Source organism: Sorangium sp. So ce295 (genome assembly GCF_051527405.1).
GTDB classification, from domain to species: Bacteria; Myxococcota_A; Polyangia; order Polyangiales; family Polyangiaceae; genus Sorangium; species Sorangium cellulosum_B.
In genome coordinates this window covers 3,305,172-3,420,514 of the sequence record NZ_CP150324.1, presented here as the reverse complement: position 1 = coordinate 3,420,514, position 115,343 = coordinate 3,305,172, and the positions used below count along the sequence as shown (strand labels likewise).

Below are 115,343 nucleotides of genomic sequence, written 5' to 3'. Positions count from 1 at the left end.
CGAAGCCCGTCGAGCACTACCGCGCCGTGCTGGCGAGGCGGCTCGACAAGGACAAGGGGCACCTCCACGCCCTGAACGACAAGGAGCTCCTGCCCAAGGCCGAGCCCGACGCCCCGTCGTTTCCGGACGAGGCGATCAGCGACATGGAGGCGCTCATGCGCCGCGAGCGGACCCTGGAGCAGCGCTCGATCGCGCGGGCGCAGCGCGAGCTCGATCAGGCGCGCCTCACCTTGCGGATGCTGGGGATGAACCCGGACGAGAAGCTCCCGCGGGAGATCGAGCGCCCGGAGGAGCCGAAGCCCGACGAGCTGGCGGAGCTCGCCGACCGGATGGATCTCGAGGCCGCGGAGCTCCAGAAGCAGTCCGATGCGCAGCGCAGGAATGCCGAGGACGAGGCGCGGAAGCTCTGCGCGGAGCAGGGGCTCGACTTCGATCAGGTGGTCGCGAAGAGCAAGCGCGAGGGGGGCGGCCCGCCGAAGTTCAGCGCCGACGAGGAGCTCTCCCGCCTGCGCGAGCTCGCCGAGGCGGGGCGCAAGGCGGGCGCGCCGATGGATGACCTCGAGGCGAAGCTCGCGGACCCGGCGTTCGCCGCGAGCCTGCGCAGGACCGAGGAGAGGGTCGTGGGCGCATACCGCGCCTTCGCGCACCTGTACCCGCCGACCGAGCCCGCGGAGGAGCAGAAGAAATCCGATCTGCGCGCGGAGGTCGAGCGGGCGCTCGCCGCCGGCGAGCCGCTCGCGCGGCGCGATCTGACGGGCGCCGACCTCCACGGGCTCAGCCTCGCCGGCGCCGATCTGCGCGAGGCGCTCCTCGAAGGCGCGGATCTGTCGGCGTGCGATCTCGGCGGGGCCGATCTGACGGGCGCGGTGCTCACGCGCGCGAAGCTCGAGGGCGCGCGGCTCGGGAAGGCGACGCTGCGCGGGGCGAACCTCGGCGAGGCGCGCGCGGCGCGCGCGAGCTTCGACGGGGCCGACCTCCGCGGCGCGGTGCTCCACAAGGCGTGGCTCGAGGGGGCGCAGCTCTCGGGGGCCGACCTCGCCGGGGCCGATTTCCTGGAGGCCAGGGTGCCCGGCGCGGATTTCAGCGGCGCTGCGGCGGACGACGTCCTCTTCTTCGAGCTCGACCTCGCGGGCGCGCGCTTCGCCGGCGCCAGCCTGCGCAAGGCGACGTTCTTTCAGTGCGCGGGGGCGGGCGCGGACTTCGGCGAGGCCGAGCTCGAGGACGCGGCCTTCGTCGAGTTCAAGGGCGAGAAGGCCTCGTTCCGGAGGGCGAAGGCCACGGCCCTGCGCATGGTCTCCGCCTCCGCGCTGCCGGGCGCGGACTTCTCCGGGGCCGAGCTCGCGCGGGCGAACCTCCGCGGGGTCGACCTGGAGGGCGCGATCTTCGAGGGCGCCTCGGCGGACGGCGCGGACTTCAGCGAGGCGAACCTCCGCAAGGCGCGCCTCGCGCAGATCTCGGGCAAGGGCGCGCGGTTCAACCGGTCGGACCTCACCGAGGCGGATCTGACGGGCGCGAACCTCATGGACGCCATGCTGCAGAAGGCGAAGGTGCCAGGCGCCCGCTTCGAGAACACGAACCTCTTCCGCGCCAACCTGCTCGACGCGAAGGGCGATCAGCGGACCTCCTTCTCCGAGGCGCACATCAAGCACGTCGTGTTCACGGGGCAGGGCAAGTGACCCGCGACGAGCTGCTCGCGAAGGTGAGCGAGGGCGAGGTCATCGCCGGGGAGGACCTGTCCGGGCTCGACCTGTCCGGGCTCGACCTGTCGGGCGTCGTGTTCGAGAAGACGACGTTCCGCGGCGCCCGGCTGAAGGGCGCGAAGATCAGCGAGTCCATGTTCAACGGGTGCGATCTCTCGAGCGCCGACCTGTCCGGCGCGCGGGCCCGCCACGCCGTGTGGAGCCGGTGCGCGCTGCTCCACGCGCGCCTCGACGAGAGCGACCTCGTCTCGGCGAGCTTCGCCGAGTGCGACGCCTCGCGGGCCAGCTTCGACCGCGTGAACCTCACGATCGGGAGCATGGTCAAGGGGCGCGCCGACGAGGCGAGCTTCCGCGAGGCCAACCTGGACCGGTTCTCGCTCGTGGAGACCGAGGCCGCGCGCCTCACGCTCGACGGGGCGAAGCTCAGGCAGGCCTGCCTCATCAAGGCGGATCTGTCGACCGCGAGCCTGCGCGGCGCGACGCTCCACCTCACGGTGCTGATCGGCGCCCGCCTCCGCGGGCAGGACCTGTCGGGCATGGACCTGACCCTTTCGCAGCTCACCGACGCCGATCTCGCGGGGTGCGACCTGCGCGGGGCCCGGCTCGTCCAGGCGAATTTCAAGGGCGCGGACCTCACCGCGGCGAAGCTCGACGGCGCGGACGCCGAGCGCGGCCTGTTCCTCGGCGCGCGGCTCGCCGGCGTGTCGGCCGCGGGCCTCAAGGCGCGGCAGGCGATCTTCTCCGAGGCCGACCTCGAGGCCGCGGACCTCACCGGCGCCGACCTCTACCAGGCCATCTTCCACCGGGCGTCGTGCCCGATGGCGAGCTTCCGCGACGCGGACCTGACGTACGCCGATTTCTCGCACGCGAGCGTCGAGAAGGCGGATCTTTCCCGCGCGAAGCTCTTCCGCGCCCGCTTCCACCAGACGCGCGACGCGGGCGCGACCTTCACGAGCCGGTCCGCCGCGCTCGGCGACGACCCGGAGCTGCTCGAAGCCGAGCGCTGGACGCCCTGAGGGGATGCCCCTCCCGACAGCAGGAGAGACACGATGCGAGACAATCTGGCCAGACAGCGGGTGGAGACCTTCGCGATCCAGGAGGTCGGCGCGGTGATCGGAGCGACGGACGGGTCGTTCCAGGTGCGGGTCGGGTCGGGCGACTACGCGGCGAAGCGCGCCGTGAGCTGCCTCGTCGAGCCGGCGCTCGGCGACCGGGTGCTCGTCGCGCTGCACGACGCGGGGTGCCACGTGCTCGCGGTGCTCGACCGCGAGGGCGACGCGCCGACGCGCCTCGTGGCCGAGGGGGACCTCGAGGTGAGCGCCCCGCGCGGTCGCGTCACGGTGGCCGCGGCCGAGGGCGTGCGCCTCGTGACGCCGGCCGAGGCCGCGGTGGCCGCGGGCAAGGTGCGCGTCGCGGCGAGCGAGGGTTCGCTCGCGGTCGGGGCGATGACGTACGTGGGCGAGCACCTCGTCGCGCAGGTGGACCGCGTGAAGACGGTCGCGCGGTCGGTCGAGTCGATCGCGGAGCGCTGGGTGCAGCGGCTCGACCGGGCGTACCGGTTCATCGCCGAGTCGGAGCAGGTGCGGGCGCAGTACTACGAGGTCACCGCGAAGTCCGCGGTGAACATCAAGGCGCAGGCGACGCTCGTCTCGAGCGGCGAGCTGACCAAGATCGACGGCGGGCAGATCCACCTCGGCTGACGGGAGGCACAGATGTTCGCGAACACGCAGATGGGAGGCATGGCCCTGGGCGGACCCGACGTGTGCCTCACGCCGCCGGCGCACCTGCCGGTGCCCTACCCCAACCTGGCGGCGCAGCCCATGGGGGTGCCGGCGGTCTACAACGTCCTGTTCATGTGCACGCCGGCGCACAACATGGCGACCCAGGTGCCGCTGACGAACGGCGACAACGCCGGCCTGGAGACGGGCGTCGTCTCGCACACGGTGATGGGCCCCTCGCGGCACGTCACGGCGGCCTTCACCGTGCTCGTCGGCGGCGCGCCGGCCACGCGGATGACGAGCGTCACGATGCAGAACTCCGTCAACGCGCCTGGCGTCAGCATCGTCCCGAGCCAGCTCAAGGTGCTCCTTCTCGCGCCGTAGGCGGCCCTTGAAAGAGCACAACCGGCTCCGCATCGAGCGCCTCGCGGCCCGCTATGCGCGGCGCCTCGAGGAGGCGCGCGCCCCCGCGGAGGCGGATTTCCTCCGCGAGTTCGACGACCTGCGCGAGCGCCTGCTCCGCCCTCCGATGGAGGAGTTCGCCGCCGAGCTCCGCAAGGCGGGGCACGCGCCGCGCATCGTGCTCGACGAGGGGCACGACACGCCGAGCGTCGAGCTCGCCCTCGGCCTGCGCGAGGCCAGGGCGAGCCGCAACGTGGTCGGCTTCTGCGTCATCCGCTGGGCCGGCCACCCGCTCCAGATCCTCGCCTACCTCGAGGTCAACCCCACGCCGTTCGATCTGGAGCGGTTCGCCCGCGCCGCCGACGTCGGGCCCGAGCGCGTCGAGCAGCTCCTCGTCGAGGCGATCGAGCACATCATGGTCTGCAACGCGCCCTGAGCGCCGGCGGCGCCTGGCCGCTCGCTCGGCGACACGGGCGGGCCTCGGGGGTATGCTCCGCCGATGAGTACCATCGAGCTCAGCGCGGAGAATTTCGAGAAGACGGTCGAGTCGAACGGCATCGTCCTCGTCGACTGGTGGGCGCCCTGGTGCGGCCCCTGCCGTGTCTTCGGGCCCGTCTTCGAGAAGGCCTCCGAGAAGCACGCGGACATCGTGTTCGGGAAGATCAACACGGACGACCAGAAGGACCTGGCGCAGGCCTTCAACATCCGCTCCATCCCGACGCTCTTCATCTTCCGCGAGAAGGTCCTCCTGTTCGCGGAGGCGGGCTCGCTGCCCGCTTCGGCGCTCGATCAGGTGATCGAGAAGGTGCGCTCGCTCGACATGGACGAGGTGCGGGCGAAGATCGCCGAGGACGAAGCGAAGGAGGCCGCCGGCGGAGGCGGCGTCGACGAAGGCCCCTGAGGAGAACGCTGCCTGCAGGGGCGGCGCCGACGCCGCCGCCCCGATCCCCGTGGCGCCCTTGTCGATGGCCTCGTTGACGCTGGGGGCGCCCGCGCGGCCGTTCCAGGCTGAGTCCCCGGCGCCGTCGTCCACGTCCGGTCAGGACGGGGCGTGGAGCCATCGGAGTGACTCGATGTCATCGATGTTCATTTTGATCGACCCAGAGGCGTCTCCCCGCCACGTTGTACCTCCCGTCACATCTGCCATGCGGCGCCGAGAGCGCGCTGAAGGGGCGATGAGGCAGCGGAGGAAACCATGTCTATCGGTGAAGTGACTGGCGTGCCGGGCGGCGGTCGCTGGGTCGTCCCGCTCTGCTGGGCGGCCGTTCTGCTCGACGGATTCGATCTCGTGGTGCTCGGCACGGTGCTGCCGGTGCTGCTCCAGCTCGAGGTGTGGGACCTCGACCCGGACGGCGCGGCGATGCTGTCGACGGTCGGTCTCATCGGAATGGCGATCGGCGCGATGACCATTGGCACCGTCACCGACGTCATCGGCAGGCGCAAGGCGCTGCTCCTGGCCGTCCTCGAGTTCTCCCTCTTCACGCTCCTGTGCGCGTTCGCGCCGTCCGCGTTCGTGTTCGGGCTCTTCCGCTTCCTCGCGGGCCTCGGGCTGGGCGGCTGCCTGCCGACGGCGATCGCCCTGGTGACCGAGCACGCGCGCGCCGGCAAACGCGGCAGCGCGACGACCACGATCATGACCGGGTACCACGTCGGCGCGGTGTTGACGGCGCTGCTCGGCATCGTCGTCATCAGGCCGCTGGGGTGGCGGGCGATGTTCGTCATCGGCGCGGCGCCCGCGCTGGTCGTGATCCCGCTCATGCTCCGCTACCTGCCGGAATCCGGATCGTTCCTCGAGGTGGCGCGGCCGCGCCGGTCGCTGCGCCACGTTCTGGGCCCGGTCGCCTCGCTGTTCCGGCCCGGCCTGATGCGCCCGACGCTGGCGTTCTGGGTGACCTCGTTCATGGGCCTGCTGCTCATCTACGGCCTCAACACGTGGCTGCCGGCGATGATGCGGCAGGCCGGATACGAGCTCGGCGCGGCGTTGAGCATGCTGCTGACGCTCAATGTGGGCGCGGTGATCGGCCTGGTGCTCGCCGGCCACGTGGCGGACTGGCTCGGCGTGCGCCCGTCCGTCATCGGCTGGTTCAGCGCCGCCGCGGTGTTCCTTGCGCTGCTCAGCGTCCGGCTCCCCGGCGCCGGCGTCTATGGGGCCGTGCTGCTCGCCGGCTGCTTCGTCTTCAGCGCGCAGGCCCTGGTGTATGCCTATGTTGGGCGCGTCTACCTGGACGGCAGCAGGGCGACCGGGCTTGGCTGGACGGCCGGCGTCGGGCGACTCGGCGCCATCTGCGGTCCGATCGTCGGTGGCACGCTGCTGGACGCCGGGGTGGCGTACCCGTGGGGCTTTTATGCCTTCGCCATCGTCGGGGCGCTCGCCGCCATCGCCGCCGCCGCCGTGGGGCGGGCGAGCCCGCGACGGGAGCCCACGGGCGCGAGCCTGCCTGCGCCCACGAAGTGCTGAGTCGAGCGAGAATCGAACTCGCTCTGTCCTTGGCGTCTCACTTCACTCTCGATCAACGCGATCGAGGCTCTCCTAGACGGTGGTCTTGTCGGCGCGGTGCTCGGTGGCCCCCGGGATGGCGGGCAGCCACGGCACGCGGTGCGCCGTCCAGAGCTGGAAAGACGGCGGCGGCAGGTCGCCCGGGCGGTCCATGGTGCCGAGGAAGATATCGAGCTCCCGCGCGCCATCGCGGCGCCAGAAGAGCGACGAGCCGCAGGTCGAGCAGAACTGGCGGACAGCGAAGCTGGACGACCGATACGTCGCAGGCGAGCCGGAGAGCAGCTCGAACTGCTCGTCGGGATAGGTGGCGAACGCCGGCATGGGCGCGCCGGACTGGCGCCGGCACTGGCTGCAGTAGCAGATGTTGACGCTCACCGGCGCGCCACGCGCACGGTAGCGGATCGCGCCGCACAAACAGCCGCCGGTGTGGTGAGCCTCGGACATGGCCATCGTCTCCTGGTTCCTGGAGTTCGCGATCGCCAGCCTGGCCTCTCGCGGCACGCGCGGCAACTGGCGCACGCTCCCGGCGCGGCGCAGGCATCAGGCGGAGGCCCGGAGCGGCCGGCACAGCCCATAACCCAGCACGCAACCGAGGCCATACAGCGCGAAGTCCGCGGGATCGAATCCGCCGTTCGCGCCGAGCAGGAGCCGCCCCGGGGTGGTGTTGCGCGCGGCCCACAGCCACGGCGCCTGGCTCAGCTGGAGCAGCTCGATCCCACACGTCGCGGCGAAGACCGCGAGCGCCAGCCGGTGCGTGCGCGCGTAGATCCACACCATCTGCGCCGCCGCGATCCACACGACCTCGTAGAGCACCGCGCCGGCGCTGTTGCGCAACCAGACCGGACCGCCGTGGAACCGGGCGATCAGGCCGACAGGGACGACCGCCACGATCAGGAGGGCCAGCGCGAGGCGCTTGCGAGCGGCTTCCGTCATGAGCAGAGCTCAGCGTAGCGAGAGCGTGGAAACGCCGGGATGCCCGGATGCCAGGAGAGAACGCCAACCTTACCTCTCCTGGTGCCTCCGGCGCTTGCCGGTCCTCCTCTGTCGTCGGGCGTCTGGTCGCGAGACGGCCCTATCACGCCACCACCCCCAGCACCAGACGCGCCGCCGGCGGCATGCCGCTGGGCTCGTCCACCACGGTGCACGACACGCCCCGGTGCTCCCGCGCGACGAAGCCGCACTGGAGCGCGCGCCGCGGGGCGCCGCTCCGGTTGCGCGTCCCGGAGTGCCAGAGATGGCCGTTGAAGACGAGCACCGAGCCCGCCCCGGCCTGGACCGTGATCTCTTGCGGGTGGCGGTTGGCCGGCTCCGCGAGATCCTTCGGCGGCCTCCGCCGCAGCCTATGAGACCCGGGCACGACCCGCGTCGGGCCATTGTCGGGCGTGACGTCGTCCAGGTACCACAGCGCGGTGACCACGTGGAACGCGCCCGGATCGCCCTGCGAGCTCCAGTCCATGTGGAGCCCCTGCTGGCCGAGGCCGTGGCGCGGGCAGCGCCACGCCACCGCCCCCAGCGCGAACGACCGGCGGAGCACGTGCCACGTCGCCGCGAGCAGCCGGGGCCACTGCACGACGCGCAGGACAGCGCCGTGGCGCTCGCCGAGGTGGCCAATCTGCTGGTTGCCGCCCTGGGCCGCGTCGCGCTCGCCGTCGTCACGCCACCCGTCGCACTCGGCGCGCAGCGCTTTCAGCCACGCGGGATCGACCGCCGAGCAGAACAGGACGTAACCTGCATCGTCCAGCGCGCGCTTCTCGTCGGCCGAGAGGGCAGATGGCCCCGCGCCGAGCGCTGCAAGAGCCGCCTCGAACGCGGCGTCAGGGCCCTGCCTCGTGTCTTCCACGGGGTCCAGCATACACCCGCTCCATCGCGGGCCGCGCGGCCGACCAGCCGCGGCCGTCGATTCAGCACGTCCCGCTCGCCGACGCGATACGGCGCCTCACGCGCCGCGCGCAGGGCGGAGCGCGAGCGGCGCTGTGCCGGTGAGCAGCCCCGCCGCGAGGGCGACCACGCCGCCGAAGCCGATGCAGGCGCAGCCGAGCGCGCCCGTCAGGGCGGCGACGCCGCACGCCGAGGCCCAGGACGCCCCGAGCCGCTCCGACCGGCGCAGCACCCGCGAGAGCAGCACGCCGGCGGCGACCCCGCCCGCCAGGCAGGCAGGGACGCAGATGGATACACACCCTTCCGGGGTGCACAGGTGACCGTAAATGCGCGCCGCGTGCGCCGCTGCGAAGGGCACGAGCCCCGCCGCGACGCCGGGGAGCACGCCTCGCCCGAGCTGCTGCCCGCGCCACGAGAGCAGCGCCGCCGCGATGTAGAGCGCCGCGCCGAGGATCGCGGTGGTGACCGGGCGGTCGCTCATCAGCGTCGCCACGAGCGCCACGACGATCGTGGGCGCCGCTGCCCAGGCGGCCCTCCTCGCCCTCCCCCGCTCGTACGCGCGATAGGCCCTCTCCTTCAGGCTCAGGCCCGCAAGCGCCTCACGTTCCATAGATCCTCCTCCACGCCTCCCGCAGGCGCGCAAACGCGCGCTCGCGGCGCTTGCGCAGCGCCGCGCTCGACACCGACGGATCGCGATCGACCTCCAGCAGGGTCGCCCTCAGCGTCTCGCGATCCGCCTCGGCCAGCGTGCCGAGCACCTCGCGCGCCGCGTCGTCCAGATCCCGGGCGATCGCCGCCTCCTCCGGCGTGGGCACGTCGGCCGCGATCGACGGGACATGCTCGTCCGGAGCCTCCCTCGACCGGGACCGCCGCCGCCGCGTCGTGCGGCACTCCCACGTCGCGATGGCGAGCGCCCAGGTCAGCGCGTCCCCGTCGGGATCGAACGAGCTGGCGCGGTCGAATACCTTGAGCAGCGCCTGCTGGGCCGCGTCCTCCGCGTCCGCGCCGCCCCCGAGCATGCGGCGGCAGAACGCGCCGATCGCCGGCCAGAGGGCGGCGTAGACAGGCTCGAACGCCGCGCGATCGCCGTCGGCGAGGCGTCTCATCGACGCGTTGAGCAGCGATCGCGCGCGCGGTTCCAAGGGCGCTGGATGCTCAGCCGCAGGGGCAGTCGGGACAGGGGCAATCGGCGCACGGACAGCCGCCGGTGAGCTGCGTCCCAGCATAGGCCACCGCCGGGATTCCGAGGACGGCCGCGATCAGGGTCACCTTGAGCCAACGACGCATGGGATCTCTCCTTGTCTTCTCTGACCGGCTGTCCTCGCCGGCCTTCCTCGGCTCTAGGCGCGAGCGGGGCGAGCGTGACACCCGCGGCGATCGAAATCCTGGCGCCGAGGCGCGATCGCCGCAGATCGCCGCACGAGCGACGACCTCCGCTCCGTTCGCGGCGCGAGCGCCTTCGTCCAGACTGGCACGTCGTTCCGCCGGCCGGGCTCGACGTGCTAGGGTCCCGTGCCTATGTCTGGCCGCCCGTGGTTCGCTGCGCTCGGCGCCCTCTGGCTCGGGTGCACGCCATCGCGGCAAGACGCCGGCTCGCGCGCAGACGCGGCCGGGAGCGCGGGCGTGGCGGTCGCGGAGCCCTCGCCCTCCAGCGCGCCCTCCGCGCGCTCCAGCGCGCCGGAGCCGCCGCCGGAGGCGCTGGCCGCCTCGGCCCCGGCCGCGCCGGTCCCGGAGGTGGAGGCGGCGCGGGCGCGATCCGCGCGCGTGTACTCCAGGGGCCGCGAGGTGTGGATCCGGTCCGCGCCGCGGCCCAAGGCGCAGTGGATCGGCATGCTCTCGATCGGCGGCTCGGTCCGCCTGAAGAGCCTCGAGCCCATCCGCGGCGCCGGCGGCTGCCCGGCGTTCTACGCGGTGGAGCCGCGCGGCTATGTGTGCGTCGACGGCAAGCGGGCCACCCTGGACACCGCCGATCCCGTGCGCCAGGCGCTGATCCCCCATGCCCCGCTCGCCGATCGGCCGCTCCCGTACCGCTACGGCGAGTCGCTCGGCCTCAAGCGCCTCCTCCGCGTGGACGGCATCGACGCGCCGGCGTGGCCCGAGGGGCTCCACGATCTGCGGCACATGCAGGTCCGCCCGCGCTCGTCGGTCGCCTGGACCGAGGAGGTCGAGGCCGGCGGGACTACCTGGCTCTGGGCGTCGGATCTGACGTTCATACCGAAGGACAAGGTCAAGCCGTACGAGCCCGCCACCTTCGAGGGGGTGCACCTCGGCGCCGAGGCGCGCCTGCCGATGGCCTTCTTTCGCCGCAAGGCGCGCCCGAAGTACCGCCTCACGGAGGGAGGCCCGCCCGCGAAGACAGACGCCGCGTGGGAGCGCCTCGGCCGGATCGGGCTGACGGGCCGATCGAAGCGGGTCGGCGAGCTGACGTATCTCGAGACCCGGGACGACGGGCACTGGGTGCTCGAGCGCGACGCGGTGGTCGTCCAGCCGCGGAGGGCGCGGAACCCGTGGGGCCGCCCGATCCGGCTCGGCGGGGAGCCTCCCTCGGCGCCGGCGGACGGGCGCAGGAACACGTGGGTCGAGATCGCCGCCCTCGACGGCTGGCTCATCGCGTACGAGGACGACCGCCCCGTGTTCGCGACGCTGATCTCGGCCGGGCGCAACGGGGCCGAGGAGCCGGAGAAGGTCGAGCCGTTCGTGCCGCCTTCGACGACCCCGCTCGGCCAGTACAGCATCGGCCGCAAATGGGTGACGAAGACGCTCATCACGCCCCACGTCGACGCGGACGACTGGATCGAGGCGGAGGTGCCGTGGAGCCAGCACTTCTTCAGCAAGTACCTCCTCCACGCGGCCTACTGGCACGACCGCTGGGGCGAAGGGCAGAGCGGCGGGTGCGTGAACCTCTCGCCGGTCGACGCGAAATGGCTCTTCCACTGGACCGAGCCCGCCGTACCCGATGAGTGGTACGCGGTCCAGGCCACGCGCGACGACCCGTCCACGCGCGTCGTGATCCATCGCTGAGCCGCCGCCGCCCGGCGCGTGCGGGAGCGCGCCCGCGCCTCGCGCGCGCCTGCCGGAAGCCGCTATTTCGCCGGCGCGCTGGCCGCCTCGGCGCGCTCGCCCTCCCCGCCCGCCGCGGCCATGCGCCGCATGCAGAGCTTGAGTCCGGCGCGGAGGTTGCCAACGGTCGTGACGCCGGAGAGGTCGAGTCCGAGCGCGATCATCGTCTGCGCCACGTTCGCCCGGATCCCCGTGATGATCCCCTCCGCGCCGAGGAGCCGGATGGCCTTGATCATCTCGATGAGGTACCCGGCCGTCCGCGTGTCGACAGCGTCGACGCCGGTGAGATCGAGGATCGCGTACCGCGCGTCCTTGCTCACGATCGCCGAGAGCAGGTTGTCCATCGCCTCGGAGATCCTCAGGCTGTCCACGACGCCCACCATGGGGAGGGTCAGCACCTTGTCCCAGACCTCGATGATGGGCGTCGAGAGATCGCGGATGACCTCCTGCTGCGTCTCGATGAGCTCGATCTTCGCCCGGAGCTCCTGCTCACGCCGCTTCGCCGCGGAGCCGTCCAGGCTGAGGGTGATCATGCCGTCGGGCTCCCCGCTGCCGTCGCGCACGGGGATGTGCCATGTCTCCCAGGCGGCGCCATACGCCTCGTAGATGTTGTATGCGCCCTTGCCCGCGAGCGCCTGCCGATTGGTCTCCAGGGTCGCCTGGTCGTTCGCGAAGAGCTCGAGCACGTTCGCTCCCAGGAACTGACCCGGCTTCGCGCCGACGGCCTCGAGCCCCTTGCCGTCGTGAAACGTGAAGACGCCCTCACGGTCGTACCGGCACACGGTGATCGGAATGTGGTCGAGGATCGCGCGGAGGAGCAGCCGCGCCTCACGGAGCTCCGCCTCGAGCTCCTCGCGCGTCTTCGCTCCCGCCGTGCCCGACTCCGCGTCCCCCTTCATGGGAGCCTTCTACCGCGCACGCGCGCTGGCCGTCGAGGGGCTGTCGGTCGGTCGATGACGTTTCCCCCGCGCCGAGGAGCCGAGCTCCGCGGCGCTGGTTGACATGGTGTCCGATCGACACCAAGATTCGTGTGCAAATTACACGGAGGGTTGAATGTCCGTCTCCTACGAGCACCCGCGGCCGGCGCTGACGGTGGATTGTGTCGTGTTCGGCCTCGATGAGGAGGACCTCAAGGTCCTCCTCATCCGGCGGGAGCTCGAGCCGTTCCGCGGCAGGTGGGCGCTCCCGGGCGGGTTCGTGCGCGTCGATGAGGCGCTCGACGACGCCGCGCGGCGGGAGCTCGCGGAGGAGACGGGGCTCTCGGGGGTGTTCCTGGAGCAGCTCTACACGTTCGGCGCCCTGGGGCGGGACCCGCGCGAGCGCGTGGTCTCGGTGGCGTACTACGCGCTCGTGAAGCTCCGGGATCACCGGGTCAAGGCCGCGACCGACGCGCGCGAGGCGGCGTGGTTCGCGGTGGACGACACCCCGGCGCTCGCCTTCGATCACGACGAGATCCTCCCGGTCGCGCTGGAGCGGCTCAAGGGCAAGGTGCGATACAGGCCGATCGGGTTCGAGCTCCTGCCGCCGAAGTTCACGCTGTCGCAGCTCCAGCGCCTCTACGAGGCGATCCTCGAGCGCCCGCTCGACAAGCGCAATTTCCGGAAGAAGGCGCTCGGCACCGGGCTGCTCGTGGAGCTCGACGAGGTCGAGCAGGACGTCGCGCACCGCGCGGCGCGGCTCTACCGGTTCGACCGCCGGAAGTACGAGCGGCTCGAGAAGGACGGCTTCAGCTTCGAGATCTGAGGCGGAGCGCGGGCTGGCCGTCTCCTCAAGGAAGCGCGACCGGAACGCCGGCGCCCGGGTTGACAACGTGTACTACGAACACTAAGCTTGGTGTGTAAGATACACGAACGATCGGGTGCTCGCCGGGCGCGGGCGCTGACGGTCGGCGTTGACCGCCGCGCGGACGGTGGAGCTCCGGCGCCGGGAAGGACCGCGCGCCCCGGCCTCCGTCTGCCCGGGTCCGGCCGCAGCGCGCCCTCGCCGGGCGCAGAAGGGAACTCCATGCTTCGCGACGTCGCTTTCTTGGCTGACATGGGAGGGGGCTCGGCCTTCGAGGTCGCCGGAGGGACGGTGACCGGGACCGATCACCTCGTCGCGGGGCGGCCCAACCAGGACGCCTGTGCCTTCCGGGCCGAGGGCGGCGCTCTCGTCGCGGTGGTCTGCGACGGCTGCGGCAGCGGCGCGCGCAGCGAGGTGGGCGCGGCGCTCGGGGCGCGGATCGTGACCGAGCAGGTGCTCGGCGCGCTCCGGCGCGGCGGAGACCTCGATTCGCCCGCGACGTGGGAAGAGGTGCGGCGCGGGGCGCTCGCGCCGCTCCGCGACGTGGCCGCCGGGATGGGCGGCAGCTTCACCGAGGTCGTGTCGACCTTCTTCCTCTTCACCGTGGTCGGCCTCGCGATCTCCGGCGACAGGGCGTGCGCGTTCTCCCTCGGCGACGGGCTCATCGCGCTCGGCGACGAGCTCCTGCGGCTCGGCCCCTTCCCGAGGGACGAGCCCCCGTACCTCGCGTATGGCCTGCTCGATCGGCCGCCCGGCGGCGAGGCGCCGCGCTTCACCGTGCACCGCGCCTTCCCGTCGAGCGCGCTCCGGACTGCCCTGCTCGGGACCGACGGCGCGATCGATCTGCTGGAGTCGTCTTCACGGCAGCTCCCGGGGGGAGGCGAGGTCGGCCCGCTGTCGAGGTTCTGGGAGGACGACCGGTATTTCCGGAACCCCGACGCGGTGAGGCGGCGGCTCGCGCTCATCAACCGGTCGGTGACGCGGCCCGTGTGGAAGGAAGAGCGGATGGAGCGCGAGGGCGGGCTGCTCCGAGACGACACGACGGTGGTCGTCGTGCGGAGGGCGCAGGGCGCCCGCGATTGAGGCGCGGCCCTGCGCGGGATCGCAGGAGTCGCGGAGGGAAACGACAGGGCGTCTGCGCGTGTTTGCGCTCGATTGCCCTCGATTGCCCTCGATTGCCCTCGATTGCGCTCGATTCGGTTCGATTGCGTCCTGAGGAGGCGACTGTGGACGTTTATCTTGGTTCAAAGCGGGTTCGGCTCGACCCTCGGGCCTCGATCGGCAAAGGCGGGGAGGCGGACGTGTTCGACCTCGGCGACGGCCGCGCGCTCAAGGTCTGGAAGACGCCCGATCACCCGGATTACGCCGGGCAGGACGCCGAGCAGCGCGCCGCCGAGGTGCGCATCGAGCGCCACCAGGACAAGCTGCGCGCGTTCCCGCCGGCGCTGCCCGATCAGGTGATCGCGCCCCTCGAGCTCGCGACCGATAAAACCAGGAAGCGCGTCGTGGGCTACGCCATGCGCCTCGTGCGCGGCGCGGAGCCGCTCCTGCGCTACGGCGAGCCGTCGATGCGCCACGGCGGGCTCTCGTCGGCCGCGGTCTCCGAGGTGCTCGCGCGGCTCCACAGGGCGGTCGCGGCGATCCACGACCGGGGCGTGGTGATCGGCGACTTCAACGATCTCAACGTGCTCGTCGCCGGCGGCGAGGTGTTCGTCATCGACGCCGACAGCTTCCAGTTCGGCCCGTACCTCTGCCAGGTGTTCACCGAGCGCTTCGTGGATCCGCTGCTCTGCGACCCTTCGCTCCCCCGGCCGCTCCTGTCGAGGCCGTACTCGCAGGGCTCCGACTGGTACGCGTTCGCCGTGATGGTCATGCAGAGCCTGCTCTGCGTGGGGCCTTATGGCGGCGTCTTCCGGCCGCGGTCCGCGTCGGCGCGGGTGCCCGAGAGCGCGAGGCCGCTCCGCCGCATCACGGTGTTCGACCGCGAGGTGCGGTATCCGAAGCCGGCCATCCCGTACCGCGTCCTGCCGGACGATCTCCTGGACGCGCTCTACCGCGTCTTCGTCGAGGACCGGCGCGGCGTGTTCCCGCGCCGGCTGCTCGACGCGCTCGCCTGGACGAGGTGCCCTTCGTGCGGCGTCGAGCACGCGCGCCCTGCCTGCCAGGCCTGCGCGGGCGCAGCGCCGGCCGTCGTGAAGGAGTCGACGGTCGTCCACGGCGAGGTGCTGGCGACGCGGATCCTGAGCACGCGCGGGGTGATCCTGGCCGCGGCCCTCGGCCCGGGCGGGCTCTCCTATCTCGTGAACGAGGGCGGCCGCTTCCTGCGCGAGGACCGGTCCGTCGTGATGTCCGGCGCGCCGCACCCCGCGACGCGCTTCGCGGTGCACGGCAAAGCCACGTTGATCGGCCGGGGCGGCGATCTCGTGGTGCTCTCGCCGGGGGCCGCGCCCGAGCGGATCCAGGTGGACTGCGTCGGGACGAGGCCCATCTTCGACGTCAACGCGCGCGCCCGCTACTGGACGCGCGGCGGGCAGCTCCTGCGCAGCGGGAAGCCGGGCGCCGCCGCGCTCTCGGGCGAGGCGGACGCCGTGCCGATGGGCGAGGTGCTCGCCGGGCAAACGCTGTTCTGGGTGGGTCCCACCTTCGGGCTCGGCTTCTACCGCGCGGGGAACGTCTCGATAGCGTTCGTCTTCGACGCCGATCGGCCCGGCCTCAAGGACACGGTCAAGCTGCCTTTCCCGGGCGGCAAGCTCACCGCGGCGACCTGCGTCTTCGACGCCGGCCCGAGCTCGTCGTCGAACGACGGCCGCGGGTGTCCGAACGACGGCCGCGGGTGTCCGAACGACGGCCGCGGGCGCCCCCGCGCCGGGCGCGCATGGCTGTTCCTCGCCGCCGAGCAAGCCGGCCGGACCGTGCACCGGTGCGTCGTCGTGCGCGAGGACGGCGCGGTCGAGGCGGTCGCCGACGGCGACGGGGAAGGCGGCTCGTGGCTCGGCGCGCTGACCGGCAAGTGCGCGGCTTCCGGGTTCCTGCTCTCGGCGACCGACAGCGGCGTCGTCCGCGTCGAGGTCCGCGGGGGCGCGCTCGTGGAGACGCGGCAGTTCCCCGGCACCGAGCCGTTCGTCACCCAGGCTTCCCGGCTGCTCGTCGGCCCAGAGGGCCTGTTCGTCGTCGACGCACAGGCGATCACCTTGCTTCGTATCTCGTGAATCCACGCTGAGCTGACGGCCCGCGCTCGCGGGCCGATCGAGAGGAGAGAGAGACCATGAAATCGACAGAGCTCCCCCTGCCCGCCTTCTACGACGCCAGGAACGCCGAGCGGTGGGGCTTTCACCCCAATGAAGAGGCGCTGCACGGCGCCGCCGCCGCGTGGCGGAAGGCGCATGGCGTGAAGCCGTCGGCCGCGGACGCGCAGAACGTCCACCTCCTGCTCATCGACGTGCAGAAGGACTTCTGCTTCCCGCAGGGCTCGCTCTATGTCGCCGGCCGGAGCGGCACGGGCGCGGTCGACGACAGCCGCCGCATCGCCGAGTTCATCTACAGGAACCTCGCGTCGATCACGAACGTCACCGTCACGATGGACACCCACTTCGCTTACCAGATCTTCTTCCCGGCCTTCTGGGTGGATCGCGAGGACCGCCCGCTGACCGCGCACCGCGAGATCACGACGGCGCAGATCGACGCGGGGGAGGTGCGGCCGAACCCGGCGGTGGCGAAGTGGCTCTGCGGCGGGAGCTACCCGTGGCTCATGAAGCAGGTCCGGTATTACTGCGAGGAGCTCGAGAAGGCCGGGAAATACAAGCTCTACCTGTGGCCGCCGCACTGCATCCTCGGGAGCGACGGCCACGCGCTCGCGGGCGTCGTGCACGAGGCGCGGATGTTCCACGCGTTCGCGCGCGGGGTGCAGTCGTGGGTCGAGGTCAAGGGCGGCAACCCGCTCACCGAGAACTACTCGGTGATGCAGCCCGAGGTGCTGACGCGGCACGACGGCCAGCCGCTCGCGCAGCGGAGCACGGGCTTCCTGAGGACGCTGCTCCACGCCGACGCCGTGATCATCGCCGGCCAGGCCGCGAGCCACTGCGTCCGCAGCTCGATCGAGGACATCTTGACGGAGATCGCGCTCACCGACCGCGCGCTCGCCAAGAAGATCTACGTGATGACCGACTGCATGTCGCCGGTCACCGTGCCCGACGGCAAGGGGGGCTTCGCCGTCGATTTCACCGCCGAGGCGGACAAGGCGCTCGCCCGCTTCGCCGCCGCCGGGATGAACCTCGTGAAGAGCACCGACCCGATTCCGTGCCTGGGCGCATGACCGTGGAGGATCCGATGAGCAAGAACAAGGAGAACAACAAGGGGACGAGCCGCGATGGCTCGCTCGACATCGAGCAGCTCTTCGAGGCAGCGCGGGACGACGGCGCGCTCTCGCCCGAGGCGATGCAGGCGCTGCACATCACCGACCTGGGCGCGCAGATCCAGGCCGGCTTCGGGGTGCAGGTGGACGACGTCGCGTCGTCGGAGGTGGTGCTGGTCACGGTGATGCCCGACGACTCGGGATCCATCAAATTCGCCGGCAACGCCCCGTCGGTGAGGGACGGGCACAACCTCGTGGTGGGCGCCCTCTCCGACTCCAGGCAGCGTGACTCGATCCTGGCGCACAACCGTTACCTGAACGGGGCGGTGCTGTATCCGTACTGCCCGATCGCCCAGGCCGTGAAGATGGACACGAAGAACTACGATCCCATGCTCGGCACGCCCCTCTACGATCAGACGGTGGTCTTGCTCGGAACGGTGATCGCGAAGGCGCAGGAGTTCGCGCTGAGCGGCGTCCCGGCGCGCACCGTCACGCTGATCATCTCGGACGGCGCCGACGCGGGCTCGACGTGGGCCAAGGCCAAGGACGTGTGCGCCCTCGTCCGTGACATGCGGCGGGCCGAGGCCCACATCGTGGCGGCGATCGGCATCGACGACGGGAACACCGATTTCCGCGCCGTCTATCGCGACATGGGGATCGAGGACCGCTGGATCCTGACGCCGAAGAGCGACGCGGCGGACATCCGCAAGGCGTTCGCGCTGTTCTCCCAGTCGGCGGTGCGCGCCAGCCAGGGCGGCGCGTCGTTCTCGAAGACGGTCGCGGGCGGCTTCGGCGGGTGACGCGCGCGCCCCCGGCTCGCCGCGCGCCTCCCCGCGCGGCGGCGGGCCCTCTTCACCTCTCGGCTGCTCCGGCGGAGGACCCGGATCAGGCCGCGGCCTCCCAGGGGACGACGCCGTAGCGGCGGCGCAGCTCGTCGAGATCCACCGCCATGTCGGACCAGAAGTCCCAGTCGTCCATCAGGTCGACGCTCATCTTCGTTCCGCGAACGAACGATCGCACGAGCTCGTCGGCGAGCCCGGGCGTCGCGAGCATCCCCTGCTGCGACGGCGCCAGCACGGTGAGCTGGACGCCCTGCTGGAGCTGCACCAGCAGGAACACGAGGATGCCGAACGGGTTCTCGCGGCGATACCCCGCCTGAAAGGCGATCGTCATCGCCTCTCCGCGCAGGTCCGTGCCGTAACCGGCGAGGATGTGGCTCAGGTCGTGCGTGAGCACGCCCTCGGGCACGCCGCGCTTCTCGCCGGGGAACGAGAAGCCGTTCTCTCGATAGAAGGTAAAGAGCGCCTTGCCGAGGGTGCCCTCTCTGTACGCCTCGAGCGAGCGGTAGCGCGCGGCGACTGGCTCGTTCTCCAGGATGCCCGCGAAGCTCGCGACGTTCCTGGCGAGCCCATACAGGCCGCCCTCATCGAGCATGCGCCGCACGTTCTTGCCGAGCAGCGAGCTCCGGCTGATGTCGATGCGCAGGAGGAGCAGCCGCCGCTCGTACAGGTGGTGGAGCTGGCGGACCGCGTCCGGCCGCGCCCCGAGCGCCGCGGCGAAGCGCTCGACCTCGAGCAGCTCGCGCTCGTCGACGCGCTCGCCGCACAGGGTCATGGCGCAGAGACCGTTGATGAGCTGCTCGCGCAGAGCAGGGTGCTCGACGGCGCGCGCGAGCTCCTCGGGCGCTATCGGGGCGAGCGCGTCGATGTCGACGTCGGTGCGGAGGAGGTGCCGCTGCACCGCGGCGATCGCGTCGCGCCGCGATCCGTCGAGGGGGCCGGCCGAGGTAAGGACGACCTTGATGGCACGCAGACCCGCGTGCGCCTGTTCTTGGCTCGGGATGAGGTAGGTCATGCCAGAGAGGATGGTGCCGAGCGCGCGTCCCGTCCTTGACCGGCGACGCCAATGTCTTGACCGAGCGCGCCGCCTGGCCGAGCAGCAGGTCCGCGGCGGCTCGACGCCGCGGGCGCCCGGCTCCGATCCACCTGCCATGCGCTGCGCGAACAGCGTCCGGGACATAGCTCATCTCGATCTCCCGCTGTGCCCGAGGTTCTCGCTGGCCGGCCACTCGCCGCTCAACTATTTGCGGGTGTGTGAGCCCGAGGGCGTCTCGCGGAGGTCTCATGCAGCTGAGATTCGTGGAAGCAAACCGGAAACGTCTCGGGAACGTCCAGCTTCCGAGCGCGATCACACAGGGCATCAGGAGGTTCTTCGCCACGTCCAATGCGCTTCGTCCGGATGGAACGTGGCGGAACTGGGGAGCCAACCATCAATGCAAACCCGAGAGCTTCCATGAGCCCGGGTCGATCGACGAGCTCGTGGCGATCGTCGACAGCGCGAGGGCCAGGTCCAAGAAGATCCGGATCGTCGGCGCCGGACATTCCTGGTCCGACATCGTGTGCACGGACGAATGGATGGTCAGCCTCGCGCGCATCAACGAGCTCATCGGGCTCGATCGGAAGAACAGGACCGTCACCGTCCAGGCAGGGATGCGCGTCGCGGACCTCATCGATCACCTCGACGCCGCCGGCCTCGCGCTCGTCAACCTGGGAGAGGTCGACGCGCAGCACGTCGGAGGTGTCATCGCGACCGCGACCCACGGCTCCGGAAGCACCGGCTCGTTCTCCAGCGCCGTGCTCTCCGCGAAGCTCTTGCTGTCGTCTGGCAAGGTCATCGAGATATCCAGCGCGCGCAACGCACAGTACCTCGATGCGGTCAGGACCAACCTTGGCTGCCTGGGGATCGTCGTCGAGGCGACGCTCGCGGTCCGCGAGTCGTTCAACGTGCTGAAGCACCAGAAGGTCTTCGAGACCGAGGCGGCGATCGCGAACGCCGCCCACTTTCTCTCGCTCTCCGACCCGTACGCGATGAACAAGGTGTTCTTCTTTCCGTACGGCAGGCAGCACATCTACGCCGCGAAGAGGGAGGAGCTGTCAGCGCCGTCCCTCTGGGACAGGCTGCGCAACCCGCTCCTCGCCGTGGGCGACAGGCTCACGTTGAGCGTCTTGATGAACGCCGCGCGGCGGGTCCCGATCGACCTGAAGCCGCGCTTTCTGAGGGCGGCGCTGGCCGCGGTGAGCACGAGCTCCTACCAGGTCGGAAAATCGTACGATCTCCTGCTCTTCGCGCACGATCCTCGCTTCAAGGTCGTCGCTGGCCACATCGAGTCCGAGATCGCGATCCCGATCGAGGGCCTGGGACCGGCGGTCACCTCGCTGTTCGAGCTCATGGAGCGGAGGACGTTCAAGATCAACGGGTACATCCTGGCGCGGACGGTCACCAGGGAGACGGCGTGGATGAGCCCCGCCCACGGTCGCGACTCGGTGTTCCTGACCTTCGCGCACTTCCCTTCCGAGGCGGAAGACTGGAAGGCCATCTTCGCCGAGATCGAGACCTTCATGATCGAGCGCCATCAAGGCCGGCCGCACTGGGGGAAGATCAATTTCACGAATCGAGAGTACGCGGAGAAGGCATATCCTCGGTACGTCGACTTCGCCGATGTCCGGAGGGAGCTCGACCCGATCGGCATGTTCGCGAACGACTTCATCCGGCGGCACTTCGCCGTCGCGAGGGAGGCCGTTCCCATGAGCGCCCGGCCGGCCCCCGCCTGAGCGAGAGCGGCCAGAGCGGCAGAAGCCCGGACGGGCTCGCGCGATGAGCGCCCTCGGATGCGCCCTCTTGATGTCGGCTGTCGCGCCTGGTAGCCGTGCTCGCCGCGCGGCCGTCCGTGCGCCTCGCCCCTCCGCGTGGCGGCGCCGGAGCGGTCGCGGCTCCAAGGTGGTTGATCATGACGGTCGTACGGTGGAAGGCGTTGGAGCGGCGCGTGGTCCAGCACTCGCCGTGGCGGAGGATCGAGGACGTCACCTTCGAGCTCCCGGACGGGCAGGTCCGCACGTTCTCGCTCAAGAAAGAGGGGCGAGTCGTCTGCGTCCTCGCCATCTCGCGCGAGAAGAGGGTGATCCTGGCGCGCCAGTACAGGCCGGGGCCCGATCGGATCCTCGACGAGCTCCCGGGCGGCGGCGTCGAGCCTGGCGAGGCCCCGGAGGCGGCGGCGGCGCGCGAGCTCCTCGAGGAGACGGGGTATGTCGCCGGGCGGCTCGTGCCGCTCGGCCGCCCGCTGGAGTGCGCTTACTCGACCATCGAACGACACGCGTTCCTGGCGGTGGACTGCGCGCGCGACAGGGCGCAAGCGCTGGATGAGACGGAGTTCATCGACGTGGTAGAGAAGCCGATCGAGGACTTCGTGGAGCAGCTCAGGGAGGGCGCCTGCACCGACCCGGAGGTCGGGTGGATGGGGCTTTACGAGCTGGGCTGTCTGAGAGCGAGCGCCTGAGCCTCGCCACGCGGTGGAGGCGCGCGGACGCCGGCGCCGCGATGCCCGCCGGTCGCTGGGTGCGCTAGGATGGAGCTCATGCGCAGGCACGATCACGTCCTCCTCGCTCCCGGTGCCGGCGCCTCCGGTCGTACGGTCCACGCGCCTCCGGCCGGCAGGGCGCGCCCGCACGTGGACGACCGGCTGGCGCCGCCCGAGACGCGGGTGGAGTACCTCCACGGCGTCGAGGTCTACGCCGCCCCGGCCGATCCGCCGCACGCGACGCAGCATTTCGATCTGACCTACGTCCTCGGCGCCCACGTCGCCGAGGGCTACCGGGGCGCCGTGGACATGCTGACCCGGACCGACCTCGGCAGCGACTACGCGGCCGACGCCAGCGTCTTCGCGCAGAAGCCCGACCGCGCGGGCCGGCGGCGGCTGGAGGAGCTGGCGTTCGAGGTCAGCGACAAGCAGGCCCTCGCCGTTCCGACCACCAAGGCGCGCCTGCTGATCGCCCGCGGCGTGCGGCGGGTGTTCTGCATCCTGGTGAAGCAGCGCCGGGTGATGGAGTGGTCGCGCGAGACCGACGGCTGGCGCCCGCTGCCCAAGGATGCGGTCATCGAGGATCCCTGCCTCGTGCGCCCGCTGCCGATCCAGGCGCTCCTCGAGGCCACGTCCTCGGACGACGCCGTGGCACGCGCGCTGCTCGACAAGCGCGTGCCCGCGCTCGAGGCGGCGCTCGCGGAGGGCGAGGCCCGCGGCGAGGCCCGCGGTGAAGCGCGCGGCGAGGCCCGCGGCGAGGCCCGCGGTGAAGCGCGCGGCGAGGCGCGTGGCGAGGCGCGTGGTGAAGCGCGCGGCGAGGCGCGCGGCGAGGTCAGGATGGCGCAGGAGGCCATCCTCACGGTGCTGGAGTCGCGCGGGGTCGCCACGCCGGCCGAGGTGGCCCGTGCGATCGCCGGCTGCGAGGATCTGGGCAAGCTACGGCGATGGATCAAGCGCGCGGCGACCGCGACGACCGCCGCCGAGGTCGTCGCCGGCTCCCGGCGCAAGCGCTGAGCGAGGGCCGCCGCGGCGCGGGCGCGCGCTGGACGCCCTCCCCCCCCCGCGCGCGCCCCATTACTCGTGATCGCCCCCGCTGCGGCGCACGTGCTTCTTCTCGCCCGTGCGCCGCTTCTCGTCGAGCCGCCGCGCCTTCGACGCACGCGTAGGCCGCGTCGGCCTTCGCTGCACCGGCACCTCGAGCGCGCGCAGGATCAGCGCGCGCAGCTTCTCGCGCGCGTCGTCCAGGTTGCGCAGCTGGTCGCGCGTCAGCTGGCTCACGATGAACAGCCGCCCCTCGGCGTCGAGCCGACCGCGCGCCAGCACGCGCAGCCTCGCCTTGGCGTCGTCGGCGAGCTCCGGCCACGCGCCGAAGTCGAAGCGCAGCTCCACCTTGGAGGCGACCTTGTTGACGTTCTGACCGCCGGGCCCCGACGCGCGAACGGCGCTCCAGCTGAGGAGCGCGGCCGGGGCGGTCAGCGCATCGTTGACGACGAGGGGATCGGACACGGCGGCTCTCCTGCCCTGCGGGCGGCGCGAGCGCCGTGCGGAGCGGCTGACGCCTAGCACGCGCGCGCCGCGCCCGCCGCGCCGCGCGCAGGGCGCGGCCTGCCGGCGAGGAGCGCGTGTGCGATAGAGTCGCCATGCAGGGCCCCCCTGATCACGCCGCCGCGCCGCCGGGCGCCCCTCACCGAGGCCACCCCCCTCCTGCGCGGCTCCGCCTGCTTCGCTGCCTCGGCGTCGCCTCCGGTCCGGCCGCCGCCCTCGCGATCGCGCTCATCCCGAGCGGGCTCCACGCCGTCCCTGGTTACGGCCACCGCCCCGCATACGCGGCCGCGGTCGCGGCGTGGATGGCGCTGTGGTGGCTCTTCGAGGTGCTCCCCGTCGCGCTCACCGCCTGCTTGCCGCTCGTTCTCTTCCCGTTGCTCGGCGTCTTCGGCCGCGGGCTCGCGGGCGACGCGGCCCGCGCCGCCGCGCCGTTCGTCGACGCGTACATCTTCCTCTTCCTCGGCGGCATGGCGATCGGGGCCGCCATGGAGCAGTGGAGCCTTCACCGCCGGGTGGCGCTCCACATCATGCGGGCCGTCGGCACGGACCCGAAGCGCCTCCTGCTCGGCATGCTGGTCGCGACGAGCTCCATCTCGCTCTGGATCTCCAACACCGCGACCGCCGTGATGATGGTCCCCATCGGGCTCGCCCTGCTCGCGCAGCTGGAGTCGGCCGCCGGGGGGCGCAGGCTCACGCACTACGGGACGGCGATCATGCTGGCGGTGGCCTACGCCTCCAACGTCGGCGGGATCGGCACGAAGATCGGCACCGGGACGAACTCCATCTTCTGCGGCTTCCTCGCTGACAAGCTGGGCCACGATCTCGGTTTTCTGCAGTACATGGCGATCGCCCTGCCGTTCGTTGTCCTCTTCGTCCCGCTGCTCTGGCTCGCCCTGTGGCGCGTCGGCAAGCGGGACGGGCTCGGCCCCGGCCGTGCGCGCGACGCGCTCGACCGCGAGCTCGCGGCCATGGGCCCGATGAGCCGCGGCGAGAAGACGGTCGCCGCCGTCTTCGCGGCGGCGAGCGCGCTCTGGATCCTCGGCGATCCGCTGCGCGCCGCGCTCGCGCCGCGCGTCCAGGCCGCGCTCGAGGGCCTTGGCGCCGCGCTGGGCTCGGGCGCCGCGGCCGGCTTCAAGGTGCAGGGCAAGCACTACGAGGCGACCGTGGCCGTCCTGGCGGCGCTCGGCCTGCTCGCCTTGCGCGCCCTCTCGCTCGCCTCCCTGCGCAGGATGCCCTGGGGCACGCTCGCCTTGCTCGGCGGCAGCTTCGCGATGGCGGCCGGCATCGAGGGCGGCGGGCTCTCGGCGTGGATGGCCGCGGAGCTCGCGGTCGTCGCCGAGGCGCCGCTGCTCGCGCAGATCGGGCTCGCCAGCACCGGCACGATCGCCCTGTCGGCGCTGGCCTCCAACACCGCCACGGTGAACGTGGCGCTCAACGTGCTCCCGCAGGACCTCGGCGTGCTGTTCGCGGCCACGATCGCCGCGTCCTGCGACTTCATGCTGCCGACGGGCACGCCGCCCAACGCCATCGTGTTCGGCAGCGGGTACGTGCGGCTCCCGGCGATGATCCGGACAGGCTTCCTGCTCAACGTGGCTGCCGCCGCGATCATCACGGTCTACGTGTACGGCTACGCGCGGCACCTTATCGGCGGCTGAGCGCAGGGGCGGCGCGGTGCGGTTTTGTGTATAAGCGCCGGCGCAACGAGTCACCGGATACTTCGCAAGCGGAAAGAACGCCGATGAAGGAGAAGGTCATGAACGCGACAGACGGCCTGTGGAGCCCACCGGCGCCGGCGGCACGGACCGCGGGCACGGGAGGGCCGCGGGGATGAAGATCGCCACGTCGTCGTCGACCGCTGCGGGGGCGAGCGCCGCGTTCGCCGAGGCCATGTCGGCGCTGCGCGCGGGCCTCGGCGCGGAGCCCGATCACGTCTTCCTGAGCTACACGGCCTCCTATGACGTCGACGAGCTCGCGCGCGCCACCGCGGCGCTGCCGCCGTCGGTTCGCGTCCACGGATCGAGCTCGTGCCAGTCGGTCATGACCGCTGCCGGCGTTCATGGCGCCCCCGGCCCCGGCCTCGCCCTGCTCGGGGTCGCCGACGCGCAGGGCGCCTATGGCGTCGCGGCCGAGCGGATCGGCGGCGCCCCGCGGGCCGCCGGCGCGCGCGCCGCGGCGCGCGCGATCGAGGACGCCGGGCGCTCCGGCGAGCTCCCGGCCCTGCTCTGGCTCAGCGTGCAGACCGGCGCGGAGGAGGACGTCCTGCTCGGCATCGAGGACGTCGTGGGCCCCAACGTGCCCGTGTTCGGCGGCTCCACCGCGGCGGACTCCATCGTCGGCAGGCAATCGCAGATGGATCGCGGGCTGGCCCACGAGGGCGCGGTGCTGCTGACCGCCCTCTACCCGTCCGGGGAGATCTCCTATGCGTTCAGCAGCGGCTATGCCCCCACCGAGCACCGCTGTCGCGTGACCCGCGCCGAGGGCAGGCGCCTGCCCGAGATCGACGGGCTCCCGGCCGCCGAGGTCTACAACCGCTGGACCGGCGGCCTGATCTCCGCGCAGCTCGGCGGCGGGACGATCCTGGAGCACACGGCGCTCCACCCCCTCGGGCGGCCCTCGGGCTGGATCGGCAAGGTCCCCCAGTTCTTGCTCATCCACCCGGACACCGTGCAGCAGGACAACTCCATGACGCTCGGCGCCAACATCAACGAGGGCGACGAGCTCGTGCTCATGCAGGGATCGCGCGAGAGCGTGATCGGCCGGGTCCGCTCCGTCGTCGACGCCGCGCTGGGGGCCGCGCCGCCCTCCTTCCGCGCGCAGGGCGCGCTCGTGATCTTCTGCGCGGGGTGCATGCTCGCCGTGCGCGGCGAGCTCGATCGCGTCGTCCAGGGGGTGGCCGCGTCGCTCGGGGAGACGCCGTTCCTCGGCAGGTTCACCTTCGGCGAGCAGGGGTGCTTCACCCGGGGCAAGAACCAGCACGCGAACCTCTCCATCAGCGTCGTCCTGCTCGGAGACTGAGATTTGATGGACGAGGCTGCCCACGAGACGATCGCCGAGCTTCGGCGCGCGCATGAGGAGGAGCGAGCGCTCCGGCTGGAGGCCGAAGGGCTGGCGGAGGTGCTCCTGCGCTTCACGGAGCCGGGCAGCTTCACGGAGACGCTGGCGCGCGTCGTCGAGGCGACCGCGCAGCGGCTCGGGGCCGCCGCCGGGCTCGTGATCGCGTTCGATGAGGGGGCGGACGGCCGCGCCCTCGTCGCGACCGATCCGGGCCTCTCGGCGACCGAATGGGAGGCCGGGCCCGCGTTCTCGCGCGCGCTCGAGGGCCGGCCGGTCGCCAGCTTCGACCTCCGCCAGCTCGCCGAGTGGCAGCGCCAGCCGGAGCCCGTGCTCGCGCGCTACGGCTCCGCGCTCCACGCGCCGCTCCACGCCGGTCCCCTGCGGTCGCTGCTCGTGCTTGTCCATCCGGACCGCGCCTTCTTCGACGCGCGCCACGTCAGCCTCGTGCGCCGCCTCCTGCCCGCGGCGTCGCAGGCGCTCGCGCGCGCCCGCGCCGAGGAGGAGCTCGCGCGGGCGCGCGACCTCGCGTACGAGCGGGAGATCACCGAGAAGCTGACGCTCATCGAGCACCAGCGCGCCGCGATCCGGGCGCTGTCCATGCCCATCATCGAGGTCTGGAGCCGGATCCTCTGCGTCCCCGTGATCGGCTTCGTCGACGAGGAGCGGTGCGCGCTCCTCATGGAGCGGCTCCTCTCCGCCGTGACGGCCAGGCGGGCGCGCGCCGTGGTCATCGATGTCACCGGGCTCGACCGGATGGAGGCGAGCGCGCTCGCGCTCTTCCTGCGCGTGGCGACGGCGGTGAGGCTGCTCGGCAGCACCTGCGTGCTCGCCGGCATCGGCCCGGAGGTCGCCCGGGATCTCGTGCGCGAGGGCGTGGCGCGGGGCGACGTCGTGACGTACCGCCGCCTGCACGACGCGCTGAGGGAGCTGCTCCCGCCGTCGAAGCGGTGATCCGGTCGAGGGCGCGGCTCAGGAGACCTTGCGCCGCGCCGAATCCCACCCGCGCCGCACGGCGCTCTTCGCCTCGTCCCAGGTGCGCCCGCTCTTGAGGTCGTTCCACTCCTCCTTGAGCTTGCTCTCGACCCGATCGTCCCAGTCGGTGTGATCGCTGTAATGGCCCGCCGCGCCCCAGCCGTAGCGCAGCCCCGGCTCGACCTGGTCCCAGTCGGTGTTCGGCGCGTAGCGCGGCGGGATCGGCTGCTTGCCGAGCGCCTGCTTCACCGTATCGCCGACGTCCTGGTTGAGCTCCTGCCCCTTGGTGCTGGTGAAGTCCGCCTTGGTCTGCTCCCAGTCGCGGCGCAGCGCCTCCTTCACGCGGTCCCAGCCGGACGTCTTGTGATCATCCCACCACCTCGGATTGACTGCATGGTTCATCGGTACCTCCATCGACTCCGTTGAACGAGCGCCGGCGCGAGGGCCGAGCGCTGCCATGAGCCCGGCGATACACGAACGGTGCCGCCCCGAGCCTTTGCCGGAAACCGATGGGAATCGGGCTGTTCGCAGCGATGTGCGCCGTCCCGGCGTGACGCTCTCCGCCGCCCCCGGCGGAGGCTCGCCTGCGTCAGGCCGTCACACGTGAGACAAGGTGCCTCGGAGGTGTCAACCGGGCGCCGAGCCCCGTCCACGTCACCGACCGGCGGAGGCGTCCGGGGAGAGGGCGTTCAGGTCGACGCCGCTCGCCTCGATGGCCCGGTAGCTCGCCGCGAGGCGCTGGGCCCAGGCCTCCACGCCCTCGTCGCTCAGCAGGCCGTCCTGGCGGATCTCGAGGAGCACGCAGGGCAGGCCGCGGGCCTCGCCGTGCGTGGGGATCCCGTAGTCGCCGCCCTCGGTCACGCGGTAGGGCTCGTTGTCGCCGACGCAGAGCCCGGGCTCGCGCCGCAGCGCCTCGAGGAACGGCGCGGCGAGCCTGCGGTCGCGCCCGTAGAGGACAGCCGCGTGCCACGGCCGGTCCTGGCCGGGCATCGCGGGCGTGAAGCTGTGCACGCTGAGGATCGCCGTGCGCTCCCGGCGGTCCCGCCGCGCGTCGAGGAGCGCGGTGATCGCGCGGTGGTAGGGCCAGAAGCACGCGTCAGCCCGCGCGCGGGCCTCCGCGGCGTCGATGGCGTTGCCGGGGATGGGCACGCCGCAGCTGATCTCGGGGATGGACGTCGGCGAGCCCAGCGGCCGGTTGCAGTCGATGACGAGCCGCGAGTAGCCGGAGAGCACGAGCGGCGCGTCGAGGAGCGCGGACAGGCGGCGCGAGAGGCGGGCCGCGCCGATGTCCCAGCCGGTGTGCTCGCGGAGCGCCTCGTGCTGCCTGCCCAGCTCGGGGAGGCTCCTCGGAACCGCGTTGGACGCGTGGTCGCAGAGCAGGACCGCGCTGGAGCGGCCCTCGGGGTTCACCACCTCGAACGCGGGCGGCTCATCGGGCGCGAGGATGCGCAAGGCTGGCGAAGCGGACGAAGAAGAGCTCATGACGTCTCGCCCAAGACATAGCAGACACCGGCGCGCCCGCGCCGCGCGCGCACTCGCGAGGGCGCGCGGCAGCACGCGCGGCGCGCTCAGTGCGGCGACGTCATGCACGCGCGCAGCGCGAGCTTGGCCCGGTGCAGGAGCACCGCGACGTGGCCGGCCGAGATGCCCAGCGCGCGCGCCACGTCCTCTCCGGGTTGCTCCTCGAGCATGCGCAGCGTCACGACGGCCTTCTGGATCTCGCAGAGCTCCTCGACGCACGCGCGCAGGCGGACGTGCTCCTCGGCGCGCGCGATCGCCTCGTCGGTCGCCGGCACGTCCCCCGCGGCCTCCGGGTGCGCGTCCACGTCGTCGTGCGGCCGGGCGCGGAAGTGACGGCGGCGCCGGTTGCGCGCGGCGTTCCGCACCGTCCCGGCGAGCACGCCCCCCCACGCGCCGACGTCCTCCGGGAGGGCGCCCCGCTGCGCGAGCGTGAGCAGCGTGCAGAGGCCCTCCTGCACGCAGTCGACCGCGTCTTCTGGTGTCACCCCCTCCGCGCGCGCCAGCGCCGCGAGCGCCGAACGCTCGGAGCGCACAAGGTGCGACACATGGTTGAGGAGATCGTCCGCGTCCTTGATGGCGCCCATGGTCCAGGAGGTCAGGTGTCGAGCCGCGACCACATTACAACGGGCGAGCGCTGTAATGGAGGCCGCCCTCGAGACCTGCCAGGGCATGGAGGTTCACGCCATGTCCACGAATCCTGTCCGCGAGATCGATGAGGCGAGCTTCGACGCCGAGGTGCTGGAGGCCGGGGTGCCCGTCCTCGTCGAGCTCACCGCGCAGTGGTGCCCGCCGTGCCGCGCGCTCGCGCCCATCCTGCACAAGCTGGCGGAGGAAGGCGCAGGACGCCTGAAGGTGGTGGCGGTCGACGGCGATCGGTGCCCGGCCATCGCCCGCCGCCTCGGCATCCGCGCTTTTCCGACCGTCGTCGCGTTCGCCGGGGGCAAGGAGGTGGCTCGTCACGTGGGGCTGACCACGAAGGACAAGCTCCTCCGGCTGATCGAAGGGGGCGGGCTCCCCGGCAGCGCGGGGAGGGACCGAGCGCCCTCACCGTCGTGAGGGCGGCTCGATAGCGCTCCTCCGCGGGCGGGCGGCCGCCAGCGGTGCGTGAAGGGGCTCGGGCGCGCGTGGCGCGATTCGCCTGTGGCCTACCGCCGCGGCCTTTCGGGCTGCCGGTGCGTGCCTCGCTGCCGCTCGGCGGCGGGGAAGCTGATCTTGCGGGTCGTCGACTCGTCCCCGGAGACCTCGAACGGCCCCACCGCCTGCGGATCGCTGACCGGCCTGCCGTTGTCGTCGACGAGCGAGAGCGTCCCGACATAGTCGTCGGCGACGAGCTGCACGCTCGCGTCGAACCGCTCGCAGGGGACCACCTGCCGCGTGACCTCGTTGCTCTTCGTGTTGATGAGGACCAGCTCGACCGCGGTCGCGCCGCGCGCCTTGCACTGAGCGGCGTCGGTCTTGTCCTCGATGGACCACTGGACGGTCACGAACCCCATGTCTTCAGGCTGTGCGCCTCCAGGCCGCGTCTCGCCGGTCGTTTCTCCCGTGCACGCGACCATCATCGCTGCACATAGCCCTGCTGAAGCGTAGACACTTCGCATACCCACCTCGCTGTGCTCGCTGCGGACTCAGCGCCGCGCCCCGCGTCCAGCAACGCGGATGCCATGCGGCCTCGCGGCGAGCCTGCGAGCCCGGCGCTCGCAGGCAGGGCTTGAAATGGCCGAGCAGGTTCGCCATGTTCGCCGTCCGATCGAACGCGAGCGGCGCCTCGTAGCAGCGGCGCCGGGCGGCGGGCGGCGTCGAGCGACGCCGCCGAGGAAGCACGACCCCGATGCCCACGCCCGAAGATGCTCGCGACAGCCGAAAGGAGGCCGCGTGGGGCGTCGCCTACGGGATCGCGGCCTACAGCTCCTGGGGCGTCGTCCCCGTCTTCTGGAAGCAGCTCCGGCACGTCGGCGCGGTCGAGCTCCTGGCCCATCGCACCGTGTGGAGCCTGCTCTCGTTCGTGGCGCTCACGCTGGCCACAGGGCAGGGCCGCGCGCTCGGCGCCGCCCTGCGCGACCGGCGCGTCGTCGCGGCGATGGCGGTGACCGGCGCGCTCGTGTCGGCGAACTGGGTCCTGTTCATCTACGCCGTCGCGGTGGGGCGCGTGCTCGACGCCAGCCTCGGCTACTTCATCAACCCGCTGCTCAGCGTGCTCCTCGGCATGCTCTTCCTGCGCGAGCGGCTGCGGCCCGCCCAGTGGCTCGCGCTCGGCCTCGCCGCCTCGGGCGTCGTGTACCTGGCGGTGCGCGCCGGCTCGATCCCCTGGATCGCCCTGGGCCTGGCGAGCACGTTCGGGGTGTACGGCCTGCTGCGGAAGGTCGCCGCCGTCGGCTCGCTCCCCGGCTCCACCCTGGAGACGTCGTTCATCGCCCCGCTCGGCGCGGCCTACCTGGCCGCCCTCCACGCCGATGGCGCCGGCGCCGCGGGCCGCGCCGATCTGCGGACCCACCTCCTGCTCGCCGCGACGGGCATCATCACGGCCCTGCCGCTCGTCTGGTTCACGAACGCGGCGCGCCGCCTGTCGCTGACCACCGTCGGCTTCCTCCAGTACCTCGCGCCGAGCGGCCAGTTCCTGCTGGCCGTGCTCGTCTACGACGAGCCGTTCAGCACGGCCCAGGCCGTGAGCTTCGCCTGCATCTGGACGGGGCTCGCGGTGTTCAGCGCCGACGCCGTGCTCCGCGCGCGCCGCTCGGGAAGGGCGAGCGCGTCCTGAGCGCACCGGAGGCGAGGCAGGAGGGATCAGAGCCGCCGAGAGGCCAAGGGCGCCAGGAGAGCGGTCGCGTCCACGACCGCCCGGGGGCGCTCACGGCTGCTCGTCCGGAGGTCCCCACGTGAGCTCCTGCTCGCCGAGAAACTCGGGGGTCCCCACCACCGAGAGGAGCAGCTCGCGCAGGTTGCGCCCCGACCGGCCGAAGGCCGCTGCCAGCGAGGCGACGCGCGGCGCCAGCGCCTCCGGGACAACCGCGTTGGGGTGAGAGAGAGGATCGGTCGCGTAGTGCATCAGGAGACTCGCGATGCACCCGTGGACCTCCGGGAGCTCCTTCAAGATCTCGAGCAGCTCGCGGACATCTCCGTACCTCGGCTCGCCGGGTACGCCGGTGATCCATCCGGAGGTGTCGAACGGCTCGCCGCCGTCGTCCGCGAGCTCGCGGCCCATGCTGTCGAACCGGAGAAAGGCGAACCCCGGCGGGTTCAGCTCGCCGTGGCACGTGGCGCACGACGCCGGAGCGGTCAGCTCGATCATCTGCCGGCGGATCGAGCGCCCCAGCGCGGGCTCCTCGGGCGGCGACATGTCGGGGAGCGCCGTGCAGAGGAGCGCGGAGCGGACGAGCCAGCCTCGCCTCACGGGCCAGGTGACCGGGTAAGCGCTGCTGAACGTCCGCATCACCGAGGCGCTGGTGAAGAGCCCCATCCGGTTCGGGGAGCCGTACGGCACGCGCGTGGGCTCCTCGCCCTCGACGCCGCTCATCCCGTAGTGCTCCGCGAGGCGCGCGTCGACGAAGGTGTACGGGGCGAACATCAGTGTATCCAGGGTGCCGTCCTCGTCGAGGACGACCGCGCTCCCGTAGGCCTCGACCTCCTTGCGCATCGACGCGAGCAGCGGATCGTCGACAGGCTCGCCTTCGGGGGTGAAGCCCAGGAGCAGCTTCGAGCGCAGCCACCAGCCGAAGAAGCGCCCGACGCCGCTCCTTGCGCGCGGATCCTGGAGCATCTCGCGCGCCAGCTCCTGGACGGCGCGCGCCTGCACCGGGGCGCGCAGCCGCGCGCTGATCTCGCCGGCCAGCGCCTCGTCCCTCCAGAGGAGCCTGGTCAGGCGCTGCGCGATGACGCCCGGCGCAGCCGGCGGGATCTCGGGAGGGGTGGTGTCCCCGCCGCCGCCCGACCCGCCGCCGCCCGACCCGCCGTCGACCGGCGCATGGTTCGCCGGCACACCGTCGACCGGGGCCCAGCCACACGCGACCAGAGCGCCCGTCGAGAGGGCGACCAGCAGCGCGACCACGGCCCTCGGACCAGGACCTGTAAAATTCCCGCCATGAAGCTTGTGGTTGTTCAAGGAAGTCAACTCCGTTGATACCCCACCTACCTCGGGTGGCCTTTGAGGGACGAGGACGATCTGTGCCTGACATCTCGCCTCTCGGCTCGCCCGCGCTCCGCGTGGCATCCCGCCGCGTGCGCGCGCTGCGCGCTCCGAGCTTCTGCGCTCTGCGAGATACCTCACCGCCGCGTGCGCGCCGCATGCCCACGGCGCGCGCGCTCCGCGAGGCAGCTCACCGCCGCGTGCGCGCGCTGCATGCCCACGGCGCGCGCGCTCCGCGAGGCAGCTCACCGCCGCGTGCGCACGCTGCACCCACACGGCGCCGGCACGCTCCTCGCAGCACCTCCCCTTCCCATGGCTCTCTTGCCTCCGGCCCGAGCGGCAGAGGAATGCGCCGGAAGCGATCCCAGGCCCGCGCCCGGCGGCGACGCGCGCGTCCCTGCCGCTCTACCCGCCGCCCCGGACGCGCCCGCCGCCCGCCGCGCGCGGCGAAAGGCGCTGCTCCACGCGGCGCTCGGCGGCCTCGGCCTGGCCGCCCTGGCCGCGCTCATCCGCCACGTCGGCGCGGCGGAGATGCTCGCCGCGGTGACCCGCGCCGCGCCGTTCTTGCCTTTCCTGATCGCGCTGGAGGCGGCCCGCATCGGCTGCGAGGCGCTCGCGACCGGCGTGCTCTGCGCGCCGCGGCGTGTCCCGATTGCAGAGCTCCTTCGCATCCACGTCGTCACCTACCCTGTCATCACGCTGATGCCGGCCGGCCGCCCCGCGGGCGAGGCGGTCAAGGCCGCGCTGCTCTCCCCCCACGTTGGCGCCGCGCGCGCGGCCGCGATCGCCACGGCGAACCAGTCGCTCGCGCTCCTGTCCTCGGCCCCGCTGTCGCTCCTCGCGGCCATCGCCCTCTTCCACATCGGCGGCGCCTCTCCGCTCGCCCTCGGCGTGCTCGCGCACGCCGCCCTCCTGGTCGCGAGCGGCCTCGGCGTCGCCTTCGCCGCGCGGCAGCGCGCCGCCTCGGCGTGGATCACCCGGCGGTTCGCCCGCGCCGGTCAGCTCGCCGCCGCCTTCCAGGAGGCCGTCCACGAGCGCCCGCCCGTCCCGGCCTGGCCGTTCGCCGCCTGCCTCGCGGGCCGCGCGCTCCAGGCGGTGCAGTACGGCGTGCTGCTCGCCGTCGTCGGCGCCGAGAGCGGCCCCCTCCGCGCGCTCGCCGCGTACGGCGTGGGCGCCGCCGGCACGGCCGCCGGCGACCTCATCCCGGGCCAGATCGGCGCCACCGACGGGGCCTTCACGCTCGCCGCCTCGCTGCTCGGCCTCACCGCGAGCTCCGCCGTCGCGATCTCGTTGCTCGTCCACCTCCTCCAGGCGGCCTTCGCGCTCGCGGGGATCGCCGCCGCGCTCGTGTGGCGCCGCAGCCCTCCGGCGCCCTGAGCCGAGATCGGCTGGGACCAGGGGGAGCCGCGCGCCTCCGGCGTGCGCTCAGCCGCGCTCGCGCTTGATGCGCTCCAGCTCGGCCAGGGCCTCGGCCAGCCGCCGCTCGGCCTCGTCGGCGCGCTGCCGCTCTGCATCGAGGCGGCGCCGCTCTTCGTCGAGGCGGCGTCGCTCTTCGTCGAGGCTCATCTCGGTCTCCTCGATGCGCGCCTCGAGGTCGCCCACCATCGAGCCGAGCCGGGCGAGCAGCTCGTGCGTCTCCGGCAGCGGCGCCAACCCGTGGAAGAAGCGCAGCCGGTCCCCCTCCAGGCTCAGGTCGAGGTCGAGCACCGTGCTCGCGAGCCGGCCCTCCTGCGGGACGATCGGCTGGTACCGCGCGCTGCCCTCGGCGAGCCGGAAGCCGCGCAGCCGCCTTCGCCTGCGATCGAACACGAAGTACTCGGAGATGCCCAGCGACGCGTAGCGGGTGGCGTTGTCCTCGAGGTCCTTCTTGCTCTTCCCGCGCCAGAGGATCTCCAGCGCGAAGTCGATCCCCTTGCCCTCGGCGCTCACCGACCAGTGGGCGCGTTCCTTCACCTCGACGTCGAGCACCGCGATGACGTCGGGCGCGAACATCCGCTCGGCCGGGTAGTACACCGGCAGCTCGCATGCGAGGTACACGCGCCGGCCGATGCGCTGGAAGTACCCGCCCAGCGCGTCCCTGGCCGCCACCTTCGGGTTGAAGTGGAAGTCACCCTCGGGAGGGCACGCCTCGGAGACCTCGAACTCCGACGGGAGGGTATCGAGGACGCGCTGCCGTTCCTCCGGCGTCATGCGGTCCCAGAGCTCCTGCGGAGGGGCCCGCGGATCGTCGGGGTCGATCACCCAGGACGTCGGCGCGCGCTGCATGATCCGAGCATAGCGAGCCCGCGCAGCCAGAACCACGGCACACGCACGGCGTCGACCCCTCGAGGGCGCTCCAGGCCACGCCGAGCCGCGCTCCCCCGTTCGCGCGCCTTGCGCCCGGAGGGCTCCGGCACCCCGCGCGCTCCGCTCTGCGGTCCGGAAGGGTCCGGCCCCCTCTGGCACAACGAGGAGGGCTCAGGCGGGGGTTGTGGGCACAGAATTTCGCTGAGAACGCGTTCTCTGACACAAAATTGCCCTGAAAATCGCTCGATCTGGCGTTTTCTAGGGGTCCAGACCCGGTGCGTCGCCCGTGCAGGACGGCCCATCCGCCCGGTCGTCCGCTCCCTCGTCCCTCGCCCGGCCGCCTGGCAGGCGCCTCCCTCGTGCGCCTCGCGGCCGCGCGGCAGCCGGACACGCGGCGCGGTCGCCCGACCGCGCCACGACCGCGACCGCGGCAGATCGCTGGCCTCCCTCCGGCGGTTCGTCCTACGGTGTGCCGTCATGACGGAGAAGACCGGCGGCCCTGGAAGGGACGTGCTCACCCAGAAAGAGGCCGAGGAGCGCGCCGCGCGCATCGGCAGCGCGCGCTACGAGCTCTCGCTCGACCTCTCGCGCGGCGAGAGCGGCTACCGAGGCGAGGCGGTCGCGTACTTCGACGTCCGCGGCCACGGCGACACGTTCATCGACTTCCGCGGCGGGCGCATCGAGCGGCTCGAGATCAACGGCGTCGAGATCGAGCCCGCGTGGTCCGACTGCCGCATCCTCCTCCCGGGGAGGCTGCTCGCCCCGGAGACGCGCGTGCGCGTCGTCTACGAGAACGACTACGATCACACCGGCGACGGCTTCCATCACTTCCGCGACCCGGAGGACGGCGAGGACTACGTCTACTCGGACCTCGAGCCGTTCAGCGCCCACCGCGTGTTCCCCTGCTTCGATCAGCCGGACATCAAGGCGAGCTACCGGCTCTCCGTCACCGCGCCCGAGGACTGGGAGGTCATCGGCAACGCCCGCGTCGCGCGCACGTTCGGCTCCGGCCTCGGGCGCACGACGCGGGTGTTCGAGGAGACGACCCGGTTCAGCACCTACATCTTCGCGCTGATCGCCGGCCCGTACAGCGGCGTCCGCGACGAGCACCGCGGCATCCCCCTCGGGCTCTACTGCCGCAGGTCGCTCGCGAGGCACCTCGACGCCGAGGAGCTCTTCACGATCACGAAGCAGGGCTTCGACTTCTACCCGGAGTTCTTCGACTACCCCTACCCCTTCAGCAAGTACGACCAGGTCTTCGTCCCGGAGTTCAACGCCGGCGCCATGGAGAACGTCGGCGCCGTGACCCACAGCGAGCGCATGATCTTCCGGGACCCGCCGACGGACCACCAGCGCCTCACGCGCGCGGAGGTGCTCCTCCACGAGATGGCCCACATGTGGTTCGGCAACCTCGTGACCATGCGGTGGTGGAACGATCTCTGGCTGAACGAGAGCTTCGCCACGTACATGGCCTTCCTCGCGATGGAACAGGCGACCCGGTTCCAGCCGGCCGTGTGGAAGGCGTTCAACGTCATGAAGAGCTGGGCCTACCGGCAGGACCAGCTCGTGACGACGCACCCCATCGCCGGGGAGCTCGCCGACACGGAGCACACGTTCCTGAACTTCGACGGCATCACGTACGGCAAGGGCGCCGCCGCGATGAAGCAGCTCGTCGCGGCGATCGGCCTCCCGGCCTTCCGCGAGGGGATGCGCCGGTACTTCAAGCGCTACCAGTACGGCAACGCGACGCTGCGCGAGTTCCTGTCCGCGCTGGAGGAGGGCTCCGGCCGCGACCTCGGCGCGTGGTCGCGCCTCTGGCTCGAGCAGGCGTCCCTCAACACGCTGACGGCCGAGTGGGAGCCCGACGGCGACCGCATCGGCCGGCTCCGCGTGCTGCAGACGGCGCCCGCCGACTACCCGACCCTCCGGCCGCACCGCATCGACGTCGCGCTCGCGCGCGAGGAGAACGGCGCGCTCGTCGTCGACTCGGTGCCCGCGGAGATCGACGGCGCGGCGACCGAGGTCGCGGCCGCGCGGGGGCAGCGGGCGCCGCTCCTCGTGTTCCCCAACCACAACGACCTCACGTTCGCGAAGATCGCGCTCGACCCGGCCTCGCTCGCGTTCGTGCGCGAGCACATGGGCCGCGTGGAGGATCCGCTCCTGCGCACGCTGCTCTGGTCGTCGCTCTGGAGCATGGTGCGCGACCAGAAGCTCGCCTCCCCGGCGTACCTCGCGCTGGTGAGGGACAAGCTGCCCGCCGAGCCGGACCTCTCGCTCGTCGACCCGGTGCTCACGAACGCGGTGACGGCGCTCGCGCGCTACGTGCCGGATCCGCTGCGCGAGGCCGAGGCGAGCGCGTTCACCGGCCTCGCCCTCGCGGCCCTGCGGTCGGCCCCCCGCGGCGACGCGCAGATCGTGTGGGCGCGGGCGCTCTTCAACGCGGCGTACTCCGCGCCGGATCTCGCGCTGGCCGCGCGCCTCGCGGACGGCGAGATCGAGGTGGACGGCCTCGAGATCGACCAGGAGATGCGCTGGACGGTCGCCGTGAAGTGGATCGCGCGCGGCATGGAGGGCGCGGAGGAGCGGCTCGCCGCCGAGCGCGAGCGCGACCCGTCGGACCGCGGCCAGCGCGCCGCGCTTCGCGCCGAGACGGCCCGCCCGGATCCGGCGGCGAAGGCCGCGGCGTGGGCGCGCTTCCACGAGGACGGGTACGGCTCGCTGCACCTCACCAGCGCGGCGATGTCGGGCTTCAACTGGTCGTTCCAGCGCGCGCTGCTCGAGCCGTACGCGCAGGCGTTCTTCGAGCGGGTGCAGCAGGTCTTCGAGACGCGGACGCACGAGCTCGCGTCCGCGTATTTCACGCATCTGTTCCCCTCGTACCGCGTCGAGCGGGACCTCGTCGCCCGCGCGGAGGCGCGGACCGCGGCGCTCGGGCGGGCCCCGGACGGCGCGCCGGCGGCGCCGCGGCTGCCGATGCTGGTCCGGATGCTCCGCGAGGCGAGCGACGACCTCGCGCGGGCGATCGCCTGCCGGGAGCTGGCGGCGGCGAGCGCCGAGGGGCGCCGCCCGGGGGGCGGGGGCGCCCCCGGCTGAGCGAGGAACCGGGGAGAGCGGCGCTCGAGGCGACGATGATCGTGCAGCTCGGGAAGACGTCCGTCACGTGGACGCGCGCGGACCTCGAGGCGAAGCTCGCCGGCCACGCGCGCGTCCTCATCGACGTCGGCACGGGCGACGGCCGCTTCGTGTACCGCTCGGCCGGCGCCAACGCCGATACGTACTGCATCGGCGTCGACCCCGCGGGGGAGCGGATGCGCGAGGTGTCGTGGCGCGCCAGCCGCAAGGTCACCCGGGGCGGCCGGCCGAACGCGCTCTTCGTCGTCGCGTCCGTGCAGGCGCTGCCCGAGGAGCTCACCGGGCTCGCCCACACCCTCACCCTCAATTTCCCCTGGGCCTCGCTGCTCTCGGCCCTCGTGCTGCCCGAGGCGCCGGTGCTCGAGGCGCTGCGCCGGCTCGTCCGACCGGGCGGGGAGCTCATCGCGCTGCTCAACCAGAGCGTCTTCGACGACCGGCCCTACGCGGCGCGGCTCGGGCTCCCCGAGCTCTCGGACGCGTGGGTCGATGACACGCTGCGCCCCGCCTACCGCGCGGCGGGCTTCGAGATCCGGGCGAGCGAGCTCGTCGAGGGGGACATGCCGCACCAGACGAGCTGGGGACAGCACCTCACGCTCGCGTCGGGCCGGAGGACGCGCCTGCTCACGGCCGAAGCGATAGGCGCGATCGGCGGCGAAGCGCCGGGGTAAAGCGTCGCGAGGCGCTCAGGCGAGCGCCCGGCGAGCTATCGCGTGCTGTCGTGCTGCACCGCCTCCCGCTCGGTCACCCGGCGGATGGTCTGCGCGGTGTGCCTGTCGTCCTCGCTCTGTGCGATATCCGACAGGCTGATGATGCCGACCAGGCGGCCGTCCGCCTCGGTGCACAGGACGCGCGACTTGTGGTGCTGCCCCATCAGCTGCTCCGCGCGCTGCACGTCGTCGTCGGGCCGGCACGCGACCACCCCGCGCGTCATGACGTCGCCCGCCTTCGTGCTCAGCGGCCGGTTGTGGGCCAGCACCCGGATGGCGAGGTCGCGGTCCGTCAGCGCCCCGAGCACCCTCCCGGCGCTGTCGCAGACAGGAAGGAAGCCGATGTTCGCGTCGCGCATCTTGCACGCGGCCGTCTGGATGGTGTCGTCGGCCAGGACGCTCTGGATGTCTTGCTTCATGATCTCCTTGCACAGCATGGTTCCCTCCTTCGGTTCCGTTTGCAGCGCTCGGCAGCGTCATCGCGCACAAAAGGACCTTAGGGGACGATCGCGGGCGAGGGATGGAGCATCATGATGAATGCGGCGTCGGGGACCGCTTGATGGCGCCTCCGGCGGGCGAGCGCGCCGGGCGGCGCGCCGGCGGGGCGCCGCGGCGAAAGCCAACCTGGGGTGCGAGACACCATGTCAGAGCGGATCACAGGGGCGGTCATCCGCCGGGCGCGGCCGGCCGACGCGGCCGTCATCGCGCGCATCGAGGTCGACTCCTGGCAGGCGGCCTACCTGGGCCTGGTGCCGGCGGCCGATCTCAACGCCCTCTCCGTGCCGGCGCGCGAGGTGAGCTGGCAGCGCATCCTGAGCCGCGACGGCGCGACCGGGACGCGGACCTGGGTGCTCTGCGCCGAGGACGCCGGGCTCGGCTTCGCGAGCGCCGGGCCGACGCGCGACGACGACGACCCGGGCGACGTCGGCGAGCTCTACACGATCTACCTCCTGCCCGCCGCGTGGGGGCGCGGGCTAGGCGCCGCGCTGCTCGACACGGCGCAGGCCGACCTGGCCCGGCGCCGCCACAGGACCATGACGATCTGGGTCCTCGAGGGGAACACCCGCGCGCGCCGCTTCTACGAGCTCTCCGGCTTCACCCGCGACGGCGCGCGGCGGTGGGCGCGGGTCGGCGCCGGCAGCCTCCCGGAGATCCGCTACCGGCGAGCGCTGTAGCGCCCCGGATCCCACGCCGAGGGCGGCGGCGCCCCGGGGTGCCCCGCCGAGGGCGGCGCCGGCCCGTGCACCAGCGACGGCATCGAGCTGCGGCGCCCCGGCGCGCTAGCCGAAGCGCACGACGATGCTGCTGTAGCCGCCCCGCGGATCGTGCTGGGAGGTGATCTTTCCCCAGGGATACTCGTACGGCGGCGCGCCGAGGAGCGACGTCAGCCAGGCGTCGTGGCTGGCCTTGCGCTCCGCCTCCTCCTTCTCGGACCAGTCGTTCCAGAACGCCTTCGACTCGGCGCCCACCTCGAACAGCTCGACCCACGCGATCTTGCCGCTGCAGAAGTGCAGGGTGATGCGGAAGGTCCTGAAGCCGATGCGCTGGCGTGACATCCGGTATCCGCTCCACGGCTGCGTCTGGCTCAGGGCGTTGGCCATCCGCGCGAGCGGCGACGACAAGAACTGCGCTTCCGAGTACGAGGGCCCGATGCGAAGCCCGGATGTGAGCTCGATCTCGCCCGTCTGTCGATGGATCATCCAGCCCTCCGACCGCTCGGAACAGCATACACCACAGCTCGCGGACCGGCGCGGCTCAGCCGAGCCCCGCCGACGTCCGTGCGCGACAGTCACGCGCGGCCCCGACTCCGCCTCTCCGAAGGTGGGTGTTCGACGGAGATTCACCCCTGCCGATCGCTCGCACAGCTGCTCGGAGGACAACAGCCGCGATCCCTCTCGCGCAGCGCGAGGGACGCCGCTGTCCTCCGGTGTCGACACGACACCCACGATGTCGCGGGTGACCGAGCAGACCGAGCACCCACTTTCGCCATGGGCATAAGGAGGTGTCGCGCAATGCGGTTTTCCTGCTCGTGACAACCCGCAACACCGGTAATATCGGTCACGGATCGCGCCGGGCCCCACCCGAGGTCATCCGAGGTCTTCTTGCCGCGTTGCCCTTCCTGCCATCGCCGACTCGCAGTGCTCACCTCCTGCTCGACGGACGGAGCCACGGCGCCGTCCCGCCCGGCGCCGGTCGATCTCGACGCCGAGACGCCGCCGTCCGTCGCGGGCTTCCGCGTCGGCTCGCCGCTCGCGGCGGGCGCCTTCTCGGTCCTCTGGGCTGCGACGCGGTCGGAGGACGGCGCTCCCGCCGTGCTCAAGATCAGCAGGGCCCACTCGCTGCTCGCGCGCGAGCGGTTCCGCAGCGAGGCGTGGGCCCTCGAGCAGCTCGGTCCCCCGGCCTCGCCTCGCCTGTTCCAGAACGGCGTGCTCGAGGACGGCCGCGCGTACATCGCGATGGAGCGGCTCCGCGGCGAGACGCTGGCGGCCCACCTCGAGGGCCTGCCCGCCGCGCCCGACCTGCGCTCCGCCCTCGACGTCGCGCTCGGCGTGCTGAGCTGCCTCCAGGTGGTGCACGAGCGCGGCCTGGTCCACCTGGATCTCGCGCCCGAGAACGTCTTCCTCGAGCCTGACGGCGGCGTGCGGCTCCTCGACTTCGGCCTCACGCAGCGCGAGCGCGGCGTCGTCTGCCACCCGGCGGACAGCGCGCTCACCACGCTGGGCGCCATGCTCGGGACGCCCGAGGTCGCGTCGCCCGAGCGGCTCCGGGGCGAGCCGCTCGACGCGCGCGCGGATCTCTACGCCTTCGGCGCGCTCCTCTTCGAGCTGCTCACGCTGCGCCCTCCGTTCGCGGGCGATCCCGCGGACGTCGCGCAGGGGCACCTCGGCCGGCTCCCCCCCAGGCCGAGCGAGATCGCCCCGGTCCCGCCGTCCATCGAGGCCCTCGTCCTCGCCTGCCTCGCCAAGGAGCGCGCGCGCCGCCCGGCCGACGCCGCGGGCCTGCGGGCCGCGCTCGCGTCGGCGGGCGCCGAGGCGCTCGCCCTGACCGGCGGCGCCGCCGGCGCCGCGGCGATCGCGGGAGACGACGCCGCCACCGGCTCCACGGACCGGCACGACACGGTGGTGCTCGCCCTGGAGGCCCGCGGCGCCGAGGCCGAGGTCCGCGCCGCCGTGGCCCGCCACGGCGGGCACCTCGCGCGGCAGCGCGGCTACCGCTTCGTCGCGATCTTCCCCGGCCCGAAAGAGGCGGCCGCGGAGCGCGCGCTCCTCGCGGGGCGGGAGATCGTCGCCTCGGTCGGCGCGCCCCTCGCGATCCACGTCGCGCCGTTGAAGCTCCGCCGCGACGGCGAGGGCGTCCACGCCGCGGGCATCGCCGTGGAGCGGCCCGAGTCGTGGCTGCCCTCGGATCCGTGGCGCGGCATCGCGCTCAGCGCCGAGCTCGTCACCGCCCACGCCGGGTTCGACGTCGCCGCGGCGAGCGAGGACGGCCGCTACTTCTTCGCCCCGGACGCGCCCCCGCCCTCGGGCCATCGCGGCGCGGCGCGCGCCGCGCCGCCGCTCGTCGGGCGCGGCGAGGCCCAGAGCGCCGCCGAGGAGAGCCGCGAGCGCGCGCTCGCGGGCCTCGGGCCCGGCCTCTGCGCGCTGATCGGCGAGCGCGGCGCCGGCAAGTCGCGCCTCGCCGAGGAGATCGCCGAGAGCAGCCGGCGCGCGCACCCCGGCGCGCTCGTGATCTCGCTGCGCGCCGAGCCGGAGCTCGGCGCGCGCCCCGGGGGCGGCTACGGCCGGACCGCGGCCGCCTTGCTCGCCGAGGTGCTCGGCGCGAGGGACGGCGCCCTCGCGGCGCCGGGCGACCCGCGCGCGTTCTGCGTCGAGCGGCTCGGAGAGCCGCTCGGCGGCGAGGTGTGGCCCGCCGTGGCCGCGATCCTCGGCTGGCCGGGCGGCTCCGCAGGCCGGCCGCCGCCGCGCCGCGGGAGCGTGATCCGGGCGCTCGCCGAGGGGCTCCGCCGGAGGGCGATGGAGCGGCCCGTCGTCGTGATCGTCGACGACGCGCACCTCGCCGACAGCGCCACGCTCGACGCGCTCGACCTCGCGACGCGGCGCGAGGCGTCGGTCTCGCTCTGGGTGCTGCTCGCCGGCACGCCCGCGCTGGCGGCGCGGCGCCACGCGCTGAGCGCCCGCGGCCACGCGCGCGATCACGTCGCGCTCCCGCCGCTCGACGACGCCGCGGGGCTCCTGCTCTGCGCGGAGCTCCTCCGGCCCGCGGAGCCTCCGCCGAGCGCGACGCTCCGGCGCATCTGCGCGTGGGCCGGCTACAACCCCCGCGCCCTCGTGGAGCTCACCCGGGCGATCAAGCGCGCGGGCCTCGTGCGGCTGCGGGCGAGATCGAGCGGCCACCAGCTCGCGACCGCCGAGCTGGAGAGGCTCCCGCCGTCGCCCGCGTGGCAGTGGTTCGCCGCGGGGCAGCTGGAGGCGCTCCCGCCGGAGCTCGCCGCGTGCGCGAGGCTCTGCGCGGTGCTCGGCTTCGAGCTCTCGGAGGACGTGGCGGCGAGCGTGCAACGCGCGCTCGAACGCGAGGGCGAGCGCGAGGACGCGGCGGCGGCGAGCGTCGACCACGTCGATGTCCCGAGCGCCCTGCGCGCGCTCGTGGCGCGGGGGCTCCTCGTCCCCCGCGGCGCGCACGGCGCCGCGCACGGCGAGGGCACCCTCTGCGGCGGCGCCAGCTACGCCTTCCGGAGCGCGCTCTTGCAGGAGGCCATCTACGCGCTGCTCGCGGAGGACCAGCGCGCGGCGATGCACCGGCACGCGCTCGCCGTCTGGGAGCTCATGGCCGAGGCCCGGCCGAGGGCGCCGGATCTGCTCGAGCCGATCGCGCGCCACGCCGCGGCCGCCGGGGCGCGCGCGCGCGCGGCGCACGCGTACCTGCTCCTCGGCGATCTCCAGCGCGACCAGCACAACAACGCGGTGGCGGAGGGCCACTACGCGTCCGCGCTCCTCTGGGCCGACGGCGACGATCAGCGCCAGCGGTACCTCGCGCTCCTCGGCCGCGCGCGCGTGCGCTACCGCGTCCTGCGCACCGGCGAGGCGCTCGACGATCTCCGCTCCGCGGGGGCGCTGGCCCGGACGATGAAGGACCCGCGGATGATCGCGGAGGCGCTGCTCGAGGAGGCGACCGCGCTCGACTGGGCGGGCGCCTGGGAGGAGTCGGCGGCGCGCGTCGAGGAGGTGATCCCGCTGCTCGACGCCCGCGAGGGCCGCGCCGACGCCGCGCTCGCCGCGCGCTTCGAGGTCGCGGCCGGCCGCTCGGCGTTTCGCAAGGGCAACCTGGACGACGCCCTCGAGCGGCTCACGCACGGCGTGGAGCGCGTCCGCGAGGCCGATCACGACACGCACGTGACCGGGCTCACGCTGCTCGCCTGCGTGCTCGCGCGGTCCGGCCAGCTCGAGGAGGCGGAGCGGCGCTTCGACGACGCCGTGCGCAGCTGCGAGGAGCGCGGCGACCGGGCCCACCTCTGCGCGGCGCTCGTCCGCCGCGCGGAGCTCTGGCCGGCGCTCGACGCCCCGGATCGCGCGATGGCGGACCTCCGGCGCGCGGTCCAGCTGGCCCGCGAGGAGGCCAGCGCCCTGGCGGAGCGCGACGCGACGATCAAGCTCGCGGAGCTGCTCTACCTCTGGGGGCACGAGGACGAGGCGCTGCCCCTGGTGCGGCAGGCGCGCTCGCTCGACGAGCAGCTCAAGGACAGGCCGGCCTACAGGAGCGCGCTCCTGCTCGCGCGGATCCACGCGATGCGCGACGAGCACGCGGACGCGAGCCGGCAGCTCCGGTGGCTCAGGGCGCAGGGGGCGGTCGCGGATCTGCCGCCGTACGCCCAGGCTCTCCTCGGCGTCATGCAGCTCGCCGTGAAGGACCCGAGGTCCGGCATGGAGAGCACGCGCACGCGGGCGACGGCGCGCGAGGAGGGGGAGCCGCCCGGCGAGCTGGGCGGCGTCCTCAGCGCCGATCAGCGGGTCGAGCTCCTCTACTGGCGGGCGCGCGCCCTGGTCGACGCCGGCCGCCCCGAGGATCTGGCGCTGCTCCTCGCGCGCACCGCGCCGCTGCTCGCCCAGAGCCGGGCCTGGCGCCCGCGCTTCGCGAAGCTCCGGGCGGGCGACGGGCAGCTCGCGGGATAGCGCCGCCGGGGCGCGGGGCCTTCACCTCGGATCGACGCGGAACACCTCGCCGGTCAGCATGACGACGTAAAGCTCGCCCGCGGCGTCCTCGCCGAACGAGGCCGCGGGCAGGCGCGACTCGAGGTCCGCCGTGATCTCGACGTGATCCCGCGCCCTCGAGCCGTCCCACCGCAGCGTCCAGAAGCGGTGCGTCCCGTAGTCGCCGTAAACGTACCTTCCCCGGAGGCACGGGATCGCCGAGCCGCGATAGACGTAGCCGCCCGTGATCGAGCCGCCCTCGCCGCTCGAGTGGCTGTGCTCCACGGCGGGCGCGACGCCGACGCGGGAGCACCCGGCGGCGACGCAGTGGTCGCCCTCCATCGCAGGCCACCCGTAATTGCGCCGCCCGGTGCGCGCGGGCTCGATGTCGAGCTCTTCCCAGGCGTTCTGTCCCACGTCGGCGATGTAGAGATCCCCCGTGCTCCGGTCGAAGCTGATGCGCCATGGATTGCGCAGTCCGTAGTCCCAGACGAGCGGGTTCACGCCCGCGCCGGAGAGGTTGCCTGGCGGGCCGAGCCCGCTGTCCACGTCGATCCGCAGGATCTTGCCGAGCGGGGACGAGAGATCCTTCGCCGGAGAGGCCGAATACGGCGTGACGGCCGAATCGCCGACGGACGCGTAGAGATAGCCGTCGGGGCCGAACGCGAGCGTGCCGCCCACGTGGTTCCAGCCGCCGTGCCTCGCGTCGAGGAGCGTCCGGACAGGCACGCTCCCCGGCGACGTGTCGGCGACATCGGGGTTCGAGGCCGAGCGGCGGAACTCGGCGATCGTGACGTTGCCCCTGGGCGCGGCGGTGTAGAAGAGCCAGAACCTGCCATTCTCCGCGTAGCCCGGGTGAAACGCCATCCCGAGCAGCCCGCCCTCCGCGGTCGGGCTGGGCGCGCACACGAGCGGGTTCGCGCTCGCGGGCGGCGAGGGCGGACACGATGTCCCGCCGCGGATGTCGAGGAACGGGGTGGACCGGAGGACACCGTCCTTGATCAGGCGGACGACGCCGTCCTTTTCGAGGACGAACATCCTCGATCGGTCGCCCGGCGGGCTCGCGAGGAAGACGGGTGTCGCCAGGCCGGCCGCGACTTGGGTGAGCTTCAGGCGCGGCACCCCGGCGCACGCAGCGCCGGAGCCGTCGCTGCCGGAGCCGTCGCTGCCGCTGGTACCGCTGCCGGAGCTCGCGCTCGTGCCGCTGGCGCCAACGCTCGCGCCGCCTGCGGCGCCGCCCGCGCTGCCACCGCCGCTCCCTGCCTCGGGCGGCGGCCCGAGGCCCTCGATCCACGAGCGAACAGCCGCCAGGCCCGCCGCGTCGGCGGCGTCCGACGCGATCGGCGGCATCTGCGCCCTGGAGCCGCGGTGCTCCATCCGCCGCACGACGGCGCTCGACTCGGGCTCTCCCGGCGTGATCCGGTAGTGCGCGCCGGGCTCCCAGAAGCTGGGTGTCACGCCCACGCCGGTCGTGTACGTATCGGTGCTCTCCACCGTGGTGTTCGCCGCGAGCAGGCGTGTCCGCAGGGTCGCGACGCCGGTGCTGTTGTGGCAATTGCCGCAGTTGGCATGGAGATAGCCGAGCGCGGCGGCCGCCCGGGCGTCTCCCGGCGGGCGCACCCCTCCCCGCCTCGGGACGGTGAGCCACCCGGCGTCGCTCAGGGACGCCATCGTCTCGCCCGGTCCATCGTGGCTCAGCTGCAGCGCGCTGAAGCCGAGGACGCGCTCCGGGAGCTTTCCGTGGCACTCCCAGCAGTCCGCGGTCCGCGGGATGTCGTGCGCGGTCCCGCGCGCGTCCTCGACGCCCGCCTCGACGAGGAACGCGTCGTTCCTCGCGGGATCCCACGCGTACGCGGCGAACAGCCAGTCGTCGATGCCCGGCCCGAACCGGTGGATGAACCGCGTCTCCACGGCCACGCCCTCCGCGCGGAACTCCTTCCAGAAGCGCGCGCCCACCGGCAGCGACCAGTGATCCATGTCGCTCGTGTCGACGGTGGAGCAGGGCGGCAGGTACACGAAGCGCCGCTTCGCCGCCCCGTCCGACCAGAGCTCGTAAGCAGGACGAAACTCGCGCGTGCCCGCTGCCCGCGATCGCGTCGTGATGTCGGCGTAGAGCCCGGTCTGGGAGAGCCGCGCGGGCGGCAGCGGATCGGGCGGCAGCGCGGCCCCGTCGGCGCACGGATCATCGTCCGCCGCGCTCGACGTGCCGGTCGAGCTCGACGCGGCGGCGCTCGACGCGGCGGCGCTCGATGCGGCGGCGCTCGACGTGGCCGCCGCCGGGCCCGCGCAGGGAGCGCAGCGCGGCCCTCCGCAGTCGAGGCCCACCTCGAGGCCGTTCATCACCCCGTCCGAGCAGGTCACGTAACAGACGTCGAGCCTCGGGCGCTCCTGCGCGCTGCCGATCTCGCTGCTCCTCAGGTAGGTCGTGTGCGCGCGCTCCTCGTCGAGCAGCAAGCCGTCGTTCCGCGCCGTCCCGAGCGCCCACGACTGCACGAGCGCCGACACGTCCGTCGCGCGAGCTCCGACGCCGGCCTCGGCCGCGAGGGTCGCCGCGCTCTCGCCTTCAAAACCGCTGTCCCCGATGCTCCACCAGGTGACGGTGCGCTCGTCCCACGGCACCGTGACGCGGTGTACGCTCACAGCGCTGCTCTCCACCGCGTACGTCTGATGGAAGACCAGCGAGGCAGAGAGGACCGTCGCGCCGACGGGCACGGGAGAGAGCCCGAAGTACACGACAGACCGGCGGCGGCCGGCGCCCGCGGCCCACCCCGTCGAGAGGTTCGGAGATGCGGAGTCGTTCCACCCCGGAGCGTTTTGCCACAGTGTCGCGTCTCTCACCGTGCCGAGCGTTCCACGCTGGATGGTGACGCACACCGCACCATCGCTCGACAGCGCCGCCGAGCCCGCTCCGAGCTCCGCCGAATCCCCCTCTCCGACGCCGGGAATCGCGCCGGAGGGGCGCCCGGGCTCGCCCTCCGTCCCGGGCGCGGTGCTGCAGCCGATCGCCGCCGCTGCAGCGGCGCCGGCCAGGACGCCGCGCATCACGAGAAAAGGGACGCCCGTCATCGCCGCCAAGCGACGTGGGCGGCGGCGCGACGGCCCGAGTGGCCAGGGCGGCCCGAGCGAGAAGCATCGTTGTTCCATACAGCAATACCCTCCTTGCTGGGTCGCCCGGCCGGATGTTTCCCTCAGGTGAAGGCGCATGTGCGCGAGCCGCGCGGTGGCCGCACCGGATCCATGGACACACCTGAGCACCGATGGACGCCACGTTCGTCATCAACGAGCATGCCACTCCGCCGCGGGCGACGCGTCGCGTTATGCCCTGGAGGAAAGCGCGCTCGTCGCGCGAACTGCGAAGCGCATCACATTCCGAGGTGAGAACCGCATCACATCGGAGGCGCGATGGCGGAGCTCGCTCCGGGTGCCCTGCTTGTTCCGCGCTCGTCGCCCGCGCTCACGCTCTCACGAGAGGGGAGCAAGAAGGCGCGCCGCCAGCGGAACTAGTGGTTGGATCCTGCGCGAGGGCGGCGTAACATAACAGATTGTGTCATCCCCCGAACCGACGCAGAGCGCCTCGCTATTCCTCTGCATCACCTTCTTTCCGAGCGAGCGCCTGGCGACGGCGGTGCTGCGGCTGGTGTCCAGCTTCTGCGGCGCCGTGCTGGACGACGCGAATGTGAGCTCGCGGTTCTACATGGCCGCGCACGAGCTCGCCGAGAACATCACCAAATACTCCACCGGCCCTCGCGTCAGCCTCGAGCTCGCGCTGGAGGAGGACGAGCGGTCGCACATCATGAAGATCCGCGCGCGCAACGAGGCGTCGCCGGAGCGGCTGCGAGAGGTCGAGAAGCGGCTGCTCGACCTGAAGACCGCGAGCGACCCGCTGAAGCACTACGACGACCTCATCACGGAGACAGCGATGGTCGAGGGCGTCTCCGGCCTCGGCCTCGCGCGCGTCCGCGCCGAGGGAGGGCTCGACGTCGACTACAAGATCGAGGGCAACGAGCTCACGATCATCGCGCACGCGCCGCTCGAGCGGTGGAGGATGAATGGACAGCCTAAGGGTTGATCGCATCACCACGGACAGCTTCGGCATCGAGCCGGCGCTGCTCGGCGATCGCCTGAGTATCAAGCTCACCGGGACGGGCGACATGGCGGCGGCCGCCCCGCTCGGCGCCTATTGCAAGGAAGTCCAGCACGAGGTCCGGCGCCTCTCGCTCGCAGCGGTAGAGTTCGACATACGCGCGCTGTACTTCCTGAACTCCAGCTGCCTGAAGGCGTTCATCGCCTTCATCTCCGGCGTCACCGGCCAGGGCCCCAGCTGCAAGATCCGGTTCGTCACGGACGCGAGGCTCGGGTGGCAGCGGCGGAGCCTGGCGGCCCTGGAGCGCATGTCCCCCGGCCTCGTCTCCATCCACGACAAGTGAACGGGGAGCGATAGATCATGGCGGCGAAGCGCCACACGATCGCCCTCCTGACCGACTACCTCTGCGGCGAGTACCAGTCCGAGGCGCGCTTCGGGGTCGAGCGCGCGGCCGAGGCGCACGACGTCAACCTCATCGTGGCCTTCGGCGAGACGCGCGCCCGCCAGGGCTACACGCTGGACGCCCGGGGCGGGATCTATTCGCTCATCGGCGCGACGACGGTCGATGGGGCGGTGATCATGTCGTCGGCGCTCACGAACCACGTCGGCCCCGACGGAGCGCGCGAGTTCTGCCGATCGCTCGCGCCCTTGCCCGTGTGCAGCGTGGGGCTCGCGCTGGACGGCATCCCGAGCGTCATCGTCGACAACGCGGTCGGGGGGGAGGCGGCGGTCGCGCACGTGCTCGACGACCACGCGTGCAAGCGCGTCGCCTACATCAGCGGACCGGCCAACAACGAGGAGGCGAAGCTGCGCGCCGTGGCGTACCGGAGGGCCCTCGAGGCGCGCGCGCTCCCCTATGACGAGCGCCTCTTCGTGTACGGCGACTTTCTGATCGACGGCGGCCGCCGCGCGATGCGCGAGCTCCTCGGGCGCAGGGTCCAGTTCGATGCCGTCGTCGCCGGCAACGACAACATGGCCCTCGGCGCGATGGACACGCTGAAGGCGCACGGCATCGACGTCCCTGGCGACGTCCTCGTGTGCGGGTTCGATGACGTCGCCGTCTCGCGCGTCACCAGGCCGTCGTTGACGACCGTCCGCCACCCGATCAAGGAGCTCGGGGCGCTCGCCGTCGAGACGGTCGTGCGCCAGCTCCGCGGCGAGCGCGTGCCGGAGTGCAGCCTCCTTCCCGTCGAGCTCACGCGGCGCGAGTCGTGCGGCTGCGGCTACTACGCTGCCCTCCCGCGCGCGACCGCGGCGCCTCCGCGCCGCGAGCCGCTCTCCATCGCCGCGCAGCGGGAGCCGCTGGAGCGCGCGCTCGCGCGGTGCGTGACCGTCCCGGCGGCGTCGCGCGAGGCCTGGCCCCGGGAGCTGCTCTCCGCGCTCGAGGAGGAGCTGAGCGGGCGGGAGGGCCGCTTCCTGACGGCGCTCCAGGACCTCCTCGACGCGGCGGGGCGCGAGGGCGTCGCCCTCGACCAGTTCCAGGGCGCGATCACGCTGCTCCGCTCGAAGATCGGCCGGGCGCCCGGCGGCGCCTCCGAGGACCGCCTCGAGCGGCTCTGGCACACGTGCCGCATCCTGATCAGCCACGCCTCCATCCGCGCCGAGGGCGAGAAGCGGCTGTACCTGGAGCGCGCGTCGGTCAACCTCAGCTGGACGGGCATGTTCTTCTCGACCTGCCTCGGCATGCCCACGCTCCGGCGCACGCTCGCGGCGGAGCTGCCGAAGCTGGATCTCACGCACGTCGCCATATCGCTCTTCGACGATCCCCAGGGCGCCACCCTGCAGTCGCTCTTTCTGATGGAGAACAGCCGCGAGGTGGAGCCGCCGCCCGCGAGCTTCGCGTCCTCGCGCCTCGCGCCGCCCGGATTCCTGAGCTCGTCGGAGCGCTGGAGCGTCGTCGCGATGCCGCTCACGTTCGGCGAGACGGAGAACTACGGCGTCGCGCTCGTCAACAGCGGCGCGAACGAGATGGTCTACGACGCGGCGCGCCTCCAGATCGGCTCCGCGATGAAGGCGGTGTCGATGCACCGGGAGATCGTCCGGCACGTGGAGGTGCGCGAGCGGCTGGAGCAGGAGAGGGTCCACCAGGAGACCCTGGTCGCGAAGCACATCCAGACCACGCTCGTCCCGGCGCACCTGCATGTGGAGGGGCTCGATCTCTCCGCGATGATGCGGCCGGCCGCGGAGGTCGGCGGCGACTACTACGACGTGCTCCCCACCCGGGACGGCGGGTGGCTCGGGATCGGCGACGTCGCGGGGCACGGGCTCGTGGCGGGCCTCGTCATGTTGATGATCCAGAGCATGGTCGCGGCCATGACGCGCAGGGATCCGCGCGCCCGCCCGGGCGAGGTCGTCTCGGCGCTCAACCGGGCGATCTACGACAACATCCGCGACCGGCTGAAGCGCGACGAGCACGCGACCCTGCTGCTGCTGCGCTACGAGCGCGACGGGCGGGTGACGTTCGCGGGCGCGCACGATGACATCCTCGTGTGCCGCGCGAGGACGCGGAGGAGCGAGTGCATCCCGAGCTCCGGCGTGTGGGTCGGCGTCCTGCCGTCCATCGACGCGATGACCAGGGACGCCGAGCTCGTCCTCGAGGACGGCGACCTGCTCGTGCTCTACAGCGACGGGGTGACGGAGGCGCGCAACGCGCACCGGGAGCAGTTCGGGCTCTCGCGGCTCTGCGCCACCGTCGAGGCCGCCCAGGACGCGCCGGTCGACGACATCCGCGACCGGATCCTGCGGGAGGTCGACGGCTGGTGCCCCAGCCCGGACGACGACATCACGATCGTCGTGGGCAGGTACCGCGCGCCGGCGGCCGCCCTGTAGCCGCGGCGGCTCACCGGGCTCGTCAGCCGGTGACGCGGCCCTCGATGATCCCGCCGTCCGCGGTGATGGCGACGACCACCTCGCCGTCGACGAACAGCGACACCACCGGGCCGACCCAGGCGTCGTTCTCCCAGACGCACTCCCACACCCCGGCCATGGGCGGGATGCCGCCGCGCCGCACCCAGATGCGCCCCGCGCTGCCCGCCCAGGCGCGCCCCTCCGCGTCGATCGTCGCGGCCGACAGGGCGCGCCGCGGCTCGATGATCTCCGTGAAGACGCTCTGCCCGTACCGCCAGACGACGCTGCCCTCCGCGCCGACGGCGATGCCCACGCCGAGATCGGGCCGCCCGGCGCACGCGACGAACGCGCGCGCCGGCGGCGCCGGGATGCGCTCCAGGTGCCAGTCGAGCGGCGCGTAGAGCGCGACCAGCCCCTCGCCCTTGGTCGAGCGGCCGACGACCAGCCACCGCTCGTCCTCGACGCGCGCGACCGCGGCGAGGAGCGCGACGCCGTCGGCCGGCATCGGCCGCAGCCAGCGCTTGGCGATGAACGCGTGGAGGAGCGGCCGCGGATCGTTCGGCGTCGTCGAGACGAGGATGCCCATGTCCTCGAGGTCGCCGCTCAGCGCGACGTGGCTCTGCGGCTCTCCCGGCAGCTGGAAGACGCCCGTCACGCCGCCCGTCGTGTACACGGCGAGCGTCGAGGCGTCGCCGCCGATGAGCCACCGGCCGGGCCCGATCCGGTGCACGAAGCGCACGCCCTGCGGGCTCGGGAGGCCGCCGGACGACGCCTCGCTCCAGCTCGTCCCGTTCCAGAAGAGCAGCCCCCCCGTGGCCGCCGCGAGGCACCGGCCATAGCCGTCCCAGGCCACGCTCCGGATGACCGAATCGAGGCTCGGGTGGTGGAGCACGCTCCACGTCCAGCGCTCGACGACCGCCGACAGGCGCGGCGCGGGCTCCCGTGAGGCGCGCGGGGGCGCGCTGATGATCTCGGCCTCGATCGGGCGGTCCTGGCTCGGGCGCTCGGCGGCCTTGGCGTTTCGCGGCGACAGCAGCGTCTGGCCGAGCTCCCCCTTGAGCTGCACCGGCGCGTTCATGTGCGTGGACGGGACGGTCATCGGACCGACCTCCTCCGCGGCGCGCACGCGCTGCTCCCCCGCGCTCGCCACGATCCGCTGCTCCAGCGCGGAGATCGGCGACGCGGGGCGGAGGTACGGCGAGAGCATCGCGGCCACGGCCACCGCCTCCTGGAGGCGCTCCTGGGCCTCGCCGGTGGACGCCCAGCGGAGCGCGAAGTCGATCGACTTGCACGCCTGGTCGTTGCCGCGCAGCGCCGGGTGGAGCCACCGCGTCTCGACGATGCTCCGGCGCGTGCGCGCCATGGCGGCCATGAGCGCCTGCGCCTGCGACTCCGCGATGATGTACTCCTCGCCCGTCAGCAGGAAGAAGATGACGGACGCGAGGTTGAAGATGTCGGTCCACGGGCCGATCGTGCTCGGATCGGCGGACAGCATCTCCGGCGGCGCGACCCCGGCGTTGCCGACGACGCCGGCCATGATCGTCTCGCGGATGCCGCGCGGCCGCGCCATGCCGAAGTCGCTGATCTTGAACAGCTCGTCGTCGCCGGAGCCGCAGCAGAGGATGCTCTCCGGCGTGAGCTGCCGGTGGACGACGCCGACGTCGTGCACCGCCGACAGCCCGCTCGTGATGCACTCGATGGCGCGCGTCGCGCGCGCCGGATCGAACGCGTGGCCCGTGGCCTGGATGGTCCCCTGCACCCGCTGCCGGAGCGTCACGCCCTGCACGCCGCCGTGCACGTACTCGATGGTGATCCAGGGGAGGTTGAGCGCCTTCGTGCCGCGGCGGACCTCGAACGTGCCGGTGTCGATGAGCCGGACCACGAAGGGGGTCGGAGGGACCTGCTCGTTGAGGCGGCCGAGGGACACCGCCTCTTTCTTCACGATGACGGCCGCCGACGGACCCATCTGCCTGAAGAGCGACGGCCGGAGGATCTTGACGACCACGGGCGTCTCGCCTTCGGGCGCGGTGCGGACCGCGTAGAACGAGACGAACATCGTCCCGGCCCCGGCGCGCGACACGATCCGGTAGCCGATGCTTGGCGAGAGGTCGCTGCCGATCGTGGCACCCTGCAGACCTCCGAGGGCCTCTTCATCGCTGGGTATTGTGAGCACGTGAACGACCATAGCGCACCCGGCGCGGCGTGGAACAACTTGCCGGGGGGGAGCCACGCCGCCGCCTCGGGCATCGCCGGCGCGCCGCCGGAGCGGCTCGGCGAGCGGCCCGTCGGTCTGCTCGCGGCGGCGAGCGCGCGGGCGTCGAAGCGCGCGCCCCCTGTAAGCCGACCTGGGCGGCGCGCGTTGCACGGGCATGAAGAACCAGCGCTCCCTGTCCCGCGCGTACCTCGCCGGGCTCATGCTTTCCGTCACACCGCTGCTCGCCGCGTGCGCGGCGCAGGCGACGCCGGCCGTGGCCGCCGCCCCGGAGGTCAACACCATCACGGTCGTCGGCCGCGGCGACGTCAGCGCGAGGCCTGACATCGCCCGGGCCCAGATGGGCATCGAGGTGATGGCGCCGACGGTGCACGAGGCGACGAAGCTCGCCGCGGCGCGCATGACCGAGATCCTCGCCGCGCTCAAGAACGCCGGCCTGGCCGAGAAGGACATCCAGACCAGCAACTACTCGATCCAGCTCGTGCGGCAGCCCGACGTGCCGCCCTGGATGGCCATGGGCTACGCGCAGCCCGCCCCGGCGGTCGCGCCGGCGCCGGCGGCCCCGGCCGCGGCGCCCGCGGCTCCCGCGGGGCGCGGACCGAAGGCGCCTCAGCCGCCCGCGCCGAAGCCGCCGCCTGCCGACCTGGCGCCGGCAGCGCCGCCTCCGCCGTCGCACGTCTATCAGGTGAGCAACACCGTGATGGTCGTCATCCGCAACCTCGATCAGGTCGGGGCGGTGCTCGACGCCGCCGTGGCCGCCGGCGCGAACAACGTCTGGGGCGTCTCGTTCGGCCTCGACGAGACCGACCCGCTCGAGGCGCGCGCGCGGGAGAAGGCGATCGCGGACGCGCGGGCTCGCGCCGAGGCGCTCGCGAGGCTCCAGGGCGTCTCGCTCGGCCGCGTCGTCTCGATCAGCGAGGTCGTCGAGCACGGCCCCATCTACGCCCCCCGCGCCGCGCTCGCCTCCGGCGGGTACTCCGCGGACATGGGGACGCCCGTGTCGTCCGGCGAGGTCCCCTTCGGCACGCAGGTGAAGGTCGTCTACGCGCTGGAGAGCGCGCCGGCGAGCCCGCGCAAGTGACGCCGCCGCGCGCGTGGAGGGGCCGCGGGCGCGCCTCCGCGGGCGGCGGCCGCCAGATTCCAGCTAGATCGACCGCGCGTCGCCCCAGCGGGTAAAGTCCCAGCATCCAGCACGGCCCCCGACCCGATCGGCCCCTGCACAGCGCCACCATGATCGCCCCGTCCCGCCCTCCCCTTCGCCGTGCCCCTGTCCTCGCGGCGCGCCCGCGCTGTTCCGCCGCGCTCGTCCGCTCGTTCGCGGCGGCAGCGCTCGTCACCTCGACCACGGGCTGCCTCGTGCTCGAGCCGCCGACGTACGAGCATCCCGAGCAGACCGCGCCGGTGCTCTCTGCGGTCTTCCCTCCTCCCCACCTTCCCATCCACATCATCCCGGGGCGAGAAGGTATCCTGAGTTTAAGCTTGACCGTTCTGTCCGAGGACAACGGCGACCCCGTGCAGACTGCCCAGTACATCGATTATGGGAGGCGCAGCCGCTTCGGGAGGCCGTACCGGAGAGGAGAGGTGTCCCCGGGGTCGATCGCGGCCGGGACCATCGAAGGCGGACAGCGCGCCTTCACGATCGAATTGGACTTCGACAGCTTCACGCTCCCGACAGACGGGGTGACGCCGGAGAAGGAGTGCCACACGCTCACCCTGACTGCGTCGCACGCCTTCACCGGGTGCCGTTGCCCGGCGGACCCGGAGGACATGAGCTCGCTCACATGGCAGCTCATCCACTGCGACCCGAATGACCCGGCCTGCCCCGCGTCGTGCCCCGCGATGGATTGCAAGGCCACCCCCTGCCTCTTTTGCGATGATCCCTCGCTTGATGACGGTTGCGTGACCCCGCCCCCGGACGACTGACGCCGCGAGGCCGCCGCGCTCCAGCGGCATTGCGCGCGCCCCCGACGCCGCAGGGGCGTGGTACACGGGGTCGATGATCGCTCCTCCTGATGTCCAGCCCTCTCTCGCGCCGAGCGGCGGGGTCGTGCGCCCTGCGCGCCGGCCGCCCGGGTGGGTCGCCCCTGGGCCGCGGCCGGCGACGCCGGATCGCCCGGAGGTCTGGCCCGGCCCCGGCGAGGATCTCTGCTATCTCTCGGGCGATTTCCGGATCCTGCAGCGGCTCGACGGGCACCGCTGGTCGGCCGACGACCTCGTGACCGCCTGGTTCGCGGCCGAGCGGGTCGCGGACGCGCCCCCGCGCCGCACGGTCGACCTCGGCTGCGGCATCGGCACGGTGCTCCTGTTCACCGCGTGGCGCTTCCCGGAAGCGCGCTGCGTGGGCGTGGAGGCGCAGGAGGTGAGCGCCTCGATGGCGCGGCGCTCGGTCGCGTGGAACGGCGTCGACGCGCGCGGCGAGGTCCGGTGGGGGGACCTGCGCGATCCGGCGGTGCTCGACGGGCTCGCGCCGGCGGAGCTCGTGACGGGGACGCCGCCGTACCTGCCTGTCGGCACCGGCATCGAGTCCTATCGCGTCCAGTGCGGGCCGTGCCGCTTCGAGCACCGCGGCGGCGTGGAGGACTACTGCCTCGCGGCCGCGCGGCTGCTCGCCCCCGGCGCGCCGTTCGTGGCCTGCGCCGGAGCGCGGCAGCGGCCTCGCGTCGAGGCGGCGGCGGCGGCGGCCGGGCTCGCGCTCGAGGCGTGGCGCGACGTCGTGCCCAAGGAGGGCAAGGCGGCCTTGTTCTCGGTCTATGCCCTGCGCCGCGCCGAGGCCGTGGCGTCGTGCCATGTCGAGCCGCCGCTCGTGTTGCGGGGCGGGAACGGGCGCTTCACCGAGGAGCTCGACGCGCTCCGCCGGACGATGGGAATACCGGTATAGCCCGGGCTCCTGCGCGGGTGTGTCGGCGGGGGCTCACCACCTTGTCGCGGAGCGCACGACTCTGCACCCCGCGACACGACAGCCCTCGTTCCAGCGGCTCTGCCTCGTTCGCGGGCCGTCAGCTCGGCTGTGACACGAGCGGAAGGGTCATCGTCTGCGCGCGGACCAGCGGCCGTCCGTCGCGCGACAGGAGCGCATCCTTCGCTGGCTGGCCCTGTGCCGCGCGCGGTCGCGCCGGGCGCGCCGGCTTGTCTCCAGGCTCGGGCGCAGGCGCAGGCGCAGGCTCGGCGGACACGCGCTCGACCGGGGCCTCCCATGCGTGTCGGGTCCCGCCGGCCTCGTTGGCCTGGAAGAACACGGCGCGGAGCGCCCTCCCCTCGACGTCCGTCTCCACGGCCATCATCCAGAACCACGGGCCATCCGGCTCGGTTTCCTGCCCCATGAACGAGAAGGCCATCTGTCGCGACTCCGAGCGGCGACCGTGCTCGCTGCGCGCGGCCTCGAGGTGCCGCTGCGAGGGTTTGTCGGCCGGACCGCGGTACACGCGCACGGCGACGCCCTCGATGTGCGGCATGAAGTACAGCCCGTCTCGATGGACGGACAGCCAGGGATGTTTTCCGCTCTCTGCCAGCTTGCAGAGGGAATGACCGAACCGCTCGTGCGCCTTGCAGCCGATGCCCCAGCTGGTATCGCCCTCCTCGCGGTTCGCCTCGCTGAACGCCTTGTTGCGGACATCGACCGCCGTCTGCGCCAGGAGGACGAGCCGGCTCTGCTGGAGGACGGGGTTCAACTCCCAGGGCAAGGACGCATCCATCGTGTCTGGCACGGTACGCGTGTTCACTGAAAAGTCAATCGGTACCGGCGCTTGCATATGCGCGAGGTGGCTCCGTGCGCGGCGCACGCAGGCGGCGGGGCTGGCGCAGCGGGTGTACCCGGCGCCTTCCGAGACCTTCCGAGACCTTCCGAGACCTTCCGAGCGGCGCCGCTGCGCGCCGTGCTAGAGCGCGCTCCACGCACGGCGGCGTCGCGTGCGGGGAGGTGTCCTTGGGAGAGGCGATCGTCGGAGGGAACGCCGCGGAGCGACCGCTGGTGGGCGTGGGCGTCATGCTGGTGCGCGACGGGCGCGTGCTGCTCGCGCGGCGCCGCGGGAGCCACGGCGACGGCAGCTACTCGTGGTGCGGCGGCCACCTGGAGCTCGGCGAGTCGTTCGAGGACTGCGCCATCCGCGAGGTGCGCGAGGAGAGCGGCCTCGTCGTCAGGAAGCTCTCCTTCCTGTGCCTCAGCAACATCCTCGCCTACGACAAGCACTATGTGGACATTCAGCTTTTCGCGGAGGAGTTCGACGGCGAGCCCGAGGAGCGCGAGCCCCACAAGATCGCCGGCTGGGGCTGGTACCCGCTCGACGCGCTGCCCAGCCCGCTGTTCCGCCCGGTGGAGCTGGCCATCGCGAGCTACCGCAGCGGCCGCCGCTACAATCCCTGATCCAGGCCTCATGCGCGCGGGACGGCGCCGCCCCGCGCCGGTGCGTGGCCTCGTCCTCGAGAGGCGCGGAGGCTGCGCGGTCGTGATCTTCATCGTGATCTCTCCTTCGCGCTCAGCGGTCGTCGAATCGGCGGAGCCACGCCTCGCTGCGGTCCAGATCGAAGCGGAGCCCTGGGCCTCCATCCTGGAAGGGCCGGTGCTCCGTGATGCGGATCGGCTTGAGGTATTTCGACAGCTTGACGTACAGCTCCGGCCAGACGTTGCGACCAGCGTCGCCGAGCTGCGGACGGGGACCTGCCTGAATCATCATGCCTCCGTCGAACCGGTGGACAACGAATCTCCGATCCAACGCGCGCAATTCAGCCTCGATCTTGTCTGCCCCTCCCATCTCCACGACCCACCGCTCCCCGAGCACCGTGAGCCAGTTGACCCCCTTGATGCCCTCCTTGCCACCCCTCCCCTCGAGCAGCCGGATGGAATGAGATATCGGGTAGTCCGCCTCCAGTCCGGGAACCTTCTGGGCCCAGTCATAAACGACAGGCTCATACAGGTTACTGACTGAGCTGTCAGGGGACTCGATCACCCCGATGCCGCCGTGGCCGCTCACCGGCTCGAGCTTACGGCACACATCGAGCATCCCCTCCGGCAACGACTCCGACGAATCCGCGAACCAGAGCAGCGGAAACGCCATCCGGAAGAATCCTAGCTCGACAAAGGGCCGTTTCTCGCCGCCCAGCGCATGCGCAAGGAAAGGGCTCGCGCCTCGGTCGTATTCCGCGCCGTGGTGGATGAGCGAGAAGCTCTCGTCTTCGCCGACCCCCAAGAGCCATGCGCGAGGGTTCGAGCCCTTTCCACTGCCATACGACTCCATCAGCCTCTTCTCTGGGTGAAGTGCCCAGCGCAGATGAGGACCACAGCGCCGGATCATGATGGGCTCCGGCGGCCGCTTGCTCATGTCGTAAGGCACCTCGGCCTCGAGCGGGCTCGTGTGCGCCGATGCGTCCTCGAGCGCCCGGAGGTGCTGGGATTTGTACGCAAGCCGCGGGTGCTCGGCCGCGTCGATGCGCCAGCTCGCCTCGATCCCCCACGCCCAGCGCACGTCACCCGCCTCCCAGCCGCGCCAAGACGCACGTCACGTTGTCGGGCCCCCCGTGCTCGTTCGCGATGTCGATAAGCAGGCTCGCCGCAAGGCTCAGGTCCCGGTGCCTCCCCAGCACCCCCTCGATCCGCGCCTCCGGTACTGGACCCCACAGCCCGTCAGAGCACACGAGGAACACATCCCCCGGCTTCGTCGCCTCGACACGCGACTCGATCTCCACGCTCTTGTCGCACCCCAGCGCCCGCGTCACCGCGTCCGCTCGACCGCTCAGCGCCTCGATTGCCGAAGGTGAGCAGCTCCCATCCTGGAGCAGCTCCTCCAGCAACGTGTGATCCCGCGTCAGCCGCTCCAGCTTCCCCTCGCGCATCCGGTAGACACGCGAGTCGCCCACGTGCGCGATGTACGCCATCCCCGCCCCGAGCAGCACGCCCGCGAAGGTCGTCGCCATGCCACGCACCTCTTCTCGCCGCTGGCTCGCCTCGTAGATCGCCCGGTTCGCGCGCCGCACGCTCAGCACCAGCCTCACCTCGTCCCTGTCGTGCGCGCTCCCCGTGCCGTACGGCCACGTCTCCTCGAGATCCTCGTCCACGTCGAAGCAGCTCTTGACCACCTCGATCGCCATCCGCGACGCCACCTCGCCGGCCGCGTTGCCACCCAGGCCATCGGCCACCATGAAGAGGCCCACGCACGGCAGCGCCGCGAAGCTGTCCTCGTTGTGGCTCCGCCGCCGCCCCACGTCCGATAGCGCTGCCGCCTCGATGGCGAGCTGTGGATACACGATCGTCCTCCTCGCACGCTCGTCGACAAGACGAGCCGAGCCATGGCGCGCCGCGCTCTGCGGCGCGCATTTCCCTGGTTGATGAGGCCGCGCAGCGCGCGGCCGTCTCGTTACGTTGCTACTTCGTCACGGCGCGGCGCCACGAAGCAGCGGCACCGCTGCTTCGCTGCCTCAGCGCAGCGACACGATCGCGATCACCGCGCCACACAGCAGCGCCAGCGCCAAGACCACCGCGCCGATCCCCAACCAGCGCCGCTCGCCTCCGCTCTCCACCATCGCCGCGCTCATCCATGCCCCGGCGACCTCTTGCTCCATGGCCTCCATCGCCTCCGCCTGGGCTTCGATCTGCGCGAGCTCCTTCCGCACGTCCTCGCCCCGCACGATCCGGAACAGCAGCGAGCCGCGCGCTTGCGCTCTTCTCAGGAACCGCAGCTGCTCCTCCCTCGCCTGCGGCGTGTCCGAGTACCAAACCGGATCGAGCCCCAGGGGCGGCCCCTCCGGCGGCTTCTTCGGCGATGCCATCGCGTCATCCTTCGCACGGCGACTGACCTGCGAAGTCCCAGCAGCTCCCTTCGCTCCCCGGCGCTCCGGCGTTTTCCGGGGCTCCACCAGGACCGGCGTTGCCGCCGGCGCCAGGTGTGCCGGCCGTGAAGTCCACGGCCGGCGCTTCGCTCGGCGTCACCGCATACGCAACGCCTACGGCATAGCCGCCCCGGCCGCCACCTCCAGCGCCACCTGGACCGCCGAGACCGCCGTTTCCTCCCTGGCACCCCGGTCTGGAAGGCGCCGTCCCCGAAGCCGTGCCGCCGGCAGCCCCATTGCCTCCGGCAGCTCCACTTTGCCCCGCTACCCCGGCACCTCCGTTACCGGCCTTACCCACCGCGATCGTCACCCCGGTCAGCTTCAGCCGGTTGCCCAGGCTCACGATCCCGATGCTCGAGCCGCCCGCCTGCCCGCCGCCACCTCCCTTCCCACCGCAGCCCCCGGCTCCGCCGCCTCCGCCGCTGGCCCCAACGCCATCGACGGTGTCCGGTCCGACCTGGCAGAACAGCCCCGCCTTCGCTCCGCCGCCTCCTCCTCCGCCTTGACCACGACCGCCCGTCATGCCGGGAGCGCCGTCGCCGCCGCTCAGGCCCGTCAGCACAAGCGTCGCGCCGGTTCCGCCGGCGCCAGCGGGACCGGCGGTACCGTCTCGCCCGTTATTTCCTTGCCGGCATCGCCCGTTGGGATCCGACAGGTCGGTCTGTCCTACGCCGCCTAGGCCATCGCCAAATGGATTCTCCTCCGGCACCGGCCCGCCATCCGTCCCGACCTGTCCGTTGCCTTCGTCCGTCGCCGTAATCCCGCCCAGCCCCCCGCTCCCGCCGGCCGTCTCCCCGTCCTCGCAGCTCGTCACGGCCCCGGGCCCGCCCAGCACCGCGTTATCCGCAACGCACGCGTTCGACGCGCTCCCGGCCTCCGCGCTCGCCCCGGCCACCGGCGCCTCGCTCGGCGTCGCCCCCTTGGCACCATCCATCCCATCGCCCGCGGTCACCTCCACCTCCGCGAGTTCCGCTTCCACGTCCGCCACCACCACGCCGATTGACGACCCGCCCGGCTCCGTCGCGTTCGCCGCCCGGATCGCGAACCCCTCCACCAGCGCCCCGTCCGCGCCCTCGCCGATCGTCAGCGCCACCGCGTCCGCCGGCCCGGCGATCCCGCTCTTCCTCCCCTCCTCCAGCGTCCACCCCGCGCACGCGAAGCTCCCGATCACCTCGATCCCCGCTTCGACCTTCACGCTCTCCTCGAACGCCGCCTCCGTGTCCGCGTCCGCGCACGCGTACACGCGCTTCCCTTCCGCTGCCGCCTTCTCGATCGCCTCCTGTAGCGACCCGTACGGCCTCTGCCGCGTCCCCTCGCCTTCTCCCGCTCCCCCGGCCCCCGCCTGCGCGAACACACCGCACGCCTCGTTCACCACGCTCGGGTCTTCCCGCGGATCCGCCTCGCAGGGATCCGGCGGTTCCTGTCCCCCGCTCCCGCCGGCGCCGTCGCCGCACGCCGCGCCCGGGAAGAGCGTGCAGTCGTTGTAGTCCACGCCGAACACGCACCCCGTGCCGGGCACCATCGCCGCACCGGCGAGCACCGCCGTGATGCCCATCAGCCCGCGCCACTGACGCATGCGTCGAACCTCCTCGCGCCTTCCTTCGTCCTTCACCACGCCCCCTGGATCACGAGCGCGCCGCCGCCGGCCGTCACGACGGGCGCCGCCACGACCGCCGGGCGCGACGCCCTGGGAGCCCAGAGCGCGTACGCCCCGGTCGCGAGCCCCATGGCCCCCGCGCCCACGAAGGTCCAAAGCGCGGCGCTCTTCAGATCCGCCGCGCCTTCCAGCTCGTCGCGCAGCGCCGCGCACCGGGGCGAGTCCGACGCGCACGCCGCCGGTCCGTCGTCGCGCACGAGCGCCTCGCGCTGGGTGTCCGCGTCGCCGTCCCGTCCGACCGCGAGCACCGTCAGGACCACGCCCGCGATCACGCCCGCGCCCGCGACCGCCCCGCCGGCGATCAGCACCTCCGGGCGCGGGCCGCCCGCGTCCGCCCCCTCGCGCGGCGCGGGCGCCGGGGCCTCGACGCGCAGCGGCGGCGGTGGCGCCGGCGGCGCGGGCTGCTCCCGCTGCGGCAGCAAGACGAGGTTCGCGGTGTTCGTCTCCCCCGCGGGGACCTCCAGCGTCACCCGCGACGGCTCGTGCCCGGCGAGCCGCGCCTCCACGACGATCGACCCCGGCTTCACGAACACCTCGTGCCGGAACGGCGTGCGCCCCACCGCGGCCCCGTCGATGGAGACCGCGGCCCCTTCCACGTTCGCCTGGATGACGATCGACCCCACCTCCTTGCGCACGGCGCGGAACTGCGACCGGATCTGCTCGTGCTGCGCCGCATTGCCGGTGGCGGGGAAGCTCCGCAGACAGAACGCGAGGTGCTCCGCCGCCTCCACCTTCATCCCCCGCTGGAGCTCCGTGTTCGCGAGGTTCGCCGCGATGTCGTAGCTCTGCTTCAGCGACCACGCCGTCCGGTACGCCTCGTACGCGGCGTCGAGCTTCCCGAGCCGGTACAGCTCCTTGCCCCGCGCGAACGCCGCGTCCGCGTCGCGGGAGGCCTGCGCCGCGTCCGCGCTCGCCGTCGCCGGCTGCGTCCCCGCCGGCGCTCCCTGCGCGCTCGTCGTCGCCGGCTGCGCCCCCGCCGGTGCTCCCTGCGCGCGCGCTGCCGGCGGCGCCGCGACCACAGCGCCCGCGACCAGCACCAGCCAGCCCGCCGCGCGGGCCCTCCTCGCTCTCGCCTTCATCTCAGAACACCTCCGGTGGCAAGGAACCCGCGCCCGCGCTGCTCTCCTGCGGCGCCCCTGCGGGCGCGGAGCTTACTCCGGCGGGCGCGGCCTTGGGCACGGCGACATGGCCCGGCGGGCGAGGCGCGGCGGCGTCCGCCGTTCGCTTCGGGGGCGCCGGAGCCGCGGGCGCAGGCGCGCTCGACGGCGCAGGCGCGCCGCTGCTCGCGCCGCGCCCTCTGCCCTCGCTGCCAACCGCGGGCGCGCTCGACGGGCCAGGCGCCTCGCCGCCCGCGCGCCGCTCGGTCCCCTCGCTCCCCGCAGGCCTCGGCGCGGACCCCGACCCCGCCGCCGTCGGCTCGATCGCAGCGGCGACCGCGCTCGGCGCGCTGCTCGCCTCAGTCTGCCGCGGCGCCGGCTGCGCGCCGGTCGCCGCGCCCGCGGACGGCTTTCGCTCCGGCGACAGCCCCGACGCCGGCGCACCGCCGCGCGGCGCGCGTGCCGCCGACCACAGCGCGATCGCGCCGCCGACGGCCACGATGGCGACGAGCAGGAGCGCCGCGCCCCACAGCCGACCGCGCGGCGCGCCCGCGGCCGCGTGCGACGGCGCCAGCGCCGCCGCGCCGCCGCCGCTCCCCTCCCCGCTCGCCGCGATCGCCGCGGCCGCCGCGGGCCGGACCGCCTTGCGCGCCGCCCTGCCGAACCACCGCCGCGCGACCGGATAGAACGGATCGCCGCCCTGCCCGTCGTGCCGGAGGTCCTCGATCATCCTGTCGAGCCTGGGGTCGTCGCCGGGCTTCACCACCGGCCGCTTCGGGTCGTCCATACGCATCGCTTCCCTCGCCCTGCGCTCATTCGCGCGGCGGCATCTCCGTAACGCCGCCCTCGAGGAGCGCCGCCGCCATGCGGTCGAGCAGCGCGTCGTGGCGGCGCCTCGCCGTCGACAGCGACACGCCGAGCCCCGCCGCCACGGCGTGCATCGGCAGCCCCTCCACGTAGCGCAGCGCGTACAGCCGGCGATCCTCCTCGCCCAGGGTGTCGTAGGCGCCGCGGACGATCGCGATCGCCCGGCGCCGGTCCTCCGTGTCCACCGCCGCGTCGTCGAGGGTGTCCCCGGCCTCGACCACGCCGAGGACCATCACCTTGACGAGGTGCCTCGCGTACCTCGCGAGCCGGCCGCCGTTCGTCGCCTCGTCGTCCCAGGCCACGTCGAACCGATCGGAGGTCTCCGCGACGAACGAGCGCGCCGCCCAGCTCGCCGCGCGGTGCAGCCGGCGGTGCTGCCGCTCCCGGTGGAGACCGTCGCGGATCTCGCCGTCGATGAATGCATACGCATAGGTGGTGAAGCGGACCCCGTGCGCCGGGTCGAATCGAGACGCCGCCATCACCGCCCCGGTGTACGCGTACGCGAGGAGCTCCTCCTGCTGCTCGGGCCGCACGTGCGGCGCATACACCGCCACCCGGGCCCGGACCAGGCCGATCGCCTCCGCCACCAGCGCCTGCTGCTCCGGGGTCAGCGGTCCCCCGGGAGGCGCCGTGCCGCTCCGGCTCATCGCTTGCTCGCGGCGCGGCGCCGCCCCTTGCCCCGAGGATCCCCGCGCTCCGCGCCGTCCGCCGCGGCAGGCGCGCCGTCCCGCGCGAGCTCGTGGCTCTCGTCGGGCGGGGGCCGCTGCTGCAGGGCCCGGAGCAGCGCGACCGGATAGGGGTGCGCCGACATGAGCGCCAGCGCCTCCTCGCGCATGTGCTCGATCAGCTCCGGGGACAGCTTGCCCCGGTACGGCGCGAGCGCGCGTTCCACCGCCTCCACCAGCACGGGATCGAATTCGCGCGACGTCGTCTTCATCGTGAGCCTCTCTCGAGACCGCCCCGTGGGCCGCCTCCCCGCCGGGACGCGCCGTCCCGGCCTCTCTTCCAGTTATCCAGCGATCCTCTCGGGATCGCTCATGAACACCCGGCCGGGGGGCCTCGCTCGCGGCGCTCCCCGGCCGGCCTCGGCGCTCCGCCAGGCCGCTACTCCAGGAACTCGTCATAGAAATGGGGGTCTCGAACGACGCGCCGCCGCTTCGGCTTGGCGACAGGCGGCGGCGCGGCCGGCGCGACGGCCGGAGCGATCGTCGAGGAGGCCGGCGCTGGCATCGCGGGGGCGGAACCCGGCGTCGCGGCGACGGGCGCCGGCGCCGTGGCCGAGCCTCGTTCGCTCCCCTGAGCTCCGGCGGCGCCTGCCACCGGGGGCTCCTCGGCGCGCGCGCTCGCGGAGGAGGCCCCGGCGGGACGGCCGGCGCTCGCTGCCTCCGCGGCGCTCGTGGCCGCGGGCGGCTCGGATCCCGCGGCCATCGCGGCGCTCGCGGGCGGCTGCGCCGAGGCCGGCGCCGAGGCCGCCTGCGCCGGCGCCGGCACCGCCGGCGAGGCGTCCTGGAGCCGGAGGATGACGTCGAGGAGGAGCAGGCTCACCAGCGCCCCCAGAGAGAGCCCGATTGCCGCCGTGCGCAGGGTGACCCACGCCCGCGGCCGCACTCCGGCCGCGCCAGGCGCGCTCGGCGCCGCCGGCCGCGCAGCGACCGGCGCCGCCGCGGCGGCGGCCCGCCCCGCTCCGGCGTGAGAGCTCCCGGCAGGCAGCGCCGCGCCCGCGCGGGAGCCCTCGGCCGCCGGCCCTGCGCCGGCGCGGAGCGTCCCGGCGCCCATCGCCGCGCGCGCGAGCGGCACGGTGTTCTCCACCGGGACCCACGCCGCCGCGGCCTGCTCCGGCGGCGGATCCGGCGCTCGCTGCGCGAGCGCTGCCACGCAGCTAGGGTCGCGCAAGCGCTCCGGCAGGCGCTCGGTCATGGCCCACCCGACGCCCGCCTGACCCGGATCGGCATCGCCGCCCGCTGGATGGCCTCCGTCCAGTGGGTCGCGCGGCCCCGCCCCGCCCGGCGGCCCCGACAGAGCGGCCGCCGCCACGCGGGCCCCCTCGACGCGCCCCCGAGGTCGCTCCGCCGCCGAGGGCCCCGTGGCCGCGGCGACCTTCTCGTTGCCCCACCGCAGGACCTCGGACATCTCGGGCTCGCCCGGGTTGGTGTCGCGCGCGCTCGGCGCGCCGCGGGTGGCGAGGAACGCGCCCCACAGCGTCTCGGCGAACGCCACCCCGTCCCGGTGCCGCTCGCGCGGGACCTTGGCGATCGCCCGCGCGATCACCTCCGAGATCGGCTCTGGCACACCGATCCGCGACAGCGGCGGCGGGACGTCGTTGAGATGCCTGGCGAACAGGGCGTCGATCCGGCCGGCGGCCCGGGCATCGCCGAACGGGTGGAACCCGGCGATGGCCTCGTAGGCGATGAGGCCGAGAGCGTACACGTCGGTCGCCGGCGTCGGCACCTCGTCCCGGATCTGCTCGGGCGCCATGAAGAGCGGCGAGCCGTGGGTCTGCGCGTCGAGCGTGTCGGGGGTGCCGCTGAGCCGCGCGAGCCCGAAGTCGAGGAGCTTCACGTCGCGCGGCTCGCGCAGGATGAAGAGGTTCTCCGGCTTGATGTCGCGGTGGACGCCGCCGAACGCGTGCAGGTGGCCGGCGCCGAGCGCCGCGGCGCGCACCGTGGCGCACGCGAGCGGAAGAGAGAGCGCCCCTCGCCGGCGGAGCTCCTCGCGGAGCGTCACGCCGTCGAGCAGCTCCATCCGGTACCAGGCGGTGAGATCGTCGGCGAGGCCGACCTCGTGGACCTGGACCACGTTCGGGTGCCGCATCCGCGCGAGCACCTCTCCTTCCCGTAGCAGCCTGCGGCGCTGGCCCGGGTCGTCGAGGAACTCGGATCGCACGATCTTGAGCGCCCACGTCTGCCCCTTGTCCTTGACGGCGTACACCGCCCCCATGCCGCCTTGGCCGAGGAGCCGCTCGACGCGGAAGCGCCGCAGGAACCAGGTGCCCGGCGCGAGGAGCGGGGGACGGCTCCGGCCAACCACGCGCGGGAGCGCCTCGCCCCCGCACGCCTCGTCGTCCTCGTCCCGTGACCTCCGCTTCACCGTCTCCCTCCGCGCCCCGCGCCGGACGCCGCCAGGACCGCCCGGCGCCGCGAGCCGTGCCCTCCCACGGTCCCGCGTCGTTTTCATGCCTGGTTATCCGGAAACGGTTCGCGATGTGCTCACGCCGCGGAGAGCCCGCGCGAGGCTCCGAGGCAGCGCTCCAGTGCGTCCAGGCATCGGGCACAGACACGGCATGGGCGGCCATGGGTCCCGGGATGCCTCCGGCACCCGGGATGCCTCCGGCGCAGGGCGACCTCGTCGCGGTGATCGACCCGGCCGGCGCCATGACGCGCTACGCCTGCGACGGCGAGCAGCACGTGACCGAGATCGTCGATGCGAACGGCGGCGTCACCTCCTTGGTCTGGGGCGGTTACCACAAGCTCTGTTTGCGCCGCGACGCGAACGGCCACGAGGTGCGCCTCGGCTACAACCCTGAAGGCGAGCTGGTCGAGGTGCGCAACGAGAAGGGCGAGGTCCACACGCTCCGGCGCGACGGCAGCGGCAAGGTGCTCGAGGAGGTCACGTTCGACGGGCGGGCGATCCGCTACGGCTACGACGCGGCGTGCGACCTGATCCGGCGGTCGCACGGCGAGCGGGATCGGGTGCTGCTCGAGTACGACCTCGCCGGCAGGCTGATCCGCCGGGAGTGCTCGGACGGTTCGGCCGAGCGCCTGGAATACGACGAGCTGGGCACGCTGATCGGCGCGACGTGGCCGGGGGGCGAGATCCGGCTCGACCGCGACGCGGCTGGACGCGTGGTGCGGGAGATCCAGATCGTCGACGGCGTGGAGCACCGGGTCGAAAGCGCCTATGACCGGGAGGGCGAGCGCGTCCTGCGCAAGACGTCGCTCGGCCACAGCGAGGCGGTCGAGCGGGGGGCTGTTCGGCGCGCGGCGGCGGACGGTGCTCGACGGGCGCGTCGTCGTCGACCACGCGAGCGACGTGCTCGGGCGAGAGGTCACGCGGGCGCTGCCGGGCGGCGGGCGCGTCGAGAGCGCTTATGACCTCCTGGGCCGGCTCGAGCGGCGGCGCGCGGTAGGCCTGTCTCGCGAGGTGCACGTGCGGCCTGGAGAGCCGGCGTGGGTCGGGCCGCGGCGGGAGAACGTCACGGTGGACATGGCATATCGCTACGATCCCGTGGGCGAGCTCGGCGCCTCCTGGGATCAGCGGCGGGGGTGGACTTCATATCAGTACGACCCTGTCGGCCAGCTGCTCGCCCGGGTGCCGGAGCAGGCGCGCGCCGAGGTGTTCCGCTATGACCCAGCGGGGAATAGCCACGAGGCCGGCCAGTACGCAGCGCCGAGGGAGTACGGGCACGGCAACCAGCTCGCCCGCAAGGGGAACACGCTCTACCGGTGGGATGCCGAGGGGCGGCTCGCGGAGAAGCGGGTGGAGGACCCCGAGACCGGTGCGCGGCAGGCCTGGAGCTACACGTGGAACGTCGCGGGGCTCCTGGAGAGCGTGACCACGCCGGAGGGCGAGCGGGTCGAGTTCCGGTACGATCCGTTCGGCCGGCGGGTCGAGAAGCGGGTGGGCAAGGCGCCGGCGAGCTCGCTACAGGCCTTCAGGCCGCGCTCGGTGACGCGGTTCGTCTGGGACGGCGACGTTCTCGTCCACGAGATCTCCCGCCGGGCGCGAGCCGAGGGGGACCCGGTGGTGGAGGTCAAGACCTACTGCTTCGAGGACGACGGGTTCGCGCCCGTCGCGCACCGCGACGACGGCGGGTGGTTCCACTACGTCAACGACCCGATCGGGACACCGGAGCGGCTCGTCGACGAGCGCGGCGAGGTGGCCTGCGAGCTCCGGCGCGACGCGTGGGGGCGGACCGATGCGGCGCCGGGGGCGAGGACCTCGACGCCGATCAGGTTCCAGGGGCAGTACGAGGACCCGGAGACGGGGCTTTGCTACAACCGGTTCCGGTACTACGACCCGGACGCGGGGAGGTTCATCGGCAGCGATCCGATCGGGCTCGACGGGGGCATCAACTCCTTCGCATATGCGAACAACGCCACTGGCTGGGTAGATCCGTTCGGGCTTTACAAATCAGGGCCACTGAACCCGCACCTGCTGGGCAAGGACAAGGCCGACAAGAAGACCAAGAACCTGACGGAGTGGCGACGCTGCGTCTCGAAGGCGAGCATCAAGAGCGAGCGGGACAAGTTCTTGGGAGAAGGCCATGTCAAGGTCGGCGAAGGGAAACGGCGCAGTCGGGATGGCGCTCGCCAATTCCGCGTCAAACCCGACGACTACCAGGGGAAGCACGAAATAGGGCAGCCCACGGCCCCCAACACACCACACGTACACTACGAATTCCTAGCACCAAACAAGTCCGGCACCGGGCTCAACGTAACAAAGAACGTACATGTCCCGCTAAATAATCTACACTACCATGATACTACTGAGGAAGTCCGGAAAGAAATCGATTCGATTTGAGTTCGACCGAACTGGCGCGCTCGATCTGGAAGCGGCGTTCGGAGAGGACAGGCGCACGGTTGGAATTCTCGTGGAACGGGCGCTCCTCGGAGGACGGCAGGCAAGACGAGGAGGCTTCCATGAAATCCCATTGCGCGTGTCATCCGACGACGAGGAAGAGGATACGATCATCATTCAGCCCGATAGGATCGTGCTACAGATTGACAATGATTCGGCGACCTACGTGCGACATCGGCTTCAGACGTGCGCCACCAGCGGCTTCTTTCCCGCCGAGATCGGCGAGGTATCCTTAGGCACAGAAGGAGACGTCGTCAGTCTATGCGGAGATTACAAGGATCCATTGAATCTCCAACAAATCCTCGAGTAACGCGCCGCTCAAAAGATCCGCGCCCAGTACATCGGCGATGCGGTCCACGGCCATCCCCTACCCCCAACAATCGGACGCATGGAGACGAGTGCGCTTTACACACTGAATGCCGAATTCGAGGCAACCAAGACAAGCCTCGCGCCCCGTGTTCATCCTCGACGTTGGCAGACCATTCACGTTTCCGTACATGACCGAGTGGCGGTCGAGGCAGACTTTGACGCGCGCGCTGTCGCTTGCGAGTACGCGGAGTCCCTGCGGTTGCAGACAGAGCAAATATCGTACTTCTGCGAGACATGCCGCAGCGTCGCAGAGAATGTCTGTATGACCGTGGCGGAGTTCGACGTCGTCATGCCTGGCCGCCAGATGCCTCGTGATGTAGCGACCGAACTGGCGACAACATGGCTTGGCCAGTTTGGCGAGGAGACGGTTTTCTTGGCCAATGGCAACGTCTCGACATCGACGGCGCGCGACAAATACTTCAACCATCTCAATCGCAGCCTGTTTTTTACCGATCGTGAGGCTGGCGTGCTCGCGGTGTCGCCCGCGCGCTGTGGCATCTTCTGGTCTGCCGAGAATTCATGACAACCAAAGCATGCGTGCTCGCCGCAGCTCGCAGCGAGGCAGCTCCGCCGCGACGCCGGATCCGGATAGCGGGGCGTATGGGCGGGGTGTGGGCTCGCCGTCCGGGCAAGCGTAGCCGGACCCGCCTTGCCTGGTCGGCTGCTTTTCCTTTTTTTATGGAACGCAGGCTCATGACGCCTGCGACGTGAGGCACAAGATCCACGCCCATGTCGACAGCGCATGGCATCACGGTCCGTCACGTCTTCACAGGGTCCTGCCGGCGCGGGGCGCTGAGCCCGGCTGGTATGGGTTCGAGCCCGCGTGATGCGCTCAATCACGTCCTCGGTCCGGCTCGGCGGCCCGGCCGACGACGCCCGAGCCCCGTGGAGCACCGCGCACGCGGCCTCATCGCCCTCGCCGAGCGTGTCGCGCATCAGGAACCCTCTCCATGCCCCTCGCCTCCCCGTACACGATCACCATGCCTCTCTCCCTCGATGGCAGAGCCGTCGTCTATCGTGCAATCAGGAGCGCCGATCGCTGCCCGGTCATCCTCAAGGTGCTCGATCCGCGGCGCAGCCGCCCGAAGGACCGCGAGCGGCTGAAGCACGAGTATGAGCTCGGACAGCTGCTCGATGCCCGGGCCGTCATCAAGCCGCTCGCCCTCGAGACGTACCAGGGCATGCCGGCCCTCATCCTGGAGGACTTCGGCGGCCAGTCCCTCGATCACCTGATCGGGACGCCCATGGGGATCGAGCGCTTCCTCCCCCTCGCGATCCGCATCGCGGCGGCGGTCGCGGACGTTCACCAGCAGGACATCATCCACAAGGACCTGAAACCCGGCAACATCCTCGTCAACCCCGCCTCCGGCGAGGTCAGGATCGCCGACTTCGGGTTCGCGTCCCGCCTCCCCCGCGAGCAGCAGCGCGCGCAGCCCCCCAGGCTCATCGAGGGCTCCTTGCCCTATCTATCGCCGGAGCAGACAGGTCGGACGAGCCGGGCCATCGACAACCGCACCGACCTCTACTCGCTCGGCGTGACGTTCAATCAAATGCTCACCGGCAGGCTCCCCTTCGAGGCGCGCGACCCGGTCGAATGGGTCCATTGCCACGTGGCCCGCGTCCCCACGTCGCCGTCGGAGCTCGTCCCCGAGGTGCCCGAGACGATCTCGCGCATCACCCTGAAGCTCCTCTCCAAGATGCCCGAGGATCGCTACCAGAGCGCTCGCGGCCTCCAGCGCGACCTGGAGAGGTGCCTCGCAGCGTGGAGCGCGAGCGGGCGGGTGGAGCCGTTTGCGCTGGGCGAGCAAGACACGACAGGCCGGCTCCAGATCCCGCAGAAGCTCTATGGCAGAGAGGCGGAGGTCGCCACCTTGCTGCAGGCCTTCGGCCGCGTGGTCGCCACGGGTACGCCGGAGCTCCTGCTCATCTCCGGATACTCCGGGATCGGCAAGAGCGCGCTCGTCCATGAGCTGCATAAGCCGATCATTCGGGAGCGAGCCTTCTTCCTCTCGGGCAAGTTCGATCAGTACAAGCGCGATATCCCCTACGCCACGCTCGTCCAGGCCTTCCAGGAGCTCACGATCGAGCTCCTCGCCGAGAGCGAGGAGCGGATCGCGGCGTGGAGACGGCAGCTGCTCGACGTCCTCGGGGTCAACGCCCAGCTCATCGTGGAGGTGATCCCGCAGGTCGAGCTGATCATCGGACGGCAACCGCCGGTCCCCGAGCTGCCGCCAACCGAGGCGCAGAACCGCTTCCGCATGGTGCTCCGGCACTTCATCGGGGTGTTCGCCCAGAAGGAGCACCCCCTCGCGCTCTTTCTCGACGATCTCCAGTGGGTCGACGCGGCCAGCCTCGGGCTGCTTAAGGACCTCTTGGCCCACCCTGAGATGCGCTATCTCCTCGTCATCGGCGCCTACCGCGACAACGAGGTATCCCCCGCCCACCCGCTCCTGGTGACGTTGGACGAGGTGCGGAGAGACGGCGCGCGCGTCTCGAACATCGTGCTCGGCCCGATACCGCGCGAGCACCTCGCCGCGTTCGTCGGCGAGGCGCTTCGCTGCCGCCTCGAAGACGGCGCGCCGCTCTCCGATCTCGCCTACGAGAAGACGGCCGGCAACCCCTTCTTCGCCATTCAGTTCCTCCTCTCGCTCCATGAAGAGCGCCTGATCGAGTTCGACGAGCGCACGGAAGCCTTTCGGTGGGACGTCGCGAAGATCCGCGAAAAGGGCTACACCGACAACGTGGTCGACCTGATGGTCGGCAAGCTCAGGCGGCTGCCCGCGGAGACCCAGGAAGCGCTGAAGCAGCTCGCCTGTCTGGGAAATAACGCCGAGGTCGCCCTCCTGGCGATGGTTCGCGGCAGCGTGGAGCACGACGTGCACGCGGACCTCTGGGAGGCCGTCCGCGCGGGCCTCGTCCTCCGCGTGGACAGCACCTACAAGTTCCTCCACGACCGCATCCAGGAAGCGGCCTATTCGCTCATCCCGGCGGAGCTGCGCGCCGAGGTGCATCTTCAGCTCGGCCGGCTCCTCTTGTCTCGGTTGCCAGAGCAGGGGATCGCAGAGCGGGTCTTCGATGTCGTAAACCAGCTCAATCACGGCGCCCACCTCCTCACCGACCCGCGCGAGAAGGAGGCGCTCTGCCGGCTCAACTTGCTGGCGGGGACCAAGGCAAAAGCCTCGGTGGCCTACGCGTCGGCTCGCAGCTACCTGGCCCAGGCGACATCCCTCCTGCCACCGGACGCCTGGCGCGCACGGTACGAGGATGCGTTCACGCTCCACCTGGAGCTCGCCGAATGCGAGTACCTCGTCGGCCGCTTCCAGCAGGCCGACGAGCTGTTCGACCTGATCCTCCAGAACGCCCGCTCCAAGCCCGACCGATCCAGGGCGTACCGATCGCGCCTGCGGCTCTACCAGATCGCCGGACGGCACCGCGACGCCGTGGCGGTCATGATCCAGGCCCTGCAGCTCTACGGGGTGATGCTCCCGGAGTCCGACGAGGAGATCCGGATGGCCGCGGAGGCCGAGATCCGGCAGGTCTCGATCAACCTGCAGGGGCGCCCCATCGCCGACCTCGTCGAGGCGCCTGTAGCCACCGACGAGAGCGCGCGCGCGCTCATCGGCCTGCTCGCCGAATCGTTCCCCATCGTATACACCTCGCGACCGGCGCTCTGGGTCCTGCTCACCGCCAAGGGGGTGAGCGTCTCCCTGCAGCGCGGGCACGCCGAAGAGTCCTCTTTCATCTATAGCAATTACAGCATGGTGCTGATCTCGTTCTACCGCGACATCCCGCGCGCGCTTCAGTTCTCCGAGATGGCGCTCAGGCTGAATGAAAAATTCAAGAGCGCCACGGCAAAACTGAAAGGGAAGCTGCTCTTCCAGAACGCAAGCGTCATCAGAGTCTGGTGCAGGCGCTTCGCAGCGAGCCTCCCGCTCATGGAGCAGGCCTTTCTCGCTTGCCTCGACATCGGAGATCTCGTCTTTGCCGGCTACTTGACCTACAACATGACATGGCTCGTCCTGGAGAGCGGAGAGCCGCTCGCTCATGTCATCGATGTCGCGCGGAAGCACATCGCGTTCGCCCGGCAGACCCACAATGACGTGGTATACCATGTCCTCCGGCTCGAAGAGCAGTTTGCAGCGAGCCTGAAGGGAGCGACGCAGGCGCCCACGAGCTTCAGCGACGGCACCTTCGACGAGGAGAGCTGCATCGCGGCCCTCGAGAAGGCGGGCTTCGGCCTTGGTATTACATACTACCACGTCATGAAGCAGATCGCGGCATTTACCCATGAACGCTATGCCGAAGCGCTTGAGTCCGCGACCAGCGCCACGTCGACGCTGCACCAGGTGGCATCCATGGCGATCGAGGCGATGCATCACTTCTACCACGCGCTCACGCTGACGGCGCTCCATGCGCAGGCCCCTGCCGAGCAGCAGCGGCAGTTCGCGCAGACGCTCGAGGAGCAATTGCAGAAGCTGGCGCTCTGGGCCGACAACTGCCCCGACAACTTCCGGACCCGCTACGCCCTGGTATCCGCCGAGGTCGCCCGCACCGAGGGGCGGGACCTCGACGCCATGCGCTTCTATGAAGAGGCCGTCCACTCGGCGCGCGACAGCGGCTTCGTCCACGTCGAAGCGCTCGCCTTCGAGCTCGCATCTCGGTTTTATCGGGCGCGAGGGTTCGTGCGCTTCGCCGACACCTACCTGCGCGAGGCCCGCTCCTGCTATGTCCGCTGGGGCGCCGATGGCAAAGTCCAGAGCCTCGACCGATGCTACCCCGAGCTCGTCGAGCGACCCTCGGTCGCGCTCACCGCCACGTTCGTGGCCGCGCCCGAGCAGCTCGACCTGCTCTCGGTGGTCAAAGCCTTGCAGAGCATCTCGTCCGAGATCCTCTTGCCGAAGCTCAGCGAGACGCTGCTGCAGATCGTGCTCCAGCAGGCGGGCGGGCAGAGAGGGGCGCTGATCCTGGTCCGCGACGGCGAGCTCGCCGTCTACGCCGAGGCCACGACCGACGGGACGGAGATCCGCGTCGCGCGCCACAAGGGCGTCCCGGCCTCGGCGGCGGCGTTCCCGATGTCGATCCTCCACTACGTCGCGCGGACGCGTGAGCCCGTCATCCTGGACGAGGCCGCCGCGGCGACGCGGTTCGCTTCGGACGAGCACCTCACCCGGAGACGGCCGCACTCGCTGCTGTGCCTCCCCATCGTACGGCAGGCGCGCCTGAGCGGCCTTGTCTACCTGGAGAACAACGTCGCGACGGGGGCGTTCACGGCCGGCACGATCCGGGTGCTCGAGCTGCTCGGCGCCCAGACGGCCATCTCGCTCGACAATGCCATGCTCTACGCCGACCTCGAGCGGAGCCAGATGGAGATCAAAGCGGTGCTCGACAACATGGTCGACAGCGTCTTCGTCGTCGACCGGAACGGGCGCGTCACCCTGGCCAACCATGCGGCGGCGCGCCTCGCGGGGCTCGCGAGCCCGGACGAGGCGCGCGGGCCCATCGCGGAGCTGGCGCGGCGGCTCTGCTTCGACCGCCCGAACGGGACGCCCTACGAAGCGGAGCAAACGCCGCTCATGCGCGCGCTCGGCGGCGAGACGGTGGCCCTGGATGAGGGGACGATCTCGCTCCCCGGCGCGGAGCGGACCCGCTACGTGCACACGAGCGCGTCGCCCATGCGCGATGCGGGGGGGCAGGTGGTGGGCGCGGTGGCGGTCGTGCGGGACGTCACCGAGCTCGTGGAGCTCGACCGGCTCAAGGACCAGTTTCTCCGCGTGGCCGCGCACGAGCTCAAGACGCCCGTGACGGTGATCATGGGCTATGCCGAGATGCTCTTGCGCACGGCGACGGAGCTGCCGCCGGGTCAGCGCCGGATCCTGGACGGGCTGCTGCGGGGCGCCGACCGGATCGAGCGGATCGTGGCCGATCTGCTGTTCCTCTCGCAAGTCCAGCTCGGCCGGCTGGATCTGGTGCTCGAGCGCGTGGATCTCGGGGAGCTGGCCGAACGCATGGCGGCGCGCCTGGAGCAGGGGGCGCGGTCGCGCCGCATCCGGGTCACGTGCGCCGAGCCCGTGGTGCTCCAAGGGGACCGCGAGCTCCTGGAGCGGGTCGTGGCGCACTTGCTCGACAACGCCCTGCGGTACTCTCCGGACGGCGGCGAGGTGGAGCTGGACGTGCGGATGGCGGACGCGCTCGACGCCCTGGTGTCCGTGCGCGATCAGGGGGTGGGGATCCCCGTGGAGAAGCGGGCGCGGATCTTCGAGCGCTTCCATCGCGCCCACACCGATACGCCCCACGATTACGGAGGGATGGGGACGGGGCTGTACCTGTCGCGCGCGATCGTGGCGCGCCACGGAGGAGAGATGTGGTTCGAGAGTGAGGAAGGCCGTGGCAGCACGTTCCACGTCCGCCTGCCCCTCACGTGCGAAGGTGCGACCGTACCATCCTGACCAGCTGGTCGCAGTGAAAGGGCTTCGCGATCCACCCTGCGGCGCCGATCTCCTGGGCTCGAAGGGCGGCGTGCTCGGCCGCGGTCAGGACCATGATGGGCACCGACCGGCCGTATCGGATCTGAAACTCCCGCGCGAAGGTCCGGCCGTCCATGACCGGCATCTTGATGTCGAGCAGGATGAGGTCGGGCATGTGTTCACCTATCCTCTCCAGAGCCTCTTGTCCGTGCCGCGCTGTCTGCACATGGAATCCCTCCACCGAGAGCGTCATCGCCACGAGCTCGCGCAGGTCGTCGTCATCTTCCGCAACGAGAATATTCATCGTCACCTCGATCTCCATGGCCCCCAGAGCGACCGATAGGGCTCAGGCCACCTCTCGGCTCACTCAGCGCGGGAGCCCGATGACTCCGTCGAGCTCTCTTCAATATCGATCCGCTAGCTGCTGGCCATCAACACTCATTTTCTATACTGTACTTCACTGTACTGCACAGCCGTTCCTCGCTCCTGGCGCGCCGGCACAGACGGACTCGACCGGGAGCATCCTCATGACCATTCGAGTATAGCCATTCCGATTCACGTCGGCCTTCAGAAAACCCCTCATCGCCGGACGGTTACTCCCTCGGCAACCGCCTTTCCGCGGACAGGCAGGTCCGACGGCGGGCATGCGGCCTGGCTCTGCCTGCAAGCCCACGACCGAGGTGATCGTGACGACCCTGGCGCCGTGCTGGCTCGCCCGTCGCCATGCTCGGCGGGGAAAAGGCGAAGCTCGCCATGGATCGACGAGAGGGACAGCTGCTGGACGGCTGAACCAATCGAGGCCGGCGACACGCGTCAAGGCCATCGCTTCTTCGGCGTGCCCCGAGCAGCGTGCGCCAGCCGCCCGCCCGGCCCTCCTGCGCGACGCTTCCGCGCGCCGGGGACGGGCTCCCAAGGCCCCGCGCATGCGAAGGCGCACCATCGGGATCGGCGTCCTCCGAGCGCGCGGCGGCCTGGCCGGCCGGCGAGCGCGGCGCAAAGCCACGGTCGCCGCGCAGCGTGGCATCCTGCCACAGCTCCGACATCCCGCCTGACCGTGACGCGCCCGCGACACGCCGTCAGACCGCCGCGTGCACCGCGCTTCGCAGCTGGAGCGCATGTCGCTCTCCGTTGATAGGCATGCGCAGGGCACGTATCATGCGCACCATGGCAGACGCGGCGGACGGCTCGCCCAGCTTCAGCTCTGGAAGCGCGAACGGCGGCGATCCCCCCGCGCCGCTCGCGCCCGACGCCGCGGATACGCTGCAGGGCGTCGACACCGTGGTGCGCGACCGTCCCCCCACGCGGGCGGAGCCGCCGGCCGAGCGGAACGGCGACGGCTCGACGCTGAGCGACGAGGACCTCTGGCAGGCCGCGGCGCGCTCGAGCCTGCACGAGGGAGGCAGCCCGGTTCAGGTGCCGCCCGAGGGCACGTTGCTCGGAGGGGTCTACCGCGTCGTCGGTCGCCTTGGAGAGGGGGCGATGGGCGTCATCCTCCTGGCGCGCGACGAGCAGCTCCAGCGGGACGTCGCCATCAAGCTGCTCCGGCCGGAGCAGCTCGACAACGCGCAGATGCAGGCCCGCCTGCTGGCGGAGGCGCGGGCGATGGCGCGCGTCCACCACCCGAACGTCGTCGAGATCTATGCGTTCGGCGAGTACGAGAACGCGCCGTATTTCGTCATGCAGTACGTGCCGGGGGTCACGCTCGACACCCACGTCCACAGCAAGGGGGGCCGGCTCGGCCTCGACGAGGCGCTGAGCGTCCTCGACCAGGTCTGCCTCGGCGTCTCGGCGATCCACGCCTCGGGCATCGCCCACCGCGACGTGAAGCCGAGCAACATCCTCGTCGGCCAGGCCCTCCGCGTGGTGGTGGCCGATCTCGGGCTCGCGAAGCGGATCCCCCGCGGCGATCGGATCGAGCTCGCCTTCTCCGGCACCCCGGCGTACCTGGCGCCGGAGGTGGCGCTGGGCCGGCAGCTCGATCCCGCGCTGCTGCCGCGCATCGACGTCTACGCCCTCGGGGTGGTCGCGTACTACCTGCTCGCCGGCCGCCTGCCGTTCCAGAGCACGAGCACGGTGGATCTGGTCATGCAGCACGCGTATCAGCCCCCGATCCCGCCGAGCGAGATCTGCCCTGATCTGCCGCCGTCGTTCGACGCGCCGGTGCTCGCGGCGCTGGCCAAGGAGCCCGACGAGCGCACGGCGAGCGCGGAGGCGCTGCGCGAGGCGCTGCTCGACGCGCGCGGCGCCCTGCCGGCGTACGCGCGCACGACGCGCGTCCTGGTCGCCGACGACAGCCCGTCGTTCCGCAGCTTCCTCGCCAGCGTCCTCGCGGAGGCGCTGCCCGGCGCGGCCATCGAGACCGCGCCCGACGGCGCCGCGGCGCTGGAAGCCATCGAGGCGAACCGCCCGTCGCTCGGCGTGTTCGACCTCGACATGCCCGGGCTGGACGGCATCGCGCTCACGGCGGCGGTGCGCAAGCTCCCGCAAGGGGATTTCCCGATCATCGTGGCGACCGGGACCGGGGGCGCGGCCGACTGGCAGTGCCTGTCGCGCCTCGGCGCGTCGGCGTTCCTCGTCAAGCCGTTCGACGCGGGGCAGCTCATCACCCTGGCGCGCGCGCTCGTGGGCGTCGCCGAAGAGCAGAAGCGCCGGCCATGAGGGGCGGGGCGAAGACCCTGGCCTCCGCCGCGGCGGGGGTGGAGCAGGCGGCGTGGCGCGAAGCTTGCCGGCGGGAGAGCGCCGATGTCCGGCGTGGTCGAGGCTCCCGATGAACGACAGCGTGATGAAGGTCCTGCTTGTGGATGACGACGAGGTCGACCACCTCGTCACGCGGAGGCTCCTCCGCGACGCTCCCCGCACCCGGTACGACGTGACGTGGCTGAGCAGCTCGGACGAGGCGATCCGGGCGCTGCGCGCCGGCGGCTACGACGTCTGCCTCCTCGACTTCCGGCTCGACGCCCGGACGGGCCTCGACGTCGTGCGTGAGGCCAACCACCTCGGCTGCGCGATCCCCATCATCATGCTGACGGGGGTCGGCGACGAGGAGATCGACATGGCCGCGATGACCGCGGGCGTCGCGGATTACCTGGTGAAGGGCAGGTTCGACGCGCAGATCCTCGAGCGCACGATGCGCTACGCCATCGAGCACAAGCGGAGCCAGCTCAAGCTCAAGCAGTACGCCGACACGCTGGAGGAGAGCAACCGGCAGCTCGTCCAGATGCACGAGGAGCTCGCGGCGAAGAACGCGGAGCTGGTCCGGCTGAACGAGGAGAAGAACCGCTTCGTCGGCATGGCGGCCCACGACCTCAGGAACCCGCTCGGCGTCATCCTGGGCTACAGCGATTTCATGCTGATGAGCCACCGGCGCGGGGAGCCGTCGTCGCTGCTCAAGGAGGGTGGCGTCGAGATCGTCAACATGATCAGGAGCTCGAGCAAATTCATGCTCTCGCTCATCAACGATCTGCTCGACGTGTCGATGATCGAGCTCGGCAAGCTGAACCTCGACAGGAAGAGCACGGATATCGTCCAGCTCGTCGAGTCCAACGTGGCGCTCAACCTGGTGCTGGCGGGGCAGAAGAACATGAAGCTCGTCGTCGAGAGCGACGAGGGCGTCCCGCGGGTCGAGGTCGACGTCCACAAGCTGGAGCAGGTGCTCAACAACCTCATCAGCAACGCCATTCACTACTCGCCTCCGGGCACGACCATCCGCGTCCGGGTCGAGGGGAGCCGCGGGGGGGATGTCGGCGGAGGGGCCGAGGTGCTCCTGTCGGTGAAGGACGAAGGCCCCGGGATCGCGGCGGAGGACCTCGGGAAGCTCTTCCGGCCGTTCGGGCGGGCGAGGACGGTCAGCACCGGGGGGGAGCGCTCGACGGGCCTCGGGCTGGCGATCGCGCAGCGGATCGTCGAGGGCCATGGCGGGCGGATCTGGGTGGAGAGCGTGGTCTCGAAGGGGTCGACGTTCTTCGTCGCGCTGCCGGTGGCGCGGGCGGAGGAGAAGGAAGAGGCCGCGTGACCGGCGCGCGACGAGCGCGGGTCACGCGCCGCTCGACGTCACGATAGAAGGCGTCGAGCGCCCCGCAGACCGGCGCGAGCCGACGGCAACCAGCGCTGTTCGAACCGTCGTGTGGGCAGACGCCGCCACGTGTGAGCGTTCGGCGCTCCGCTCCACCCAAGAACCCATCCTGCGCCACGCAGAGCGATCCGCTCTGCCGCCGTTCCGTAACAGCATTCCACATTGAGCGGCTCCTCCAGAAGGTGGATACTCCGCTGGATGCAAGCTCACGGTCCGCGGTAGTGCGAAGCCGCGAAGACCGGCTCGATCGCGGGATGCGCCGTGCCGGACGCGCCCTCGATCGCTCGCCGGGGACTCGCCGCACCGCCGCCCCCGGACCGCGACGTTCCGACCACGTTGAACCGTGTAGGACACATCGATGTGCGCCGTCTCCGCACCTCATGCGAGGTGCCAGGGAGGAGTAGCTGTGGCGAAGAGAAGAGCACTATTCAGAGGTGTGCTGTCAGCGCAGGCCAGCGTGATGGCCGCGCTCCTCTTGCTGCTCGGACAGGGATGCGGGAGCGACGACAACAAGCCCGAGCCCCAGGAGCAGACCCCACCCGAAGAAGAGAACGAGAACCCTCCGCCCGAGGAGGAGGAGCCCGATCCTCCCAAGGAAGAGCCCGAAGAGCCCGAAGAGCCCGAGGAGCCAGAGACCCCGGAGGGGCCCACCGACTTCGTGTCGGCCGATGATCCGTTCACCGAGGGGTACCTCGGCGAGGAGGAAGAAGAAGAGGAAGAAGAGGAGGAGGAAGAAGAAGAGAGCCGCGAGCTCGAGGAAGGCGACATCTACCGCGTCCTCGGCGGCGGGCAGCTCCTCAACCTCAACACCTTCCGCGGCCTGCAGGTCATCGATATCCAGGACCCGTCGGACCCGAAGTTCCTGGGCCAGATGCAGATCGCCGGCACCCCGGTCGAGATGTACGTCGTCGGCGACCGCGCGGTGGTGCTCCTGAACGACTGGGCCGGCTACCAGCTCAAGGCCGACGGCCTGACCGTGGAGCGGCGGACCGGCGGGACCGTGCTGTTCATCGACATCGCCGACCGCGCCGCGCCGAAGCTCCTGTCGCAATACCCGGTCACGGGCGCCATCATGACGAGCCGCCTCGCGCGCGGCGACAGCGCGAGCTCGCTCTACATCGCCTCGAACGGCTCGGAGCTCGAGGAGATCAACCCCGGGCAGTTCCAGTGGGTCAACAAGACCCTCGTCCAGAGCTTCGATGTCGGCGCCGACGCGCTCATCGAGCGCGGCGAGATCGAGCTCGGCGACGCCGTGACCGCCATCCACGCCGAGGCGGACGTGCTCCTCGTGGCGCGCAACGGCGGCAGCTGGTCGCAGGATCCCAGCGAGATCTCGATCATCGACATCTCGAACCGCGACGGGTCGATGGTGCTGCGCGACAGCGTGAGCACGGCCAGCTACGTGCGCTCCCAGTTCCACATGGACTTCCGCGACAACATGCTGCGGGTCTTCTCCGGTCCGCAGTGGGCCGACGGGACGCCCAGCTACCTCGAGACGTGGAACGCGGCCGATCCCGACAACATCGTGCCGATCGACAGCGAGGAGTTCGGCGCCCAGCAGTCGCTCTACGGCGCCATCTTCCTGGACGACAGGGCGTTCGCGGTCACCTACCGGCGCCAGGATCCCTTCCACGCCTTCTCCATCGATCCGAGCGGGAACGTCACCGAGGAGAGCGAGTTCATCGTGTCCGGGTGGAACAACTTCTTCCGCCCGGTCTTCGGCGCGACCCGCCTGATCGGCATCGGCGTGAACGATCAGAACGGCCGGCAGCTCGCGGCCAGCCTCTACGACATCACCGATCTGACGAGCCAGGATCCCCTGGTGGCGCGCGCCGAGATCGACGGCGGCGCCCAGGGCTGGAGCTGGTCCGAGGCCGACTGGGATCACCGCGCGTTCACCGTGCTCGACGACGCGGTGGACGCCGTGGCGGCGACCGGAGAGCCCGAGACGGGCCTCGTGCTGCTCCCGTTCTCCGCGAGCAGGGTCGTGGACAACACCCGGCGGCCGTTCTCCGGCGTGCAGATCTTCACCTTCTCGGACACCACGCTGACCCGCCGCGGCGTGATGGAGCACGGGACCCCCGCGCGCCGCACGTTCCGCGCCGAGGACATCGCCACCGCGAACGTCTCCGATGAGGAGCTCACCCTCTACGCGCAGGACAAGCTCGACACGCCCGAGAAGCTCGGACACCTCGATCTCGCCCCGGATTATGTGAAGGTCTTCGCGTTCGGCGAGCACCGCGTCCGCGTGAAGATGCCTTACGATCTCTACTGGACCCCCGCCGAGAACCGGAAGGTCAAGGCGGAGGTCGTGCCGAGCGCCGGGCTCACGCAGCTCGCGCGGCCGATCGCCACCTTCGATCTGCCGGCCGACGCGGAGCTCCATCAGGTGGGCGATCTGCTCGTGTCGCTGACCACCACCTTCGAGAACTGGGTGGGCAAGGTGACCCACCTCGAGGTGATCGACCTGTCCGATCCGACCGCGCCGCGGCGGGCGGGCACGCTCGACACGAGCGATCTCCCCGCCACGGGCGGCTACCACGGCGGAGCCAGCTCGTTCTCGACGGTGCACCCCGCGCGCGATGCCCTCGCCTTCCTGCGCGTCATCGGCCACTCCGAGGACCTCGGGGTCGGCTGGGCGTGCCGGACCAGCTCGGTCGAGGATCCGGGCTGCTTCGGGCAGGAAGGCTGCACGTACATGGCCGGAGAGCGGACGTGCCGCAACATCGGCGGCGAGGAGTACTGCAACGGCGGGTTCGCCGAGTGCACCGACCACCCCGGCGCGGACACGAGCTGCACGCCGGTCGAGGTCGACCGGAACGACATCGTGGGGATCACGTCGACGTATTGTTATGAGTACGTCCCGCGCCGCAGCTGGGCACAAATCGAGGTCCACGTCGTCGACCTCTCCGACCCGGACCACCCGACCGTGGCGCCCGCCGTCGCGCTGCCGGACGACAACGAGACCGTGAACGTCCTCAACGACGACGGGGAGCTCTACTTCAACATCAAGCGCTCGATCAGCGGGCTCGCGCCGGACGATCCGCGCCCGCGCACGCAGTACTTCCTCACGCACCTCGACCTGACCAACCCGTCGCAGCCGGCGCTCGATCCGGGGATCAACGTGCCCGGCGAGGTGCTCGCGATCCAGGGCGCGTCGATCTTCGCGAGGGACAGGGTGTGGGGCCAGCAGTTCATCGAGACGGCGATCGCGCGGCTCGAGGTGCACGAGGGGCTCGCGTACCTGCAGGAGTACCAGAAGTTCCCGGACCGCCAGGTCAACGCGATCTCCATCGACGGCCGCGGGCTGCCCGTCCTGTCCCACAGCCTGATCTGGCGCCCGAGCAGCTGGTGGTACGCCGGCTGGGATCCCAACCAGAAGCTGACAACGCTCTCGCCGGCGGGTGAGGCGCCGCCGCCCGAGCCGGAGAACGAGAACGAGAGCCCTGCGATCCCCGAGTTCGACGTGCTCTCCACCGTCCGACTCGCCTCCTGGGCGTCGCTGCGCCACACGGCCGACATGCGGGCGCTCTTCGAGGTGCCGGGCGGCGCCCTGGCGATCTCCCTCGAGGAGCCCGAGGCGCCGAAGGCACAGGCGTTCTTCCCGCTCTGGGGCTGGCCCGAGAGGTTCGTGACCAGCGGCGAGGAGGTCCTGTTCGCCGCCCGCCGCTTCGGGATTCACCAGCTCGATCGCGAGACCGTCAACCTCGTCCCCTACCTGGGCGAGTAGCCGGGCCGCTGGGCAAGCCGGCCGGGACCGAGCGCACCGGGCCGGCTTGCCGCAATGGCGCGCGGCGCGGAGCTCCGCCCGGCGCGGCCGCCTCATCCCTCTTTTCCCTCTTCGAACGATACGCACCGCGCGGGCCGCGCGTGGGAGGCGGTGAGATCCGGTTTCGCGGAGCGCGCGACAACGCTATGGAGGAGCCCCATGGTCGAGCAAAGCACAGCGGAAAACGGGGAGGGGCAACCGGAGAGCGCGGGGCCCGTCGAGGAGCGCGCGACGGAAGCCGCCGGAGGGCCGGCGGAGGCGGGCGCGGAGGCCTCTTCCGGCGGCACGACGACGACCACGACGGCGGGCGCAGCGAGCGCGGCAGACGCCGTGGTGGCGCCGGCCGCCGATTCGCCGGCCGCCGCTGCGCCCGCCGTCGCTTCGCCGGCCGCCGCTGCGCCCGCCGCCGCTGCGCCGGCTCGATCGCGGCCGCCGCGGGTCATCGACATGCGCCGGCCGCGCACGCCAGCGCCCGCGCAGGAGCCGCCGCCGCGGCGCCCGGCGTGGCCAGCGGAGCGCGGACCTGCCGACCGTGGAGCGCGCGAGCGCGGGCCGGCGGCGCGCGCAGGACGCGACAGCGGCCCGGCCGAGCGCGGGGCGCGCGACGGCAACGCGGCCGGGCGCGGGGCGCGCGACGGCAACGCGGCCGGGCGCGGGGCGCGCGACGGCGACGCGGCCGAGCGCCGCTCGCCGGACAAGGCCAGGGGGGCGCGGGATGGGGCGACGCCGCGCGGCCGGACAGGCGCCGGAGGCGCTGCCCAGACCCGCGCGCCCGCGTCCCATCCAGCGCCGGGCGCCGCCACGCGAGAGCAGCGCGCGGCCCCCGCCGCGGACCCCGCGCAGAGCGAGGCGGAGCGCAACGCCGCGCTCGCCGAGGCGAAGCGCGCGCCCGCCGCCGGAGAGGCGAACGCCTCCAAGGCGTCGCGGCAGCCGCAGCCCGCCGAGACGCGCGGCGTGGCGCCGGCTCCGGCGCCGGAGACGACGGCGACCCCCGAGCCGCGCCGGGACGCTGTGTGGGTGCCTCCGCCGAGCGCCGCATTCCCGCGGAAGAAGAAGCCCGCGCTCACCGCCAAGGAGGCAATGAAGGCCAGAGTCCAGGCGCGGGCCGAAAAGAAGGCAGCGAAGCAGGCGCCGAGCCGCGCGGCCGAGCCCACCGCGGACCAGGGCGTGGAGGCCGCCCGTGAGGAGCCTGGAGCGCCCCCCGCTGCAGCAAAGCCCCGTGACGCCGCCGTGGCGAAGCGCCGCGACGCGGCGCCAAGGTCAGCACGCCGCGACCAGGCGGCGCCGGCGCCGGCGGCAGACGCGCCGACCCCGAAGCCGGGGCTGCTCAGGCGGTTGCTGGGCCTGTTCCGGCGCTCCGGCTAGCTCCGCCCTCCAGAAGCCCGGCCAGCGAGCTGGGGAGAGATTTCAACGCAAAGCCGCAAAGCCACAAAAAAGAACAGATAGGGGTCGCCGGCGGACGGGCAGCCCGAGCCTCCGAGCAGCCGAGTCCGGGCTCGGACACCAGCTCTCCGCCTCCGCTCCGCGCGCTCCCGAGCTGGCCGTCAGTGCGCCTCCCGCGCACCCCCTCGCCGCCTTGCGGACACATCCTCAGCAGGAGCCCCGCAGTCATGAGGTTCACACCGCACATCGCATGTGCCTCGCCTCACTTGTTCTCCAGATCAGGTGGGCTCGCACACGCTCGGCCCCTGCCGGAACAGATGAACCTGCGCGTCACCTCGATGATCAGCCCGGGTCGTTCACGCGAGGCGCGACATCGGCGAGGCGAGTCGCTAGCATCGCTCTGGGGCATCACCGCTGTCGCGGAGCAGCGACGTCGTCTCGACGCACGCTTCGCGCGGACGAACGGAGGAGAACCGCCGTGAACCATCAGAAGGGTCTCTGGGAGCTCGCATGTGCGGCGTTCACCATGCTGTCGATGGCGTTGATCGCAGGCTGCGATCAGGGAGGTGGGGGCGAGGTCAGCAGCAAAGGCAACGGCAAAGAAGCCACGGCCAAGGTCATCAAGGTCGCGTTCGTGACGAACGGCTCCAGCGACTTCTGGAAGATCGCGTTCGCCGGTGTGCGCAAGTACGAGCAAGAGGCTAAGATTCAAGTCGACCTCAAGGTGCCGCAGAACAGCACGCCCACGGAGCAGAACCAGATCCTCGAGAGCCTCGCCAGCCAGGGCTACGACGCCGTCGGCGTGAGCGTCCTGGCGCCGGACGATCAGGTGACCGTGCTCAACAAGGTCGCGCAGAAGGTCAAGCTGATCACGTTCGACTCCGACGCCCCGAAATCGAACCGGCTGCTCTACATCGGCACGAACAACTACGAGGCCGGGAAGGTGCTTGGCAACGAGATCGTGAAGCTCCTGCCGAACGGCGGGAAGATGGCCGCCTTCGTCGGCATGTTCGCGGTCGACAACGCGGCCCAGCGCCTCAAGGGCATTCAGGACGTGGTCACTCCCCACGACATCCAGCTCGTCGACAAGCGCGAGGACAACACCGACCTCGCCAAGGCGCGCACGAACGTGGAGGACATCATCAACGCCCACCCCGACCTCGACGTCGCGACCGGCCTCTGGTCGTACAACGGGCCGGCCATCGTCGCCGCCGTCGAGGCGCTCGGGAAGAAGGGCAAGGTCAAGCCGGCCGTGTTCGACGAGGAGGACGCGACGCTCGCCGGCATCGAGAACGGCACTGTCGCCTGCACCGTCGTGCAGAAGCCGTTCCAGTTCGGCTACCTGGGGAGCAAGTGGCTCCACCGCCTCGCGACCGAGGGCGACGCGGCCATCGCCGCCATCCCCCCGAGCAAGGTGATCGACACCGGGGTCGACGTGATCAACAAGGACAACGTCGCGCAGTTCAAGGCCACGCTCGCCGAGATGAAGAAGTAGCCCGTTCGCACGGCGGTCCGACGCCTGGTCGCCCCGGTTCGGCTCGGCTCAGAAGGGCTGGGGGTGCGGTGAGCGGCGATAGACGATCTGGCCGCCGGTCTTCGACAGCGCGTGAGCGAACCCGAGCTCCAGGGTCGAGCGGGTGATGACGCTCCCGAGGTCCACGCCCTGCTCCACCATCAGCCGCGCCGCCGCCGGCGTGACGCCGACGAGCACGACCTCGGCGCCGAGCAGCCGCGCCGCCCGCGCCGCCCGCAGGAGGTGCTCCACCGACGCGGCGTCGACGACCGCCATCCCCGTGACGTCGACCAGCACCACGCGCGCGTGGTGCTCGGTGATGTCTTGCAGCATCGACTCGATGAAGCGGCCGGACCGCTGCGCGTCCATCGTCCCGACGATCGGCATCACGAGGATGTCCCGCGCGATGGGCACGACAGGGCTCGAGAGCTCGCGGATCGTGTCGAGCAGCGACTCCTGGTGCCGGTTCGCGCGCTCGAGCTCATGGGTCCGCTCGGTGATCCGGTGGACGAGCCGCGTGTTCTCGATCGCCACGGCCATCGTGTCGACGATGCGCTCGATCGTCGTGAGATCGTCGAGCGAGCACGCCGCCCGGCGCCCGCTCTCCAGGACCAGGGCGCCGAAGGCGGACCCGCCGGCGAGCAGCGGGACGCCGACAAGGGTATGCGCCCCCCTCCCGCGCGCCTCGACGACATCGGGCGCGTCGTGGAGCTCGCTCGAGTGCGTGTCGACGATGAGCGGCCGGGCGGTGCTCAGCACCCGCCCGACCATCGACCTCGCGTCGAGGGGGGCTCGCTCGTCGCGGTACCCCTCGTTTCCCGCGTCCACGGTGACGAGGAGGAGCTCCTTCGAGCGGCTCTCGTAGGGGAGCTGCTCCCTCCGCTTCGCCGCCTTGCGGTTGGCGTCCAGAGGCAGGTAGTCGGAGAGGGGGAGCGACCAGGGCGTGCGCTCGATGGTCACGACGTCGATGCCGGTGTCGATGAAGCGCAGCGCGGACCCTCCCCCGGAGCCGGCGCGTGTGGGCAGCCCGGCCAGGGTCGCGTCGATGCCCTTCGATACCATGTCGTGGAGCACCCGCACCGCGCGATAGCCCATCTCGTGCTCGCGCTGGACCAGGACGGCGTGGATGGTCCCTTCCCGGAGCATCTCGAGCGTGTCCGTGAGCAGATCGAAGGCGACGATCTTGAGCTCCCCCGACCGCCCCAGCGCCCTCGCGGCCGCGCCCCACGACACGCCGTTCGCGGCGCAGACGCCGAAGGCGCCGGCGATCCCTCCGGTCTCCACGGCCTCCCGGGCGTTCCGCATCCCGAGCTCGATGTCGAACCGGTCCTCGGCCGGCGGCTGCAGGTCGAAGGGCGCGCGCGTGCCCGAAAGCGCCGCACGGAACGCCTCGATGCGCTCGCGGCTGTTCATGGCGCTGAGCCAGAACGTCAGCGCGCCGATCTTGCCTCCGCCCGGGAGCAGCCGGGCCATCATCTCCGCGGCGAGCCGCCCTGCCGCCACGTTGTCGGTGCCGATATAGGCCTGAGCGCAGCTGCCCTCGGCGGGCGGCGTGTCGATCGTGACCACCGGGACCCCGGCCCGCGCCGCCCGGCGGATGGCCGGCTCGAGGACCTCCGGGGTGATCGGCGCCACCGCGATACCGTGCACGCCCCGGTCGATGGCGTCCTCGAGGATCCCGCGCTGCTCGACGGCGCTGTGGGCGGGGGCGTTGCGGACGTCCACGTGGATGCCGACGCTGCGCCCCGCGATGAGGGCGCCGTCACGCACATTGTTCCAGAACGCGAGCGGCGATCGGTGCGGGACGTGGTAGACGCGGATCTCGCGGGCCGCGGCGTCGCCGCGCGCGCCCCCGGAGGGAGCGTCGCTCAGCAGGACGAGGTGCACGGAGCGCCATTGCGGCCCGAGCTGCACGCTCTTGATGCCTTTCGAGATCATCCCGACGAGCTCATGCGTGCTGGTCCGCGCGGCCACCGCGTTCAGCACCCCCTCGAGCACGCGCACCTCCTGGGCCGACCGCGCCTTGTCGTTGTAGAGCTCTCGCCGCTCCAGCGCCGCGCCGGCGCTCGCGGCCAGCGCGCGGAGCCGCGCCCAGCCCTCGGCGGAAGGCGCCTGCCCGCCCGGCTGCTCGACGGCGAGCACGCCGATCGTCTGTCCCTGCACGTGCACCGGGGTGAGGATCACGACCGCGCCCGCGGGCACGAGGTGCAGCGCCGACGCGCCCGGCAGGTGCTCGCGGTACCAGTCGGCGGCCGCCATGACCCGAGGGCTGTCCGCGGAATCAGGCGTGGAGAGCGTGGAGAGCGTGGAGAGCGTCGCGATCACGGTGGCCGGCACCGCGCCGCCGGCGACCTCCTGCGGGCTCGCCAGCACGCCAGCGAGGCCGACAGAGGCCTTGTGGACCAACTGCTCCCCGTCACGGGCCAGGAGGCTCGCTCGCTGCGCGGACGGCACGGCACCCACGGCGTCCGTCACGATGCGATGCAGCGTTGCATGAAGATCGAGACCGGTGATCATGCGCCTCACGTCCGCGCAACACCCCCACGACGGCGCGGACGTTACACCAGTGGGCGTGATCGAACGGCACCTTGTCAAGGGATGACCGAGCCGCCTCGGGCGCCAATCGTCTGCGCGTGGGCTCGCTAACGGAGCGGCGCCGTCAACCTACACCTCCACGCCCTCCAGTCGCCAGGCTCCAGCGAGGCCGTCGCGCCAACCTTCTTCGATGACCTCGGCGTGCCCCACGATGAGACGCTTGGCCGGTCGCTCCAGCATGGCGCGGATGGAGCGCGCGGCCGCGCTTTTGTCCGGAATTTTCTTTCTGGCGTCGGGAGGCACGCGCACCTGCTCGTAAAAGCCAGTAATGCGCGCGGCGTAACGCAAAGTCCAGTGGTCCTTGGCGCAAGCGCAAATGACGATGTCTGCGCCCAGCAGGGTTTGCGTTGGCCGATGGTAGAGCACTGTCTCGTCCCAGAACGGCACGCCCCGGAGCGGCAAGGCCTCGAGCTCGGGGACCTGCTCGCCGAACTGGGCGTCGTGGATATCCATGTCGAGTCTCAGCGCCTTGTTCCTGCCCCGCGCCGACGCCGGTCCCACCACGCGCGCCTCGGGGAAATGAGCCGCCGCCGCGGGGGTCCCGAGGTGATGCCAGCAGTTGGGTACCAAGAGCCAGCGAAAGTCAATTTCCTCGTAGCGGCCGTTCCACAGCACAGCCACGGCGCGCGCGAAGCAGTCGGGCCCACTGGCCTCTTGCGCGCCGGGATCGAGCTTGGGCGCTGCGGGCGCTCAGGCGGCGCGGGGGCGCGCGTCGCCGGTCGGCGCTTGCCACGACTGGCCGCATAGCGCATCGTGCGAGGGCGGCTGGCCATGATGCACGAGCTGAACGACTGGAGCCCCGGCGCGGAGATTGACGGCTTCACGCTCGGCGCTCGCGTGCGCGCGGGGGGCATGGGCGTGCTCTTCCGCGTCACGAGGCCAGGCATCGAGCGGCCGCTGGTCATGAAGCTGCCGCGCCTGGGGCCGAACGAGCCCAGCGAGAGCGTCGTCGGCTTCGAGACGGAAGCGATGATCCTCCCGACCTTGAAGGGACCTCACGCGCCGGCCTTCGTGGCGGCGGGAGACCTCGCGGGTACGCCGTACCTGGTCACGGAGTGGATCGAAGGCCGCACGCTCGCTGACCTGCTCGGCGATGGACCGCTGAACACCGCCGACGTGGCCCGGATCGGCGCCGCCCTCGCGGACGCGCTGCATGGCATCCATCAGCAGGGCGTCGTCCATCTGGATGTGAAGCCCGAAAATGCCATCGTTCGCGCGGACGGCGCGGTGGTCCTCATCGACTTTGGCTTCGCCCACCACGCGCATTACCCCGATCTGCTGGCGGAGGAGACGCGTCTCGGCGCCGGCTCTGCGCCGTACGTCTCGCCGGAGCAGATCCTCGGAACACGCGCAGACCGGCGCAGCGATCTGTTTGCGCTGGGCGTGGTGCTGTACGAGCTGGCGACGGGGGAGCTGCCGTTCGGCGAGCCCGACACCGACGTGCGCAACCGGCTCTGGCTCGACCCCCTGCCCCCCTCGGCGATCGCGCCCGGCATACCGCCGTGGCTGCAGGAGATCATCCTGCGCTGCCTGGAGCCGCGCGCGGAGCTGCGCTACCAGTCGGCTGCCCACGTGGCATTCGACCTGCGACACCCCGAGCAGGTGCCGCTCAGCGCGCGCGCCACGAAGACCAAGCGCGCCGGCCTGGTCTCGCAGCTGCAGCGATTCCTGAGGGCTCGCGCCGAGCACGGCGCCCGCCTCCGCGCGCCCCCGGCGCTGCTCAGCCGCACACCGATCGTCCTGGTCGCCGTCGACACTACCCATCTGGAAGACGAGCGACACCAGGCGATCCGCTCTGCGGTCTCGCAGTTCCTCGCGCTCAGCACGGAATTTCGCCTGATCTGCCTGACCGTGATCGCTCATTCCGGAGCGTCCCGCGAGCATCTGGTGAAGCTGCGAGGCTGGGCGGCACCACTCGGCCTGCCCAGCCAGCGGCTCTCGTTGCACGCCGTCGCGTCCAGCGCGCCGGAGGACGTGATTGTCGAGCTGGCTCGCCACAACAACGTCGATCTCGTCGTGATCGGAGCGCCGCCGCAGAGCGGCCGCGCCTGGTCCCAGTCGGTCGCGTCGACGGTCACCGCTCGATCCGGCTGCAGCGTGCACGTCGTGCGAGTGAACGCGGCCCGGCGATCGCCGCGCGACGAACGCGCGTCGTGACGCATATCGGCCCCGCTCGGTCGGCGGGTGGGACGCGATACCTCCACGTAGGCGGCGCTCCGGAGGGGGATGCGGTCATTTGCCCCGAGAGGGTCCACATGAAGACGGGAAGGCGGGAAGATCATTCAGGTTTTCTTCCCGCCTTCATGTTCAAATGACTGCACTACCCTCCGGAGAGGGCGCGCAGCACCTCGATCACGTCATCACGGCGCGCAGCGTCGCCTGGCACACCACCGCCTGACATGCCATCGACTCCGGATGCATATCTTACGATTCGTTTGCCCCGAAGAGGTCGTCGCGTGCCCTCCCTGCGCGCCCGTGGTTCCGGAAGGAATGACGGCGGTGTGCTCGGAGGGCAGGTGTACACCGCGGCTCTCCGAGGCGCCCTGACCGACCGTTATTCGTTCCTCTCCTTCGCGCCCGTCCAGGCCGGGAGACGGCGGCGCCGATCTCGAACGATCTCCGCGAGCGGGTGGTCGCGGCGTACAAGGCGGGTCCGCCGCGGAGAGCCCCCGCTCGGCGCCGTGGTAGCCTCGACCCGATGTCGCACGGCCAGCCATCGCCCTCCTCGCCCGACGAGACCCGCGCGCTCGTGTCCCGCTCCACGGAGCTCGTGTTCAGGCGCTTCCGGCTCAAGGTCCTGGAGGGCCCGGAGCGCGGCCTCACGCGGGACTCGGACGAGCCGGAGCTCGTGATCGGCACCGCGCCGGGCACGCACCTCACGCTCACCGATCCGACCGTCTCCCGCCATCACTGCGCCATCACCGCCACGGCCGAGGGGTTCCTGCTCCGCGACCTCGACAGCAAGAACGGCACGACCATGGCCGGGTACCGCGTCCGCTCCGCCTACCTCAAGGCCGGGACCGTGCTCGGCGTCGGCGAGACCTCGCTGCGCTTCGACCACCTCGACGAGGAGGTCCGCCAGCCGCTCAGCGACGAGGAGCGCTACGGCCGCGCCCTCGGGCAGAGCGCCGCCATGCGCCGCCTGTTCGCCCTCCTGCCCCGGATCGCCGGGAGCACCTCCACCGTGCTGATCGAGGGCGAGACCGGCACCGGCAAGGGCCTCGTCGCCGAGGCCATCCACCAGAGCAGCCCGCGCGCGAGCGGGCCCTTCGTCGTCGTCGACTGCTCCGCGATCCCGCCGAACCTCATCGAGGCCGAGCTCTTCGGGCACGTGAAGGGCGCCTTCACCGGCGCGGTCGCGTCGCGCCCGGGCGCCTTCGAGGCGGCGCGCGGCGGCACCGTCTTCCTCGACGAGATCGGGGAGCTGCCGCTCGACATGCAGCCCAAGCTGCTCCGCGCGCTCGAGGAGCGCGTCGTCAAGCGCGTCGGCAGCCTCGATCCGGTGCCGCTCGACATGCGCGTCGTCGCGGCGACCCACCGCGACCTCCGGAAGGAGGTCAACCGCGGCCGCTTCCGGGCCGATCTCTTCTACCGCCTGAACGTGGTGCGGATCCGCATCCCGCCGCTGCGCGAGCGGATCGAGGACATCCCGCTGCTCGTCGCCCATTTCTACGAGCAGCTGGTCACGGACGGCGATCCGAGCCCGCCCGCCGAGCTCCTCGAGGCGCTCGCGCAGCAGGACTGGCCCGGCAACGTGCGCGAGCTGCGGGCCGCCGTGGAGCGCGCGGTCCTCCTCGGCGACGCGGCGCCGTGGCGCGACGGGGCGGACGACGAGGGCGGCGCGCCGGACAGCGCCGCGCCGCCCGCAGCCGAGGACGCCTTCGACCCGGCGCTCTCGTTCCGCGCCGCCAAGGAGAAGGCCACGTCGCGCTGGGAGCGCGCGTACCTCCGGGGGCTGCTGCGGGCCCACGGGGGCAACCTCTCGGCGGCCGCGCGCGCGGCGCGCATGGACCGGAGCCACCTCCACGAGCTGCTCCGCCGGCACGACCTGTCGGGGCGCGAGGAGTAGGCGCGTAGGCGCGCGCCTACACCTGTGGGCGCGCCCCTACAGGGACAGGGGCGCGATGCGCGGAGAGCGCCGCCCGAAGCGCCGGGGATCCGCGAGGCCCGCCGCCCGGCACCGGCGCACGGCGCCCGGCACGGGCGCTGCAATGGAGATCCGCGACACCATGACGATGCAAGGCACGCCCCGGTACCTGCTCCTGGCACTCCTCGGATCGAGCCCCGCTGCGCTCGGCTGCGTCGCGGCGGCGGACGAAGACCCCCCCGCGCTCGGCGAAGCAGCGCAAGCCGTGCTCAGCGGCGATGAGCCGCCGGCTCCGGCGCCGGCGCCCGATCCGGAGCCGGGCGGCAGCGCCCCGGAGCGTGACGTCATCTCGCTGAACGGCCTCAAAGCCAGCGTCACGCGGGACCCCGACTTCCTCCGCCTTCTCGACCGCCTCAAGCGCGCCCGCCTCGCCGACGGGTCCGAGTTGATCCTCGAGAGCGTGACCGGCGAGAAGGGCGCGCTGCTCAGCAGAGCGATGGCGTACGTGGCGTCTTGCGCCCTGAGCGAGGGGCAAAAGCTCGTCGTAGAGGATCTGCGACAGAACGCGCGCTATCAGTTCGACGGTCTCCACGGCCTTGCCCCGTCCTGGAGCGACAGCGCGCTCACCGATCAAGAGCAGCGCTGGGTGAGCGCTTGCCTGCTCGCGCACGCAAACAAACTCGGCAGACCGGTCCGCTTCTCGCTGCGCGCGCCGCGCGGGACCATCACCCCCGAGGAAGCGATCGACTACACAGCCCAGGAAGCCACGTACTTCGGCGACCTCTTCGGCCTGGAGCCGAAGAGGTTCGCGTGCATCGGCGCGACGATCAACCAGACGGCGATAGAGGAGGGGCGGACTTGCCACAAGTCCGACGAGGAGTGCGAGTTCCACGTCCTTGGCCTCTGCGCCGATACTTGCTCCAGCGACGGGGACATCTTCGGGCAGTGCGGGGACGACGACGTCACGTACCGGGAGGTCGTCACGGTCCACAACCTATCGAAGAACGATCGCCCCCCGACCACGCCTGGGGCGACCGGCGTCGGGATCTTTCGCGCGGGCGCCTGGGCGCTCGATCGCAACGGCAATGGATACGACGGCGACGCCGGGATCAGCTTCGCCGTCACCGGCAACACGCCTGTCGTGGGCGACTGGACCGGCAACGGTCACTCGAAGCCCGGCGTGTTCCGCGACGCCGACGGGATGTGGTTCCTCGATCTGGACGGCAACGGCTGGTCGCCCGGCGTCGATCGGCAGATCCAGTTCGGGCTGCCCGGCGACGTGCCCGTGGTCGGCGACTGGACCGGCTCCGGGCAGACGCGCGTCGGCGTCTTCCGGGCCGGCGTCTGGGTCTTCGATCTCGACGGCGACGGCTACGACGCGTCCGATCGCGTCCTCCACTGGGGCAGTCCGGGGGACACCCCGGTCGTGGGGAGCTGGGACGGCAGGGGCAAGACGCGCCCCGGCCTCGTCCGCGTGCTGCCCGATGGATTGATGTACTGGTACCTCGACGCGAGCGGTACAGGGCTGAACGGCACCTACCGCGCGCTCCAGTTCGGACTGCGCGGCGACGTGCCCCTCGTCGGCGACTGGACCGGCACCGGCCAGACCCGCGTCGGCGTCTTCCGCAACGGGGAGTTCCACCTCGATCTCAACGGCAACGGGTACGACGGCGAGCTGCCCATCCGCCTCGGCCAGGCAGGCGATATCCCCGTGGTCGGGCGCTGGAGCGGCACCGCACGCAGCCTCGTCGGCGCCTTTCGGCCATCGAACGGGACATGGCTCCTCGACATGAACGGCAACGGCTGGGACGGCGCCGACCGCGCCCTCCAGTTCGGCCTCCCCGGCGACGTCCCCCTCACCGGCTCCTGGTAGAGCGGCGGGCACCCGCTTCGGATACGGGCCCATCTCGACGTTTTCGGTGCTCAGCGCACCGGAGTGCGCTTCCGCGCCGAAAACGCCGATCTGGACCCGTCTCCTGTGCGGGTGACCGCCGCTCTGTGACGCCGTGGGCCTGGGCGGAGAGATAGGCGCTTCAGAACAATTGATTTGGGACAGCTGGTCTCGGGGCCGCGCGGAGGCGGGGCGATCGCTGTTCGCAGATGGGCGTGTGTCGTCATGCCGGCGATCCGCGCCATGACCGATGGACTGTAGAAAATGAGGATGAGATCTATGAATTCGTTGTCGGCCAAGTCCACTACGCTGCTCCTCCTGATCGCCGCTGTCACCGCCGCGGCGGGCTGCGGGGAAGCGCCGATCGACGGCGGCGACGCGATGGAGGACTCCGTCGGCGAGGCGGACGGCGCGCTCGAGGGCGAGAGCGATGACGGCAGCGACAGCCGGATCTTGCCGCCCATCTCGCGCGTTCCGACCGGCGTCGGGGTCTTCCGTGGGCCGAGCACCTTCGTGCTCGATCGCAACCGCAACGGGTGGGACGGCGACGCCGGGATCAGCTTCTCCGTCGCCGGCAACACGCCTGTCGTGGGCGACTGGACCGGCGACGGCAGCTCGAAGCCCGGCGTGTTCCGCGACGCCGACGGGATGTGGTTCCTCGATGTGGACGGCAACGGCTGGTCGCCCCGCGTCGGTCGGCAGATCCAGTTCGGGCTCCCCGGCGACGTGCCCGTGGTCGGCGACTGGACCGGCGAAGGCCAGACACGCGTCGGTGTCTTCCGGGCCGGCGTCTGGTACTTCGACCTCGACGGCGACGGCTACGACTCGTCCGATCGCGTCCTCCAATGGGGCAATCCAGGGGACACCCCGGTCGTCGGGAGCTGGGACGGCAGCGGCAAGACGCGCCCCGGCGTCGTCCGCGTGCTGCCCGATGGCATGATGTACTGGTTCCTCAACCTGAGCAGCGATGGACTGGACGGCTCCTACCGCGTGCTCCAGTTCGGCCTGCGCGGCGACGTGCCCCTCGTCGGCGACTGGACCGGCTCCGGCAAGACGCGCGTCGGCGTCTTCCGCAACGGGGAATTCCACCTCGATCTCAACGGCAACGGATACGACGGCGAGGTGCCCATCTACCTCGGCCAGGCCGGCGATATCCCCGTCGTCGGGCGCTGGAGCGGCGCCGCGCGGAGCCTCGTCGGCGCATGGCGGCCGTCGGACGGGATGTGGCTCCTCGACATGAACGGCAACGGCTGGGACGGCGCTGACCGCGCCCTCCAGTTCGGCCTTCCCGGCGACGTCCCCATCACCGGGAGTTGGTGACCGCGGGGAGGGCGCGCGCGTAGAGCCGCGCCACGGCCCCGGCCGGCGCCGCCTCGATCCCGAGCCCGTCGAGCAGCGCCGGCGTCGCGAAGAGGCCGGCGGGCAGGCCGTCCGGGAGCCACGCCGCGACGTCGAGCAGCGGCCCCCCTGCCGGCGCGGCGCCGTCGAAGCGCGCCGGGGCGGCGTGAAGGCACAGCGCGACATGCACCCGCGGATCGCGCGCGGACCGCGCCTCGAGCGCGCCGAGGAGCGCGCGCGCCGCGTCGATCGCCGACCGCCGCGCGGCGCGATCGCCGCCGGGGAGCGCGCCCGGCTCGGCGACGTAGAGCGCGGCGTGGCCGGCCTCGACCGCGGCGCGGAAGCCGTGCTCGGCGAGGCACGCCTGGGCGGCGGGGAGGATCGTCTCCAGGTCGTCGAGCAGGCCCGGATCCGCGTCCTCCAGCGCCGCCGCGTCGGCGCGCGCCTCGACGTGGAGGGCGATCGCGAGCCGCTCGGCGCCGGACGGGAGGCCTGCGCGGCCCGCCGCGTCCCGGAGCTCGGCGAGCAGCGCCGCCGCGCCCTGCTGGCGCCGCCCCGGGTCCTTGCTGAGCGCCCGCAGCAGCACCTCGTCGATCGCGGGCGCGACCGGCGCGCGCGCGCTCGGGCGCGCCGGGCGGGCGTGGAGGTGCAGCTGCGGGAGCAGCGTCGACTTCGCCGGGAAGGGCGGCTCGCCGGTGAGCAGGGCGTAGAGGAGCGCGCCGAGCGCGTAGACGTCGGTGCGCTGATCCGTCGGCAGGCCGCGGATCTGCTCGGGCGCCATGAACGCCGGCGTCCCGACCATCTGCCGCGAGCCGGTGATCCCCGGGCCCGGCTCGTCGAGCAGCTTGGCCACGCCGAAGTCGAGGAGCACGACGCGACGCGCGCCGCCTTCGTCCGCGAGGAACACGTTCGAGGGCTTGATGTCGCGGTGCACGATCGCCTGCGCGTGCGCCGCCGAGAGCGCGGCCGCGAGCGGCTCGAGGATCGAGAGCGTCTCGTCGAGCGACAGGCGCCCGGCGGCCGCGAGGTGCGACCGGAGGTCCACGCCGTCGAGCAGATCCATCGCGAAGTACGGGTTCCCGTCCGGGAGCTCGCCGACGTCGTGGACGGCGACGACGTTGGGGTGCCGGATGCGGCCGATCGCGCGCACCTCGCGCGCGAAGCGGAGCGCCGCCTCGCGGCTGGAGACGAGATCGGCGTGGAGCACCTTGAGCGCGCGCGCGGCGCCGCCACCCTCCGCCGGGACCACGCGATACACAGCGCCCGCGCCGCCGTGGCCGAGCAACGACACGACGATGTAGCCGCCGACGCGATCCCCCGGCGAGAGCGCGCGCCGGTCCCCGGAGGAGCACCCCCGCGCCACGACCGTGGTGATCGGCACAGGCTCGGCGGCGTCGCACTTCACAAGAGAGACAGCGTAGCATGCGGGCCGCGGCCGGGGCGCGCGGAGCACCGCCGGGCGCGCTCCGGACTCCGCTTCTCCTGCTCATCTCATCGCTCGCCGCCCCTCGCCCCTCGCCCCTCGCCGCGCTGGACGCCGCCGCTCGAGAGGTCCTTTGCCTCGCTGCCCACGTTGCCACATCCGGGTGTCCGCCTCGCGCCCGTGTCCCCGCGACGGCTTCACGGCGCCCGCGGCCGCGGTCACGGAGGCGAGCGCCGGGGCGCCGTCGCGCATCGAGGACTTCGCCGTGGGCGGCGAGCTCGGCCGCGGCGGGTTCTCGGTGGTCTGGGAGGCGACGCGCCACGGCGACGGCGCGGCCGCCGCCATCAAGGTGGCGCGCGCCAGCACCGAGCTCGCGCGGGCGCGCTTCGCGCGGGAGGCAGCGGCGATGTCGCGCGCCGGCGCGCCGCCCGCGCCCGCGCTCCACGCGCGCGGGCAGCTCGACGACGGGCGGCCGTACCTCGCGATGGAGCGGGTGCGGGCGCCGACGCTCGCCCGATGGATCGAGGAGCGCGCAGCGCGCCCAGGCCCGGCGGCCGACCCCGACGGCGCGCCCGCCGTGGCCGCGGCGGTGCTCGAGGCGCTCGCCGCCGTCCACGCGCGCGGCGTCGTGCACCGCGATCTCACGCCGGACAACGTGGCGATCGACGCGACCGGGCCCGCCGTGCGCGCGACGCTGCTCGACTTCGGCCGGGCCTGCGCGCTCGGCGGCGGCGCCGCCTCCGCGACGGGCGACGGCGCGGCGTGGGCCGGCGCCGAATGGACCGGCGCGGGCTTCGCGGTGGGGACGCCCGAGTACATGGCACCCGAGCAGATCCGCGGCGAGGCGGCGGCGGACGCGCGGACGGATCTCTATGCGTTCGGCGTGATCCTCCACGAGCTCCTCGCGCTGAAGCCGCCCTTCGTCGGCGATCGCAGCGCGATCGAGCACGGCCACCTCCACCTGCGCCCGCCGCGCCTGCCGGAGGAGGCGGGCGTCCCCGACGCGGTGCAGGCGCTCGTCCTCGCCTGCCTGGCCAAGGATCCGGCCGAGCGCCCGCCGAGCGCAGACGCCCTCCGGCGTGCGCTGGAAGCCGCGTGCCTGCGCGGGCTGGGCGATGCGCGCCGCCCCGCGCCGGGCGCCGCGTCCGTGGCCGCTGCCGCGCCCGTGGCCGCTGCCGCGCCCGTGGCCGCTGCCGCGCCCGCGCTGGCCGAGATGCCCGCCTCGGCCACAGCGAAGGCGCCGGCCGCGGCGCTCATCTCGGAGGGCCGCCGGCTGATGGCGCTCGTCGCCGTCGAGACCACCGCCGACGCCGCGCAGGTGAGCGCCGCCGTGGCGCGGCGCGCGGGCTTCGTGGCGCGGCGCCGCGGTCGGCGCTTCGTCGCGGTCTTCTCGGGCGCCGACGTCGAGGCGCCGCTCGCGGCCGCGCTCGCCGCCGCCGAGGACCTCACCCGCGGCGGGGAGGCGCGCGCCGCGGTCCACCTCGCCCCGCTCCGCAGCCGCCCGCGCAGCGACGGCCCGCCCGCCGTCTACGGCGCGGCGGTGGAGCAGCCCGAGACCTGGATCCCGGCGGGCGCGGGGGATCCCGTGGTGCTCACCGAGGCAGCCGCCCGCGCGCTCCCGCCGGCCCGCGCCGGCGCGGGCGCGGACCTCCTGCGGCCGCGCGCGGGACCGCCGCTCGTCCTCGTCGGCCGCGACGACGTCCTCGAGGCGCTCGCAGGCAGCGCCGGCGCCTGCTTCGCGCGTGGCGCGCCGGGGCTGTTCACGCTCCTCGGCGAGCGCGGCCTCGGCAAGTCCCGCCTCCTCGCCGAGACGGCCGCGCTGGTGCGCCGGCTCCGGCCGGACGCGGCGGTGATCGCCGCCGCCGCGGAGCCGCCCGCTGCGGGGGACCCGGCGCGGCCGCTGCAAGAGCTCCTGCGCCAGGCGCTCGCCGGGGCGCCGCCGGGCGACGAGCACGGCCCGCGCGCGCTCGCCGCCGCGCTGCGCGCGCGGGCGCGCGGCGGGCCGATCGCGGTCGTCCTCGACGACGCGCACTGGGCGCCCGACGGCCTCCTCGACGCGCTCGAGGTCGCCACCCTGGACGGCGAGCGCGGGCTCTGCTGGGTGCTCGTCGCCGCGGATCCGCGGCTCGCCGCCGCGCGCCGGGGGTTCGGCGCGCGCGCCGCCCGGAGCGACGCGCTCACCCTGGCCCCGCTCGACGCGGCCGCCGGCGTCCGGCTCGCCGCCGCGCTCCTCGCGCCCGCGGAGTACCCGCCCGCGGCCGCGCTCGAGCGGCTCCACGGGTGGGCCGGCGGCAACCCGGCGGCGCTCGTGGAGCTCGCGGCCGCGCTCAAGGAGGCCGGCATGGTGCGCCGCGCGCGGACGGGCAGCTTCTACCTCGCCACCGCGGCGCTCGACCGCATCCCGCCCTCCCCCGCGTGGCAGTGGCTCGCCACCCGCCAGCTCGACCTCCTGCCGCGGGAGATCTCGGCGTGCGCCCGGCTGTGCGCGGTCCTCGGCGTCACCTTCAGCGCCGCCGAGGTCGAGCGCGTCCAGCGCGCGCTCGAGCGCGGCGGCGGCGCGACCACGCCCGTCGACGCGCGCGCCGGCCTGCGCGCGCTCCGCGACCACGGCCTGCTCGAGCAGCGCCCGCCCGATCGGTTCGCCTTCCGGAGCGCCGCGCTCCGCGACGCGCTCTACGGGATGCTCGACCCGTCGCACCGGGATCGCGTCCACCAGGCCGCGCTCGAGGTGTGGCGGGACGCGCGGGATCGAGGCGTGGACGCGCTCGAGCGCCTCGCCCTGCACGCCGCTGCGGTGGGCGCGCGCGCGGAGGCCGCGGCGGCCTCGATCCGGCTCGCCGAGGCCGCGCTCGCGGCGCACGAGCACGTGGCCGCGGACGCTCATGCCACGCGCGCGATCGAGGCGATCGACGTGATCGACGTGATCGACGCGCGCGAGGCGCCAGGAGAAGCACCGGGAGGTGTGCCCGGCGAGGCGCTCGGCGGCTCGGGCGGCCTGGTCAGGGCGCGCGCGCTCACGCTGCGGGGCGCGGCGCGCTACCCGATCTCGCGCACGCGCGAGGCGCTCGAGGACCTCGCCGCGGCGGCCGCCTCCGCGCGCGCGATGGGCGCCGAGGCGCTGCTCTGCGAGGCCCTGCTCGAGGAGGCCGCGGCGCTCGATTGGGACAACGACTTCGCCGGCTCGGCGGCGCGCGTCGAGGAGGCGCGGCCGATCGTCGCGCGCCTCGGCGACCGCCGGCTCTCGCGCCGCTTCCTGGTGGCCGAGGGGCGCTGCTCCTGGCGCCACGCGCGCGTGCCCGAGGCGGTCGAGCAGCTCGGCCGCGGCGCGGCGATGGCCGAGGCGGACGGAGACTACGAGGCGCGCGTCGTCGCGCTCCTCCTGCTCGCGTGCGCGCTGGTGGTGGCCGGTCGGCTCGCGGAGGCCGAGGCCCGCTTCGACGAGGTGATCGCGCTCGCGGCCGGGGCGAAGGACAGCGTCCACCTCTGCGTCGCGTACTGCAACCGGTTCTTCCTGTGGACCGCGATGGAGGCGCTGGACCGCGCGATCGACGATCTCCGGCGCGCGGTCGATCTGGCGCGCGAGGTGGGCAACCCGTGGCCCGAGCGCGCGGCCACCGGCAACCTCGCCGAGCAGCTCTTCTGGAACGGGAGCGACGACGAGGCGCTCGATCTGGCCCGCCGGGGCCGCGCGCTCGAGGAGCGCTTCATGGAGCGCCCGGTGGTCGAGCTCTCGCTGATGCTCGCCCGGCTCCACGCCGCGCGCGGCGAGGACGCCGAGGCCGCGGCGGCGGTCGCGTGGATCCGCGCGAGCTGCCCGCCCGGCCCGGCGGCGCCGAACGCGCAGGCCTTGCTGGACGCCGTGGCGCTCGCGATCGGCGCGCCCGGCGGCGCGAGCTGGGAGGAGACGCTCGCGCGGTCGCGCGGCCTGCTCCCGATCGAGCGGCTCGAGGCGCTCTACTTCCTGGCGCGCGCCGCCCGCCGCGCCGGCCGGGAGGCCGATGCGCGCGCGGCCTTCGCCGAGGCCCGCCCGCTGCTCCCGTCGGGCCTCTCGTTCGCCCGGCGCTTCGCCGCGCTGGGCATCGAAGGGTGAGTGAACAGGCCCGGCTGCGCTGTGGCATCGCCAGTTCGCGACCCATCGTCCGCGTGGATCCTCCCTGTCTTCCCGGCGGAGCCCTTTTGCCCTCTCGCTCCGCCCTCGGACGCCCTCCGCGCTCGCGCGGCCACTTGCGACCAGGGGGCCATCGCTCAACTTGTTCAGCGTCGATGAGGCGCGCTCGTCGCTGAAACGCGGCGTTTATCAACGTTTCCCATCGCGCGCACCGATGAGCGACAAACGCCGTGCACAGGAGATCTGACCATGAACACGCGATGGATCATCTCGATTGTGGCGCTTCTCTCCTCGACAGGGATTGGCGCCGCGGGCCGCGCAGCACACGTGGAGGAGCCTGCGACGAACAATCTGGCATCCGCCGAAGCTCGGGCGAACGGCGCATCGGCGGACACCTCGAGCATCGATTCGCCGTTCGAAGCGCCAGACCAGTCGTGCAAGCTGGACAACTGTCTCCGCCCTCATGACCCCTGCACGTGCAGCAATACCGGGTGGGCTGGATATTGCGGAACCGGTCCGCACCACCCTGGGTGCCTCTACTGCCGCTGCGATTGACAGAGGCCGGCGGGAACCGTGGTCGCCGGGGCGCGGGCGGTGTCGTGCTAAGATGCCGTCGTGCCGAAGGAAAAGGCCAGGCCTGGCGAGACGCTGATCGCGCGCAACAAGCGCGCAGGCTTCAATTACGACCTCGGCGACCGGTTCGAAGCGGGCATCGTCCTCAAGGGGAGCGAGGTGAAGATGCTTCGCGCCGGCAAGGCCGACTTGACCGACTCGTTCTGCACGGTCCTCCGGGGCGAGGTGTTCTTGCAGGGCGTGAGCATCGCCGCGATGGCCAGCGCCGCCTTCGGCCACGTGCCGAAGGGCGCGCGCAAGCTGCTCCTCCACCGGCGCGAGATCGAGCGCATCGACCTCTCGATCGCCCGCGAGGGGATGACCGCCGTCGCGACCCGGCTCTACTTCAAGAGCGGCCTGGCCAAGGTCGAGATCGCGCTGGCACGGGGGAAGAAGAGCCACGACAAGCGCGAGACCATCAAGGAGCAAGACGCCGAGCGCGAGATGCGCGCCGTGGTGGTTCATGGACAACGAGGGTACGGACGCGCGTGACGCTCCGGCGAGCTCGCGGAGGGCCCAGCTCGGGCGTCGATCGCGGGCCGGCGCCCTCCTGACGAGCCGGCTCGTCTCGCCGGACGTTTTCGCGACGTCTTCGCCCCGAACGCCGCCCGCCGTGGAGCGCGCGATGACGTAGGATGGCGCGCGTTGGCCCGCCCGAAACGCCCGCCGTCAGGCCCCCACCCGCTCGAGCTGCCGGGCGACGCCATGCGCGAGATGGTCGAGCTCGCGATGGACCGCATCGTCCAGCACATCGAGACCCTGCCGGAGCAGCCGATGCACGCGACGCGGGGAGGCAAGCGGGTCGCGCGCTCGCTCCGCGAGCCGCTGCCGGAGCGCGGCGTGCCTTATGAAAAGCTCCTCCGGAAGCTCTTCGGCAAGCTCATCCCGATGAGCCTGAACACGGCGTCCCCCGGTTACATGGGGTACATCCCGGGCGGCGGGCTCTTTCACGCGGCCGTGGCCGATCTGATCGCGGACGCGGTGAACAGGTATGTGGGCGTCTTCCAGGCCGCCCCCTTGCTCGTGCAGATCGAGGCGAACGTCATCGCCTGGTTCTGCGCCATGCTCGGCCTGCCCGAGGGCTCCGGGGGGATCCTCACGACGGGCGGCTCGCTCGCGAACCTCGTCGCGGTGATCACCGCGCGCCGCGAGCGCCTCCCGCCGGACTTCCTGCGAGGGACCCTCTATGCCTCGGAGGAAGCGCACCACTCGGTGACGAAGGCCGCGCTCCTCGCCGGCTTTCCGCCGGAGGCCGTGCGCGAGATCCCGGTGGACGGGCGCTTTCGCATGCGGCCCGACGCGGCGGCGGAGGCGGTCGCGCGCGACCGGGCGCGCGGGCTCTCGCCTTTCCTCCTCGTCGCCTCCGCGGGCACGACGGGCACCGGCGCGATCGACGATCTGCCCGCCCTCGCCGGCCTCGCCGAGGCCGAGCGCCTCTGGCTGCACGTCGACGCGGCGTACGGCGGATTCTTCGCGCTCACCGAGCGAGGGCGCGCGGCGATGCGGGGGATCGAGCGCGCCGATTCGGTGACGCTGGACCCGCACAAGAGCCTCTTTTTGCCGTACGGGACGGGCTGCCTCGCGGTGCGCGATCGCGAGGCGCTGCGGCGCGCGCACGCGCTCTCCGCGTCGTACATGCCGCCGATGCAGGCAGAGGACGATCTCGTGGACTTCTGCGCGATCAGCCCCGAGCTGTCGCGCGACGCGCGCGGGCTGCGCGTGTGGCTGCCGCTGAAGATGCATGGGGCCTCCGTCTTCCGGGCCGAGCTCGACGAGAAGCTCACGCTCGCGCGCGGCGCCGCCGACGCGCTCCGGCAGATGGCGCACATCGAGGTCGTGGCGGAGCCCGAGCTGTCGCTCCTCGCCTTCAGGGCGCGCCCGCCCGGCGTCGACGACGGGCCGGCGCTCGACGCGCTGAACCGGCGCCTCCTCGCGCGGGTGAACGCGAAGCAGCGGGTGCTTCTCACGGGGGTGGTGGCCGGGGGGCGGTTCCTGCTGCGGATGTGCATCCTGAGCTTCAGGACACACGCGGACCGGGTGAACGCGGCGCTCGCCGACGTCGCGTCGAGCCTCGCGGAGGTGCTGGAAGAGCTCCGCGACGGGCCTCTTTCGCCCGCGCGCGGTGGCGATCAGCCCGGAGGAGCGGACGACGACTGAAGGGGCGCAACAGACGCGCTCGCCCGGCGCCGGCTCAGCTCGGTCTCGTGTACTCGATCTCCAGGATCGCTCCCGAACAGCCAACTATCTCGACCTCCCGCCGGCGAGACGATTCCCGCGCTCGTCATGGGACTCATGCTGGCCTGGCTCCGGCGATCCCTTTACGATCGGGCCAAGGAGGTTCTTCATGCGCAAGCATCGATCGGTCTTGCTCGCGACGCTCCTATCGACCGTCGCGGTCGCGATGTCCGCCGTGCCAGGATGCGGGGACGGCGAGGCGCGGGCGCCGACAGGCAGCGATTTCCTCTCCAGCTATGCAAAGGCCCTCTGCGACCGCACGTTCACGTGCTGCGACGCGGCGACCCGGGCCGCGCATGGCCTGGACGCGAGCTCCGCCGACGCGTGCGCCTCGCAGCTCGAGGCGATCCTCCTTGCCGTCAGCAACGGAGGCGAGGTGAAGGGCACCTTCGTCCCGGAGAAGGCGGAGGCGTGCCTCGCCGAGGTGGACGCCGCCCCCTGTGCCGAACTTGAAGTACTGGGCGTGCTTCTGGGGGTGGACGCCGAGTTCACGCCGTCCTGCCGCGATGCGTGGGACGGCGCCGTACCGGAGGGCGGGACGTGCGGCAACGACTGGGACTGCGCCCGGGACCGTTGCGTGCGCACCATCGACGCGAGCGGGCAGTCGACGTCGGCGTGCAAAGCGAGGGCGGCGGCCGGAGAGCCATGCTCGTCGAGGTTCGACTGCGACGAGGCGCTCCGGTGCGACCAGCCCTCACCGCCCGACGCGGGGGCGTGCGCGCCACGGCTCGCCATGGGCGAATCGTGCAAGGGAAGCCTCGACTGCCAGGAGGAGCTTCGCTGTAGCCAGGACGGGACGTGCCAGGCGCGCGAGCAGGCGGGCGGCCCATGTGCGTCGGACGAGGACTGCGCGGCCGGCACGGCGTGCGAGGGCGATTCGTGCGCGCCGCTCGGCGCCGCCGGCGCGCCCTGCTCCGCCGATTCGGACTGCGCGTCCTTCGCGTGCAGTGATGCGACGGGCACCTGTGCCGACGTCTGCAAGGGCGAGTGATGATCAGGATCTCACGGGGATAGAGCTCCGGGCAACGCCGCCTGGTCGAGGAGCGTGAAGGCGCGGAGCACCTCGCTGACGCTCCACGCCTGGGCGATGCAGCCGCGCGGCGCGAAGGGGGCGTCACCATCGAAGATCTCGCTGATCGAGCCGAGGCCGGCGGCGTTGATGTGGTCGCCCATCGGCGCGAGCAGCCGGCGGGCTGCGTCGCGATCGCCATAAACGCGGAGGTGCGCCTCGATGAACGGACCGATGAGCCAGGCCCAGACCATGCCCTGGTGGTAGGCGGCGTCGCGGCGCTCCTGATCGCCGCCGTAGACCCCCTGATACGCTGGATCCGACGGGGCGAGCGAGCGCAGCCCATACGAGGTCAGGAGCGCCCGCGCGCACGCGTCGACAACGGCGCGCTGTCGCTCGGGGGAGAGTGTGCTCTCCGGGAGCGACACGGCGAATATCTGGTTCGGCCGGAGCGCCGCCTCGGCGCCGGCGGGCCCGTCGAGGACGTCATAGCAATAGCCCGCAGCTTCGTTCCAGAAGCGCTCGAAGGACGCCAGGGCCCTCGCCGCCATCCCCTGATACGGCTCGGCGGGCTCGCCGAGGCGGGCGGCGAAGGCGACCATCGCCCGCAGCGCGTTGTACCAGAGGGCGTTGATCTCGACCGGCTTGCCGATGCGCGGCGTGATCACGCGATCGCCGACCTTGGCATCCATCCAGGTGAGCTGGACGCCGTCCTGTCCGCCGCGGAGCAGGCCGTCGCCCGGGTCAACCTGGATCCCATAACGCGTGCCCCGGATATGCCAGTCGACGATGCCCCGCAGCACCGGGAACAGATCGCGCAGGAGCCCGTCGTCGCCTGTCGCCTCGTGACAGGCGCGGATGGCCTGGAAGTACCAGAGCGTGGCATCCATCGTGTTGTATTCGGGGTGCGCGGCGCCGTCGGGGAACCGGTTGGGCAACATCCCCTGATCCACGAAGGCGGCGAACGTGCGGAGGATCGGCGCGGCGATGCTCGCCTGTCCCGTCGAGAGCGCGAGCCCGGGGAGGCTGATCATCGTGTCGCGGCCCCAGTCCTCGAACCAGGGATAACCGGCGATGACGCTCTTGCCGGGGGTGCCGCCGGGGGTCAGCGCGCGGTCCACGACGAACTGGTCGGCGGCGAGGACGAGCTGCGAGACCCAGCCGGGGGCGGCGGCCGCGCCCGACGGCCGCGCCCCGCTCCACGCCGAGAGGAGGGACCGATCGCGCGCGCGGCGGCGCGGGAGGGCCTCCCGATCGACAGCGGTGGTGCCGTCTCCGGCGGCGGCGAGGAACACCACCGTCTCGCCCGGCAGGAGGGTCGCCTCGAAGGTCGCGACGTGGAGGTGGTCGTCGCGGTCGAGGAGCCCGCGCGCCGTCTCGGCCGGGAGCGCGAAGCCGCGGTAGAGCTCCGTCGCGGGGGTGGCCGCGCCGCCTTCCAGCTTGAGGAACAGCGGCAGCGCGTCGCCGGCCGTGACGACGCGGACGCCGCCCGAAGCGGCGCTGACCTCGGCCGGCCACGCGACGGTGCCTGTGTTGTGGAAGACGCGGTTGTTGGCGATGGCGCGCGCGGTGAGGCGCAACGGCTCGCGGGCCTGGAGCGCGGTGTAGGCGACGTAGGTGGTGTTCTTGCCGTGCTCCATCCAGACGCGCTTCTCGAGCAGCGCGTCGGCGCAGGCGTAGCGCCAGCAAGGGATCGAGCCCTCGAGCGCGAAGTGCTCGATGTTGACGAAGCCGCTCGGCGCGACGGCGCCGCTCGCCCAGCGGTTGGTCGCGAGGTCCCAGGCCGCGTCGCGGTAGGTGACGGTCTCGTCGAGCTTGACGAGCATCAGCCGCCGATCGACGGGCGGCCGCAGGGCGGCGACGAGCAGCCCGTGGTAGCCGCGCGTGAGCGAGCCGGCCACCGTCCCGGAGCCATAGCCGCCGATGCCGTTGGTGACGAGCCACTCGCGCTCTTCGGCGATCCTCAGGTCGCCGCAGATCTCCCTCCCCATCCCGACCATGCGCTCCTCCTCCGGGACTTCTATCGCCTACCGAACCGGCTCGACGCAACCCTCGAATTCGCCGACGGGCCCTCGGTCGGCCTCGCACTCGGCCGATCCCTCCCGACACCACGTTGCCCCCCCCGCGGCGCGCTATCGATCGCCGACGACAGGCAGCGACCGGCGCGCCGGCGTGTCCTCGGAGGACGGGATGCGCGGCGGATCGGCCCACGACCCGAACCCCTGCGGCTTGGCTCCGGCGGGGTGACCGCCGATCGCCGTCCACAGGAGCCCCTCCACGTACGAGGACGGCGAGACGACGAACGTCACGTCCTTCGGCGCGGGACCGTAGGCCTCGGTCCAGGCGGTGGGCAGCTCGTACCAGACGCCCGAATACCACATCTTGATGATGTTGCGGGCGATGGGCCCGAGCTTCTCGTGGCCGAAGATCTCCCGGCGCAGGAAGGCGTCACGCGCCTGGCGGTCGCTCCCCTGCCCCGCCCCGCCGTGGATCGCGAGCAGCTCGTCCACAACGCCGGCGCCGACGACATCATCGGCGGACTTCAGATACGCCTCGGCCTGCCCTGTCCCATGCAGATCGAAGACGGCAAAGGCGGTCACCTCCGCGGAGAAGGCGAGGAATCGATCGAGGCGGCTCGACGCCGCGCTCGCGCCGGAGACCGCGGCAGGGGCGTCCGCGTCCGGGTAGAGCTCGAAGGTCGGCGCGGCGGTGAACTCGCTGTTTGGCAGCGGGTTGCGGATCAGCTGGGTGATCAGGTTGCGGAACTCGAACATCTGCGGCACGGCGCTCATCAGCAGCGCCGGCTCGCCGTTGTAGGCCCGCGTCAGGGTCTCGAGGAACTTCGCGTAAGCGCGGTTGAAGGCCACCGCCATGTCGTGCAGCTCGGAGCCGGCCGGCAGCTCGGCCAGCTTGACGTCCGTCTTGATGGGATACGCGCCCTTCCAGTCGACGGTGAACGCCGGCCCGGTCGGCTGGCCCGGCTGGTCCCCTGGCTGGTAGTAGCGTCCCTGGGTGAGCTGTTCGAAGCGGTAATAGTGCGACAGCTCCTTTTCCCGGTCGTAGATGCTGGACTCGGTGCCCTCGCCCTGCTCCATGATAAGGCGGATGGCCCGGCGCGCGCTCGCCAGATCGACCACGGGCAGCAGCTCGCCGCCGCCGGAATAGTAGTACTCCGGGGTGATCTGCCGCCCGCGATCGCCGACGAAGATCGTCTCGCCCCGAGCCTGCGCCTCCGCCTCCAGGCGCACGAGGCCGTCCTCGATGGCGGCGTAGAACTCGCCGATGCTGTAGTACTGCATCTCGGAGTCCTCGGGGTGCGCGCCCAGCACCGTCGCGCCCGCCGGGGCGGCCTTGCGGACGAGCCGCCCGCCTGCCTTCTTCGGCCGCTCGATCTTCTTGAAGGTCTCGATGGCCTCGATGCCAAAGGGGGCGATGTGGACCTGGAAGTCGGTCTCGCCGTCCGGCAGGTAGGCGGGGTAGCTGGGCACGAAGCCCTTGACCGTCAGATCGGGCGCGCCCTTGACGGCGTTCAGCAGGTTCGCCGCGAGGGTCAGGTGGAGCATCTCCTCCACCGCCACCACGCGCAGGATGTGGACGGCATCCGGGTTGGTCCCCGGCTTGATCGAGTAGAGCGCCGCGAGGTACGGCGGGATCGTGGCGTGCTCCAGCTGGAGCGCGTGCTCCAGGTAATGGTGCAGCTCGGTGAGGGTCTCGATCTTGTTGCGCGGCGCGGGAGGTTCGGATCGTCTGGAGTTGATCATGGGCGGACCTCGCGTCAGTGGAGCTGCTTGAGCATCGCGCGCGTGCTCCGGTAGCAGAGCGCGGCGAGGGTGAGGGTCACGTTGGCGGTGCCGACCGAAGGCATGCTGCCGGCGCCGACCAGGTAGAGGTTTTCATGATCCCAGGAGCGCTGGTCGGTGTCGACGACCGAAGTGCGCTTGTCCGAACCCATGATGTGTGTGCCGGCCAGGTGGTTGCCCCCCCGGATGGCGTAGCCCTCGCCCTCGTAGGCGACATAGCCGTAGTCGCCGGGGTCGTACCGGGAGAAATCCACGACGCCCAGGCGCGCGAACATGGTCCTCGCGAACTGCCGCGCGTAGGCGGCGCCGCGCATGGTGTACTCCGGCACCGTGAAGGAGACCACCGGGCGCATGTTGCCGAGGCGGTCGGTGTAGCGCGGATCGACGGTGACGCGGTTGCTCTCGCTCGGCAGCACCTCGAGCATGAACGCGAACAGGAGCTGGCGCGAGATGCGGTCGACGAGCCCGCGGCGCAGCTCGTCCCCGAAGTGGTTGTGCTGGTCCACGAGCTCGGCCAGATCCGTGAAGGGCGAGCCCGTCGCCCACCCCCAGCCGTCGTTGTGGATGTCCACGCTGAAGGCCGCCTGACTCCGCCGGAATGGCCCCGTGCGCAGGTCGATGATGCCGCCGGTGCAGCTCGTGCCGCGCGTGGTCCCGCAGACCTCGGGCATCAGCCCCCAGCTCAGCAGGTAGGAGTGGTCCATCAGGTTGCGGCCCATCAGCCCGCTGCTGCTCCTGACGCCGGAGGCCAGCAGGAGCCGCGGCGTCTCGATGGCGCCGGCGGCGAGCACGAAGATCTTGCCCTTGACGGTCACCGTCTCGTGCTCTGACGACTGCGGGTCCTTGTAGACCTTGACCTCCAGCGCGGTGACGCGCCCGCTCTCGGGATCGATCACCACCTTCGAGGCGACCGCCTGGACCATCAGGTCGACCCGCCCTGTCTCGAGCGCCTTCGCCAGCGTCTTGCCGGCGTGATACCGCGCCTGCACCGGGCAGAGCGGCACGCAGTTGGTGTTGCCCTGGCAGCGCTCCCCCTCCTCCACCTGATGGGTGTTGACGGCGCCCACCGGCACGTAGCCCTTGCCGCCGTCGTAGGCGGGGTTGGGAACTCCGTTGCGGGCCTGCGGGTACGCGCGGATCCGGATGGAATACGCCTGGTCGTGCAGCTTGACCTCGGTGCCGTCGATGCCCTTGCCGACCCGCTGATCGAGGTAGGACAGCGGCAGGCCCTTCATCGGGTACACGTAGCCTTCGGGGAAGCGGAGCCCCAGGTACGTCTGCTCCCCGACGTCGGCGGAGACGCCGACCTCGCGCTCGGCCACCTGGTAGTCGGGCTCGATGTCCTCGTAGCTCAGCGGCCAGTCGATGCCCTGTCCGAACAGCGTGCGGACCTTGAAGTCGTCCGGCAGCATGCGGGGGGTCTTCGCCTCCCAGTGCATGGTCGTCCCGCCGAACACGCGCGTGTAGTTGGTGTCGGTGACGTAGGGGCCTGATTGCACGACGTAGGGAGCCGCGTCGGTCTCGCCGGGCTGGAGCTTGCGGAGCTCCGGGCTGCGCGGCATCCGCGCGTTCGGGTTCTCGGGGAACGGCGCCTGGTTGTCCTTCGACGACGCCGCGAAGAAGTTGGCAAGATAGGACTCATAGCCGGAGATCGACCGGTTCGTCCCCGCCCCCGCCTCCAGCAGCAGCACCCGCTTTCCTGCTCGGCTTAGCTCGTTGGCCACGATCGCGCCGGCGATCCCGGAGCCCACGATCACGGCATCATAGCCGTCATCGGCGGCCACCGCGCCGGCGTCCGTCCGCAGCGCCGTGTCAATTTTCAATAGCACGTCCCGCCCTCCCTATGTGAACGATGCCCCCGATGTCCTAAATCAGAAGAGGTCGGTCGCTGTCAACCACTTCATTGAATCGATCGCGTGACACCGGGATCGGCGCTTCTGTCGCTGTCATGAGCGTGGATCGCCGCACGATGTGGGCGCACCGCGGCCTTCACGTCCGCGCCTGCGCGTGGATGCAGCGCGTTGAGGCCGGCTTCGGAGCGCGCGGCGCCTGGTGCACGAGCCAAGGCGGCGCCGGGACGGACGCCGGGATCTTCCATCGCCGGGCCGACTCAGGGTGCATTCAAGGCTGTCGCCACCGTGAATCCCAATCTGGCCTGGGGAGCGGCGATGGTGCTTCTGGTGCTCGGCATCGTTGGACTGTACTTGAAGCGCACAAACGCGGAGAGCCACGCGACGCTCGTGACCGTATACGCACGTCAGGCGCGGAAATTTGGCCGGCACGTCGAGGATTTCGCCGAAGAGATTGCGTCCTATGGTGACTTCGATTGCGTGTGACCGTTCGTCGGAAGGACGGCAACGAGCTGGTCGTCCGGTCGCTTTCGAGCGCGTTGCGCGACTTCTATGGCGTGGGGCCGGCCCCGGCGATCTTTCACGCGATTCAAAAGATCGAGGAGAATTAGCCGCGTCGTCCACCGCAGACACCGGCCCCGCGCGGTCCTCTCCCGGCGCCCCCCTTGGACGCCACGCCGCACACGCCGAGCCCGCGGGCGTCGGCCCCGGCGCTGGCCGCGGCGGGAGATGGTGGGACCCGAGCGAGGTGCCTCGCCACCTCCGCAGGCGCCAGCGAGGAGCGCCGTGAGGAGCAGGCAGGGGGAAGCCTTCAAGGTGCGACAAGCATACGGTGCCCCAGCCGACAGAGGCAGGCGAGCTCGCGGCATGCTCGCTCGAACGCGCTTCACATGCGCGATGGGCCTCTGATAAGTACCATGGGATGTTGCCGGCCCTAGGGCGGGAGGTCATGTGGCAGACCCGGAATCTCCTGTAGACTCGCTCCAGGCGTTCTTCTCGTCCTGTCCCGACATGCTGTTCGTGGCAGAGCTGGATGGCCGGCTGCGGCGGATCAGCGGCGCCCTGGAGCGCGCCCTGGGGCCGGTCGCGGCGCGGGGGGCAACGCTCGCATCGCTCGTCGACGACGAGGCCGATGCCAGCTCGTTCGAGGCCGCCTGGGGCCGGCTGCGGGCGTCCGGCGATCCCGTGCAGCTGGCCGTGTGCTTCCGCGACGCGCACGGCGGCCGCAGGACGCTCGCGTGCAGCGCGACCCGGTCGCCGTCGGGCGACGCGGTGTACGGCTCGCTCCGTGGCGTCCTCACCCGCACCCCGGAGGCGAGCCCGCGGAGCAACCTCAAGGCGCGCGTCCTGGACCACCTCGCCGAGCACGTGTCCATCGGCATCTGGACGACCGACCGGGAGGGAGTCCTGCTGTTCAGCGAAGGCAAGGGCCTCAGGCAGTGCAACATCGAGCCGAACCAGTTCGTCGGGATGAGCGTCTTCGAGCTGTACAAAGGCTACCCGATCACCGACAGCGTGCGGCGTTCGCTCGTCGGAGAGCAGACTCACTCCTACGAGGAGGTGCACGGCTATCACTGGGAGAGCTGGGTCGTGCCGTTCCGGGGAGACACAGGCGACATCGAGGGGGTGCTCGGGATCTCGCTCAACGTCACAGAGGCGAAGAACGCCGAGGCAGAGCTCCGGTCGCAGCTCCAGCAGATCGAGAACCAGCGGCAGGTGATCCGCACCTTGTCGATGCCCATCATCGAGGTGTGGAGCGGCGTGCTCACGCTCCCGATGGTGGGCATCATGGACAGCGTGCGGACGGCCGATATCATGGAGAGCCTGCTCGGGCGCATCGTCGAGAAGCAGGCGCGTTTCGCCATCCTGGATCTCACCGGCGTCGAGATGGTGGACACGCAGGTCGCGAGCCACCTCATCGAGCTCGTCACCGCGATCCGGCTTCTCGGCGCAGAGGGCATCGTGGCGGGCATCAAGCCGAACGTCGCCCAGACGATGGTCGCGCTGGGGCTCGACCTCTCGCAGATCAACACCCAGCAGAACCTTCGGGCTGCCCTCGGCCATTGCATCCGCAAGATGAGCGCAGAGAGGCACCTCTCGCCGGTGCGTGCCGACGCGGCCGCCGGGGGAGCGCCCTCCCGCTAGCCGAGGAGCGCTTCGCGGATCGCCGCGCGACGGGCAGGACCGGCGCGATGGGAGCGGTCAGATCATCGACACGCGCAGTCGACCGAGAGGGTGTAGCTGCCTTCGGCCCCGGCATAGCCGTCCACCACCAGGTAGGATGTCTGGCCTGGCGCGCTCGTCCAGCTCACGGTCTCGACCGTCTGTAGATCCAGCGGGGTCGAGGAAACCATCTCGTTCGACCGGATGGGGTCGCAGGCGGACAGCAGCAGGAGATCCA

89 protein-coding genes and 1 pseudogene (2 of these 90 cut by a window edge) are annotated in these 115,343 nt (G+C 72.1%); 53 read left to right on the top strand and 37 right to left on the bottom strand.

Annotated features, from left to right (window positions below; translation table 11 throughout):
• From WMF11_RS13235 to WMF11_RS13205, 7 genes are all read left to right on the top strand, one after another.
• Positions 1–1,676 carry the 3' portion of a DUF2169 domain-containing protein gene (locus tag WMF11_RS13235; RefSeq protein WP_437977733.1) on the top strand. 991 nt of this gene lie to the left of the window's left edge, so only the last 1,676 of its 2,667 coding nucleotides appear in the window; its start codon lies beyond the left edge, outside the window; its stop codon occupies positions 1,674–1,676.
• Positions 1,673–2,716, top strand: coding sequence for a pentapeptide repeat-containing protein (locus tag WMF11_RS13230; protein WP_437977732.1), 1,044 nt, complete (start codon positions 1,673–1,675; stop codon positions 2,714–2,716). Before WMF11_RS13235 ends, WMF11_RS13230 begins: the two co-directional genes overlap by 4 nt.
• A 33-nt stretch (positions 2,717–2,749) precedes the next feature.
• Positions 2,750–3,400, top strand: a complete 651-nt coding sequence (locus tag WMF11_RS13225; RefSeq protein ID WP_437552171.1) for a DUF3540 domain-containing protein — start codon at positions 2,750–2,752, stop codon at positions 3,398–3,400.
• A 12-nt stretch (positions 3,401–3,412) separates the two neighbouring features.
• Positions 3,413–3,802, top strand: coding sequence for a DUF4150 domain-containing protein (locus WMF11_RS13220; RefSeq protein WP_437977731.1), 390 nt, complete (start codon positions 3,413–3,415; stop codon positions 3,800–3,802).
• A 7-nt stretch (positions 3,803–3,809) separates the two neighbouring features.
• Entirely contained in the window at positions 3,810–4,256 is a 447-nt protein-coding gene (locus WMF11_RS13215) for a hypothetical protein (RefSeq protein WP_437552169.1), read from the top strand.
• A 63-nt stretch (positions 4,257–4,319) separates the two neighbouring features.
• Complete coding sequence (trxA, locus tag WMF11_RS13210; RefSeq protein ID WP_437908738.1) at positions 4,320–4,721, top strand: thioredoxin; 402 nt, start codon at positions 4,320–4,322, stop codon at positions 4,719–4,721.
• Between the two features lie 294 nt (positions 4,722–5,015).
• A complete protein-coding gene (locus tag WMF11_RS13205) occupies positions 5,016–6,278 on the top strand; it encodes an MFS transporter (protein WP_437552167.1) in 1,263 nt (420 codons plus the stop codon).
• Between the two features lie 72 nt (positions 6,279–6,350).
• On the opposite strand, the gene WMF11_RS13200 is transcribed toward WMF11_RS13205, so the two are convergent.
• The 6 genes from WMF11_RS13200 to WMF11_RS13175 all read right to left on the bottom strand — a co-directional run bounded on the left by WMF11_RS13200 (position 6,351) and on the right by WMF11_RS13175 (position 9,482).
• Entirely contained in the window at positions 6,351–6,761 is a 411-nt protein-coding gene (locus WMF11_RS13200; RefSeq protein WP_437908736.1) for a GFA family protein, read from the bottom strand.
• Positions 6,762–6,857: 96 nt separating this feature from the next.
• Positions 6,858–7,250 (bottom strand): DUF2809 domain-containing protein, encoded by a 393-nt coding sequence (locus WMF11_RS13195; protein ID WP_437977730.1) that lies wholly within the window; start codon positions 7,248–7,250, stop codon positions 6,858–6,860.
• Positions 7,251–7,392: 142 nt separating this feature from the next.
• Positions 7,393–8,157, bottom strand: a complete 765-nt coding sequence (locus WMF11_RS13190; protein WP_437977729.1) for a phytanoyl-CoA dioxygenase family protein — start codon at positions 8,155–8,157, stop codon at positions 7,393–7,395.
• Positions 8,158–8,253: 96 nt separating this feature from the next.
• The gene (locus tag WMF11_RS13185) at positions 8,254–8,805 is read right to left on the bottom strand and encodes a hypothetical protein (protein WP_437977728.1); all 552 of its coding nucleotides are present in this window, start codon (positions 8,803–8,805) and stop codon (positions 8,254–8,256) included.
• Positions 8,795–9,301: an RNA polymerase sigma factor gene (locus WMF11_RS13180; RefSeq protein WP_044968331.1), complete on the bottom strand. Its 507-nt coding sequence runs from the start codon at positions 9,299–9,301 to the stop codon at positions 8,795–8,797. Before WMF11_RS13180 ends, WMF11_RS13185 begins: the two co-directional genes overlap by 11 nt.
• A gap of 49 nt (positions 9,302–9,350) precedes the next feature.
• Entirely contained in the window at positions 9,351–9,482 is a 132-nt protein-coding gene (locus tag WMF11_RS13175; RefSeq protein WP_269454239.1) for a hypothetical protein, read from the bottom strand.
• Between the two features lie 231 nt (positions 9,483–9,713).
• Here WMF11_RS13175 and WMF11_RS13170 point away from each other — a divergent pair, with 231 nt between their 5' ends.
• Positions 9,714–11,216, top strand: coding sequence for a L,D-transpeptidase (locus WMF11_RS13170; protein WP_437977727.1), 1,503 nt, complete (start codon positions 9,714–9,716; stop codon positions 11,214–11,216).
• 62 nt (positions 11,217–11,278) lie between these two features.
• On the opposite strand, the gene WMF11_RS13165 is transcribed toward WMF11_RS13170, so the two are convergent.
• Complete coding sequence (locus WMF11_RS13165; protein WP_437977726.1) at positions 11,279–12,154, bottom strand: STAS domain-containing protein; 876 nt, start codon at positions 12,152–12,154, stop codon at positions 11,279–11,281.
• Positions 12,155–12,308: 154 nt separating this feature from the next.
• Here WMF11_RS13165 and WMF11_RS13160 point away from each other — a divergent pair, with 154 nt between their 5' ends.
• The 5 genes from WMF11_RS13160 (at position 12,309) to WMF11_RS13140 (ending at position 18,188) form a co-directional block, all read left to right on the top strand.
• A complete protein-coding gene (locus tag WMF11_RS13160) occupies positions 12,309–12,998 on the top strand; it encodes an NUDIX hydrolase (RefSeq protein ID WP_437552160.1) in 690 nt (229 codons plus the stop codon).
• A 291-nt stretch (positions 12,999–13,289) separates the two neighbouring features.
• Complete coding sequence (locus WMF11_RS13155; RefSeq protein ID WP_437979308.1) at positions 13,290–14,120, top strand: protein phosphatase 2C domain-containing protein; 831 nt, start codon at positions 13,290–13,292, stop codon at positions 14,118–14,120.
• A gap of 143 nt (positions 14,121–14,263) precedes the next feature.
• Positions 14,264–16,246 carry a hypothetical protein gene (locus WMF11_RS13150; protein WP_437977725.1) on the top strand — a complete coding sequence of 661 codons (1,983 nt, stop codon included), beginning with the start codon at positions 14,264–14,266 and terminating at the stop codon, positions 16,244–16,246.
• A 56-nt stretch (positions 16,247–16,302) separates the two neighbouring features.
• Positions 16,303–17,349: a nicotinamidase gene (locus tag WMF11_RS13145; RefSeq protein WP_437908728.1), complete on the top strand. Its 1,047-nt coding sequence runs from the start codon at positions 16,303–16,305 to the stop codon at positions 17,347–17,349.
• Positions 17,350–17,363: 14 nt separating this feature from the next.
• Complete coding sequence (locus WMF11_RS13140) at positions 17,364–18,188, top strand: hypothetical protein (RefSeq protein WP_437977724.1); 825 nt, start codon at positions 17,364–17,366, stop codon at positions 18,186–18,188.
• An 85-nt stretch (positions 18,189–18,273) separates the two neighbouring features.
• Here WMF11_RS13140 and WMF11_RS13135 read toward each other — a convergent pair whose 3' ends face one another.
• A complete protein-coding gene (locus tag WMF11_RS13135; RefSeq protein ID WP_437552155.1) occupies positions 18,274–19,242 on the bottom strand; it encodes a hypothetical protein in 969 nt (322 codons plus the stop codon).
• 269 nt (positions 19,243–19,511) lie between these two features.
• On the opposite strand from WMF11_RS13135, the gene WMF11_RS13130 reads away from it, so the two are divergent.
• The 3 genes from WMF11_RS13130 (at position 19,512) to WMF11_RS13120 (ending at position 22,756) form a co-directional block, all read left to right on the top strand.
• The gene (locus tag WMF11_RS13130; RefSeq protein WP_437977723.1) at positions 19,512–20,999 is read left to right on the top strand and encodes a D-arabinono-1,4-lactone oxidase; all 1,488 of its coding nucleotides are present in this window, start codon (positions 19,512–19,514) and stop codon (positions 20,997–20,999) included.
• A gap of 176 nt (positions 21,000–21,175) precedes the next feature.
• Entirely contained in the window at positions 21,176–21,721 is a 546-nt protein-coding gene (locus WMF11_RS13125) for an NUDIX hydrolase (protein WP_437717309.1), read from the top strand.
• Between the two features lie 78 nt (positions 21,722–21,799).
• Positions 21,800–22,756, top strand: coding sequence for a Uma2 family endonuclease (locus tag WMF11_RS13120; RefSeq protein ID WP_437908725.1), 957 nt, complete (start codon positions 21,800–21,802; stop codon positions 22,754–22,756).
• Between the two features lie 60 nt (positions 22,757–22,816).
• Here WMF11_RS13120 and arfB read toward each other — a convergent pair whose 3' ends face one another.
• Entirely contained in the window at positions 22,817–23,248 is a 432-nt protein-coding gene (arfB, locus tag WMF11_RS13115; protein WP_437552151.1) for an alternative ribosome rescue aminoacyl-tRNA hydrolase ArfB, read from the bottom strand.
• A 134-nt stretch (positions 23,249–23,382) separates the two neighbouring features.
• Between arfB and WMF11_RS13110 the strand changes: the two genes are divergently transcribed.
• The 3 genes from WMF11_RS13110 (at position 23,383) to WMF11_RS13100 (ending at position 27,292) form a co-directional block, all read left to right on the top strand.
• Positions 23,383–24,942, top strand: a complete 1,560-nt coding sequence (locus WMF11_RS13110) for an SLC13 family permease (RefSeq protein ID WP_437908724.1) — start codon at positions 23,383–23,385, stop codon at positions 24,940–24,942.
• A gap of 172 nt (positions 24,943–25,114) precedes the next feature.
• A complete protein-coding gene (locus WMF11_RS13105; RefSeq protein ID WP_437977722.1) occupies positions 25,115–26,302 on the top strand; it encodes an FIST signal transduction protein in 1,188 nt (395 codons plus the stop codon).
• A 6-nt stretch (positions 26,303–26,308) separates the two neighbouring features.
• Positions 26,309–27,292: an STAS domain-containing protein gene (locus WMF11_RS13100; RefSeq protein WP_437552148.1), complete on the top strand. Its 984-nt coding sequence runs from the start codon at positions 26,309–26,311 to the stop codon at positions 27,290–27,292.
• A gap of 18 nt (positions 27,293–27,310) precedes the next feature.
• Here the strand turns inward: WMF11_RS13100 and WMF11_RS13095 are convergent, their stop codons facing one another.
• The 3 genes from WMF11_RS13095 to WMF11_RS13085 form a co-directional block, all read right to left on the bottom strand.
• A complete protein-coding gene (locus WMF11_RS13095) occupies positions 27,311–27,715 on the bottom strand; it encodes a hypothetical protein (protein WP_437552147.1) in 405 nt (134 codons plus the stop codon).
• 252 nt (positions 27,716–27,967) lie between these two features.
• Positions 27,968–28,795: an N-formylglutamate amidohydrolase gene (locus WMF11_RS13090; protein ID WP_437977721.1), complete on the bottom strand. Its 828-nt coding sequence runs from the start codon at positions 28,793–28,795 to the stop codon at positions 27,968–27,970.
• 86 nt (positions 28,796–28,881) lie between these two features.
• The gene (locus WMF11_RS13085; protein WP_044964694.1) at positions 28,882–29,418 is read right to left on the bottom strand and encodes an RNA polymerase sigma factor; all 537 of its coding nucleotides are present in this window, start codon (positions 29,416–29,418) and stop codon (positions 28,882–28,884) included.
• 100 nt (positions 29,419–29,518) lie between these two features.
• Here WMF11_RS13085 and WMF11_RS13080 point away from each other — a divergent pair, with 100 nt between their 5' ends.
• Positions 29,519–29,890, top strand: coding sequence for a thioredoxin family protein (locus WMF11_RS13080; RefSeq protein ID WP_437977720.1), 372 nt, complete (start codon positions 29,519–29,521; stop codon positions 29,888–29,890).
• An 89-nt stretch (positions 29,891–29,979) separates the two neighbouring features.
• Here the strand turns inward: WMF11_RS13080 and WMF11_RS13075 are convergent, their stop codons facing one another.
• Positions 29,980–30,327, bottom strand: a complete 348-nt coding sequence (locus WMF11_RS13075; protein ID WP_437908720.1) for a hypothetical protein — start codon at positions 30,325–30,327, stop codon at positions 29,980–29,982.
• A gap of 335 nt (positions 30,328–30,662) precedes the next feature.
• Between WMF11_RS13075 and rarD the strand changes: the two genes are divergently transcribed.
• On the top strand, positions 30,663–31,589 hold the full coding sequence (gene rarD / locus WMF11_RS13070; RefSeq protein WP_437908719.1) for an EamA family transporter RarD: 927 nt from the start codon (positions 30,663–30,665) through the stop codon (positions 31,587–31,589).
• A 90-nt stretch (positions 31,590–31,679) separates the two neighbouring features.
• Here the strand turns inward: rarD and WMF11_RS13065 are convergent, their stop codons facing one another.
• The gene (locus WMF11_RS13065) at positions 31,680–32,930 is read right to left on the bottom strand and encodes a DUF1588 domain-containing protein (RefSeq protein ID WP_437977719.1); all 1,251 of its coding nucleotides are present in this window, start codon (positions 32,928–32,930) and stop codon (positions 31,680–31,682) included.
• A gap of 336 nt (positions 32,931–33,266) precedes the next feature.
• Between WMF11_RS13065 and WMF11_RS13060 the strand changes: the two genes are divergently transcribed.
• Positions 33,267–34,331, top strand: coding sequence for a lysylphosphatidylglycerol synthase domain-containing protein (locus tag WMF11_RS13060; RefSeq protein WP_437977718.1), 1,065 nt, complete (start codon positions 33,267–33,269; stop codon positions 34,329–34,331).
• 48 nt (positions 34,332–34,379) lie between these two features.
• Here WMF11_RS13060 and WMF11_RS13055 read toward each other — a convergent pair whose 3' ends face one another.
• Positions 34,380–35,219, bottom strand: a complete 840-nt coding sequence (locus tag WMF11_RS13055; RefSeq protein ID WP_437977717.1) for a Uma2 family endonuclease — start codon at positions 35,217–35,219, stop codon at positions 34,380–34,382.
• A 498-nt stretch (positions 35,220–35,717) separates the two neighbouring features.
• Between WMF11_RS13055 and pepN the strand changes: the two genes are divergently transcribed.
• A complete protein-coding gene (gene pepN / locus WMF11_RS13050; protein ID WP_437977716.1) occupies positions 35,718–38,333 on the top strand; it encodes an aminopeptidase N in 2,616 nt (871 codons plus the stop codon).
• A gap of 35 nt (positions 38,334–38,368) precedes the next feature.
• On the top strand, positions 38,369–39,040 hold the full coding sequence (locus tag WMF11_RS13045) for a class I SAM-dependent methyltransferase (protein WP_437977715.1): 672 nt from the start codon (positions 38,369–38,371) through the stop codon (positions 39,038–39,040).
• 35 nt (positions 39,041–39,075) lie between these two features.
• Here the strand turns inward: WMF11_RS13045 and WMF11_RS13040 are convergent, their stop codons facing one another.
• The gene (locus WMF11_RS13040) at positions 39,076–39,516 is read right to left on the bottom strand and encodes a CBS domain-containing protein (RefSeq protein WP_437717290.1); all 441 of its coding nucleotides are present in this window, start codon (positions 39,514–39,516) and stop codon (positions 39,076–39,078) included.
• A gap of 204 nt (positions 39,517–39,720) precedes the next feature.
• On the opposite strand from WMF11_RS13040, the gene WMF11_RS13035 reads away from it, so the two are divergent.
• Positions 39,721–40,254, top strand: a complete 534-nt coding sequence (locus tag WMF11_RS13035) for an N-acetyltransferase family protein (RefSeq protein ID WP_437552137.1) — start codon at positions 39,721–39,723, stop codon at positions 40,252–40,254.
• Positions 40,255–40,359: 105 nt separating this feature from the next.
• On the opposite strand, the gene WMF11_RS13030 is transcribed toward WMF11_RS13035, so the two are convergent.
• Positions 40,360–40,779, bottom strand: coding sequence for a hypothetical protein (locus tag WMF11_RS13030; RefSeq protein WP_437977714.1), 420 nt, complete (start codon positions 40,777–40,779; stop codon positions 40,360–40,362).
• 438 nt (positions 40,780–41,217) lie between these two features.
• On the opposite strand from WMF11_RS13030, the gene WMF11_RS13025 reads away from it, so the two are divergent.
• Positions 41,218–45,246 carry a serine/threonine-protein kinase gene (locus tag WMF11_RS13025; RefSeq protein ID WP_437977713.1) on the top strand — a complete coding sequence of 1,343 codons (4,029 nt, stop codon included), beginning with the start codon at positions 41,218–41,220 and terminating at the stop codon, positions 45,244–45,246.
• A gap of 21 nt (positions 45,247–45,267) precedes the next feature.
• Here the strand turns inward: WMF11_RS13025 and WMF11_RS13020 are convergent, their stop codons facing one another.
• Positions 45,268–48,330: a PQQ-dependent sugar dehydrogenase gene (locus tag WMF11_RS13020; RefSeq protein WP_437977712.1), complete on the bottom strand. Its 3,063-nt coding sequence runs from the start codon at positions 48,328–48,330 to the stop codon at positions 45,268–45,270.
• Between the two features lie 478 nt (positions 48,331–48,808).
• Here WMF11_RS13020 and WMF11_RS13015 point away from each other — a divergent pair, with 478 nt between their 5' ends.
• Genes WMF11_RS13015 through WMF11_RS13005 form a run of 3 tightly spaced genes read left to right on the top strand, consistent with a single transcriptional unit; the run spans position 48,809 to position 52,177 of the window.
• The gene (locus WMF11_RS13015; protein WP_044964684.1) at positions 48,809–49,333 is read left to right on the top strand and encodes a hypothetical protein; all 525 of its coding nucleotides are present in this window, start codon (positions 48,809–48,811) and stop codon (positions 49,331–49,333) included.
• Positions 49,314–49,691 (top strand): hypothetical protein, encoded by a 378-nt coding sequence (locus WMF11_RS13010; RefSeq protein ID WP_012234954.1) that lies wholly within the window; start codon positions 49,314–49,316, stop codon positions 49,689–49,691. Before WMF11_RS13015 ends, WMF11_RS13010 begins: the two co-directional genes overlap by 20 nt.
• 17 nt (positions 49,692–49,708) lie before the next feature.
• Entirely contained in the window at positions 49,709–52,177 is a 2,469-nt protein-coding gene (locus WMF11_RS13005; RefSeq protein ID WP_437977711.1) for a SpoIIE family protein phosphatase, read from the top strand.
• A 22-nt stretch (positions 52,178–52,199) separates the two neighbouring features.
• Here the strand turns inward: WMF11_RS13005 and WMF11_RS13000 are convergent, their stop codons facing one another.
• Complete coding sequence (locus tag WMF11_RS13000) at positions 52,200–54,368, bottom strand: serine/threonine protein kinase (protein WP_437977710.1); 2,169 nt, start codon at positions 54,366–54,368, stop codon at positions 52,200–52,202.
• Between the two features lie 241 nt (positions 54,369–54,609).
• Here WMF11_RS13000 and WMF11_RS12995 point away from each other — a divergent pair, with 241 nt between their 5' ends.
• The 3 genes from WMF11_RS12995 to WMF11_RS12985 all read left to right on the top strand — a co-directional run bounded on the left by WMF11_RS12995 (position 54,610) and on the right by WMF11_RS12985 (position 57,285).
• Positions 54,610–55,488: an SIMPL domain-containing protein gene (locus WMF11_RS12995; RefSeq protein WP_437977709.1), complete on the top strand. Its 879-nt coding sequence runs from the start codon at positions 54,610–54,612 to the stop codon at positions 55,486–55,488.
• A gap of 398 nt (positions 55,489–55,886) precedes the next feature.
• Entirely contained in the window at positions 55,887–56,330 is a 444-nt protein-coding gene (locus WMF11_RS12990; protein WP_437908705.1) for a hypothetical protein, read from the top strand.
• Between the two features lie 73 nt (positions 56,331–56,403).
• The gene (locus WMF11_RS12985; RefSeq protein WP_437977708.1) at positions 56,404–57,285 is read left to right on the top strand and encodes a tRNA1(Val) (adenine(37)-N6)-methyltransferase; all 882 of its coding nucleotides are present in this window, start codon (positions 56,404–56,406) and stop codon (positions 57,283–57,285) included.
• Between the two features lie 118 nt (positions 57,286–57,403).
• Here the strand turns inward: WMF11_RS12985 and WMF11_RS12980 are convergent, their stop codons facing one another.
• Entirely contained in the window at positions 57,404–58,099 is a 696-nt protein-coding gene (locus WMF11_RS12980; RefSeq protein ID WP_437977707.1) for a hypothetical protein, read from the bottom strand.
• A gap of 230 nt (positions 58,100–58,329) precedes the next feature.
• Here WMF11_RS12980 and WMF11_RS12975 point away from each other — a divergent pair, with 230 nt between their 5' ends.
• Positions 58,330–58,767, top strand: a complete 438-nt coding sequence (locus tag WMF11_RS12975; RefSeq protein ID WP_437977706.1) for a nucleotide triphosphate diphosphatase NUDT15 — start codon at positions 58,330–58,332, stop codon at positions 58,765–58,767.
• Positions 58,768–58,879: 112 nt separating this feature from the next.
• On the opposite strand, the gene WMF11_RS12970 is transcribed toward WMF11_RS12975, so the two are convergent.
• The 9 genes from WMF11_RS12970 to WMF11_RS12930 form a co-directional block, all read right to left on the bottom strand.
• Complete coding sequence (locus WMF11_RS12970; RefSeq protein WP_437977705.1) at positions 58,880–59,722, bottom strand: type VI immunity family protein; 843 nt, start codon at positions 59,720–59,722, stop codon at positions 58,880–58,882.
• Between the two features lie 145 nt (positions 59,723–59,867).
• A complete protein-coding gene (locus WMF11_RS12965; protein WP_437977704.1) occupies positions 59,868–60,644 on the bottom strand; it encodes a PP2C family protein-serine/threonine phosphatase in 777 nt (258 codons plus the stop codon).
• Between the two features lie 171 nt (positions 60,645–60,815).
• Complete coding sequence (locus WMF11_RS12960) at positions 60,816–61,166, bottom strand: hypothetical protein (protein WP_437977703.1); 351 nt, start codon at positions 61,164–61,166, stop codon at positions 60,816–60,818.
• Positions 61,167–61,170: 4 nt separating this feature from the next.
• Complete coding sequence (locus tag WMF11_RS12955) at positions 61,171–62,802, bottom strand: hypothetical protein (protein WP_437977702.1); 1,632 nt, start codon at positions 62,800–62,802, stop codon at positions 61,171–61,173.
• 32 nt (positions 62,803–62,834) lie between these two features.
• Complete coding sequence (locus WMF11_RS12950; protein ID WP_437977701.1) at positions 62,835–63,962, bottom strand: PEGA domain-containing protein; 1,128 nt, start codon at positions 63,960–63,962, stop codon at positions 62,835–62,837.
• A 1-nt stretch (position 63,963) separates the two neighbouring features.
• Positions 63,964–64,767, bottom strand: a complete 804-nt coding sequence (locus WMF11_RS12945) for a hypothetical protein (RefSeq protein WP_437977700.1) — start codon at positions 64,765–64,767, stop codon at positions 63,964–63,966.
• Positions 64,768–64,792: 25 nt separating this feature from the next.
• The gene (locus WMF11_RS12940; RefSeq protein ID WP_437977699.1) at positions 64,793–65,494 is read right to left on the bottom strand and encodes a sigma-70 family RNA polymerase sigma factor; all 702 of its coding nucleotides are present in this window, start codon (positions 65,492–65,494) and stop codon (positions 64,793–64,795) included.
• Positions 65,491–65,784: a hypothetical protein gene (locus WMF11_RS12935; protein WP_437329046.1), complete on the bottom strand. Its 294-nt coding sequence runs from the start codon at positions 65,782–65,784 to the stop codon at positions 65,491–65,493. Before WMF11_RS12935 ends, WMF11_RS12940 begins: the two co-directional genes overlap by 4 nt.
• A gap of 167 nt (positions 65,785–65,951) precedes the next feature.
• Complete coding sequence (locus WMF11_RS12930) at positions 65,952–67,934, bottom strand: serine/threonine-protein kinase (protein WP_437977698.1); 1,983 nt, start codon at positions 67,932–67,934, stop codon at positions 65,952–65,954.
• A gap of 215 nt (positions 67,935–68,149) precedes the next feature.
• Between WMF11_RS12930 and WMF11_RS12925 the strand changes: the two genes are divergently transcribed.
• The 4 genes from WMF11_RS12925 to WMF11_RS12910 all read left to right on the top strand — a co-directional run bounded on the left by WMF11_RS12925 (position 68,150) and on the right by WMF11_RS12910 (position 77,239).
• A complete protein-coding gene (locus WMF11_RS12925) occupies positions 68,150–68,938 on the top strand; it encodes a hypothetical protein (protein WP_437977697.1) in 789 nt (262 codons plus the stop codon).
• The gene (locus WMF11_RS12920; RefSeq protein ID WP_437977696.1) at positions 68,838–70,367 is read left to right on the top strand and encodes an RHS repeat domain-containing protein; all 1,530 of its coding nucleotides are present in this window, start codon (positions 68,838–68,840) and stop codon (positions 70,365–70,367) included. The genes WMF11_RS12925 and WMF11_RS12920 overlap by 101 nt, the downstream gene beginning before the upstream one ends.
• Positions 70,368–70,812: 445 nt before the next feature.
• On the top strand, positions 70,813–71,316 hold the full coding sequence (locus WMF11_RS12915; RefSeq protein ID WP_437977695.1) for a hypothetical protein: 504 nt from the start codon (positions 70,813–70,815) through the stop codon (positions 71,314–71,316).
• 457 nt (positions 71,317–71,773) lie between these two features.
• Complete coding sequence (locus WMF11_RS12910) at positions 71,774–77,239, top strand: AAA family ATPase (RefSeq protein WP_437977694.1); 5,466 nt, start codon at positions 71,774–71,776, stop codon at positions 77,237–77,239.
• Here WMF11_RS12910 and WMF11_RS12905 read toward each other — a convergent pair.
• Positions 77,208–77,579, bottom strand: a complete 372-nt coding sequence (locus WMF11_RS12905) for a response regulator (RefSeq protein WP_437977693.1) — start codon at positions 77,577–77,579, stop codon at positions 77,208–77,210. The genes WMF11_RS12910 and WMF11_RS12905 overlap by 32 nt on opposite strands.
• Before the next feature lie 842 nt (positions 77,580–78,421).
• Between WMF11_RS12905 and WMF11_RS12900 the strand changes: the two genes are divergently transcribed.
• The 5 genes from WMF11_RS12900 to WMF11_RS12880 all read left to right on the top strand — a co-directional run bounded on the left by WMF11_RS12900 (position 78,422) and on the right by WMF11_RS12880 (position 87,976).
• Positions 78,422–79,915, top strand: a complete 1,494-nt coding sequence (locus WMF11_RS12900; protein ID WP_437977692.1) for a protein kinase domain-containing protein — start codon at positions 78,422–78,424, stop codon at positions 79,913–79,915.
• Positions 79,916–80,024: 109 nt separating this feature from the next.
• A complete protein-coding gene (locus WMF11_RS12895; protein ID WP_437977691.1) occupies positions 80,025–81,269 on the top strand; it encodes an ATP-binding protein in 1,245 nt (414 codons plus the stop codon).
• Between the two features lie 496 nt (positions 81,270–81,765).
• Positions 81,766–85,059: a beta-propeller domain-containing protein gene (locus tag WMF11_RS12890; RefSeq protein ID WP_437977690.1), complete on the top strand. Its 3,294-nt coding sequence runs from the start codon at positions 81,766–81,768 to the stop codon at positions 85,057–85,059.
• 198 nt (positions 85,060–85,257) lie between these two features.
• Positions 85,258–86,463 carry a hypothetical protein gene (locus tag WMF11_RS12885; RefSeq protein WP_437977689.1) on the top strand — a complete coding sequence of 402 codons (1,206 nt, stop codon included), beginning with the start codon at positions 85,258–85,260 and terminating at the stop codon, positions 86,461–86,463.
• 496 nt (positions 86,464–86,959) lie between these two features.
• The gene (locus tag WMF11_RS12880; RefSeq protein ID WP_437908691.1) at positions 86,960–87,976 is read left to right on the top strand and encodes a sugar-binding protein; all 1,017 of its coding nucleotides are present in this window, start codon (positions 86,960–86,962) and stop codon (positions 87,974–87,976) included.
• A gap of 48 nt (positions 87,977–88,024) precedes the next feature.
• Here WMF11_RS12880 and WMF11_RS12875 read toward each other — a convergent pair whose 3' ends face one another.
• Together WMF11_RS12875 and WMF11_RS12870 are read right to left on the bottom strand one after the other, a co-directional pair.
• Positions 88,025–90,511 (bottom strand): substrate-binding domain-containing protein, encoded by a 2,487-nt coding sequence (locus WMF11_RS12875; protein ID WP_437977688.1) that lies wholly within the window; start codon positions 90,509–90,511, stop codon positions 88,025–88,027.
• A gap of 147 nt (positions 90,512–90,658) precedes the next feature.
• Entirely contained in the window at positions 90,659–91,210 is a 552-nt protein-coding gene (locus WMF11_RS12870) for a hypothetical protein (RefSeq protein ID WP_437977687.1), read from the bottom strand.
• A gap of 150 nt (positions 91,211–91,360) precedes the next feature.
• Here WMF11_RS12870 and WMF11_RS12865 point away from each other — a divergent pair, with 150 nt between their 5' ends.
• The 4 genes from WMF11_RS12865 to WMF11_RS12850 all read left to right on the top strand — a co-directional run bounded on the left by WMF11_RS12865 (position 91,361) and on the right by WMF11_RS12850 (position 97,887).
• Positions 91,361–92,746, top strand: a complete 1,386-nt coding sequence (locus tag WMF11_RS12865; protein ID WP_437977686.1) for a serine/threonine protein kinase — start codon at positions 91,361–91,363, stop codon at positions 92,744–92,746.
• A gap of 541 nt (positions 92,747–93,287) precedes the next feature.
• Positions 93,288–94,658 (top strand): sigma 54-interacting transcriptional regulator, encoded by a 1,371-nt coding sequence (locus tag WMF11_RS12860; protein ID WP_437908683.1) that lies wholly within the window; start codon positions 93,288–93,290, stop codon positions 94,656–94,658.
• Positions 94,659–94,818: 160 nt separating this feature from the next.
• Positions 94,819–96,549: a hypothetical protein gene (locus tag WMF11_RS12855; RefSeq protein WP_437977685.1), complete on the top strand. Its 1,731-nt coding sequence runs from the start codon at positions 94,819–94,821 to the stop codon at positions 96,547–96,549.
• A gap of 297 nt (positions 96,550–96,846) precedes the next feature.
• Complete coding sequence (locus WMF11_RS12850) at positions 96,847–97,887, top strand: hypothetical protein (RefSeq protein WP_437977684.1); 1,041 nt, start codon at positions 96,847–96,849, stop codon at positions 97,885–97,887.
• Here the strand turns inward: WMF11_RS12850 and WMF11_RS12845 are convergent.
• Positions 97,871–99,310 (bottom strand): serine/threonine-protein kinase, encoded by a 1,440-nt coding sequence (locus tag WMF11_RS12845; RefSeq protein WP_437552110.1) that lies wholly within the window; start codon positions 99,308–99,310, stop codon positions 97,871–97,873. The two genes, WMF11_RS12850 and WMF11_RS12845, sit on opposite strands and share 17 nt — an antisense overlap.
• 181 nt (positions 99,311–99,491) lie before the next feature.
• Here WMF11_RS12845 and WMF11_RS12840 point away from each other — a divergent pair, with 181 nt between their 5' ends.
• From WMF11_RS12840 to WMF11_RS12825, 4 genes are all read left to right on the top strand, one after another.
• A complete protein-coding gene (locus WMF11_RS12840; RefSeq protein WP_437977683.1) occupies positions 99,492–103,418 on the top strand; it encodes a protein kinase domain-containing protein in 3,927 nt (1,308 codons plus the stop codon).
• Positions 103,419–104,051: 633 nt separating this feature from the next.
• Positions 104,052–104,540 carry an SsrA-binding protein SmpB gene (gene smpB / locus WMF11_RS12835; RefSeq protein ID WP_437552108.1) on the top strand — a complete coding sequence of 163 codons (489 nt, stop codon included), beginning with the start codon at positions 104,052–104,054 and terminating at the stop codon, positions 104,538–104,540.
• A 153-nt stretch (positions 104,541–104,693) separates the two neighbouring features.
• Positions 104,694–106,205 carry a pyridoxal phosphate-dependent decarboxylase family protein gene (locus tag WMF11_RS12830; RefSeq protein WP_437977682.1) on the top strand — a complete coding sequence of 504 codons (1,512 nt, stop codon included), beginning with the start codon at positions 104,694–104,696 and terminating at the stop codon, positions 106,203–106,205.
• A 187-nt stretch (positions 106,206–106,392) separates the two neighbouring features.
• Positions 106,393–107,274, top strand: a complete 882-nt coding sequence (locus WMF11_RS12825) for a hypothetical protein (protein WP_437977681.1) — start codon at positions 106,393–106,395, stop codon at positions 107,272–107,274.
• Positions 107,275–107,285: 11 nt separating this feature from the next.
• Here the strand turns inward: WMF11_RS12825 and WMF11_RS12820 are convergent, their stop codons facing one another.
• From WMF11_RS12820 to WMF11_RS12810, 3 genes and pseudogenes are all read right to left on the bottom strand, one after another.
• Entirely contained in the window at positions 107,286–109,292 is a 2,007-nt protein-coding gene (locus tag WMF11_RS12820; protein ID WP_437977680.1) for an amylo-alpha-1,6-glucosidase, read from the bottom strand.
• 648 nt (positions 109,293–109,940) lie between these two features.
• Positions 109,941–111,053 (bottom strand): annotated as a pseudogene (locus WMF11_RS12815) (ferritin-like domain-containing protein); the annotation flags it as partial.
• Between the two features lie 14 nt (positions 111,054–111,067).
• Positions 111,068–112,915, bottom strand: coding sequence for a GMC family oxidoreductase (locus tag WMF11_RS12810; RefSeq protein ID WP_437979307.1), 1,848 nt, complete (start codon positions 112,913–112,915; stop codon positions 111,068–111,070).
• 315 nt (positions 112,916–113,230) lie between these two features.
• Here WMF11_RS12810 and WMF11_RS12805 point away from each other — a divergent pair, with 315 nt between their 5' ends.
• The 3 genes from WMF11_RS12805 (at position 113,231) to WMF11_RS12795 (ending at position 115,087) form a co-directional block, all read left to right on the top strand.
• Positions 113,231–113,428, top strand: a complete 198-nt coding sequence (locus WMF11_RS12805; protein ID WP_437908670.1) for a hypothetical protein — start codon at positions 113,231–113,233, stop codon at positions 113,426–113,428.
• Entirely contained in the window at positions 113,425–113,553 is a 129-nt protein-coding gene (locus WMF11_RS12800; RefSeq protein WP_437908669.1) for a hypothetical protein, read from the top strand. Before WMF11_RS12805 ends, WMF11_RS12800 begins: the two co-directional genes overlap by 4 nt.
• A 340-nt stretch (positions 113,554–113,893) precedes the next feature.
• On the top strand, positions 113,894–115,087 hold the full coding sequence (locus WMF11_RS12795) for a PAS domain-containing protein (RefSeq protein WP_437908667.1): 1,194 nt from the start codon (positions 113,894–113,896) through the stop codon (positions 115,085–115,087).
• Between the two features lie 62 nt (positions 115,088–115,149).
• On the opposite strand, the gene WMF11_RS12790 is transcribed toward WMF11_RS12795, so the two are convergent.
• On the bottom strand, positions 115,150–115,343 hold the 3' portion of the coding sequence (locus tag WMF11_RS12790) for a hypothetical protein (RefSeq protein WP_437977679.1). It continues 490 nt past the right edge of the window; 194 of the gene's 684 nt are visible here — the last part of the coding sequence; the start codon falls outside the window, past its right edge; it ends in the stop codon at positions 115,150–115,152.

Bases quoted from the DNA above. Each gene is read 5' to 3' on its own strand.
- WMF11_RS13175 (WP_269454239.1), bottom strand. From the start codon at position 9,482: ATGCGTCGTTGGCTCAAGGTGACCCTGATCGCGGCCGTCCTCGGAATC.
- WMF11_RS13105 (WP_437977722.1), top strand. From the start codon at position 25,115: ATGAAGATCGCCACGTCGTCGTCGACCGCTGCGGGGGCGAGCGCCGCG.
- WMF11_RS13110 (WP_437908724.1), top strand. From the start codon at position 23,383: ATGCAGGGCCCCCCTGATCACGCCGCCGCGCCGCCGGGCGCCCCTCAC.
- WMF11_RS13155 (WP_437979308.1), top strand. From the start codon at position 13,290: ATGGGAGGGGGCTCGGCCTTCGAGGTCGCCGGAGGGACGGTGACCGGG.
- WMF11_RS13045 (WP_437977715.1), top strand. From the start codon at position 38,369: ATGATCGTGCAGCTCGGGAAGACGTCCGTCACGTGGACGCGCGCGGAC.
- WMF11_RS12910 (WP_437977694.1), top strand. From the start codon at position 71,774: ATGCCTCTCTCCCTCGATGGCAGAGCCGTCGTCTATCGTGCAATCAGG.
- WMF11_RS12885 (WP_437977689.1), top strand. From the start codon at position 85,258: ATGGTCGAGCAAAGCACAGCGGAAAACGGGGAGGGGCAACCGGAGAGC.
- WMF11_RS13170 (WP_437977727.1), top strand. From the start codon at position 9,714: ATGTCTGGCCGCCCGTGGTTCGCTGCGCTCGGCGCCCTCTGGCTCGGG.
- WMF11_RS12860 (WP_437908683.1), top strand. From the start codon at position 93,288: ATGTCGCACGGCCAGCCATCGCCCTCCTCGCCCGACGAGACCCGCGCG.
- WMF11_RS13095 (WP_437552147.1), bottom strand. From the start codon at position 27,715: ATGAACCATGCAGTCAATCCGAGGTGGTGGGATGATCACAAGACGTCC.
- WMF11_RS13140 (WP_437977724.1), top strand. From the start codon at position 17,364: ATGAGCAAGAACAAGGAGAACAACAAGGGGACGAGCCGCGATGGCTCG.
- WMF11_RS12905 (WP_437977693.1), bottom strand. From the start codon at position 77,579: ATGGAGATCGAGGTGACGATGAATATTCTCGTTGCGGAAGATGACGAC.
- WMF11_RS12945 (WP_437977700.1), bottom strand. From the start codon at position 64,767: ATGGACGACCCGAAGCGGCCGGTGGTGAAGCCCGGCGACGACCCCAGG.
- WMF11_RS13145 (WP_437908728.1), top strand. From the start codon at position 16,303: ATGAAATCGACAGAGCTCCCCCTGCCCGCCTTCTACGACGCCAGGAAC.
- WMF11_RS13125 (WP_437717309.1), top strand. From the start codon at position 21,176: ATGACGGTCGTACGGTGGAAGGCGTTGGAGCGGCGCGTGGTCCAGCAC.
- WMF11_RS13205 (WP_437552167.1), top strand. From the start codon at position 5,016: ATGTCTATCGGTGAAGTGACTGGCGTGCCGGGCGGCGGTCGCTGGGTC.
- WMF11_RS12855 (WP_437977685.1), top strand. From the start codon at position 94,819: ATGACGATGCAAGGCACGCCCCGGTACCTGCTCCTGGCACTCCTCGGA.
- WMF11_RS12850 (WP_437977684.1), top strand. From the start codon at position 96,847: ATGAATTCGTTGTCGGCCAAGTCCACTACGCTGCTCCTCCTGATCGCC.
- WMF11_RS13005 (WP_437977711.1), top strand. From the start codon at position 49,709: ATGGCGGCGAAGCGCCACACGATCGCCCTCCTGACCGACTACCTCTGC.
- WMF11_RS13060 (WP_437977718.1), top strand. From the start codon at position 33,267: ATGGCTCTCTTGCCTCCGGCCCGAGCGGCAGAGGAATGCGCCGGAAGC.
- WMF11_RS12995 (WP_437977709.1), top strand. From the start codon at position 54,610: ATGCTTTCCGTCACACCGCTGCTCGCCGCGTGCGCGGCGCAGGCGACG.
- WMF11_RS13135 (WP_437552155.1), bottom strand. From the start codon at position 19,242: ATGACCTACCTCATCCCGAGCCAAGAACAGGCGCACGCGGGTCTGCGT.
- WMF11_RS12980 (WP_437977707.1), bottom strand. From the start codon at position 58,099: ATGGATGCGTCCTTGCCCTGGGAGTTGAACCCCGTCCTCCAGCAGAGC.
- WMF11_RS13040 (WP_437717290.1), bottom strand. From the start codon at position 39,516: ATGCTGTGCAAGGAGATCATGAAGCAAGACATCCAGAGCGTCCTGGCC.
- WMF11_RS13030 (WP_437977714.1), bottom strand. From the start codon at position 40,779: ATGATCCATCGACAGACGGGCGAGATCGAGCTCACATCCGGGCTTCGC.
- WMF11_RS13035 (WP_437552137.1), top strand. From the start codon at position 39,721: ATGTCAGAGCGGATCACAGGGGCGGTCATCCGCCGGGCGCGGCCGGCC.
- WMF11_RS12900 (WP_437977692.1), top strand. From the start codon at position 78,422: ATGGCAGACGCGGCGGACGGCTCGCCCAGCTTCAGCTCTGGAAGCGCG.
- WMF11_RS13160 (WP_437552160.1), top strand. From the start codon at position 12,309: ATGTCCGTCTCCTACGAGCACCCGCGGCCGGCGCTGACGGTGGATTGT.
- WMF11_RS13020 (WP_437977712.1), bottom strand. From the start codon at position 48,330: ATGACGGGCGTCCCTTTTCTCGTGATGCGCGGCGTCCTGGCCGGCGCC.
- WMF11_RS13055 (WP_437977717.1), bottom strand. From the start codon at position 35,219: ATGCAGCGCGCGCCGACGTCCTGGGTGATCGACCCCGACGATCCGCGG.
- WMF11_RS13225 (WP_437552171.1), top strand. From the start codon at position 2,750: ATGCGAGACAATCTGGCCAGACAGCGGGTGGAGACCTTCGCGATCCAG.
- WMF11_RS13100 (WP_437552148.1), top strand. From the start codon at position 26,309: ATGGACGAGGCTGCCCACGAGACGATCGCCGAGCTTCGGCGCGCGCAT.
- WMF11_RS13080 (WP_437977720.1), top strand. From the start codon at position 29,519: ATGTCCACGAATCCTGTCCGCGAGATCGATGAGGCGAGCTTCGACGCC.
- WMF11_RS12895 (WP_437977691.1), top strand. From the start codon at position 80,025: ATGAACGACAGCGTGATGAAGGTCCTGCTTGTGGATGACGACGAGGTC.
- WMF11_RS12950 (WP_437977701.1), bottom strand. From the start codon at position 63,962: ATGAAGGCGAGAGCGAGGAGGGCCCGCGCGGCGGGCTGGCTGGTGCTG.
- pepN (WP_437977716.1), top strand. From the start codon at position 35,718: ATGACGGAGAAGACCGGCGGCCCTGGAAGGGACGTGCTCACCCAGAAA.
- WMF11_RS13185 (WP_437977728.1), bottom strand. From the start codon at position 8,805: ATGGAACGTGAGGCGCTTGCGGGCCTGAGCCTGAAGGAGAGGGCCTAT.
- WMF11_RS12985 (WP_437977708.1), top strand. From the start codon at position 56,404: ATGATCGCTCCTCCTGATGTCCAGCCCTCTCTCGCGCCGAGCGGCGGG.
- WMF11_RS13010 (WP_012234954.1), top strand. From the start codon at position 49,314: ATGGACAGCCTAAGGGTTGATCGCATCACCACGGACAGCTTCGGCATC.
- WMF11_RS13120 (WP_437908725.1), top strand. From the start codon at position 21,800: ATGCGCAGGCACGATCACGTCCTCCTCGCTCCCGGTGCCGGCGCCTCC.
- WMF11_RS12925 (WP_437977697.1), top strand. From the start codon at position 68,150: ATGCCTCCGGCACCCGGGATGCCTCCGGCGCAGGGCGACCTCGTCGCG.
- WMF11_RS13220 (WP_437977731.1), top strand. From the start codon at position 3,413: ATGTTCGCGAACACGCAGATGGGAGGCATGGCCCTGGGCGGACCCGAC.
- WMF11_RS12970 (WP_437977705.1), bottom strand. From the start codon at position 59,722: ATGAGCAAGCGGCCGCCGGAGCCCATCATGATCCGGCGCTGTGGTCCT.
- WMF11_RS13200 (WP_437908736.1), bottom strand. From the start codon at position 6,761: ATGTCCGAGGCTCACCACACCGGCGGCTGTTTGTGCGGCGCGATCCGC.
- WMF11_RS12955 (WP_437977702.1), bottom strand. From the start codon at position 62,802: ATGCGTCAGTGGCGCGGGCTGATGGGCATCACGGCGGTGCTCGCCGGT.
- WMF11_RS12915 (WP_437977695.1), top strand. From the start codon at position 70,813: ATGGAGACGAGTGCGCTTTACACACTGAATGCCGAATTCGAGGCAACC.
- trxA (WP_437908738.1), top strand. From the start codon at position 4,320: ATGAGTACCATCGAGCTCAGCGCGGAGAATTTCGAGAAGACGGTCGAG.
- WMF11_RS13195 (WP_437977730.1), bottom strand. From the start codon at position 7,250: ATGACGGAAGCCGCTCGCAAGCGCCTCGCGCTGGCCCTCCTGATCGTG.
- WMF11_RS12935 (WP_437329046.1), bottom strand. From the start codon at position 65,784: ATGAAGACGACGTCGCGCGAATTCGATCCCGTGCTGGTGGAGGCGGTG.
- WMF11_RS13130 (WP_437977723.1), top strand. From the start codon at position 19,512: ATGCAGCTGAGATTCGTGGAAGCAAACCGGAAACGTCTCGGGAACGTC.
- WMF11_RS12820 (WP_437977680.1), bottom strand. From the start codon at position 109,292: ATGGTCGGGATGGGGAGGGAGATCTGCGGCGACCTGAGGATCGCCGAA.
- WMF11_RS13075 (WP_437908720.1), bottom strand. From the start codon at position 30,327: ATGGGGTTCGTGACCGTCCAGTGGTCCATCGAGGACAAGACCGACGCC.
- WMF11_RS12960 (WP_437977703.1), bottom strand. From the start codon at position 61,166: ATGGCATCGCCGAAGAAGCCGCCGGAGGGGCCGCCCCTGGGGCTCGAT.
- WMF11_RS12875 (WP_437977688.1), bottom strand. From the start codon at position 90,511: ATGATCACCGGTCTCGATCTTCATGCAACGCTGCATCGCATCGTGACG.
- WMF11_RS12825 (WP_437977681.1), top strand. From the start codon at position 106,393: ATGCGCAAGCATCGATCGGTCTTGCTCGCGACGCTCCTATCGACCGTC.
- rarD (WP_437908719.1), top strand. From the start codon at position 30,663: ATGCCCACGCCCGAAGATGCTCGCGACAGCCGAAAGGAGGCCGCGTGG.
- WMF11_RS13090 (WP_437977721.1), bottom strand. From the start codon at position 28,795: ATGAGCTCTTCTTCGTCCGCTTCGCCAGCCTTGCGCATCCTCGCGCCC.
- WMF11_RS13165 (WP_437977726.1), bottom strand. From the start codon at position 12,154: ATGAAGGGGGACGCGGAGTCGGGCACGGCGGGAGCGAAGACGCGCGAG.
- WMF11_RS12940 (WP_437977699.1), bottom strand. From the start codon at position 65,494: ATGAGCCGGAGCGGCACGGCGCCTCCCGGGGGACCGCTGACCCCGGAG.
- WMF11_RS12865 (WP_437977686.1), top strand. From the start codon at position 91,361: ATGATGCACGAGCTGAACGACTGGAGCCCCGGCGCGGAGATTGACGGC.
- WMF11_RS13085 (WP_044964694.1), bottom strand. From the start codon at position 29,418: ATGGGCGCCATCAAGGACGCGGACGATCTCCTCAACCATGTGTCGCAC.
- WMF11_RS13180 (WP_044968331.1), bottom strand. From the start codon at position 9,301: ATGAGACGCCTCGCCGACGGCGATCGCGCGGCGTTCGAGCCTGTCTAC.